Origin of the sequence: Bacillus sp. YP1 (assembly GCF_000877815.1) — a bacterium.
In the GTDB taxonomy this organism is placed as follows: Bacteria; Bacillota; Bacilli; order Bacillales; family Bacillaceae; genus Bacillus; species Bacillus subtilis.
Window position 1 is genome coordinate 1,781,046 of sequence record NZ_CP010014.1, and the last position, 113,824, is coordinate 1,894,869.

Here is a 113,824-nt window from a genome sequence, read left to right on the forward strand (position 1 = left end):
GCTTCTTCTTCAAACATTTGCTGGAAATCCAAGTAGCAGCGTTCCGGAGTAACATGAAGATTCATCCCAAAATCTTTTCCCCGTTCCGGATTGATGTCAAATGCCCCTGCAACCAACTGAAAGTGATGATCACGCAAGGCAGCCGAGCGATGAATGTATCCAATTTGACTTCCCCGGCCGCCTCCTACCATTGCCCAGCGTATCGGTCTATCTACCTTTTTTTCACCATTAATCATTTTTGATTCCTCCCTCACTAGTAACCAACATTTTTTAAATAGGCAAGGCTTTGACTGACATCTCTTAAACTAGTATCAGAGTTTCTCGGATCACGTTCTTGCTCAATCGTAATATAGCCGTGATAGTGAATGTCTTTTAGCAACTTGTAAATCGCTTCATAATCAATAATTCCTTGGCCTATCGGACACATGACTCCCTTTGCGCAAGCATCAAAAAAGCGGATATGCTCACCCATTACTTGTTGATAAACATGTTCATCAATGTCTTTAAAATGGATATAGTCTACACGGTCCGCATAGTCCCGCAGCCATTGTTCCGGATCCATCTTTGAATAATATAAATGTCCTGTATCAAGACAAAGCCCCGCAATATCGTATGGTATATCTTTTAGTAATTGCTGAATCTCATCCTCGAATTCAATATATCCCCCTGCATGAGGATGGATGACGGCTCGTACGCCATATTGCTTCCACGCCCGTTCCGCAATTGTCCGAATATGAGACATCATACGGTTCCATTCCTTTTTAGATAACCGTTTCGCTTGATCAGGACGCCCCGCCTTATAATCTCTTTCGTCATGCCCCCAGTCAATCAGGACCAAATAAGGAGGTGAAAAGCGAAAGCGCTCCTCTTTATCCTGAAAAGAGAAAGGTAGTTTTGTAATCAGAGAACAAATCTCATCAACTTGCTCCAGCAAATTTCCTAAGTGCGACTCTGATACTAAATCATCAAAAATCGTACCGGCAATAATGGATAAATTGTTTTTCAAAAGCTCTGCTTGGACACGTTCGATATCCATCGGAATATAGCCGTATGGACCTAACTCAATCCCTTTATAACCAGCTTGTGATGCTTCTTGCAGCACTCTCTCCCATGGAGGAAGATAAGGATTTTTCGGATCGTCAACGCCCCAGCAGCACGGCGCGCCAGCAATGTGAATACTCATCCAAGACACCTCTAATCAAATGAATTATGAATCGCAACCAAAAAATAAAGCGCTTTCTTTTAACTGGATTTAAAAGTACGTTCATTTCGGTTTTCCGAGTTGATCTTCTCTTCTTAATCGTGCACTTTATCTAAAACCGGAAACAAATCATATAAAGCGCTTTACACTCCGTTTTTAAAAGCAAATAGATTTCTTTTTTACTAATTATATCCCTGCATATAGAAAGCGCTTTATATTTTGTGAGTTGATTGTATAATATTCAATATATTTTGTAAACGTTTTTTTGAAATTCCTTTCAGAAAATAATCAACAGTATACCAATATATATACACCTTCCACTTTAAAAAAGGATATTCCGACCTATAAATGTTGTTTTTTTGAGTTTTTTTTACTTCCCTTTTGTCATTCTATGGTGAAATACAAAAAAGCAGCGGGGACTTTCCAGCTGCTAAACAAATATTATTGATTTGGAACACACGTCTTTAATGAAAACGGCTTGTTGATTTTCGGACAATTAATTTCGGCAATACTAAAATTTTTTGTTTTTCAGAGGCTTTTCCTTCTATTTCATCAATTAGTAAATCCACTGCCTGTGAACACATGCTTTGCACAGGCACTTCAACTGTTGTCAAAGGGGGATCACTACTTTTTGATATCAGTGTATTATCAAAGCCTGTGATAGAAAGTTCTTCAGGAACCAACACATGTTCCTCCCTTGCTGCAAGGAGCGCACCAATTGCTAAGATATCATTACAACAAATCATAGCTGTGGGCGGATTTGAAGATTGTAATAATGAAGAGGCCAAAGACTGTGCAGACTCGGCCGTTGAATCTGTTACAACAATCAGATCTTCGTGAATATCAAGATCAGACTCTTGTAATGCCTGTGAATATCCGCGAATTCGTTCTCTGCTGCTTGCATTGTCTTCTGCAATCACCGCAATCCTTGAGTGGCCAAGCGAAATTAAATATGCTGTTAATTCATACCCTCCCAAGAAATTATCAACTGTAACCGTTGTAAGAGATGAGTATGGCTGTGATTCCGAAAGAAGGATAACAGGAATGTTATCGCTGATTAACTCATGAATAACCTGTTTATTCCTAAACCCCCCAGCTAAAATAAACCCGTCAACACGCTTCTGCCTTAATAATGAGACGTATCTCTCTTCCTTCTCTGACTTGAAATCCGTACTGCAAATGACGACATTGAATCCATATTCGTGTGCCCGATCCTCTACTCTCCGTGCCATTTCTGCAATCAGAGGATTAGCTATGTCCGGTAAAAGAAATCCTATTGTCGAAGTCCGTTTCCCTGTTAATGCTGAAGCGAGCACACTTGGTTTATAATTCAGCTCTTGCATGGCATCTAGCACTTTTTGTTTCGATTTCATCCCGACCGGCTGATGATTGATCACTTTTGAAACTGTTGAAATGGACACGCCGGCTTTTTCTGCAACATCGTAGATTGTAGTTTTCATTTTGCTAAAAACCTCTTTCTCCATACAAGTAACCAGCTAAAAAATGCACGATTTGGAAAGCGCTCTATATAGGCTATTGTAAAGATAACTGTGAAGATTTCAATAATCTTTTTTAACTTTATGAAGCATTGCAATATCTTGTCCAGCCCCTATCTAACCCATTAACGGATAAAGACACATTAAGCAAATAATATCGCTGCTAATCCTCTCAATCAAAACACCATTTTCTATTTTAAGTAAACTTGCAAAGATACATGACGATTGACGTAAGACCAAACGGTGTTTTCAATTTTGAGGTTCTGGCTGAATGTTTCGATTCATACCTGTTTTGAGTGTAATAAAGCAGACAGCTGCGCTGAGTTAAGCTCAACTTCTTCAATCTGTTCGTTTTTTTGAAACACAAATACAACCTTTATCGAATCTCCATTTTTCACCAGACTCATCTCCCATATCTCCCCTTTATGATAAGAAAGAATGTTACTCACCTTAACAAATTTGTTCCCAGTTCTATACAGCCTCTTCATATACGCAATGTACTAACAAAAGGTTTCAAAAATCAAATGCACGCCTGGCATAACTGGCTCTTTTCCTAATGGGGAAGAGTCAACGAAAAAAAGCGAATGAATACCTGCCTAACAGACAGAATAAGAAGAGTTGATATTTCAACACTTTTCGTAAAGGGGTGAAACCAATGAGTAAGAAAGGCATTCAAAATTCAAGTATTGAACAAATAAGAAATGACCATGAGACTGAAACAGCTTTTAAAGCAGATGATCCTAAAAAACATGGTTCTGATCCTAAAAGAACGAAATAAGTTCTTACCCCCACTAAAATATCAATAATCTGGAGGAAGTAAAGTGACTCAAAAAAACGGTGCAGACAGACCTGATGATTATAAAAGATTTTCTTCATTAGACAAGGAATATGATTTTCAGCAATCTATAAGCAGCAATACTGAGACAGAAAGTGTAAACACTGAAACACAAACTCATAACAAAGAAAACAAAAATGACACAACAGATGTAGCCGGGAAATACTTTGAGCCCTCAGATTATAAAGGAAGCACGCAATTGGAAAAAGGATTGGCTGAAACTCATGAACAGGTGAGCGATGACTATTTTGAAGGAACGATCGATCAAAATTTGGACTAGCCATACAAACGGAGCTAACTTAAAAGAAGTCAGTTAACTCCGTTTGTAGAAACAACCACAGTAAAAGTAGCAAACCCCCACCGAATAAGATGGGGGTTGCACGTAAGTAGCCTGTTTAATATTTAAATCGATTAATGACGGTTTGAAGCTCTTCTGCCAACTGAGATAGAGATTCTGCGGCATAGGAGATTTCCTCCATTGAATGTAGCTGTTCCTCTGATGATTTTGCAACCGCTTCTGTATTTGCTGACGTTTCTTTTGTACCAGCAGCCAATGTATGAACTGTGTGCTGAATCACTTCAACGCCTGAAGTAAGCTGTTGAGTTGCTGCTGCAACTTCTTGTATTTGAGAAGTGACCTGTTCCACCAGGTTCAGTATTTCATTGAAATTTCCTGTTGTCTCTTGAGAAAGAACAATACCTGAGCTCACATTTTCTTGAACAACTTTAATATTATTTACCGTTTCTATCGATTCGTTTTGGATGGTCGCTACCACCGATTGGATGTGGTTTGCTGATTTATTTGTTTCATCCGCTAATTTCCGAACTTCTTCAGCCACCACGGCAAATCCTTTTCCTTGCTCTCCGGCTCTGGCCGCCTCGATCGCTGCGTTTAGGGCCAGCAAATTGGTCTGCTCTGAAATCGTCGTGATAAGCGAGGAAATATCACTGATTTCTGCTGTGCTCGCTACCAATGCCTGTAATCCATTGCCGGCTGAATCTACAGATTTATCAATGAATTTCATCTGATCTAACATCTTGTTGACGGACTTAGAGCCTATTTCAGCCTTGTCTCTCATCGAAGAAGAAAGATCCGCTATGTTCCCTGTATTTGAAGCAACAGATGATATACTGTCTAATAATTCAGTAATGGATTCCGCACTCTTTTCTGTCATTGAGCTTTGTTTCACATTGCTTTCGGCAGCCATCTGCATGGCTCGGGAAATATGTTCAGATGTTGATTTCGATTCTTCCGCGCTTGCCGATAATTCTTCGGAGGAAGCGGCGACTTGTTCAGATGAACTGCTGATTTGCTTCACAATTTGAGATAATGAATGAGTAAAAGAATTAAAAGATTTGGCAAGCTGGCCAAATTCATCTTTATTTTTCACTATGACTTTTTTGGTTAAATCAGCCTCGCCATGAGCAATTTCCTCTAGCTGCTTATTTATGCTTCTTAGTGGCACCATAATGGACTTTAACAGCATTATGCTTAGAACAATGCCTAATATTACTGATATCCCTGTGACAATGATAATGAGCGATTGACTCATTTTACCATTGCCCTGTATTTCATCCTTTAGATCCTCTACCTCTTGATCCAGGCGATCAGACAGCTTATTGACAGCCGGATCTACGACTTCTTTTCTTAATGTTCTTTCTTCTCCAAAATGGATGGTTTCTGCTTTTTTAGGATTTGAAGAGTAGGCTGTTACTACCTGCTGATTCAAAGCTCTATACTGAGTAAAACTTGTCTTAATGTCTTCAATATTGGATTGATACTTCTCTTCATCAATCAAGTCATTAACCCGGTCAAGGCTCTTTAAGACATCGTCTGCTTTTTCCTTCATACCCTCGTCGTATTCTTTGTCTCCGGTAATCAAGAAGCCTCTTTCATCATTTGATAACCCGGTCAATTCATATTGGATGTGTTTTATCTCTTTTTGGAATTCCATTTTGTCTTTAAGTTCTTCATTCTTTTTCACAGTAGAAGAAATCATAAATACTGAGGAGCCTCCAATTCCAATAATTGAAACAACTAATATTGATATAATCCCCAGCAATTTTGTTTTCACTTTCATGTGTCGTTTTCCCTTTCCGCACAATGTAATGGCTGAAATAAAATATGTTCAAGCGCGTTTGAATCCAATTCGCTTACGCTCATGTCCATAATATCGACACGTGTTATCAAGTTTTATAGTGCTATTTTCATATGAATAAGCAAATTCTTTACGGCTCTAAATCTTCAGAAAGGCTTCACGAAAAATTGACTGTCTTTTGTCGTATAAGTCACTCTTATTCTCATTTTCTATTAGGCATACAAAAAAGGCTTTTCCCACCTCAAATTGGCTGAACCGGCTGTTTTCTCGAAAATATAATACAATACGCAGCATAATATGAAGGAGCGAAACTTAAATGGGGATCATCAATGGTAAAGAATTCATTGACCGATTGAATAAACTAGAAAACGAAATATGGTATGATGGCGAAAAAATAAAGGGTAACATTTCTGAGCATCCTGCATTTAAAGGAATAATCAAAACAAAAAGCTCACTTTATGAATTGCAAACAAAGGATGAGTTAATACATGAAATGACTTATTGCCTTCCTGGAGATCATAATCGAATCGGCCTTTCCTATCTCCAGCCTAAAACCAAAAATGATTTGAAAAAAAGAAGGACCATGATTGAACATTGGGCTAGACATACTCACGGAATGATGGGGAGAAGTCCGGATTACATGAATACGGTTATGATGAGCTTTGCTTCGTCAGCGGAGCTTCTAAAAGATAAAGAGAATTGCTTTCCTGAACATATACTAGATATGTATGAACAAGCTGCTAAGCATGACCTTTCTTTTACCCATACATTCATTACTCCGCAAGTGAACCGGTCACAGTCCTATTTTGGGCTAAGTGAAAAACCGATATCTGCTAAAGTCATTGATAGAACCGAAAAAGGTTTAATGATTCATGGCGCACGACTGCTTGCAACACAAGGCGGATTGACCGATGAAATCTTGGTTTTTTCAGCGCCTAAATTTTTCTTTGAAACAGATGAAGCTTATGCTTTTTCAATCCCTTCTAATACAAAAGGCGTAAAATTCATCACAAGAGAATCATTTGTATTAAGCGACTCTTCCTTTAATCATCCCTTAAGCTCAAGGTATGAAGAAATGGATTCAATTGTGGTTTTTGATCATGTGTTAGTGCCGTGGAATCGTGTGTTTTTTTACGATAATGTGGAAGCAGCTAAAGATTTTATGACAAAAAGCTCTTTTCATGCCTTTACCTTTCACCAGGTTGTCATTAGGCAAATGATAAAAATTGAATTTCTATTAGGTGTTGCACAGCTTCTTGTCGACACCATTAATGTTTCCGAATATCAGCACATCCAAGAAAAGCTCTCAGAAATCATTGTGGGATTGGAAACAATCAAAGCCCTCATTGACAAATCGGAAAATGATGCTCAGTTAGATGAATTCGGCTATATGCGCCCCTGTTTAATTCCTCTTCAAGTCATCAGTACGATCATTCCTAAGCTATATCCTCGATTTACTGAAATCATACAATTAATTGGAGCTAGCGGAATGGTGACACTGCCTACCGAAAATGCATTTGACTCAGAGATACGGGAAGATCTTGACCAATATCTTCAAGCAACCAATACAAATGCTGAAGAACGTGTGAAAATTTTCCGTTTGGCATGGGATTTAACAATGAGTTCATTCGGAACTAGACAAACTCACTACGAAAGATATTTTTTCGGAGATCCTATTCGGATTTCAAGCAGGCTGTATACCAGTTATCCAAAGCAGGAGCAGTTGAACATGATTAAAACATTTTTACATGCAGATGCAGAACAATGAAAAAACAGCGGGAAAAGATCCGCTGTTTCGTATTTTTATTCAGGAAACTGAACATGGCCCGGTACTGTATAGGCTTTGGACGTTCCGCTTTCAGGCAGCTTTGGAATGGTGTCTTTCACAACGTTTCCGCGGATGTCAGTCATTCTGACTTTGAGAGAACCTGTCCCTAAATTCGTACTTACAAAATGGTTATAGTCCATTTTCTCCATGTTGATCCACTTACCATCCTTTTCATATTGCATTTTCATAACAGGATACTTGTGATTTCTGACTTGGATTGCTGCCCACCACCTGCTGCTGCCTTCTTTGATCCGGTAGGTGAAATTGCCGGTGATTGGGGCTTTGACAACACGCCATTTAATATTGATTTTTCCGTCTTTCATATTGCCGATTTTACGGAAGGCATTAGGTGACAGATCAAGAGCTCCCCGAGCGCCTTCGGGATAAAGATCAGTAACATATACGGTTGTTTTCCCTTTTGGCCCTTCAACTTCCAAATAAGAGCCGGCAAGTGCTGCTTTTACTCCTCCGTAATTGAGATCCGCCGGATTTATTGCAGTAATCTCCATATCGGAAGGAATGGGATCCAGCAGGAAAGCTCCTCCTGAATAACCTGACCCTGTATACGTTGCATAACCTTCATGCAGGTCGTCATATGCTGCCGAAGCTTGCGGGGAAAAACAGAAGATCGTCAACAAAACCATACCAACAAATGCACTCATAATCTTTTTCATATTTGGTCCTCCTCAAACCAGACTTCAAATGAGAATCATTATCATTATAAGACTCAATCCATCTGGTTTGAAAGAGGAAATAGATTCATAGATGATTTTAAGGCAAATTCACTATCATTCATATATCAAATGTAGGTACTTATGAAAAAGCCAATACAAATGAACGAATGTGCACTTCAGCCAAATGTCTTATTTTCCCCTCTCAAAATTCGCACTTCAATAACGAAATGAAACAGGCTGTTGGCCTGATAACAGCTATACAGGAAAAGCTATTTTTCCCCGCTCAGTTTCAACTTAGCTGTCATCATGATGCCAAAGATCAGCACAATCGGAACCCAAATAATGAAGTGATAAAAATCAGGCTCAGCCAGAGCAACAATAATAGCCCCTACACAATACAAAATAATAGCCAGTGCTCTTAACACAGTATCTCTTAAGAAAGTCTTCTTTTGCTTCTTAAAAAACAAACGGCCGGATATATCCTCTAAAAGAGAAGCCAAAGTGCCGGTCAACACAGTTGAAGAAATACCTGCAATCCCCAGTTTTTTTGCTGCTGTAGTTTGAATCCCCATAGAAATGCTCATGAGTATAATTAGAATGTGCACAGGAACAAATGCCCGGTAAAAAGAAAGACAAGCAAAGACAAACAAAATGAATGCTTCAAGTGCGAGGGCTTTTGTCACAGCAGAAGGCCAAAGGGTATTTTCCGCCTTTACGACCATCAATGTAGCAATGATCACGCCGCATATAAATCCGATTAGCGCAGTCAAGGAATTAAAAACAGTGACCTGAATGGATTTGCCGATAGCTAACCCCAATAATACAATGTTTCCAGTCATATTAGCTGTGAACACATGTCCCAGGCTTAAATACCCGATTACATCCACGATTCCAGCTGTTAAACATAAAAGTGATAGCAAGGTGTTTCGATAAGCTGCTGCAGTCAACGGTGTATCAATCCTTTCTTCTATTTCAATTGTTAGTATGTCTTCTTTTGGCGCAATCTCTATTTTTTAAGTAACCCAACATTAATTAGGAAGATAGAACCTATCATTCCTTTCCATTAACTGTAATAATAATCCCCGCAAGGAAATTAAAATTGAAAGGAAGCATATTGTGATGAAACGACTTTTTTTATGGTTCACCGTCTTTAGCTTGTTTTTGGTTCTCTTGCCTGGAAAAGCATTAGGTGCAGTCGATTTTCCGAATACCTCAACAAATGGCCTTTTAGGTTTTGCCGGTAATGCCAAAAATGAAAAAGGCATCGCTAAAACGGGCACAACGGGTGGAAAAAACGGGCAGATTGTTTACATCCAAAGCGTAAATGATTTAAAAACCCATCTAGGAGGATCCACTCCGAAAATTTTAGTGCTTCAAAATGATCTTTCCGCATCTGCGAAAACAACAGTTACCATTGGCTCAAATAAAACACTCGTGGGCTCTTACGCGAAAAAAACGCTGAAAAATATTTATTTAACAACTTCATCAGCTTCTGGAAATGTTATTTTTCAAAATTTAACGTTTGAACACAGTCCGCAGATTAACGGAAATAATGATATCCAGCTTTATTTAGATTCCGGTATGAACTATTGGATTGATCACGTCACATTCTCAGGTCATAGCTATAACGCAAGCGGAAGCGATTTGGACAAACTCGTGTATATCGGAAAATCCGCAGATTATATCACGATCAGCAACTCAAAATTTGCGAATCATAAATACGGTTTGATTTTAGGATACCCGGATGATTCTCAGCATCAATATGACGGCTACCCCCACATGACAATCGCCAATAATTATTTTGAGAACTTGTATGTTAGAGGCCCAGGTCTGATGAGATACGGTTACTTTCATGTTAAAAACAATTACAGCAATAATTTTAACCAGGCGATTACAATTGCTACAAAAGCAAAAATATATTCCGAATATAATTACTTTGGGAAAGGCAGTGAAAAAGGCGGCATCCTTGACGACAAGGGCACTGGTTATTTCAAAGACATAGGCAGCTATCCATCACTCAACAAGCAAACCTCTCCGCTGACTTCTTGGAATCCCGGGTCAAACTATAGCTATCGTGTCCAAACGCCGGAATATACAAAAGAATTTGTCACGAAATATGCCGGATCACAAAGTACAACTCTGGTATTTGGCTACTGATATAAAAGAGGCCATGCGTTAAAAACGCTGTGCCTCTTTTTATACTATAGGCTATTTTTAAGCGATCCTTGTAATTCCATCAAGATCCAGCGTCGGTCAAACTAAAAAGCATATGTTCTTTTCCACAATAACTTCTTAACTGGCTTTCTTATTATACCAGTTTATCGCAAGTGAAAAGAAATCATTGTTCTGGACCTGTATTAAATGAACGTTCGTCCCACAAACTATTCAAAAACCCCTAAAAAGGATGATGGATATGTGCGGCAGGTTTACTTTGTACTCTGCATTTGATGATATTATTGACCAGTTTGACATCGATCAATTTTTTCCTAAAGGTGAATACCAGCCAAGCTATAATGTCGCACCATCACAAAACATCCTTGCAATCATCAATGATGGATCAAATAATCGCTTAGGCAAGCTTAGATGGGGACTTATTCCACCTTGGGCAAAAAATGAAAAGATCGGTTATAAAATGATCAATGCTCGAGCCGAAACAATTACCGAGAAACCGGCCTTTCGAAGACCGCTTGTCAGCAAACGCTGCATCATACCAGCAGACAGTTTTTATGAATGGAAACGGCTTGATTCCAAAACCAAAATCCCAATGCGGATCAAATTGAAATCATCTGCTCTTTTTGCGTTTGCTGGCTTATATGAAAAGTGGAGCACACATCAAGGAGATCCTCTTTATACCTGCACCATCATAACAACTGAGCCTAATGAGTTCATGAAAGATATACACGACCGAATGCCGGTTATATTGGCCCATGATCATGAAAAGGAGTGGCTTAACCCCAAAAATACAAGCCCTGATTATCTGCAAAGTTTGCTGCTGCCTTATGATGCTGATGACATGGAAGCATACCAGGTTTCATCATTAGTAAATTCACCCAAAAATAATTCAGCTGAGCTTCTTGATGCAGAAAATCATATGTAGTGATTGAAATTCTCTAGCAAGAACTTGTCAAATAGCTTTGTTCCTTAGGTGCCAATCCCTCTAGTAATTATGAATATTTAGTACATAGATCAATTAGTTTTTTTAGCATCAGTTTGAAATAATTTTATTATGTAAACTTAAATAAGCAATGTTATCCCTTTCATATAAAATAGTTTACATTTTTATAAAATCGCTTCACTTTTCTATTTTGTCAGCAAAAAAACTGAACCACATTAAACTTATGAATCCTGCCGCACCTGTGATTGCAAATATGATATAAGCCCATAGAGGTAAATCCATACACTTTCCCTCCTAAGAATTAAATGAAATTTCTTTCATCTTACATGAAGGTCTTCTTTCTTTTGTTTATCTAGTGTAATACTTAATAATATGTTGATGAATGCAGCTGGAAAATATATAAATCCCACTCCAAGAATGCCTAGTATCGTACTTAAACTTACTATGTAATTCTTTGTCATCGTTTGACTATCAATCAATATTAGAAGTGAAATCAATCCAGCTAAAACACCTATAAACCAAGCATCGCCAACAGCATAAGAATCATCCAGCATCCCTAACCATCGCCCCAATATAGAGCTCCCAATGGCAGTCAAACTGGATAAAAATATGAGTGCTTTCATTTCTTGTCCTCCTTTAAAGCCAATCAAACTGGTAGAAATCGGCCATTGAATTCCCATTATCGAATGGTTATCATTTCCACATTAACATTTTAAAGCTCATTACAATACGATTCAAGCAGAAAAACCCTACATAACGTATATATAGGGATTTGATAAAACACAGGCCAAAATTCAACTCTAGTTACTTTAAGACCACTGTGTGATCGGTTCAGTCTTTACGTACCGGGATATTTCACAACAGGCACTTTCTTCTTACGCAGAGAATCAAGCATGACTGATCCAGCATTCAAGTTGCTTTGCACTAATTCTTTAGGCGTCAATGCCATCCACTGATTGAGTGACACATCTGCATAACGGTCACTTTTGAACATTTCTAAAAACCATAATGTTTCTGTACCAGTATTCTGTATATAGTGGCCAGCATTAGAAGGCACGTATCCCACGTCGCCTGCTCTATAATCAAATGTGCGGGCAGTCCCATTTCCGATAAATACCGTCATTCGTCCCTGTCCTGTTAGATAATATTGCCACTCATCGCTATTGGGATGCCAATGAAGCTCTCTCATCGCGCCAGGCTCAATCTGAACAAGTGCAGCGGCTATCGTTTTTGAAATTGGGAAGTTAGAAGAATCCACAATTCGTACACTCCCCCCTGGCATTTGAATTGGGGGTTGATTTAACAGCTCGTGTTTAAAGGTCATGGGGACTTTTCCATATGGTGACTGAATGTCTTCACTTGCGACTGATCCCGGCACATTCCCTTGGTAAATATAGACTTGCTCAGACGGAAGAGAGTTGAAAGCATTCTCTGGGACACCGAAATTTGCAGACAGAACGTCTTTTGGTGTGTGTGCAAGCCAATCTGAAATGGTTAACGTTGAAAACTCAGAAAAGTTTCCATCATCGAATACGAGCAGAAACTCGCAGTGTTCCAATCCCTGTATGGAATGCGGAATTCCTGCTGGGAAGTACCAAAGGTCGCCGGGACCAACATCAGCAATGAAATTTCGTCCGTCTTGGTCAACAGCGGTGATACGTGCCCGTCCCAAAAGCATATAAGCCCACTCCGCTTGCTTATGCCAATGAAGCTCACGGACGCCTCCCGCAGTTAAGCTCATGTTTACACCTGCAATCGCAGTCGAAATCGGAAGCTGTCTTACGGTGATTTCTCTTGACCAGCCGCCGTGATCTAATTTCATGGGAGCGTCTGAGAATGAAAATCTCAAGTTAGGAATCATACCCTCATCTGTAACAGGCGGAACAAGTATATTCGGATTTTGAATATCCCGTATTATATTTCGCGGGCCTGCATCAATAGCTCCAGCTCCATCACTTCGAATAGGCTGCGGCACGTTTCTGTCTTCATGATTGATTGGTTGTTGTTCCAACAGCATGCACCTCGTTTTAGAAATGAACAAGATTTTATTTCAGCCTATGCAGAATCTTAGATTGCTGTGCCTAGGAATCCGCAAATAAAAAAGTGACCACCAATGTGATCACAAATACATCAAATAAGCTATTTTTTATACCATGGCTTCTTATGTAATTTGATTTCTTCTGTCTGTTTTTTCTGGCCTGTCTTCCACTCCACTTTCACTAATACATCATGTCCTATCACTTCATCTTCAGGCATATAATCAAAGGTGGCAATATGGTCCTCCATGCGTCCCCCACCTGGCATTTCATCACCTGTGTATTCTGACAAATCATAATTTTCCCTGTCATCATACATTTTACCATCTATGTATAAGGTGATTTTTTCTATGACAGTCCTCTTTTCGTCCTTCTTACTCCCCTGCCAATATAGATTTAGAAAATAATTAGGTCCAATTGAAGTTTTGTCTGATTTTTCAAGGTTAGACATCCACAGTCCGCTTTTCCCGCTGCCCTCATATTTCACTTTGTTTCCTGATACCATTACAAATAATGTGATGATGCAGATGATCAAGAATCCAGCAATGATCAATAGCCATTTCTTAATATTGTTCTTTTTTCTCATGCTTTTCCCCACTTCCCTAACTCGTTAGTAGGAAAATATGATCAAAATGTTACTAAAAAGAAAATTAAAAACTTCGAATTTAAATTAAAGCTCTTTCAGAGACAAAATTTAACCGTATATCACGCCTTACATACAATTTTGTTTTAAAATGGGCTTTTTATTTTGAAAAATCAAGCTAACAAGAGTTTATTAAGTGATTTTTCAAATTTATTTATACTCATGATCTCGTGAGTCACAAATCTCCCATCAAAAAAACGCTAAAAGTTGTCCAAATAGCTGGTGACTTTTGTTCCTCTTCTTTCGATGATAACTGAATTGACTGAAATTGAACTCTGAAAATTTCGAAATTAAAGATTTTTAATAACGAAACGGGCTGCACTTGTTTAGGTGTCACTGTCATTATCAGTAAAATGTTACGCTGAAATGCGCAGTCAGTCACAAAGTCTCTATTCGTATTCCATAAAGACTTTGTGATCATCGACAAACATTTCACTCCCATCGGATAAGTGTATCCAAAAAGCCTCCTCTGGTTCTTCTCTATAGTCATAAATCACAGTCACTTTGACATTTGACTCAGCTACGATGGTTATCCAACAATTATTTTCGTTTTTTCCTCAGGCAAAGTAAGAGATCGAATCATCAAAGCCATTCTATCTTTACTGTCTAATTAACGCCATCTTCAGTGAATTTAAAGGTCTGTTTTAAATTGCGTCCTTCTTGCCCCTTCTGTGTCCAAATTATAACAACTTCTAATTCAGAGGCTTTATCTGCCAGCATAAAATGATTGAACTTCAGCGGTGAGCCATCATTTAAACTTTCAGCTAACATTTTAGAATCTTCTTTTGGTTTGACACAATTTTCATCGGGACATCCAAAAAGTGAAAACCTTGTGATTGAATCAGGGTCATTTCTATACAATTGCACATCCACTGTAGCTGCTTTTTCCCCTATATTTTTGACTTCCAAGGAATATACTTGATATTCTCCTTTTTGAGGTCTCGCAAATTCCTTTACATTTTTTGCTTCACTTACTTTTACTGACCACTGGTCTGTTTTTTGTGTAATAGGCAACACCGTAAAAGTCAGGGCATGCGCTTTTGATTGGCAAAACGTAAATCCAACTGCTGTAAAAACAATTACAGAAAATAATACCCTTTTCACTTCATTTATCCCTCCTTCCTTTCACTGGCTGCTCCTTAAAGAATTGATTTTGAGCAATCTACAAGCTCTCTTAACCAAAACCTTACCTGAGGTTTTGTCTTTTACTGCTCTGCATTTATTTCTTTCGGTATCCGAGATGGAGCCTTGGGGATTTTTCTCAATTTGCTGTTTATCACATCAGAAGAGTATAGCGTAATAATCATACTTCCCCCATACCTTTTTGCCCGAATTAAGATTGGTTGGTTATATTGGTTTTGAAAGCGAAAGTCAGGACCTCCCCAGCTTACCGTCGCATCCCGTCCGGGCGGTACATATGGTACACTTCTAGTATGAGAATAGCGCTGAACGATCTGCAGTCCTGCACGATCAACGGCATTAAATAGAGTTGAGGACACCTGACAAATTCCTCCTCCTACACCTTCAGACAACTCCCCTTTTACAATAATGGGTGCACTTTTATATCCTTTGTTCCGAGTTCTCATTCCCACAACTTGGTTAAACGAAAACGTCTCATTAGGGAAAACAACGTGATTGTCGATTGCTTTTGCAGAAAGAGAAATATTGTGTGAACGGCTTTTATTGCTTGAGTTAAAATACGTCACGTACTGACCAAGCTGCTGCGTACTGATGTGAGCTAGCAGCTCGCTGTCAACTTTCGGATAAATGTTCATTTCCGGCACTTCTATCTTGGAGGGACCTTGCCCATAAAAATACGCATAAAACTTTTCCATAAACGCCTGTTGATACAGTTTGTAGCCAACCCTGCCCGGGACGATGCTTCCATGATCGTTAAGGACAGCATTTATCGGCTCACGGTACACTTTCTGATCAAGCTGTTTGATGAATTTACTGTATTTTTCATAGTCAACCATTGGAGTGCCGGGAAGAGGCATTGTAAAGTCTTCACGGTTAACAGTGGCAATCGTCCGTCCTTGCTGTGTGACCGTTAAACTGTCCTGCGGCTCACTCGGCTGAGCCAATAAAAAAAGACCAGTGATCAAAATTTGTATCATAAGTCGGTTTACCTCCCGATCATTAGTATGAACAGCCGCTTATCCTTTGATGTATTTCTTCCCATCGTTTGTTTGAATCTTTAGACGTTGATAAAAACCTTCATAAAAGAGCTTAGCTTTATGTTCACACCGATCCCTGAGCTCACTGAGGCAAACGGTTCATTCAGTCGGCAAGTTTGAAGTAGTTCAGCATCTCCCAGTGATGAGGGATGCTTTTTTGTCTTGTCAAAAATGAAAAGGGTCTCCTATAACAACAACAAATCAATCCATATCAATATTTTTTTATTGAGAAACGATAATTTTTTTGTTACATTCAATTAGACAACAAATAAATGAGGTGCTTGTTATGAATCGAATGTCGACAATTTTTTTAAAGATAGCTTTGGTTCTTATTGGAATTCCAATTCTTGCTTTATGCATTTTTTTAGTGCCTAAGATAGCCAACTATTCAGCAGAATTATTTCCAAATATCGCTTATATAAAATATCTCGTTTTCATCTATTTGTATGTAACGGCGATACCTTTTTACTTTGCTCTTTATCAAGCGTTCAAACTTTTAAGCTATATTGACAAAAACAAAGCTTTCTCGGGTTTGTCTGTAAGAGCTTTGAAGAATATAAAATACTGCGCAGTCACTATCAGTATCTTTTACGCAGCAGGCATGCCTGTCTTTTATCTGATGGCCGAGATAGACGACGCCCCGGGTATCATTGTGATCGGATTGGTTATTATTTTTGCTTCAATGGTGATTGCGGTCTTTGCTGCTGTTCTTCAAAAACTGTTAAAAGAAGCGATAGATATAAAATCAGAAAATGACTTAACGGTCTGAGGTGATGACATGGCGATTATTATCAACATTGATGTGATGCTTGCTAAGAGGAAAATGAGCGTAACAGAGCTTTCAGAGAGAGTTGGCATCACCATGGCTAATCTTTCGATATTGAAAAACGGAAAAGCAAAGGCTATTCGATTATCAACTTTAGAAGCGATTTGCAAGGCTTTAGAATGTCAGCCCGGGGATATATTGGAATACCGAAGTGATGAAGACACACAGGATTCGTAAAAAATATGTAAGATCAACAGAAAAATAAAGTGATTGGCGGTGAGCTTATGGACATAAACTTATATCCATCTAGCTGCTATACTAAGCGTCCCTTCCATACACGAAGAACACAACTATGGAGGAGGCATACATCATGAGAGCAATAAAACAAATCGTTCTTTTTGGCTGGGAACAAGCCCTTTCATGTTTGTTTCCTGCCGTTATTTTTGCCTCTTTGGCTATTACGCAAATCATCCCACTGCCCTTCTTGCCGCGATATGACTGGCTGCTCATTATCTGCGTTCTCATGCAATTGTGGATGGTGCGTTCCGGTCTTGAAACACGGGATGAATTAAAAGTGATCACATTATTCCACCTTATTGGGCTTGCTCTGGAACTTTTTAAAGTCCATATGGGCTCCTGGTCTTATCCAGAAGAAGGATACTCCAAAATATTTGGAGTACCTTTGTATAGCGGCTTTATGTACGCAAGTGTAGCCAGTTATTTGTGCCAGGCATGGAGAAGGCTTAAGGTTGAACTGGTTAAGTGGCCGTCTTTTTTTGCAGTTGTTCCGCTTGCCGCAGCGATTTATTTGAATTTTTTCACCCACCATTTTTCTATAGACATTCGATGGTGGTTATCAGGGCTTGTGATCATTGTCTTTTGGCAAACATGGGTTACATACGAGGTGAATGGAGCTCGTTACCGTATGCCGCTCGCACTTTCTTTTGTACTCATCGGATTTTTTATATGGATAGCGGAAAATATCGCTACGTTTTTTGGAGCTTGGAAATATCCAAACCAAATCGATACATGGAGTCTCGTACACCTTGGAAAGGTAAGTTCATGGCTCTTGCTAGTGATTGTTAGCTTTCTTATAGTAGCATCATTAAAACAAGTTAAGGAGCAGAGTCCCACAAAGGCAGAGATGGATGAATCTTTTTCTTAGCATACGCATACAAGGTCCCAAATAGAGTGAAAAGCAACGTTCAAATGGTTGCTTTTTTCTTTTATGTAACTCTGCCGGTGAGTATTCATCTTCTTCAAATTTCATCGCAACACGATAACTGATTCAGATTACAACTGCTTTCAACACTTTGACAAACTCATGCGCCGCCGGCGTTATCTCTTCAAATGAATGTGCGATGACGCCAATATCGCGTGTAACCCTAGGAAAGATGTCCTTTTTAATCAATTGATGCGGGACGGATGAAAGTGTAAAGTTTGAAATGATGCCGATACCCAAGTTATTTTTGACCATATTAATCAAGGTTTCGGCATTTTGCACAGTTAAGTTTTCCTTTAATTCGATGTTGTATTGTGAAAATGCGTTTGACATCGCGATTTCATGACCGCCTTTACAAAAAATGAGGTCATCTTGATATGTTTCAAGGTCGACATGCTTTTCAAGTTTTAATTCGTCACGCTGCGGCGGGATGACGGCCACCATATAGTCGTTACACAATAGCTGATTTTCAAACGGTTCAAATGGAGATGCTGCGATCCCGATATCAACCGTCCGATCTTCAACCCATCCTTTTATTTGGTCAGAGGTTCCTTCGATCAATTCTATGCGGATCAGCGGGTAGTTTGATCTGAATGCCGCAATCGCCTGTGGCATGATATTTGTTGAAACTGCAGGAAATGAACCAATTTTCACCTTCCCGTTTAACAGCTTGTTTTCCCGGTTGGCTACTTGATATATTTTGCTTTCAATTCCCTTCATTTGCCTCGCCAGCAGCAATATTTCTTTTCCGATGTCAGTCAGCATTAAACCATGATGTTTATCCCTGATCAATAATTTGAGCTGCAGTGAGCTCTCCAGGTTTTTTATCGCTTTACTTACCGCCGGCTGAGAGATGAACAATTCTTTTGCCGCTTCTGTAATATTTAATTTCTCCCCGACTTTTACAAATATGTGAAGATGGTTCATGTTCATAACCATTTGGTTATACCCCCAATAATAAAAATGTATTTCAGTTATACATAAATGTAACATATGATAGAAACCAGCACGATATTTTAACAAGAAAGGCGGCTTCATTATGGTAAAAGTTATGCTGGGAATCATATCTGTCACACTTATTTGGGGTTATACTTGGGTTGCGATGAAAGTAGGAATTCATGACATCCCCCCGCTTTTATTTTCGGGTTTGCGCCTGTTCATCGGAGCAGTTCCTTTATTTCTCATTCTCTTCATCCAAAGAAAAAAGCTTTCAATTCAAAAAGAACATCTCAAAAGCTATATCATCATGAGCCTGTTGATGGGGCTGGGCTATATGGGGATTTTGACGTATGGAATGCAGTTTGTCGATTCAGGGAAAACCTCTGTTTTGGTATATACAATGCCTATATTTGTTACGGTGATCAGCCATTTTTCATTAAACGAGAAAATGAATGTGTATAAAACGATGGGACTGGTCTGCGGCCTCTTCGGACTGTTATTTATATTTGGAAAGGAAATGCTCAATATCGATCAAAGCGCTTTATTTGGGGAGCTGTGCGTACTTGCGGCAGCGCTTAGCTGGGGAATCGCGAATGTGTTCAGCAAGCTACAATTCAAGCATATCGATATTATTCACATGAATGCCTGGCACCTTATGATGGGAGCCGTCATGTTATTGGTGTTTTCCTTTATATTTGAGGCGGTCCCTTCAGCCGAGTGGACATATCAGGCGGTGTGGTCATTGCTGTTTAATGGCTTGCTTTCCACCGGCTTTACCTTTGTCGTATGGTTTTGGGTGCTCAATCAAATCCAAGCGTCAAAAGCATCCATGGCATTAATGTTTGTTCCCGTATTGGCCCTATTCTTTGGATGGCTGCAATTGCACGAACAGATCACTATCAACATTATCCTCGGCGCACTGCTGATATGCTGCGGGATTTTTATGAATACATTTACATTTTCACGACGGAAAGTGTGAATGATATACATTTCCCCTGTCATTTGGGCTTCATGTGACATGTGACGACTATTACGAGAAAGTCTTCTAGAATCCTGACGACAGCCTATAAAACAATGGAAAAAGCTAATGTCTGCATGTGAGACATTAGCTTGGCTGGCGTTTAGGCTGGTGAGAATCCAGATTCTTTTTTATTACCATTCTGGCTGATCAAACTGAAAACCGTATAGACCTTTTACTTTAACATCTCCGCAATCTGGATCTTTTGTCAAAATCAAATAATGAGTCTTATAAGGCATCGTCTCAACTCGATCAGTTGCACTAAAATCAAAATGATCCCCCGAGAAGTTTTTTTCACTAACGGTTATTTCATATCCTGACAAAGTCATTCGCATGATTCTTGCGTTAATTGTACATCCTTCAGTATCGAAAATGGTGAATCTGTACCCAAAGTGAGATGTCCAATGGTTTGAATTTAGGTTATCAGACTTCATAAACCATTTTTCATTCTCTGTCATTGTAAAACTCACTTTCTCCTCATCTTTCACGATAACGGCCGAAGCTTCCCCTACATGGATAGTCAAAGCCAAAAGAAATGTAAAAGCTAACATCAACATCTTTTTCAAAAGAGTTCCTCCCGATATCTTTTACTTCAATATATTGGAAGGGTCTTTTCTGATCAAGACAGTATTCTCCAAATGAATCTTTAGCACCATGAAATGAGCCTTAATAAGAACAGTTTTAACCCAAATCAAACTCTATTCGAAATAAGGCTTACCAATCTATATTCTTTTTAAAAGTTTCTGCATTTCTTTATTTAGCTCCTAGACACATATAAAAAATGCTCCTATAAGTTCAGGAGCACTACAAAAAACTGCTAAAGTGTTTTCTATCGATTTATTGTATTCATTAGCTCAAAGAAATATTCAGGCTTTTGAGTCTTATTTAGCTTATACCATGAACGCAATGTATCTGGTGCAAATACATCTAATTTTTTCAATACTTCTACTGCAAATTCCAGAGGAGCAATTCCTGATGCAGTAACCAAATTTTTATCAGATACTGCTGGTTCCTTTTCATATAGTGTTTCTCCTTTGTAATTAGGGCAGACCATTTTCATATACTCTAGGTCATTGCTTGTGTGCTTTCTCGAATCTAAGTATCCTTCATTCGCGAGGCCCAAGGTTGCCCCACAAATTGCAGCAATAGTCGTGCCGAGCTTTAAAGCGTCGCCAACTTTTTTCAAGATCGGCTGATGAATATCTTCTCCCCAAGTGTTTCCTCCGGGTAAAATGATAAGATCTTGACTCCCAAGAGTACATTCGTCAAGAGAAATATCTGGTTTTATGCTTAATCCTCCCAACGTAGTTATCATTTCTTTATTAACCCCTACTGTAACTACTTTTAAAGATGCTGCATCTTGTTTAAAGTATCTCCCTGAGTTTAGTTCCGCAATTAAATATCCATATTCCCAGTCTGACATTGTGTGAAATACGTAGAGATAAACTTTTCTCGTTTGCATCCAATAACACTCCAATCACAATTGATAAAGCTTTCTAATAGATGACTTTGCTGACAGCCATTGTCAGCTTTTTTGTTGATTCTATTCTTATGTCCTTGTTCTCCCAACTTATAAAAATATAAGATAAATTGATTCTATGTTTACTAGCGCAAAGGGGTTTGTTACACTAACTGTCATGGGAAACATTTCAAAGGTAATACAAAATCATTTGAATGAGGAGGCCTGATGAAGTTGAAAAATAAAGCGTCAATAAAATTCGGAATATGTGTTGGGCTTTTATGTTTAAGCATTACTGGTTTCACACCTTTTTTCAACTCAACACATGCCGAAGCAAAATCCATAGAAGACACAAACATGGCAAGCTGTATAACGAATAAAAAATTTGTTCAACTTGAGAAAAAATTTGATGCCAGGCTTGGTGTTTATGCAATTGATACAGGTTCAAACAAGACAATCGCCTATCGGCCGAATGAACGATTTGCTTACGCATCAACCTATAAAGTTCTAGCCGCAGCTGCTGTCCTGAAGAAAAACTCAATTGAAAAACTTAATGAAGTCATCCACTACAGCAAGGACGATCTTGTTACATATTCTCCAATCACAGAGAAACACCTAGATACAGGCATGAGCCTAAAAGAAATCTCGGAAGCGGCTATCCGTTACAGCGATAATACCGCTGGGAACATCTTGTTGCAACAGCTTGGCGGCCCTAAAGGTTTTGAAAAGTCACTGAAACAGATTGGGGATCATGTAACGAAAGCTAAACGATTCGAGACGGATCTAAACTCTGCGATTCCTGGTGATATTCGTGACACCAGCACCGCAAAAGCACTGGCAACCGATCTTAAAGCCTTCACTTTAGATAACACTCTCACGACTGACAAACGCACGATCTTAACCGATTGGATGCGAGGCAATGCTACTGGTGACGAACTGATTCGGGCAGGCGCTCCAATAGGATGGGAAGTCGGCGATAAATCCGGAGCCGGAAGTTACGGGACACGAAACGACATTGCTATCGTTTGGCCGCCAAACAGAGCTCCTATTGTTGTGGCAATTCTGTCAAACCGCTTTACGAAAGATGCTAATTATGATAATGCTCTTATCGCTGAGGCTGCAAAAGTCGTCCTTAACGATCTCAAATAAATGTTTAGCCTTTTGCCACAAAGGAAAAGACATTACTTTTTTAACTCCTACCGTTCATTTTTTGATGAACGGTTCTTTCATAAGACCTCTAGAATCATATATTTAAACACCACAAAATTAAACGTTATTATAATTAACGGCAAGTTTTCATTTTATGGAACAAGTAAAGTTTGACCTGACAAGAATTAAGATTAAGCACCCTAAAATCCGTTTTCTTTCCTTCCAAGAATATACTCCTTAGTGCAAGCCATTATAAAGAAGTGAACATACAATGCAGACAACTCCCTTAAGTCTCTTATTCTGTGACCAATTTGTAATACTCATGAATATCCGGACTCACTTCCAATATTTCGTCTCGAAGACACTAACATATCAACCACTTGAATTAACATAACTGAACTTGATATTGGTCACTGGCAGTTTCAATGCAATAGAACAACATTTGTTGTCTCAGAGGTTATCTATATGAGAATTCAACAATTTTTTTTATAATAATTCATATTTTTGTATCGTTGCACTTGGTGGATTTGACTCTTTAAGTGTATGGAACCACACTTTTATTTTTTCACCTCTTTTGAGATCATCTGTGTTATCAATCTCACTTAATCCTACAATTACTATGTTATTTTTAAACTTGTTCATAAGTTGTCCTTCAGAAAGATCGTAATCTTCTTTTACTGGAGCTTTTGTATCGGTAATGAGAATTGCCCTTTCATTGTCTTTAAGCACGACATAGCCTACTAGGCTCTGCATCTTTGTTTCGTCACCGTTTTGTTCATTTTTATTGCAGCCTGCAAGAAAAATAATGAGCACTATCAAGCTTACTCCAATTTTCGGCAACCTTTCTCCCTCCCGTCATGTTTAACAATCTCACTCCATAACTACATATCAATAAACTGTAGTGTAAACCTATCCAGAAACTTCTTCATTTTCTCATATTGAATCTTTTACAAGCTGTTAATACACAGACTAAATCGGGTAAAAATTCGTAGAGGTGATTTCATTGAATGATGATCATAAAGTAACTCATTACTCTTCATTTATTTTTTCAACAATCATGGTATTGGCGGTCGCCCTCTTTCCACAATACACTTCTTGGTTTGTAACAGTTTTCTTCTTGGGTTTTGCACTTATCTATACATTCCAAAAACATAAAACAAGTTCTTCAAAAGCAATATCTTATATTTCGTATTTTTTATTCATTGTTTCATTGACTTACACTTTAGTTAATATGTAAGGGACATTCACCAAACGGATCTACTTCTTTTTGTTCTTTCTCAAATGTTCGTATGTGGTTGCCTTCGAACCATACCCTTACTCTTATTCCGCTTTCAAACTCATTATTGCATGCTGCTTCTTTTTGGGTTCCAGCATAAATATACTTATCATTACTGTCGTCTACTATACATATATTTACTCCCTTTAAAATCGAGATTTTTACTTTTTACGATCCATTATTCACTTTCGAAACAACTTCCAATCACAGCATAATATATGTATAAATTGTAAATGGAGTTGATGTAATTGAAGATTAAGAAAATCTTATTGAGTTCTGCTTTATCCTTTGGCATGCTCATATCCGCGGTTCCCGCATTGGCTGCTGGCACTTCGTCTGAGGTTGCAGTAAAAAGTGATGAATATGATTATGACACTATATACCGCATTAGTCCTCTGCCAATGGACTTCCAGCCAACAATAGAATACAACGGTTATACTTATACGCTTACACGTCATTATTTTGATTACTCAATCGGGTTTTACAAGGCTATTTATACAAAAGTTGTTTAAGTTTATAAAGGAGCATTTTAGCTCCTTTTTCTCTTGTTTTAAGCACAAATACAAGTTTAAATGCTGGTAATAAACAATTCACTTTAAAGAAGCGCCGCCCGCAAAATGCGGCTTTTGCACACTACGCCAATTTTATATAGAAAAGCCAGACCTCCTCCAAGAGGTTCCAGCTTTTCTTAATGTGCTATCGATCTTCGTTAGTTCAACGGGAACTTTATCATTCGGTACAATTGCAGCCTCCCAACTTCTAGTTAGGGCTGGTGGGGAATATCTGATGGCTCTCTACACACATCAGACATTATAAGATTTCAATGTAGCCTTCTGTACCATGAACGCGAATTCGTTGCCCATCTTTTATCAGCTTGGCAGCATTTTCAACGCCAACAACTGCAGGTAAGCCATATTCACGGGCTATAACAGCTCCATGGGTCATCAGCCCCCCAACTTCGGTGACTAGGCCTTTTATGGATACAAACAATGGTGTCCAGCTTGGATCGGTAAAGGAGGTAACTAATATATCTCCATCTTCTAAATCAGCATCTTCCATGCTTAAAATGACACGCGCTCGCCCCTCTATCACTCCGGAGGAAACAGGTAGACCTACAATCGCTCCGGCTGGGAGATTTTCTCGTTTATACTCACCTGTAACGATTTCACCATCAGACGTGATAACACGTGGTGGAGATAGTTTTTCATATAATTTGTACTCGTCTTTTCGTGTACTGATGATTTGATAATCCAGTTTATGTGTGTGTACGACTTCGTGAAGTTCTTCAAAAGTGAGATAGTATATATCTTCTTTTTCTTGAATAACGCCCGCTTCTACGAGTCGTTCGGCTTCTTCCAGTAAAGCCTGCTTATAAACGAAGTATCGATTAATCATGCCGTATTTTGGATATTCCCTAAACCCGCTGAAATTTCGGATGATATCTATCATTCGTTTTGTTTCTTTGGCTTTTTGTTCACCATCCGGTAATTGCTTTAATCGATCTAATAACTCTTGCTCTTTCTTCAAAGCTTCCTGTCGCCCTTGCTCAAATTTCCGATGGCTGGCATTTGGCTCACTGTTATTGATATTATTAAGAATCATTGGGATAAGTGTAGTTGGTTTTTCACTCCATCGAGTTCTTGTAATATCAATTTCTCCGGTACATCGCATTCCGTATTTGCTGAGATAATCATAGATCGCGTCTCGGGTTTTGCTTCCGCCATCAAACTTAGCCAGTTCATCCAAAAAGTTATCATCTTTTACATGTTGTAAGTAATCAATTACCTCTGGATAAGGACGAATCACATCTGCGACGTCTAATAGCGCAAGACCCATTTCGGAAGTAATATTATGGGGTACAGATTGAGAAAGCGTATCTGCTGCGTTTTTTTCACCTAACCACTCGTTCATTTTTTCGTTAATCCATAATGAAGCATTCATAGCAGTTCGAATCACAACCGAACTTTCTGGGTTAAATAAAATCTTCTTTAATTCCTGGATATCTTCCAGAATAAAACGAAATAAATCTGATCCTGATTTCGTTTGGATGTTTTGTTTTAACTCTTCTATCGATGTTTGACTGCTCTCAATCAAATCAGACACGATTGTCGGATCGTTTTCAACTTGAGCCGGCATATCTGCTTTGCCTCTGCTGGGATTTGGTGCTGTTTTATCATTTGGTATCGACTTTATGAAATCTCGTCGCTTTATTATGGTCATAAGTGCGTCTTTTAAGAGCTGATCGTGCTGCCCCATGCCTTTTAAGAAAACTTCTCTGCTGTCAGGGGATGCCAGATGATGTGTGACATCAACAAATAGCCTTCCACCGGCTTTACGCATGGGTGCAGCAGTCGTCAACAGAAAAAAAGACAATCCCAGTGGTTTTATGGGATCCGTCATCATTTGTTGATGACCAACAGAAATATAGACGTGATTTTCTTGGTCACTCGCTTCAGGGATGGGGAATAAAGTAGTGATTGGACGACTCTGTACAATATAAAAAGTATCGCGGGCCAAACACCATTCGATATCTTGCGGCTGGCCGAAATGAGCTTCGATCTCTCTTCCAATGCGTGCCAGCTGTAAAATTTGTTCATCAGTCAGTGTTTGAGCCTTTTGCTGATCAGAATCGATCTGCTGTGTTTCTGTTCCGCCTTCTTTTCGTCCGTAGATAGCCAATTTTTTAGTTGCTATTCTCTTATCGATGATTTGCCCATCCTGTACTTTATAACAATCGGCAGATACCAAGCCGGAAACCAGTGCTTCACCAAGTCCAAAACCGGCATCGATGGATAACACCTTTCGGCTTGAGGTAATCGGATCAGCGGTAAATAAAATCCCCGAAGCCTGAGGGAAAACCATCCTTTGAACGATAACGGATAAATAGACTTGGCTGTGGTCAAATCCATTTTGCATACGGTAAATAACCGCGCGATCCGTAAATAGGGACGCCCAGCATTTACTGATATGCTGCAAGATTGCATCGACGCCGATAATATTTAAATAGGTGTCTTGTTGACCGGCAAAAGAAGCATGAGGTAAATCTTCAGCAGTCGCACTAGAACGCACGGCATAGGCATGTTCCTCGCCAAACTGGGAGAGATATTGAGCCACAGCTTTCACAACATCAGAAGGGATGTCTACTTCCATAATGATTTGCCGAATCTTTCTGCTGATGTTACCAACTTGATCTCGGTCCTCAACTTTTAGCATCGCCAATTGATCCAACAACACTTGTAACGTTTCGTTTTGTTCGATGGCTTTTTGATATCCTACTGTTGTGACACAAAATCCTTCTGGTACTTGTATACCTTGAATTTTTGATAATTCCCCTAAATGTAACCCTTTTCCTCCAACGAGCGAAAGCTGTGTTTTTTCAATTTCATGTAAACCGAGAACCAAAGAACTCATTCTACATCTCCCCTTCAAAAAAAATATTGACAAGAGCTTCCTAGCAGGATATAATAAGATTATAAGATGGATATCTATAACCTTTTAACTAGAAAGCGCACGTAGTGTGATTATATCACCGTGTCTGTTTTTGTGCAATATAAAAAGAACCTGGTGAAATTGCCCAGGTTCTTTTCTTAATTTCCATAGCTAGTCGCATTAAAAAACTTGGTTTGAGCTGATTCAATCCTCTAAGGAAATCCTAAAGTTGGGTTCTTTTTGAACTTACTTGCTTTGTTCGTAGAGTCCCCATTCATAAATTAGACTTTTTGTTCTTAACAGTCCCACCTTTAACTAGTGTAAAGTTATGAAGATTTGGTTAACTACTAGATATTTTTATTTTGAATAAGGCTTATGTTTGATAAAGAAGAGTTATGTAAAGGTGTCTGTTGTGAGCAAGCGCTGACTACAAAAAATTGTAGCATTCTCATTTAAATACCATTCTATTAACCTATAGGAAAAGTTATAAAACCAGATGGAGAATACCCTACCTCCAGCAATTGCAAGGCCGTTCACCTAGTAGAAAACAACCTTTAACCATTACTAACGATTTTAATAATCATTGATTATAAAACTTCTCAAGGAACGATCAGCAGCCCGTTAGCTACCCCTAATTAAAGATGATCTGTTACCACACTGTTACGTTAGAACTTCCACTACTTTGATATCCTTCTGTCGCCATGACTTGGTAAGCCCAATTACTGCCCAGATTCATTCCATGGCTCTTCCATGCGTTCACATGATTACTGAAAGTGATTGTAGCGTTGCTTCCAGTTGGTCTCTTCGTCTGACGAACACTCCAGTACTGCGTAAAAGTAGTGCGATCGCCATCAATGGAAGGTGCGTTATAACGTGTAGTTGTATATATGTCATATGTACCCCCATCACTTTTTACAGTACCTTTATACGTTCCAGTAGGTCTATAAGTACCCCATGAATCCACTACATAATATTCTATGAGAGGTGATCTCGTCCAACCATATAAAGTTAAATATCCATTGCCATTCGGTGCCCAAACTCCGGCATTATAGTTTATCGTCCTAAATGGCGAACCTGTAGTCCAACCTTTACCAACAACAAAATTTCCGGTATTAGACCAATTAACACTGTAGTTCCCGCCAGACCCATTGACAGCGTTTACTATACCGCCCCCATCAGTCCAATTTTGCCAGTAGTCTGTGCTAGCTGCAGAGGCGGTTGCCGAAAACAAGCTAATACTCATTAAAGCTGCCGATAATCCAACTAAGAAATTCTTTTTAAACTTAAACATATGTTACCTCCTATAATATTTTTTCCAACTTTGAGGCAGCACTCGTATACATTTAAAACATTTTTAATTACTAACGCCAAAGCTTTTGATCGTCCCCTTCAGTATAATACCACGAATTCATGAGCAAATATTAAAAGTATTTGTAATTTAATTACAAATACCTAGAAATGCATTATAAGTGGCCTTGTTCCACCATATCCTGATCCTTTTTTCGCAGGATCACAATTCTTGTTTCTAATTCAGATGGAGTAATATCTGTAATGAATTCCCATTGAACTTTTCGTATAAAGGAGATATATATTAGAGATTGTGAAGTCATTGTTGCTGCCGCTTGTCTAATGAAGGGAAGCAAATTTATGAAGAATATGAAGAACTGAAGAAGAAAACAATTAAGGTTATACTAAGAATCGCTCAATTAGAATTATTGACCAAAAATTTGAGGATGATAGCTTAGGTCAGTTTTACAAAGAAGTTGCAAGATTGTTATTTGAAAGAGCTCTGAAAAAGAAAAATAAGAATTGACAATCAGGGTAACTGTGGAATGTAACCGAGCCTCCAATTCAAAATAAATTTCTTTAACATTCTTATTTTATTATTTAAAGAGGGACTGTATATCCCTCTTTAAAATTAAGCTTTAGATTGCTGCTGGAAGTAATAAAAATTGTACTTTTGATCAAACGCTTCTTCGCTTCCACAAAGAAAAATAATGAATTCAATAAATGCGATAATAGAGGGGATACCAGTCCAGCAAAACAAAATATATAGAATACCTTGTCCTACTCTTCCCAAATAAAACTTATGTATTCCCAGACCCCCGAAGAAAAATGCTAATAATGCCGCTACAATTTTGTTCTTCTTGCTTACCATGACTTCCTCCTAGTTCATTGCTGCCGATTTTAAAGTAATGCTTTCATATTATAATGATGCATTTCCACCAGAAATCGTGAAAATTTTGAAATTCTTTTGAGATATTTTTATTTTATTGAGAAATGAAAACTCATATAATTGAACTAGATGGTTTTGGGAGGCGTTTATTCAAAATCTATGGTCAAAGATTACGTCAATTACGAAAGCACACAATTTAACAATGGAACAGTTAGGTAAGAATATTGGAATTGCAAAATCAAGTTACGGTGGGTATGAAGCTGAAAGCAAAAAACCACCATTGACAAATTGGTTACTTTAGCTAGATTATATGATGTTTCAGTTGATTACATACTTGGGTTAACAGATGATCCTGATCCTAAAGTGGAAAGAAAAAATCTAAAAGAGTTTTTAGAAAAACCAGATATTCACTGGGATGGATATAAACTTACCCCTGAGATGTTAGATCCTATCCGGAAAATTTTGAAGTTGATTACTGCAAACAACAATTAGTAAAGTCCGCATAAGGGCTTTTGCATAAAACAATTATTTTATTGAATTTTCTGGCTCATTTTAAGAAGTTTATTCATGATGATAGCTAAACTTTCACCAGCTTTTTGTGGCTTCTCACCTGTTTTTATCAGAGTAATTAAAGCACTTAAAAAGTCCACTAAGCTATTTTGATTTATTTCAACTGTTTCTTTATAAGCTTTGTAAGCTTCCTCAAACTAATCAAATTGCACACCCTTCATAGCAGCAACAGCTAATTTATTGAAATATTTCCATATGACTCTGTTAAACTAAAAAATCTTTTGACATTGATTAGTAAGGCAATGCACTTTAAATAATCGTACCCCAGACCAATATGTAAATTGCCTGTTGCAAACAGCAAATCGTTCAAATCTGTGAACGGTTCACCATTCATTGCAACTGTTTCAATCCCTTTAGAGAACATTAGAGGCCTTATTGCTTTAGGATTCCTTTCTGCAGTTCCTTTTCTAATTAATTCTTTTGTGGTTGGAACTCCTCCAAATAGGACAGATGCTTGTGAGCAATGGTATTCAACTTGAGCATATTTTTTAACAGCTGAAAAAACTCCCAAAAGAATTAAACTTATAATTATTAAAGTGATTGTCCAGGCGTTATACTCTGTTGTTATTGCTGTTATCAAAAAAAAAACAAAAAAGTTTAATATAGGTACAATTGTAAGTTTTGATTTAAAAAAAGGTAAGTAGAATGGTAGTTATAGTTGCTAAACAATTAATAACTATTATAAATGTGTACAAATCCATTTAGTTTCACACCTTTTGATTAAAAGGATTCTTTTATCTTAATGGCTCTCCCGAAGCTATATGCCAATGTAGATGCTTCGAATCCTGATACTTTCCCAAGTTTGTAAGTACTCTACAAGAACCGCTTTCTTTTGTTACCATAGCTGCAACCTTTTTTATTACACCAAGCAACTCATATAGTAGCTCGTATCCTCTTCTTCCAAAGTATTAAAGAAGAAATATGTTTTTTAGGAATTGCAACTGCAACTATATGGACGGGCCAAAAAGGTCTTGTGTGATGATAGCCAATACATTCTCGTTTTCTAAAACTTTATTTACTTTTGTTTTTCCACTTAATACTTCATCGCAATAAAAGTCTTCACTCATTATTAATCCCCCTTATAGTGTTTAGATTTGATCATCATAGCCAATTACAAATTAACCAAATACTCTTCTCAAGTACTTGGTTCTTTGTTGGTACTATACCATCCTTTAAAGTGGTCAACCAAATGAATCATTTATTTTCTCTGCTTTTCCTTTAGAATCCATGCCTAATTGGGTAAAGCCACCTTTGCTGCTTAGCGGTTCTCCATCCCCTTGCTTATCAGATTGTATAAGAGCTATGTAGTATCTCCTAAGTCTAGGCCAAAAGGTTATAGAGCCACCAAAGTGATTCCGATAGTGATCAACATTAAGTTTTGGTTTATAGCCCTTTGACTTTAAATATTGGGCAATTTCTTCAGCGCCAAATTCTTGACCTATTTGACCTCTTTCTTTAAGCACATTCTAAACCCCACTCATAATAAAATGATTATTTTATTACTATTATACTACAATTTTCCATGGTCACACTAAACAAAAAGCAGTCTATTCAGATCTGCTCCTTAGTGTTTTCATCTTTTAACTTTTTGTTTAGTTTGAAACCAATTAAGACATTGACAATAGCTGATGGAAGATATAAAACTCCTGCACCTATTATTCCTAATGCAGTACTTGAACTCACTATAAATGTCTGCATTTCTGTGTTTCTTGACTTCAAGCTAAGTAATACTAGAAGGCCAGCTAAAACTCCCATAAGCCGTGCAATACCTGGAATAAAAAAATCTGTTAGGACTCCAAATAATTGCCCTATAATTGATAATGTAATCCCCAAAAAGCTGGACAATAAGACTAAATTTTTAACGGCGTTTCACCCCTTTTCAAAGCCGCTTCCATTGACTTCTTATATACCGTGTGAACCTTAACCTTGTTTCAGGTGAAATGATCTCGTATTTTAGGATTTCTTTCTCTTTTTTAGTTAGGCCCAAAAACATTTCCTTTCCCCTAACTGTATAAAGTACGATTTTATGTAGATCTAGAAAACTTGTAATTATTTCCTAACCTTACAACTTTAGTATACCATTTTCATCCTGAGTGATCGATATGGTTATGATTTTTTGGAAAATCAATAACTTATGCAGCTCGATGTTTAGATATGTACAGACTTTATCTAACAGCTCTCTTGGATACCGCTCCATTTCATCTCTGTATAGCTTTCTGACAGTCGGATACTCATGATCAATATCTCTGGATAGCTGCCTAATACTGATCTTCCTTTCGTCTAATATGTGCTTTAAATTTGATTTAATCAGTGTTCTCGCCTCAATTTTGATCACTTAAAATGATCATTAAATTTGTATTAATGGCCAAGGCTTTCAATCAGCCTTAACCCTAAAGAAGCTTAAAATAGATATCATCGGGCTCGTCATGGTCAATCCCATATTTGCCTTTAATTTTTACGTCCCCACAACCGGGATTCTTTTCGACTCATAACGAGCTTCACTAGCTGCGCTCAATGTTTTTCGTAATAATAGGATTTGAACCAATGATAATTTCTACCCTTATTTTCACACCATTCAATAAATCCCTTTGATTGTTTTTCTGTAAACAACACCCAATCATTCAACAGATCTTGATAATAGTTAAGTGCTTCATTATTGTTATTTCTTGTTTGTTGACATTCTACCTTGTTGTTTAGCTGCAGCGACTTAATAATAAGTGCTGTATCTTCTTTAATATCGCCAAGATACAAATCTTCGGATATATGATGAAATGAATACCAAAGGGCGTTCAAATTAATATCGATTAGCGTTAATAAGGATAATTGTTCATTGCTGCCACCAAGTCTAAGCGCATTGTGTAAGTAATCGACACGTTTTTCGGTATTTAAAAACACGCCATACCACCTATATGGCCTTGGATCTTCCGGATTATTCTTCATCCATCCCTCAAGTAAAGGCTTTAAAAGTTCCTCTTCCAAAGGATGAACGAGTACATGGTGAATATCATCTGATGTTTCAAATAAAGCAAATAGCCAACAAGCAAACTTCTGTTGGGCATTATTATCCCACGTTTTTGCTTCATCAATAAAGGAAGATAATGCTTTAAAGGATTCCTTACGTAACCCTTTTTCTTTGAGGGAGCAGAACTTTTGAAGTAATGGATATTCATCCAATCTGTCACTTTTCAAGATATTAGTTAAGATATTTACCATTGCTCACATCTCTCTTCGTTAAGAATAAAGTCCATGTTTTATTTAGGTTTTGTACCTTGCTATATCACTAAGAATAACTTGATTTCCATTTTCCTTTTTCTACACCTGAATGTTTTTCAAAATGCTATAGTTGCATTATTTAATTTACTTCACTGAAAGTAATATGAACAATAAACTGAGTTGTTATCTTCAACTATAAAGTATGTATCCTGGATTAAGAAATTTGTAAAGCCAGCTGTTTTAAGTATCGCTTTACTCATCTTGAGCATATCCATCTGGATATCATAATCAGTTTGAAGATCCAAATTAGTAGTAAACGCTGCATGTAATTCAAAGAAAGAATTATCAAATTTAAAGTTTAGGATTTTCATAACGATCCCCACCTTACCGTTTCCTTTATTATACAGTGAGAGCTTAACTAATTAAAACTGCTGTTTTATTCAAAACTTAATGTCCTTTGTTCCTTTCCCTCTTCCGACCATTGCGGATGCTAGCCACTTCATAGTTTCTTTAATATAGTTTTAATATAATAAAAGCTTCATGAGAAAAGGTCATTTTTTGCCCGCTTGCACACCCCCCAACATTTTTAGTTATAATTATTATAAAAATCAATAGGAACTATAAATATATTAAAGAGGGATTACTATGACTAAATTATATACATGTTTAATTTGCGGATATAAAGGATTAAGTGAAAACCCATTAAACAATGATGGTGAGTATCAAAAAACATTTGAAATCTGCCCTTGTTGCGATTTTGAATACGGCTACAGTGAAGATCATGACGTAAGCTTAGGTTTTATTGTAACTCCAGATTATTTAATTGACGCTGCAATTCAGTTATACCGAAAACAGTGGATTGAGAATGGAATGAAAATTGCAAATCCTGAAGATATTCCAGAAGAATTAAGAAACGGTGACTGCTTAAAATTTAAGGTGTTGTTAAAGCAATTGAATAGCCTAAATCTTGATACAGAAAACTTTGAAATCAAGGAATTTAATGGTTATTAGGCAGCTTCAAGCCCCCTGTATGGGGGCTTTCTTATTATTGTAAAGACTATCAGAAGACTATTTTAGTATTAATATCATTGATTATTCTTTCTCCATATTCCCCTGACCAACACTTCAACTTCTTTAACCTCAACTGTTTGCTGCATCACATCCCTCCTTTTTGTTTTTCGTGTATCAAGCTTGTACAATGACATCATAAAGCAATTCAACATAGATCAATTCTTACCTGAAGGTGAATATCACCCAAACTATAATGTCGCTCCTTCACAAAACATCCTGACAATCATTAACGATGGATCCAATAACCGTCTGGGCAAGCTTAGATGGGGCCTTATCCCTCCTTGGGCTAAAGATGAAAAGATCGGATACAAGATGATTAATGCTCGTGCCGAAACACTGGCCGAGAAACCAAGCTTTCGAAAGCCACTTGTCAGCAAACGTTGTATCATACCCGCTGGCAGGTATACAGAATACCGTTCTGCATTATCTTCCCGAGCTTCCACCCACTCATAGTCACCCACCGTCCAGAAACGCGGTGAAGCTTGACCGTCGCTGTCTTGATATTTCAACTCTTGCTGAAGTTCTTTTAAAAACTGAATATCTTGATTCATTCATTTCCTCCTATCTGTTTAAAATCTCGATTTTAAGTTAACTTTAAAGTAAATGTCTTGAGAAATTCCCCTTTAATTGGTAATCTGGCACCTAGGATCATACAAAGAAGGTGATACCTTGAAAAAAATAATCGGAATAATTGGATTAATTGCTTCCTTAATTGTGCAAGGATTTTCAGCAAGCGGTTCGTTGACTCATGAGATTGCTATGGCTTGTCTATTTGTATTTCTAATAATTTATAATTTTGAACATGCTAAGGATTTCTCTAAAAAATCTCTAATTGTTTTAGGAGCAATCTTTATAGCTCTAATGCTAGGTATTTATCAACTCATTTCCTTTAGCGGTGATTACTTTGATAGGCTTGACTTAAATATTGGACTTATCATCTTACTTGAGATCGCTTTGATCATTGTTTTGGTATCTATTGCAGTAAATTTAATGAAACTTATTGCGAATTGGTTAAGGAAAACACCTCATGGTAAAGAGTCTTAACTCTTTGCCTTGTGGTCTCTTATGTATGAAATCAAATGCTTTCCCTAATTCCTTCTCTTCTGTTACCGCTGAGTAATAACAATTACTTGGCCAAATCTTATATTGCATATAAGGATTAATCAGTCGAGATCATTAAGGGATCAAAATATGGCCAAATAAAAAAACGATGGATGCTCCATTTCCATTAAAAAGACAAGATTGAATATATGTAGTACTTCACTCAGAGCATTTTGCTTATTAAGGCTATAATAAGTGTTCGTATTAATTTTTCCTGTTACGATAACGGTCAAAAACTTCGAGCATAACCATTATATGTAACTGAAATGCAGGTAGAAGAGCTATTATATAGGGATTTAACTACCAATATATAGGGGGTATATTAACATCCAAATACTCAAAAACAAGAACAAAAGTGCCCATAGCACCTCTATTTCCACACCCTCCCCAAATTTACATTTTCCTAATATCGCATAAAATCGTCCTTTTCACTTCGTAATCGCTATCGTAAAAGCCTATATTATCAACGTTTTTCCTTCTGAAAATTTTCCCTTTTTATTAATATCTCCTTAAAACAACCACTTTTCCCTACTCCCACTTACATTTTATCGTTTACCCCCTATTCACTAATTAAAGTATCAAAAATCCTTATGTTTACTGTCTTTTTTAACTCATTATAAATTTTTACGATAAGCATGTTATTCGTGTACGTTATACGACTTGACTGTATTTGGTGACGATTTAACAGAGAAATTTAATGCACTTCTAACTTTTTAAACTGCAATGGGTATCATTGTTGACTCAACAACTCAAGGTATTTCTGATAGTAAACAAGCAATGGATTATGATTCACCGAGATAAAACCCCTGCCCTTCTCTTAATTGAAGAGGGTATTTTTTCGCTTTTTAAGAAAATGTTAATCTTCCTTAAACACTTAAATATGATAAAATATTACATATTTAGTCTATTGGATACATAGAGGGAGGGATTTCAATGGAGCAATTAATTCCGTCATCCACGGTTGGAGTTAAAATCAATGAGTGGTATAAATACATACGGATGTTCGCCGTTCCAGATGCTGAGATATTAAAAGCAGAGGTTGAAGAAGAAATAAAACATATGAAGGAAGATCAAGACTTATTGTTGTATTATTCTCTAATGTGTTTTCGTCATCAGCTAATGCTGGATTACCTTGAACCTAAGTCATTGAATGAAGAACGCCCTAAAATTTCAGACTTATTAGAAAAGATCGAAAGCAGTCAAACAAAGCTTAAAGGTGTCCTGGAATATTACTGCAATTTCTTTAGAGGAATGTACGAATTTGATAAGAAGGATTATATAAAAGCAATAAGGTCATATAAAATTGCTGAGAAAAAGCTCGCTTTAGTAACAGACGAAATTGAACGAGCTGAGTTTTATTTCAAAATGGCTGAAGTGTATTATCACATGAAACAAACCCATGTATCAATGCACTATGCTGAAGCAGCACTTAACATTTATAAAGACCAAAAAACTTATACTGTTCGCCGAATACAATGTGCATTTGTTGTAGCAGGCAACTTTGATGATCTGGAAAGTCATGAAAAAGCAGTTCCGCATCTTCAAAGAGCCCTAAAAGATTCTAAAGCTATAAACAAGCACAAACTAATTGGGGCATCATTATATAATTTGGGAAATTGTTATTATAAGATGAAAGAGTATGACAAAGCTGCTGAATATATTGAACAAGCAGTTTCACTGTACGAAAACGATAAAAGTGATCTTCTCCCTCACACGTTATTTACACTGACACAAATTTACTTTAAAATGAAGAATATTGAAAAAGCCTTTATACTTTATAAAAAAGGAATCGAGAAAGCACAAGCCATTAACGATGATGTCTTAGTTGCTGAGTTTAATTACTTAAAGGCTTTATATATCGACTCTATAGATAAACGCACAGTTTTCCGAACTTTTTCTGTACTTAAAGATAATGTAATGTATCCAGATTTAGAGGAATTAGCACTCGACACGGCTAATTATTGTAAGGAGATAGGGCAATTTGAGAACTCAACCACCTTTTTTGACGTCATGGTGGATGCCCGAATCCAAATACAAAGAGGAGAGTGTTTATATGAAATTTAAACTTGCATTAGCCACCTTGTCAGTTGTCGTTGGATTAGCAATTTTTAGTGGCTTTTCATCCTCGAATGACAAAGAGTTCCATGAAGCTAAAAGGAATATTACTTCTATTCAACCGACCAAGTTTTTTGTTTAATATTTAAACCATTAGAAACATTATCGAGCAATGGGTGCTACTAATTTGTCAACTCTTTATTAATCATTAGCTAATTAAACTAAAAAGACCGCACTACGAAATACAGTCAGTGTGGTCTTTTGTCTTCAAAATAAAATTTTAATGGAAAGTTTGTTACCACATATGCAAAGCAAGAAACGAAAGCCCCCATGCTAATATGCCGAACATTACGAAGAACCTAAGAAAAGTTTCATATTTTGTAAGTCTTCGTTCTCTTTTTATTTTACTCAATCTCCAATAAAAGGCGTAGCCGGAGAACAATAAAATTATTTGTCCCAGTTGTGACACAGATTCTAAAAATTCTATCCCATTCATTGATTTTCACCTCGTTTATTTATGAGAAAAGTAGGTTTTATTACTCAGATGAAAAAACCATTTCCAACTGTTTAAGTAAAAATAAGTAAGCCATACTGTGTCTAATGGTATAAGAAAAGATGTCCTCTGTGTCTAGTAAAACCATAGTGTATGGTGGCAGAATACGTTATGTTTCTCTATTAAAATAAGCAAATTAACATTGTAGTTTTATCATTTTAACTTTATGATTTATGTCCACCAGTTAGCCCTGCTCTGTAAAGCGCAGTACCAGCAGATGTATAAGAAACTGCTCTAAGAATCGCTTTCGATCTGTATTTACTTCTAAACCCAAGTTTCCTTCTCTTTTCATTATCCACTTTAAATAAACTCAACTGTTGATTAACATCATCCTCAATATTTGATAACGTAACTGAGATACTTCTCACTGTTTTACCCGAGTAAAACTTATCAAGCAACATCTATATATGTCCCATCGTGATAATTGTGGGAAGATCTATAATTGTGGGAAGATCTATTGTTTTGGCTCGGTGAAATCCACCACCAAGATCATCTTTACTGTATCCAATACCCAGGCTGATTGTTCGACCAGCTTTGTTGTCTGCACCCTTACCGGAAAACTCGGTGTCATCTAGGTCAGCTACAGACTTAAACGCTTTTTTAAGCTTCACCATTTGCGACCTTAGTTCCTTATACTCTTTGGTTCTTTTATCGGCCTCAAAGAGTAATGAATCAGCCTCAAATACCTTCATATCATTCTCCTTCCTAGACTACTCTATGTAAATTTTACCACAGTAATCTATTTGAATAACAGAAAAAGACAGCCCAAATGACTGTCTTATACATCACACACTATCTTGTTCTATAATAATTTTCCGCGGTATAGTAGCGCCAATCCCAAAAAGGTTCTCCATTGGCCAATATATACCGGTCTAAAAATATTTCAAAGTTTACATTTAATGGATTATATTCTAAACCACTTTCAAATATATAGAGATAGTTGGGATCACCTTGGTTCACTTTATCTTTATCAATCATTAAATGGCATTCTTCCAATAAGTAGCCAATTGGAATACCATTGATATCTTCAAACAAATCCTCATATTTTAACTCCTCTTCAATCACTTCAAGGCTAAATAGCTGAAGTCCACCACCTATATTCTCCCCATCAGAAAGAATCTCAAAAATTTTCGCGCCGTTATGCAGTGTCATGAACTTCTGATAATCTTCTGGAAGGGTAATCTGATGTTTAGCTTCAAGGCTTTGAATGTCATTCAGGGTTGCTTTGTCCTGTGAAAATGTAACAAGGAACTCCATGATATCCCCTTTAGAACAAAACAATTGAATGGCTCCTTTTTCATCCAAAAGACTTTTCAAGCCATTTACCGTCTTATGAACAAAGTTAGTCACATACATCACCCCTTTATTTCCTTTTAACAATAACCTTTCAAATTCCAAAAGATGTGAACAGATCGTGATAGGTGCTCTTTTCAGTGAATATAATGCAATAAATTCTAAAAAGAGGTGCCTCTAAAAATTGAATTCTCTAATGAATGATGACATGGTAAAGATCATTAGAAATGGCCTTAGCGCATCCCAGCATCCAAAGCATATTCTTGTTGTAGGAGCTGGATTGTCCGGGCTTGTATCAGCATCATTGCTGAAAAATGCCGGTCACAGAGTAACGATTCTCGAAGCGAGCGGCAGAGCGGGCGGCCGTGTCTGCACTTTGAGAGCTCCCTTTAGTGATGATTTGTATTTTAACGCTGGCCCGATGCGCATACCGAATAACCATTCGTTAACCTTAGAATATATAAAAAAATTCAAATTGCCAACAAATGTATTTCTCAACAGAACCCCGATGGACATCATTTATGCAAATGGAATCAAAACACGTCTCCAAGTTTTTGAACGAGCTCCTGGAATATTGAGATACCCAGTTGCACCAAATGAACAAGGGAAAACGTCTGAAGAGCTGATGCTTTCTTTACTGCAGCCTATTCTAAATTTTATCAATCAAAATCCAGCGAGAAATTGGCGGATTGTCGAAGAACAATACAAAAATCATTCGTTAAGCTCTTTTTTAAACACGTATTTTTCATATGGCGCGATCGATATGATTGGTGTACTTTTGGATATGGAAGCGTATATGGGGATGTCCCTTGTTGAAGTATTGCGGGAATCTATCTTTTTTTCATCGCCCGCTCACTTCTATGAGATAACTGGCGGCATGGATCTGCTGCCTCACGCGTTTCTTCCTCAATTAAAAACAAACATTCTATACCATCAAAAAATGATGAAAATTTCTCAGGGGGAAAATAGTGTTACGATCCATTGTCAGCATCAACAAACGGCAGAATTTGCATCGTTCACAGCAGATCTCGCTATTGTAACCATTCCTTTTTCAACATTGCGATTTGTAAAAGTCGAACCATACCATTCATTCTCTTACTATAAACGGAGGGCCATCCGTGAGCTAAACTATATCAGTGCAACAAAAATCGGCATAGAGTTTAAAAGCCGATTTTGGGAAAAAGCCGGGCAGCGCGGCGGCAAATCTATTACTGATCTACCGATTCGTTTTTCGTATTATCCAAGCAGAAATATTGGAGCAAATGGACATGCCGTCATTCTGGCAAGTTATACTTGGGCTGATGAGGCACTGATATGGGACAGTCTTTCAGAAGGAGAGCGAATCCAGTATACTTTACTGAATTTATCTGAAATCTATGGTGATATTGTGTGGTCTGAATTTGTGTCTGGCACTTCTTTTAGCTGGAGCCAGTACCCGTATTCTGCGGGAGGTTTTACAGCTTTCGAACCAGGACAAGAATTAGAGCTGTATCCCTATATTCCTGTCCCTGAGGGCAGAATTCATTTCGCCGGAGAACACGCCTCACTCACTCATGCGTGGATGCAAGGCGCGATTGAATCTGGAATACGTGTTGCTTATGAGGTCAATCGCTTACCTTAGATCATGCTCACCTTCTGTACTAAAAGATTATTACATTTCATATAATAAGATCTTGATTAGACGGACAAATTCAATCACTAAAACAAAGTAATCCTTGCATTCCTTCGCCCTCCATGCTATATTCATATAGCGATGAGCTGAATTGTGTAAGCCGATGTACATGCCTTTACGGCACACACGAATGTGGCGTGTGGTGCATCGCCTCAATACGCAAAAGACGTTTGCCTTAGGCAAACGTCTTTTTTTGCGTTATCCGATTTTTGTGCCGTTTGGGACAGGCTGATCCGGCTGCAAAAGGACGACGTCGGCCTGGCCGGGTATGCCGCCGAGGACCAAGACTTCCGATTTAAATCCGGCGATCCGGCGGGGCGGAAAGTTCACGACTGCTATGACTTGCTTGTTGATGAGATCTTCTGGCTTGTAACGCTTCGTGATTTGTGCGCTCGATTGTTTTATGCCGATTTCAGTCCCAAAATCTATCACAAGCTTGATTGCCGGTACTCTTGCTTCAGGAAATTCTTCCGCTTTTACAATTGTTCCCGTTCTGATATCCAATTTCTCAAAGTCTTCAATGACTGCCATATCAATAACTCCTTTTTCTCCTATTGTAAAGGAGATATTCAAGATTTGTTTAACCAAATAGCCATTATTTTTTATCTGAATATAAGGTGTTTCGATACAGGCGGGGCGGCATTCCTGTGCTTTTCGTGAACCATCTTGTAAAAGAAGAAAGGTTTTGAAAGCCCAGCGCCTCGCTCACGACGGTAAGGGTTTCATTTCTCTCCATCAGCATTCGTTTTGCTTCCTCAAGGCGAAGGTCGGCAATATAGTTATGCGGGGACTTCCCTGTCTGTTTTTTGAACCAGCTTGAATAGTAAGCTGGGTGATAATGCTCGATTTCTGCCAGCTTCTTAATCGTCAGCCGCTCAAATAAATGGCTGTGAATGTATGCAATTGAGGCATAGTTATGGGATTGAAGCTTTTCTTTTATGTATTGTACTAGCATATGAAGCGAGTTGGCTGTTCCGGCCTTTGCTTCCTCTGTCAGCAAGTACCTGATCGAAGACCAGAAAGGATCGAGTGCAGCTTCAATTCCCGATCCTGCACGATACTCATCAATTTTCATTGCATGAAGCGGAACATCCAGTACAAGACATTCATTTCTTCCGATAGAACGGAAGCGATGCTCGCACTGCGGCGGAATATATAAAAAATGATCTGGCTTTAATTTCACCTGGCGCTCTTCAGTCTCAAGATCAATACTCCCTTCAAGCGGAAAAAGAAATTGGCTGTATGCGTGCTTATGTGAATGATAAAGGCGTGTGTATGTCCGTTTTTCGCAAATCATCTCTTGAAGCGAATCCATCAGCAACCCCCTTCCTTTGGTCAGCTTTTAATCCGGTAATGGTGTTCCGATATAGGCGAAAATCCGATCTTTTCATATAAAGAAACTGCCGCCAGATTTTCTTTCATCACTTGTAAAAACATGCGTTCCGCTCCGTTGTTTTTTGCTTCAGTCAACACCCTGATCACTTGGGTTCCTGCCCCTTTTCCTCTGTGCTCCTCAGCTACAACGATATTACTAAGTCCGCCATAACCATCAATGACAGAAACCGTGCCAAGCGCTGTCAGGCTTTCTTTGTCATACATCTTGAAAAAAGTTTTACACGGCGGCATGCGTTCGAAAATGTGTTTGTAACCTTTGTGACGCTCGGGTGAAAACCCTTCTAATTGAATAAATTCATCTATCCAAACAGATGATGGCTCTTGTTCCCACTTGTATGTAAATCGGCTGTTGTCATTTGTTCGGCTCATAATTGACCGGCACAACGCTGTCATCTGGAAGCACTCGTCTACCTTTTCATAACGGCTGTCTGCCAAAGCGTCATCAAGCCCTTTCGGTGATGCGTTGCTAATATGAAAACAAACAGGTAAGCCTAAACTTTGATAAAAAAGTTCGGCCTCTAGCTGAAAATTCCCTTCAGGCATATCCGCAGAAGTCCATACGCTATTTGCCCTTTTGGTTACGCCAAAATTCGCTCTGAGAAGCCATTGCCCTATGCTTTTTTGAAAATAAGCCGGCCATGAAGCTGCCGCTAACCGTTCAATCTTGTGAATGTCATCCATTGCATAATGCCTCTCCCCTATGTATACTCCCTTGATATTATACAATATTCAGAAATATAAGACATCCATTTATTTGTTTACATAATATTTTTATTGTTTATTAATAATCCTGACAAAAATGTCCGAATTGAAAATGACAGGCTTTCTAAAATGTCCTCCTCACGTTCAAATGCTTCTTTTGCGATTAAAACAGTAAAGCCATGCAGCAGGCTTCTGAGCCCCCTTGTCGCATGAATGGCAGTCTTTTCACTTGCATAGCCGTTTTCAATGAGCAGCTTCGTCACAAGACAGACAATTTGGTCAGAGACGATTTCCGTCCGTTTGTCCTGAACCTTAAGCAGAGCCGCTTCATAATATCCGGGATTTTCAATTGCAAAATCAACATATGCATGAGCTAAAGAAAGCATAGCGGAATCTCCCTTTCGTTCGGTTACGGAGTCCGCCATTTGATCAAAAAGCTTTGTCAGTCCTCTGACAGCAAGTTCTGCTCTGATCGCTTGCAGCCCGTTGATATGATTATACAATGACGGGGGGCGCACATTCATTTTTTTAGAAAGTGCGGCAAGTGAGACACCATTTACCCCTTCCTGATCGGCAATCTCCGCTGCAGCGTCTACAATCATTTTTTGGGTCAAACCTATTCTCGGTGACATGCTCATCATCCTTTCTTTGCTTTTTGGATCGCCTGTCTCATCCGCTCTGAAGGTGATCGCAGGAATTTTCCATGTCCGACAGCGAGACAGGTAGGCGCCTTATCGGCGAGCAATTGTGCGCTTTTGATGGCCTCCTCCTTATTCCATGTAGCGAAGGCGGGAAAAGGAAACGCCCATTTTATCTGACCTGATACAGCGATTCCTCCGCGTAACTGGAGCGCATCTCCTGCTATTAAAGTGCCGTTTCTTGTATCAAGAAATGACATGCTGCCCGGTGTATGGCCCGGTGTTGGAATGGCAAGCAGGGAACCAATTGTTTCACCGCCCGTCAGCAGTTGGTGAGGCTTTGTTTGTATGTGTTTCGGAATACCTCCTTTTATAGGCGTCTGCGGCTCATCTTGCCGCAAGGATGTGTCACCTTGGAGCAAGAATGAATCCCGTTCCGAGATCATGACCTTTGCATGCGGAAATGTTTGTGCCAATGTATCCAGTGATCCGACATGGTCCCCATGTGCATGAGTCAGTAAAATATGCTGAAGCGGTTTTCCAAGCTGATTCACAGCTTGAATAATCCCTTTATAGCTGCCTGGCAGTGCGGCATCAATAAGGGTGACTTCGTTTTCTTCCTCTACTAAATAGCAATTAACCGGAAACAATGCTGGAAAAAAAGTCAGCTGCCAAACCGTTTGGTACTGAGTAATTCTCATCTTTTTACCCTCCTAACAAAAACTAATGGCGTTAGTTTTATTATTAACTAACACCATTAGTTTTTCAAGAGTTTATTATTTTTTTATCGCTACATAAATGTTAACTTGTGCTCGCTGTGGCACTGCGGCACTTTGATCATACATCTCAAAATCACCTGTAAACGTGCGCAGATGCCGCTTATCCCAAGTCCAAATTTCCTTCCACGTTTCAAGCACAATCTCTTCAATAGGACCGATTCTGGAAGTGAAAACGGCGTAAGCGGAAGCCGGCAAATCAATGTTTTCATATGGTCCCGGAAGAATGTCGTCGTATTCCTGAAACGTTCCGACTGAAAACGTATAAAACCCATTCGTCTCTTGTTCATAATTCGAATATAAGGCAATAATGCTCTTGTCTTTTTCAGCCTGTGATAAAAGAGCGCTCATATCCTGCTTCCAGAATTGATCCCACAGTGCCGGAATCCTCCTTTCTTCCGTCATTTCCAGTGCGTTGCTTGTCCGTTGTGACAGTCCGGCAAATCGTTTCCGGTCTAAGTGTGTTATATGTGAAAAGCCCATACGATCTCCTCCTTTTTTTAAGATTATAGACAAAGAAACCTGACAGCAGTGTGTCAGGTTTCATATATTTTTTGCATGTGATGAATGGTTTCTTTTACTTTATCCCGTATATGAAGAGGCTGCAGAACCTCAATATCCTTTCCGAACTGGAGCAAAAAACCGATCAGCCATTGATCTTCTGGAAGTGAAATCACTGCCCGGCAGATTTCATCTTCCTCACAGTGAAGGACATCATATCCGAACCATTCACCTATACGCTGACGTGCTGCCGGTTGAACAAGAATAACCAATTCAGTTAAACGGCCCTTCTGGTACCAATTCTTATCCCATGGCAAAGTGTCCAGCTGAATGTCTTTTCTGATAAAGGTCTGATGTAAGATGGCCAGATCTTTCATCCGGTTTAGTTTAAAAAAGCGAAAATCATTTCTCACCAAGCAATAAGCGTATAAATACCAGTGCCCCGCCTTGCAAACCAATGTATAAGGTTCAGTTTCACGAAGAAGAGTTTCCCCGCTTGCGCTTGTATATGTAAAAGATATCGTTGACAACCGATCGATGGCGGCGCTGATTTTCTCACGAAGCGTCTTTTGATCCTCAGTATGGCCCCAAGCCGTCATGTCAATAAACCATTTTTCTGTTTGGTGCTTAAATGCTTGAGCAGATTGCTCAGGTATAAGGTGTTTGATTTTTTGATAGGCTTTGCTGTGAGAAACGGGTTCATACATAGATGAAACGCTCTGCAAAGCGGAAGCAATTGCAAACAATTCCTCCTCCTTCAGCCACTCTCTTTCAAGCCGATACGTTTCCATGATGCCAATTCCGCCCCCGGAACCCTGTGAGGTCACAATCGGAATACCAGCCCTATTGATTGTCTCAATATCACGGTAAATTGTTCTGACAGATACTTCAAACAGCTCAGCAAGCTCTGCAGCCTGCACTTGTTTTTTGCTGATCAATAACACAACCATCGCTAACAAACGTTCCAGTTTCATTCTGCGCACCTTTTCTTCTTGTATTTTCCAACAAAACAATCATAACATTTTGATAAAGCTTGGGCATATCTATTATGCGGCGGAATACACCTTGCATATGCTATGAAAACAGGGGTTTCCCCTTCTTTTTGTGTTCAGTATTTATTTCAGCTACTATTTCTGACCGGATAAGCATACACTTCTCAACGGAGGGGATTTCACATCATGCATCTTACACTTCAGAGCGTTTATCCTGCCATGATCATCATCTTTTTTCTGTATAAAAAAATTAAAAGGTCCATCGGATACCAGCCGCTGAAGCCCCGCTGGCTGTTCACCCGTATCATTCTTTTCTCGCTGTTTGCTTTTGGCCTTTCAATCTTCAGCGCCATTCACCCTTTTTTATATGGATATCTCATTTTGGGCATTCTTGGCGGATGGCTCCTTGTCTTTTTCGCTAAGAAAAACATCTCCTTTGAAAAACGCAGAGGAAAGATCTATTTTCGGACTCATATTTGGGTAGAGGTGATTCTCTTAACTTTATTTCTATCAAGATTTCTGTATCGAGTGACGGAGCTTTATCTTACCTCACCTGATCTAAACCGCCTTGGATCATACAGTCAGTCAATCGGAACGGACCCTCTGACAATTGGCGTCTGTTTTCTGATAGCCGTTTATTATATCGGTTTTTCTTCTTTTGTCATCAAGCTCAGCAGAAACGAACTCGAACAGCACGGACACAATAAAGAAAAAGACATCCTTGCCCGCTAGCAGCGAGTTAAGCAAGGATGTCTTTTTCAATCATGCTGTGTATGATGGATCATTTGCTGAAGAACATCTAAAACATGTTCATCCTCGGGAGAGTAATAAATCGATGTTCCTTCTCTGCGCGATTTGACAAGCCGGAGATTTTTTAAAAATCTAAGTTGGTGGGACACGGTGGATTGCAGTAAATTCAGCTTTTCTGCAATTCCGTTTACTGCATGCTCACCCTGGGACAATAAATGGAGAATTCTGATTCGGGTAGGATCAGAAAGCGCTTTGAATGTTTGCGCGACTAGAAACAGCGTCTCCTCGTCCAGATCAGCAGCCGATTGTTCCGTTTCTCTAAATTCAGTCATATGGTATCACCTTTCTTTATTCATAGTTTTATCTTATAACAAATGCGCTTGAGTGCAAACCAGCCTGCTTGTATTCCATTTCAATCTCATAGTTTAAATTTATGTTTCAAATCAGGTTTTTACTTGGTCTGATATACCGTCTTATGTCATAATAAAAAAGGTCATACTGCTCCAAACATTGAGGGTGAAACACAGTGAAGAAAAAGAGAAAAGGCTGTTTCGCTGCTGCGGGTTTTATGATGATTTTTGTCTTTGTCATCGCCTCTTTTTTATTGGTCCTGCTTTTTTTCAACCGGGATTTAGTCAAAAAACTTCCGATCGATACGAAAACGATTGTTTTGGAACGTTTAACCGATTACAAACCCTTGGTGGAAGAAGAGCTTGAAAGCCAAGGACTCTCTAATTATACATCACTCATATTAGGCATGATGTATCAGGAGTCAAAAGGAAAAGGCAATGATCCCATGCAGTCCTCTGAATCTCTGGGGTTAAAACGCAATGAGATAACAGACCCTCAACTCAGTGTTAAACAAGGCATCAAGCAATTTACCCTCATGTACAAGACCGGTAAGGAAAAAGGCGTGGATTTGGATACCATTATTCAAAGCTACAACATGGGGGCAGGTTACATTGATTTTGTAGCTGAACATGGAGGAACGCATACTGAGGAATTGGCAAAACAATACTCCGAGCAGCAAGTCAAAAAAAATCCTGATCTGTATACTTGCGGGGGAAATGCGAAAAATTTCCGCTATCCGTATTGCTACGGTGATTATACGTATGCAGAAAAAGTAAAAGAAAAAACAAAAACTGTTGAAGAATCTTTGCAGGTTGCAACACTTGAAACCATGGAATCCAAGGCTCATGAATAAGAGTCTATCAATTTACTGACAAAAGCCCAAAAATGAATTTGGGCTTTTGCCATGTTTACACGTAAAAAAAGCCATACTGAGTATGGCTTTTAATAATACGGTGAAATCATCAAATATACAATAACGCCTGTAAGGCTTACATACAGCCATAGAGGCATTGTCCATCTCGCAATTTTTTTGTGGCGCTCTACCTGCATGCTGAAGCCTCTGATCAGCGTAAACAGCGCAAGCGGCACAATAATTGCAGAAAGGCAGATATGTGTAATTAAAATAAAGAAATAAATCGGGCGCATAATACCTTCTCCGCCATAGAGCGTGTTTTCCGCAATCGAGTGGTACGTCACATAGCAAATCAAAAATAGTAATGTTGTTGTGAATGCGGCCAAAATAAAGCGTTTGTGAGCTTTGATATTTTTCTGTTTAATCATAATCAGCGCGGCCAATAAGAAGATAAACGTAAAGCTGTTGAATATCGCATTCAGCATTGGCAAAATGTGAATATTCGCATGGCTGAACTGATCTAATTTAGGCATAAAAAACAGCACTGCGATTAAACCGTTAATCAGAACTGTCAGCGTAAGGACAATCCCCGTGTAATTTTTCGGTTTATTTTCTGTTTGGTTCATTTGGTGACCTCTCCTAATTTGTACTGGCTATCCAAATCGTATGCAAATTCAAAGAAGATGTCAACGGTTTCGATTGCTTCGTCAGAAATTAGACACACTTCAAAGGCCGGAGGCTATTAGCCCCGGCCTGTTAGGTTTACGCCTCTTTTATCAAATGTTCAATGACCTTATGTTCATTTTCATTCAGCAGGTTCTTTTGAATTTTCGAATGAATGGGTTTATTCATATGCTGATCCAAGATATCGGCCGTTTCTTTATCCCCGGCAATAACCATTCGTTCCCATCTTTTCGCGGCAGCTTTTTGATCAAGGCTGGCAGCCAGCCGCTTATACAGTCTCGATTGGTTCTCTGTTACATGTTCCCTCATCCGGTTCTCTTCAAATGGTGGCGCTTTGTCTACAGCGGAATGGCTATTCTTCCAAGACTCATTGATCATATCATACTCATAACGCTCCACCGCCTCAATTTTTCCTAATACGGTTTCAATAATTTTCACTTCATGCTGCTGAGTTAAAATAAACGCTGTACTTGGGTATGCCTGGCGCAAACCCTTCAGCTGATCCAGGACAGCTGTTTCTTCCCAGTAAAATCTTGTATCTACAGGGACTTGAAGCTTAATAGGTTCCCATATGCCGCTGTCGGAAACAAAAAACACGAGACTGCGGGGCATGTCTTTTCCCATTGCATTCAAGTATTGATTCATTTTAGCCCTGATTCCATCCAGACACTTTTCCTCCTCTGGATCACTAGCTGCCAAATACTCTTTTAATCGGCTGAATCCTGACTTTAGGGCAATCTTCCATTCTCCCCCCTGCTGCTCTGGATCTCTCATGTCTGTATTGAGATACAGAGAGAGAATTTTATCCGGCGGTTCCAATTGGACATACTGTAATTTGTTAATCAATGAATCAATCGCCATTCCGATTCCTCCTTTTTCACAGGTTAGTTTTCTTTTTCCTCTCTTAAAAACGATCAAACCTGACTTTCCGCTAATTTCTAGTAATAATGGAATTGTTGTTTACAATACGCCGCTCTTCTAATACAATTGGTAACTGTGTTTCTAAGCTGATTTTTGAAAGGAGTTTGATCTTGTTTACTATTAAAGAAAAAAATCGTCAAGAGCTTGAAGAAGAACTAAATGATTTAGAATTTCAAATTTATCGCATGCAGGAGAATATGAAGGATTTGTCTAAAGATGCCAAAGTGCTTGGTATTGATCAATCGAAACATGATGAGTGGATGATTGTTTCCTCGATTGATGATGGCCAAACATGCAAAATTATGCTAACTGATTGTAAAACGGCATACCGAGGAAAAGGCTGTTTTTCACTTGTAGCGTCTTACAAGGACGATGCCATTCATATAGGGGACATCAAAGGCCCTCCGAATCACGGGTTTGGCTCCATTTGCATGAAATATTTAAAAGATATTGCAAGAGACCACAATATACCGAAAGTCACCGGAGACATCGCCAAACGGGATTGGAATCATGTAGACCGGCTGATTCACTTTTATGAAAAACATCACTTCAAAGTATGTATCGATCATGATACCCAATCTGGCAGCATTAAGTGGGTTGATTTGTAAAAAAGTCTGGAAGAAAGAGCCAAGATATGCTGTAATGGTATAAAACCATTGATGGAGGGTTCTATGCACGCCTCAAAACTGAAAAAGGGAGACGAAATCCGGATCGTGTCTCCCGCGACCAGCATGTCTATATTAACAAATGAAGCAAAAATCCAAGCAAAAACGGCGTTAGAACGCTTAGGTTATCGGGTAACCATCGCTGAACACGCAAATGAATGTAACGAATTTGATTCATCCTCTATCGAGTCAAGAGTCCATGATCTGCACGCTGCCTTTTTTGATCCAGGCGTCAAAGCGATTTTAACGACACTCGGAGGGTTTAATTCAAATCAGTTGCTGCGTTATCTTGATTACGAGCAAATCAAACGACATCCAAAAATTCTGTGCGGCTATTCCGATATAACCGCTCTTTGCAACGCTATTTATCAAAAAACGGGTCTTGTTACGTATTCAGGTCCCCACTTCTCAACATTTGCAATGAAAAAAGGGCTTGATTATACACAAGAGTATTTTCTTTCTTGCTGCGCTTCGGACGACCCGTTTGAAATTCTTCCTTCAAGTGAGTGGAGCGATGATCGCTGGTTTTTGGATCAAGAAAACAGGCGTTTTTATCCTAATAACGGCCCTGTTGTAATCCAAGAAGGTTATGCGGAAGGCACTTTAATTGGCGGAAACTTATGCACGCTTAATTTGCTGCAGGGTACGGAGTATTTTCCTGAAACAGAACATACTATTTTATTGATTGAAGATGATTATATGTCAGACATCCATATGTTTGACCGCGATCTGCAATCACTCATCCACCTCCCCGCTTTTTCACATGTAAAGGCGATTTTGATCGGCAGATTTCAGAAAGCATCAAACGTATCAATGGATCTTGTAAAAGCCATGATCGAAACAAAAAAAGAATTATCCGGCATCCCGATCATCGCAAATATAAATGCCGGACATACCTCGCCAATTGCCACGTTCCCTATAGGAGGAACATGCAGGATTGAAGCTATTTCGGGTACATCACGCATATGGATTGATAAACATTAATCAGCTTGTAAATTTTTTTTACAAGCTTTTTTAGCGCAATCGGTTATGCATGCCGCACGAGACATGACAAATGTCATATAGGAGGCATGATGTGTGCTACTACAAAAGACTTCTCTCATTAGCGTATACTGAACCGAGACACACAATGAGAGGATACTTACTATGACTGAACAAACCATTGCACATAAACAAAAACAGCTGACAAAGCAAGTCGCTGCATTTGCTCAGCCTGAAACAAAAAACAGCCTGATTCAGCTTTTAAACACGTTTATCCCATTCTTCGGCCTATGGTTTCTTGCTTATCTCAGCCTCGATGTCTCCTATCTTCTTACGTTAGCATTAACGGTGATTGCCGCAGGTTTTCTGACAAGAATTTTTATCATCTTCCATGACTGCTGCCATCAATCTTTTTTCAAACAAAAACGCTATAACCACATTCTCGGTTTTCTGACAGGTGTCCTGACTTTATTCCCGTATCTTCAATGGCAGCACAGCCATTCGATTCATCATGCGACTAGCAGCAATCTGGATAAACGCGGAACAGGAGACATCTGGATGTTAACAGTAAACGAATATAAAGCTGCATCAAGACGAACAAAGCTTGCATACAGACTTTATAGAAACCCGTTTATCATGTTTATTCTCGGACCGATTTATGTTTTTCTGATCACGAACCGTTTTAACAAAAAAGGCGCAAGACGCAAGGAACGTGTAAACACATACCTTACGAATCTGGCAATTGTCGCGTTGGCTGCCGCTTGCTGTCTGATCTTTGGCTGGCAATCGTTTTTACTGGTGCAAGGCCCGATATTTCTGATTTCAGGTTCAATCGGTGTTTGGCTGTTTTATGTGCAGCATACCTTTGAAGATTCTTATTTTGAAGCGGATGAAAACTGGAGCTACGTTCAGGCTGCTGTTGAAGGCAGTTCATTTTATAAACTCCCGAAACTGCTTCAATGGCTAACAGGCAATATTGGTTACCACCACGTTCATCATTTGAGTCCAAAGGTGCCTAACTATAAGCTTGAAGTTGCTCATGAACATCACGAACCATTAAAAAACGTACCGACAATCACCTTAAAAACAAGCCTGCAATCACTCGCGTTCCGTCTTTGGGATGAAGATAACAAACAGTTTGTGTCATTTCGGGCTATAAAACATATACCTGTAAGCCTTCCGCCTGATTCACCAGAAAAACAGAAGCTGCGGAAGAATGCCTGATGATAAAGGAGGTCTTCTAATATACTAGAAGGCTTCCTTTTTATTGTTGGAGGGTGCATTCTGGCTTTCACAATGATAAAGTTACAAGTAAGATGAAAAGCTGAAAATGAGGTAAGATCATGATTAAAAATCATTTTACATTTCAAAAACTAAACGGGATTACGCCCTATATATGGACGATATTTTTCATCCTCCCCTTCTACTTTATATGGAAATCATCATCTACATTTGTTATTATTGTCGGCATCATTTTGACGCTTTTATTTTTTTCGGTATATCGATTTGCTTTTGTCTCAAAAGGCTGGACCATTTATTTGTGGGGATTTTTATTAATTGGCATTTCAACCGCCTCCATTACCCTGTTCAGTTATATTTATTTTGCTTTTTTTATCGCGTATTTTATTGGAAACATTAAGGAACGCGTCCCTTTTCATATTTTATATTATGTCCATTTAATAAGCGCAGCCGTCGCAGCCAATTTCAGTCTCGTATTAAAAAAGGAATTCTTTCTGACACAAATTCCTTTTGTCGTCATTACCCTCATCAGCGCAATTTTATTGCCCTTTAGTATAAGAAGCCGCAAGGAGCGCGAACGGCTTGAAGAAAAGCTCGAGGATGCAAATGAACGGATTGCAGAACTGGTAAAATTAGAAGAACGTCAGCGAATTGCCCGCGATCTCCATGATACGCTTGGGCAAAAGCTTTCTCTTATCGGTTTAAAAAGCGACTTAGCAAGAAAATTGATATACAAAGATCCCGAACAAGCAGCTCGTGAACTGAAAAGTGTTCAGCAAACAGCGCGAACTTCTTTAAATGAAGTAAGAAAAATCGTTTCCTCTATGAAGGGCATACGGCTCAAGGATGAATTGATCAACATCAAACAAATTCTCGAAGCAGCTGACATTATGTTTATCTATGAAGAAGAGAAATGGCCCGAAAATATCTCATTGCTGAATGAAAACATTTTGAGTATGTGCTTAAAGGAAGCTGTCACAAATGTCGTCAAACACAGCCAGGCTAAAACTTGCCGAGTTGACATTCAGCAGCTCTGGAAGGAAGTTGTGATAACAGTGTCTGACGATGGAACATTCAAAGGAGAAGAAAATTCCTTTTCAAAAGGACATGGCTTACTCGGGATGAGAGAACGGCTTGAGTTTGCAAATGGAAGCCTTCACATCAATACCGAAAACGGAACCAAGCTTACCATGGCAATTCCTAATAATTCAAAATAAACATAAAGGATGGCTTATATGATTAGTATATTTATTGCAGAAGATCAGCAAATGCTGCTGGGCGCTTTAGGATCACTTCTAAACCTCGAAGACGATATGGAAGTCGTAGGCAAAGGTACAACCGGCCAAGATGCTGTTGATTTTGTCAAAAAACGCCAGCCTGATGTATGTATTATGGACATTGAAATGCCCGGAAAAACAGGGCTTGAAGCTGCTGAGGAGCTAAAAGATACAGGCTGCAAAATTATCATCTTAACCACCTTCGCCAGACCCGGTTACTTTCAGAGAGCTATTAAAGCTGGTGTTAAAGGCTATTTGTTAAAAGACAGTCCGAGTGAAGAGCTGGCCAACGCCATCCGTAGCGTCATGAACGGAAAACGAATCTATGCACCTGAGCTGATGGAGGACTTATACAGCGAAGCTAACCCTCTTACAGATAGAGAAAAAGAAGTGCTTGAACTTGTGGCTGACGGTAAAAACACAAAAGAAATCGCTCAGGAACTCAGCATCAAAAGCGGGACGGTGCGGAATTATATCTCAATGATTCTAGAAAAGCTTGAAGTGAAAAATCGAATTGAAGCCATTACCCGGTCAAAGGAAAAAGGCTGGTTTAAATAAAAAAGGATCTTGGCATCTGCCAGGATCCTTTTTTTAACCTGAAATTCCCGTTTGAGAACCTCGCCGCAACCAGAAGAATTAAACTGATCCATATCCTCGCTCCTATGCCCGCTGAACGATTGCTTGGTTAACAGCCCAATAAAAGACTGGATTGAATGATATCCCTGTTAAAATGGTCGGCCATTGCACATCAGCAGAATTTCTGATATTGATTATATTGTATTTTCAGTATGACAAAGTTGTGCCACTTCGCTCCCGAAGCTGCCATGCCCAACTGCAAGAGCCTAATAACACAATAAAGAACCGTCTGAAATCAATCCGAATCCGTCAATGGCATCTGCTACATCCAACTGCTTATTATCTGCCAAAAAAGATACAACACCAGCTCGTTTCGCTGATCAAAGATAGTAACAACCAGCTATAAATGTCATGATGCCGAATGTCTCTGTAATGTGGAATCAATCTTTTAACCCGAGAGCCCCTGAATCGCACATAAAGAGAAAAACGGGACCACTTTCTTTTATCAGCATATGATATAAACAGCTCTAAGCAGAACGAAAAAAAGACACAAGCCAAAAGCTCATGTCTTTTACCACAATCTATATTATTAGTTTAAGATTTTAACATTTACAGTTTTGACGCCCCAATTAGATGCATCACTTTTACTTGGTACAAATACGTCGATTTTATTTCCTTTAATAGCGCCGCCAGTGTCTCCTGCTGTTGCTTCCCCGTAGCCTTCAACATAAACTTTAGAACCTAGCGGAATCACATTAGGATCAACCGCAATAACTTTCGCGTTCGGGTTCTTATTTAAGTCAATGCCTGTAGCTGTAACGCCGGAAATGCCGCCGTCGTTAGCAGTGTAAGCAGTAGCAGTAACTGTTAGTTCTTTTGAAGCTTCTTGATTATTTGTATTTGATTGAACAGCCTTCTCTTCTGTGTTAACAGAAGTTTCTGCCTCAGCTTTTGTTTCTTGTTTAGGTTGCTGTTGTACAGCTTCTTGTTTAGGTTGCTCTTTTTGCACAGCCTCTTGTTTTGGCGCAGCTTGAGGTGCGTTTGTTTGCGCATTCTCAGTAGCTGTGTTTGCTGCTGTTGCCTGACCTTTTACTGAAAGAGTTGATCCAGCATAGATCATGTCAGAGCTTAAGTTATTCCAAACTTTCAGGTTGTTGACTGTCGTGCCGAATTTTTGAGCAATCTTAGAAAGCGTATCTCCCGCTTTAATTGTATATTGCCCAGTCGTGGTTGTTTCTTCTGAAGAAATGGTCAGTTTTTCTCCTGCAATGATTTTATCAGAAGTTAACTTGTTCCATTCTTTTAAGTCCTTTAGGTTCACTCCATTTTTCTGAGAGATTCCCCAGAGCGTATCACCCTTTTGCACCGTAATTTCTTTTGCAGAAGCGTGAGCTCCGAATGCAGTTGTTGAAAGTGCAGCAACTGCCACAAAGGACATAATCGTCTTCTTCATAAGTAAATCCTCCCTTGTTAGCTTTTTATTGGCGGCTAACAGGTGATATCGTAACACACGTAAATGTCAAATCAATAACAAAAAGATATGATTTAGATTACAGTTCCTTTACATGAAGGATTTCTCTCTGATGGAAAGACTTGCTGAACCCTTGATATAATAGGCTTCGCAGGTCTTTTTATTTTGAGGCGAAACAGAGAAAATAAAATGTGTTTTTTATAGAAAAAAAGATTGTTTTTCTGTTTTTTTAGTCTGTCATCCTTGCATAAGCTTGTATTTCTTGTAAAAAAAGCCGGCCGTATTTTGCTCTTTTTTGTTCTCCGACTCCTTTTATAGACAAAAGTTCATCATCATTTACGGGCTGTTTTCCTGACATTTCTTTTAACGTTTGGTCAGAGAAAACAACAAATGGCGGAACACCCTGCTCAGCCGCAATTTCTTTCCGAACCATGCGCAATCGTTCAAATAGCTCGTCATTTTCAGTAATCGCTGCCGCTTTTAACGATTCTTTTCTCGCTACTGATAATTCTCCTTTCAGCACATTCCTTCCTTTACTGCTGACAAAAAGAGTCGGAAACGTTCCGTCTGACATCCTGATGAAGTCGTCAGAAATAAGAAATTCGATAAAATCGCTGATTTCGCCAACGGATTGGTGTTTTAATATCCCGTATGTTGAAAGGTCTGAAAAGCCGTTTTCAAGAACTTTTTTATTTTTGGAGCCGGCAAGTACCTGGGCAACCATCGTCTTGCCAAACCGTTCTTTCATGCGAATGATACAAGATAAGACCATTTGCGCCTCCCGCGTCACGTCATGGGCCGCTCTTGTATCGGTACAGTTTCCGCACTGTCCGCACGCATCAGGCTCCTTTTCTCCGAAATACATAAGGATAAAACGCTGCAGACAATCTTCGGTATGACAGTAGTCGACCATTTGTCTCAGCTTTTTTAAATCCTGCTTTTGTTTCTCTTCATGTTCTGATTGCTCAATTAAGAAGCGCTGCACCATAATATCCTGCGGTGAAAACAGGAGAACACATTCACTGGCAAGGCCGTCCCGTCCAGCTCGTCCTGCCTCTTGATAATAGCTTTCCATATCTTTCGGAATTTGTGCATGCAGAACAAATCTAATATTTGATTTATCAATACCCATTCCAAAAGCAGAGGTTGCCACCATCACTTGAAGCTCATCATTAAGAAACCTTTCCTGCTGCTCTTTTCTCTCATCATCAGCCAAACCTCCATGATACCGGCCTGCCCTGACCTGATTTCGTTTCAATCTCTCATATATCCGATCAGCTTCTTTTCTGGTCGCTGTATAGACAATTCCTGCTTCATGCCTGTTGTTTTGCACATATTCGTCTATAAACCGATCTTTATTTTCTCCTTTTACTACTTTAAAGGTTAAATTCTCTCGGGAAAATCCGGTATATACCGTGTTTTCTTTTTGAATATGCAGCTGTTTGCAAATATCATCATGAACCTCGGGTGTGGCTGTTGCTGTTAACGCCATGATGACAGGCTTGTCATGTAATTCACGGAACAAGATTTCAATATTCCTGTAGCTTGGCCTGAAATCATGGCCCCATTGAGAAATACAGTGCGCCTCGTCTATTGCGACCAAAGGAACATCTATGCCCTGCAAAATCCGGATAAACTCTGTGGACGTTAGTCGCTCTGGTGTAATGTAAAAAAGTTTATAAGCCCCTTCTTTGAGTCCGTTCAGCCTCTCATATATTTCCTGATTGGATTGTGTGCTGTTAATGTAGGCGGCGTTAATCCCCGCTTCTTCTAACGCATCAACTTGATCCTTCATCAAGGAAATCAACGGTGATATGACGATCGTCGTCCCTTCAAACATTAATGCCGGAATTTGATAGCAAATCGATTTGCCGCCTCCCGTCGGCATAATGCAGGCCGTATTTTGCCTCGCTTCCGTCACCAAGCGGATCGCTTCATCTTGGCCGCTCCGAAACTTCTCATAACCAAAATAATGAGCCAGAAGGGATTGGGCTCTATGTAACATAACGTGTAAACCTCGCTTTTCCTTGAATTTCTCCCATCATATCATAAAAAAGCGGCCTTCATTTCTTTCACACAAAAATGGAATATTCACTATACCAAACCTTTTTAGATAAAATAAAAAGCCATTTCCGAAAAGGAAATGGCTTTCGCTACGTCTTGCCGTATGCAAGTAAGAAAGTTTTAAACCACCACTCCTCAAAGTGGGTGTTTGCAGAAACGTTCCTGTCGTCCTCTGCAATGGAGGCATGACATTCCGGCTTCGATATAAAACTCCCTATTACAGCTTAAAGGTTAAAACTTAATTAACAATACGCACAAAGTAGCTTCTTTAATATAGTACACCATCAGGCGGTTTTAATCAAGAGGTCAGAACAATTGTTTAGAAAAACTTTTTCCAGTGAATAAAACTGTTTTTTCTCCAAAATACCTGACAATTCGACAAACAAAAAATATATTACAATAAAAAAAACAGCCTTTTTCGCTAAAAGCGAATGATTATTTTCTTCTATATTAATGTGTATATACAAAAAGACTCCTATTTGTAACGATAGGAGTCTTGGCTTTATTAGAATTTTGCAGCAAGATCTTTTGCTTCTTGTAAACCTTTTTCAACGATTTCTTGCGCTTGATCAGGTGCTGCGTTATGTCCTTCGATGACAACTGTGTGCAAGTCTTGAACACCCCAGAAACCAAGAACTGTTTTCATGAAGTTTAATGACATTTCAAGTGCAGCCATTGGTCCTTCTGAGTAGACACCGCCGCGAGCGTTAAGAAGCGCAACTTTTTTGCCGCCCATTAAACCGACTGGTCCTTCTTGTGTGTATTTGAATGTAACGCCTGCGCGAGACAGATAATCAACATAAGTATGAAGCACTGCTGGCACTGTGAAGTTCCAAAGCGGGAATGCGAAAACAACTTTGTCAGCTTTTACAAACTGGTTCAGATATTTGTCAGCAATTGCTGCTTGTTTTTTCTCATCTTCTGTCATTTCCATTCCTTGACCTGCTTTAAATGTTCCGTTAATCATATCTCTGCCAAGGTAAGGAAGGTTTTCCTTATGAAGATCTAATTCAACCACTTCATCATTAGGGTTGTTTTCTTTATAAGCAGCTAAGAAAGCTTCGTAAAGTTTAGTTGAAACGCCTTCTTCAGCTGTACGGTCGCTTGATTTTACAAATAAAACTGTAGACATCTGTATTCCTCCCGGTAAACTTTTTATATTTACTTACAAATAGTATGTTACTTTCTTTTTTACGCAAAGTCAATCACTTTATTTTGAATATGAGATTTTTTTTCAAAAAAAAAGCAAGTACATCTAATATCGGTGTACTTGCATGGCATTTTTACTTCGAATCTTGTTCACGATCCAAGATTTCATACGTCTGCGAGCTTTTTTGATCAATTGTTTCTTTGTTGGATAAGTCTTTTACCTGTTCATGAAACTCTCTTTCATAAGAAGGAGCATCTGTCTCCAGATCATCCTCCACATCAGCTTGGGCCTCAACTGTCATTCTTGCATAAGGAACAGCTTCAAGTCTTTCGTAAGGAATCTCTTGGCCGGTTTTTTCACACACGCCGTAAGTTCCGTCTTTCATCTTTTGTAATGCACGGTTGACCTCCTCTAACAGCTCCCGGTCAATCTCTCTCACTGTTTGGTCTGTCATCCGATCTGTGACGAGCGTCCCGTGGTCTGCCATATGGTTGTCAACCCCATTGGAAAGCTCCCCCACTTCTTCCGTCATTGATTCTGTTTCCTTTTTCTCGCCAGACAATTCTTTTTGCATATCGAGCAATTTATGATAGAGATGCTGTGTTTGTTCTTTTGTCAGTGCCATGTATATCCTCTCCTTTCTATCCTGTTTCCCGTTTTGCCTTCTGTCAAACATGGGAACATCAATGGAAAGATGAGCTACTGCCTTTTTGAACGGATCGTGACCGCTGGCGTCGATGGTGCTTCGGGTTTTCGTTGGCACTTTTTGTCCTTCTCTTCTGGCGGTATATAATAGGTTGCGCCTATATTTAATCTGCCGCTCAGTTCATCAATGGTCAGCTCGCCGAATTCAAGATGATAGTCAATTTTTTCGACATTCAGCGTTTCAATATGTATATAGGTTTCTTCAGACTCCTGTTTGCTGCTTTGTTTTTGTTTCTCAATCACTGAGAGTCTTTCTTCACATTCACGCAGTTTGTCAAGTTCTGGTTTCAAGCAATGCCTGATCAGCGACCGGAACATTTTTTTCATGACATCACGACCCTTTGCATACTCCTCTTTCGTCTACATATATAATGAGGTATATCCCATAGAAAGGAGAGGTTTTCATGCTTCCGACTAACATCAATATTTCTCATCTCAAGACTAACTCGATAGGCACCGGCTCATCCCTTACCTTTGGTTCTGCGGAGTTAAGGAACAGGCGCTCTGCTATCAAAAGAAATAACGGTTTTGGGGAACAAAATGCAGATGTTATTGTCATGGTCATTCCGATTGAATCAATTGATGACCGTGATGGGGCAGATGCACTCAGTATGAAAATCAATCATCAATAACAATGGTTTTCGCTTGACCTTCGTCTTTTTGAATAGTGATGTATAGGATTCCGTCTTTAAAAATGGCATTCATCTTTCCATGAAGATGATCGGAAAGCGGAATTTTCTTTTCAAAACTTCCGTATCTCCCTTCTTTTTGGCGAAAGTCCTGTTCATTAAAATAGGAAAAGCGCTGCCCCTTCACCACTAAATAATCTCCGTACGATAATATGTGAACGTCTTGTTTACGGTAGCCTGGAAGATAAATTAAAAATTGTACTTCCGTAACGGTATCTACAATATCCATGCTCGGAAATGAAGCATCTCCTTTCCCTCGCTGATCTTGCTGCGCAAACGGAAACGGAGATTGGCCATTTGTCATAAAAGGGGTTTTTTGGTCTTCATCAAATACCTGTTTCCAAAAGTCACCGCCGTACATCTGCTGTGCGAATTCCATCCACTGCTTCATCTTTTCGAAATCCATTTGAAGCCCCCTGTCTTAACATACTTTATAACCGCCAGCATACAACTATAGAAAGGAGGTTTGCCTGTGGTTCAACCAACTCCGTATATCAATATTAATATTTTCATGCTGAAAATTAATTCCTTTGAAAATGCTTCAGCGGTTAACGTAGGACAAAATTTATTGGCAGAATGGCAAAATTCTGATAAAAAAAATCAAGGCTACGGACAGAATTTTGGAGATGCGAGCGGATTTATGGGCACGAGAAGCCATGTGGATGACAGAGACCAAATTGATTCTCCGGCCTCTTTTGAAAGTGAAGCGGTTAACTCCTCAATCAAAAGGAAGTGATGAGATGTTCTTTTCTCCCTCCGTCGTGAATGTCGGCGGATTTAAAATCAATACAATGGACCGTGGTTCCTCTTTAACACTCGGTCCGTATCAGCAGGTCGATTACTTTTTATCAGCTAAAATAAATCAAGGGTTTGGAGAAGAAAATGGCGACTTTACTCCTCTTGTCGTACCGATTTCAAATGTATTAGATGCAGATCTTGTTGATTCGAACTCAGCGAAAAACAGTGTGGTGTAATAAGTAATAAGAACAGGGCGCACATGCCCTGTTCTTGTTTTTATATATAAAAAAAAGCCTAACCATTTTTTGAACGGCTGGCTCATCAAATATTCAGCTGCACAAATGCTTTGTCAGCACCGCCTGAACCTCGCTTAAATCGGTGTCTTTCGCAAATTCTAATTCGAACGTTTTGCTTCTTGTCATCAATAAAAGCCCAGTGTCCGGATCAAACATTCCCGCTTCTTGAATGGCAAAGCTTTCAATTGTTTTATATGGAAGAAATACACGAACCTTCTTTTTAGAAAACATTTTATTGTCAAAGAAAATGATCCGCTTATTTGTAAAGCAAATTTGGTCCACTCGGAGCTTATAAATCGATTCTATTCTTTCCCCTTCAACGAGCAAAGCCTCAAGCTTCTTTGCGTCCGTTGATCTGCTAACAGAAAAAATACCCAATGAAGAACCCCTCTTTCTGCATTTATCTATTTGTTTTATCATTCACTACATAAAAATAAGTCCTTTATCCCTATATAAGAATACGACATAGAAGACATTTAAACCATTACGAACAGATTACATTTTTCAAATTTTTGATTTGTTTTTTGGCTTTTAAGCTGTTGTCATCAAGTAATACGCACATATAGAGAAAAAAGTTTCAATATTCAGCAATGTTTTTATAAAAAAGTGGTTTTTAATGATTTTTTATTCTTGTTTTATATTTCCTGTTTTAACCACAAAAAAACCGCAGCTGAGCTGCGGTTTTGTGGATTGACCACTTTTAACAAAATATTCCTGATTATTCAAGGAAGCATTACATCTCTTCGAAGTATTCTTTATAATAGCCGCCGACTTTATTCGTATTGTCGACCACAAAGAGAAACTCCTCTGTTTCATTTTTTACTTCATATTCTTTTCCCGGCGTTAAAACGCGGTTTACGATATATTTTTTTGCGTTTGTCTGCACACACTTTACTTTTTTAATTGTTTCTTTTTCAAGCCAATTTTTATGAATCATGATGAAATCTCCTTTTCTTATCTATAAGCTTATTGTAGCTTTTTTCTTTTGTAAATTGCAATATCGGTTATTCATTGATTTTGCCTTGATTTCTATTATAGAATGTTTGTATACGCTTACGTTTGAAGCAACTATCACAGCTTATTTCTGCTATTCAATCCAGGAATCAATGTGCTATCACCAAGAATCTCAGAACAGACCATAAAAAATGACTGGAGGTTTGTTACGGATGAGTTCTTTAACGATGCAAGTGACGAAAAGGCTGGAGACATTTTTACAGGGAACAAAGAAGCTTTATATTGACGGAAAGTTTGTTCCGAGTGCCTCAGGGGCAACCTTTGACACTCCAAACCCGGCGACCGGCGAAACCTTGATGACGCTGTATGAAGCCCAGGCTGCGGATGTGGACAAAGCGGTTAAAGCTGCCCGGAAAGCCTTTGACCAAGGTGAATGGAGAACAATGTCTCCAGCTTCGAGAAGCAGACTGATGTATAAGCTGGCGGACTTAATGGAAGAGCATAAAACTGAGCTTGCTCAGCTTGAAACACTTGATAATGGGAAACCGATCAATGAAACGACTAATGGAGATATTCCGCTGGCTATTGAGCATATGCGCTATTACGCCGGCTGGTGTACAAAAATAACAGGACAGACGATTCCGGTTTCCGGCGCTTATTTTAATTATACGCGTCATGAGCCTGTCGGTGTCGTCGGCCAGATCATTCCATGGAATTTCCCGCTCCTGATGGCGATGTGGAAAATGGGCGCGGCACTTGCAACAGGCTGTACAATCGTCCTCAAACCGGCTGAACAAACACCGCTTTCAGCTCTTTATTTGGCAGAATTAATTGACCAAGCCGGTTTCCCTGCCGGTGTAATCAACATCATCCCGGGATTCGGTGAAGATGCGGGAGAAGCGCTGACGAACCACGAAGCGGTTGATAAAATTGCCTTTACCGGTTCCACTGAAATCGGAAAGAAAATCATGTCCACCGCAGCGAAAAGCATTAAGCGTGTTACATTGGAGCTGGGCGGAAAATCACCTAATATTCTTCTGCCGGATGCGAATTTGAAAAAAGCCATCCCGGGCGCTTTAAACGGTGTGATGTTTAACCAGGGCCAAGTCTGCTGTGCGGGCTCACGTGTCTTCATTCATAAAGACCAATATGATGAAGTTGTTGATGAAATGGCGTCCTATGCTGAGTCACTCCGCCAAGGAGCGGGACTTCATAAAGATACTCAAATCGGGCCTCTCGTAAGCAAGGAACAGCATGAGCGCGTTCTTTCCTATATTCAAAAAGGAAAAGATGAAGGAGCAAAAGCAGTGACCGGCGGAAGCTGTCCTTTTGAAGCAGGATATTTTGTCGCACCGACTGTGTTTGCGAATGTTGAAGACGAAATGACCATCGCAAAAGAAGAAATTTTCGGACCTGTGCTGACTGCAATTCCGTACGAAACTGTCGATGAAGTTATTGAACGGGCAAACCATTCAGAATATGGGCTTGCGGCCGGACTATGGACAGAGAACGTCAAGCAGGCTCACTATATCGCGGACCGACTTCAAGCCGGAACCGTTTGGGTGAACTGCTATAATGTGTTTGACGCGGCGTCTCCATTTGGCGGTTATAAACAGTCAGGACTCGGACGAGAAATGGGATCATATGCCTTGGATAATTACACAGAAGTCAAAAGTGTATGGATAAACCTTGAAGACTAACATGTATGTTTAAAAAACTGCTGCATGCCAGCAGTTTTTTTCTTTCTGTAATGGCAGTAAAAGACGCTGAATATATATGCTTCTGAAGGAGTTGAGCGTGATGGGCACACTTCAGGAGAAAGTGAGGCGTTTTCAAAAGAAAACCATTACCGAGTTAAGAGACAGGCAAAATGCTGATGGTTCATGGACATTTTGCTTTGAAGGACCAATCTTGACAAATTCCTTTTTTATTTTGCTCCTTACCTCACTAGATGAAGGCGAAAATGAAAAAGAACTGATATCATCCCTTGCAGCCGGCATTCATGCAAAACAGCAGCCAGACGGCACATTTATCAACTATCCCGATGAAACGCGCGGAAATCTAACGGCTACCGTCCAAGGATATGTCGGGATGCTGGCTTCAGGATGTTTTCACAGATCTGAGCCGCACATGAAGAAAGCTGAACAATTTATCATCTCACATGGCGGTTTGAGACATGTTCATTTTATGACAAAATGGATGCTTGCCGCGAACGGGCTTTATCCTTGGCCTGCTTTGTATTTACCATTATCACTCATGGCGCTCCCCCCAACATTGCCGATTCATTTCTATCAGTTCAGCTCATATGCCCGTATTCATTTTGCTCCTATGGCTGTAACACTCAATCAGCGATTCGTCCTTATTAACCGCAATATTTCATCTCTTCACCATCTCGATCCGCACATGACAAAAAATCCTTTCACTTGGCTTCGGTCTGATGCTTTCGAAGAAAGAGATCTCACGTCTATTTTGTCACATTGGAAACGCGTTTTTCATGCACCATTTGCTTTTCAGCAGCTGGGCCTACAGACAGCTAAAACGTATATGCTGGACCGGATTGAAAAAGATGGAACATTATACAGCTATGCGAGCGCAACCATATTTATGGTTTACAGCCTTCTGTCACTTGGTGTGTCACGCTATTCCCCTGTTATCAGGAGGGCGATTACCGGCATTAAATCACTGGTGACTAAATGCAACGGGATTCCTTATCTGGAAAACTCTACATCAACTGTTTGGGATACAGCTCTAATCAGCTATGCCCTTCAAAAAAATGGTGTGACCGAAACGGATGGCTCTGTTACAAAAGCAGCCGACTTTTTGCTAGAACGCCAGCATACCAAAATAGCAGATTGGTCTGTCAAAAATCCAAATTCAGTTCCTGGCGGCTGGGGGTTTTCAAACATTAATACAAATAACCCTGACTGTGACGACACTGCAGCCGTTTTAAAAGCGATTCCCCGCAATCATTCTCCTGCAGCATGGGAGCGAGGGGTATCTTGGCTTTTATCGATGCAAAACAATGACGGCGGATTTTCTGCTTTCGAAAAAAACGTGAACCACCCACTGATCCGCCTTCTGCCGCTTGAATCCGCCGAGGACGCTGCAGTTGACCCTTCAACCGCCGACCTCACCGGACGTGTACTGCACTTTTTAGGCGAGAAAGTTGGCTTCACAGAAAAACATCAACATATTCAACGCGCAGTGAAGTGGCTTTTCGAACATCAGGAACAAAATGGGTCTTGGTACGGCAGATGGGGTGTTTGCTACATTTACGGCACTTGGGCTGCTCTTACTGGTATGCATGCATGCGGGGTTGACCGAAAGCATCCCGGTATACAAAAGGCTCTGCGTTGGCTCAAATCCATACAAAATGATGACGGAAGCTGGGGAGAATCCTGCAAAAGCGCCGAAATCAAAACATATGTACCGCTTCATAGAGGAACCATTGTACAAACGGCCTGGGCTTTAGACGCTTTGCTCACATATGAAAATTCCGAACATCCGTCAGTTGTGAAAGGCATGCAATACCTTACCGACAGCAGTTCGCATAGCGCCGATAGCCTCGCGTATCCAGCAGGGATCGGATTGCCGAAGCAATTTTATATTCGCTATCACAGTTATCCATATGTATTCTCTTTGCTGGCTGTCGGGAAATATTTAGATTCTATTGAAAAGGAGACAGCAAATGAAACGTGAATCTTATCAAACGGAGATGTTCAATTGGTGTGAAGCCCTGAAAGATCAGATTCAAAAGCGAGGACAGCTTGACCAGTTTGAAGATCAAATCGACAAGATGATTGAGGCTCTGGAAGATGACCAAACAACAGAAGAAGATTGGTATAAACAGGCCGCTGCCCTTTACCGGGATATTACAGAATCAGATGATACAAGTGAAAGACGCGCATATGTCCCTATAGGGAAACACGTGCTGCCAAAGCTTCCTTACAAATACTCCGCCTTAGAACCTTATATTTCACGCGATATTATGGTCCTTCATCATACAAAACATCATCAAAGCTATGTCGATGGCCTGAACAAAGCAGAATCAGAGCTTAAAAAAGCGAGAGCAACAAAGAATTATGACTTAATCACTCATTGGGAAAGAGAGCTTGCGTTCCATGGAGCAGGCCATTATTTGCACAGTATTTTTTGGTTTTCTATGCATCCAAACGGAAAACGACGTCCTACAGGGGCATTGTTCCAAATGATAGACCTTTCATTTGGAAGCTATTCCGCTTTTAAAGAACATTTTACCCAGGCCGCTAAAAAAGTGGAAGGCGTCGGCTGGGCCATTCTGGTCTGGGCACCTCGATCAGGACGGCTGGAGATTTTAAGTGCAGAAAAACACCAGCTCTTTAGCCAATGGGATGTGATCCCCCTTTTACCGCTTGACGTATGGGAGCATGCCTACTATTTGCAATACAAAAATGACCGGGCCAGCTATGTCGATCACTGGTGGAATGTCGTGGATTGGCGCGAGGCTGAAAAACGTTTTGAGCAGGCAAAAGAAGTCGTTTGGAAGCTCTATTAAAAAAAGCCCCCTTTCCTCGGGGGCTTCGTGTATTAAAAAATGCCTATCACATGCAAAAACACGATGATGATGGCAACAGGAGATAAATATCGAATGAGCAGCAGCCAAACCGCAAACCACTTTCGCTTGAGATTGGAACCGCTTTTCAGCTCGTCAAACAAATCCTGTTTCGGTATTTTTAGCGGAACAAAAATCGAAATCAGTAACGCACCTAACGGCATTAAAATATTGCTCACAAGATAGTCAGCCGCATCAAAAATAGACAGATGAAATATAGTGACGTCACTTAAGACACCGTATGATAATGCAGACGGCACACCGACAATAAAAATAGCAATACCGCCTAACCAAGCGAATCGTTTTCTCTTATTGATATCGCCTTTCGACAGTACTGCGACCAAAATTTCCAGCATTGAAAAAGCAGATGTCAATGCAGCAAATAAAAATAGAAGTAAAAATGCTAATAAAAAGATAATTCCGAACGGCATTTGATTAAACACAGTCGGCAGAACGTTAAATAACAGAACCGGGCCTTGGTCTGGCTTGAGGCCGAATGAAAATACAGCTGGAAAAATCGCAATTCCGGCCATTACAGCAACAAGCATGTTCATAACAGTTACAGATACAGCGGACTGTACCAGATTTTCCTGTTTCTCTAAATAAGCGCTATACGTTACCATGACAGATACACCGACACTTAATAAGAAAAAGGATTGTCCCATTGCATATAAAATGGTATTGGCATCAATTGCAGTTAAATCAGGCATGAGGAAAAATTTGATTCCTTCCATCGCGCCATCAAGTGTAACCGAACGCACCATTAAAATGATGAATAATAGAAAAAGCGCCGGCATTAATACTTGGCTTGCTTTTTCAATTCCGCTGCTTACCCCTTTTGCAACAACTAAAATTGTTACCACCATAAAGAGCAGCTGGCCTCCTACAGCCAAATAAGGATTTGAAATGGTACTTGCAAATATCGTATCAAAACCAGATGTTTGCGATAAACCGCCAGTGAAGCCTTTTATAATATAAATTAAAATCCATCCGCCTACGACACTGTAGAAAGATAGAAGAATAAAGCACGTCACCATGCCTAAATAACCGATCCAATGCCACTTCGTTCCTGGAGCAAGTGTTTTATAGGACTGAACGGCATCTTTCTGTGTTCTTCTGCCTATGATGAATTCACCTAACAATAAAGGCAGTCCGATTAAAACCGTAAATAAAATAAAAATAAGTAAAAATGCGCCTCCTCCGCTGGTTCCGGCAACATATGGGAATTTCCATATCGCACCAAGCCCGATAGCTGATCCTGCCGCGGCTAAAATAAAGCCGAGCTTCGAAGACCATTGATTTGCTTCCTTCACCGTATCACTCCTATTTGATCTAACCATTATAAAGGTTCATTGTAAGAATATCTTCCTATATAGTCAAGAACATTTTAATTAGTTTACATCATATATCTATAGACATCTGCCAAAAACTAATATTGAATTATTCAGAAAATTATTTATAATAATAGAATGTTATGAAATTTGTAAGAATTTCTGCTGAAGTTCTTGATAAGTGTGTTAGGAGTGTTTTTATGGACATCATTAGAAAAATAAGTCATTTTGCAGGACAAACCTTTGGCATATGGGTCATTGTTTTTGCAGTGCTGGGATTTTCTTTCCCATCTTTATTTACGTGGATCAGTTCTTATATTACGATTTTTCTCGGCATTATCATGTTTGGGATGGGCCTTACACTGCAAGCCGATGATTTCAAAGAGCTGGTCAGAAAGCCTTGGCAAGTTATTATTGGAGTAATAGCTCAGTATACGATCATGCCGCTCGTTGCTTTCGGCCTCGCATTTGGGCTTCATCTTCCAGCTGAAATCGCAGTTGGTGTTATTCTTGTCGGCTGCTGTCCCGGGGGAACTGCATCTAATGTTATGACATTCTTAGCAAAAGGAAATACTGCCCTTTCTGTTGCGGTTACGACCATTTCTACCTTATTGGCACCTGTTGTAACACCGTTGTTGATTATGCTGTTTGCCAAAGAATGGCTTCCTGTCTCGCCGGGGTCTTTGTTTATCTCAATCTTACAGGCGGTTTTATTTCCGATCATTGCAGGTCTGATTGTCAAAATGTTTTTCAGAAAACAAGTGGCAAAAGCCGTACATGCCCTTCCGCTTGTTTCTGTCATTGGCATCGTTGCGATTGTCTCAGCTGTCGTCAGCGGCAATCGGGAAAATCTGCTTCAATCGGGGTTGCTCATTTTTTCAGTTGTTATCCTGCATAACGGTATCGGTTATTTACTTGGGTTTCTTTGTGCAAAGCTTTTAAAAATGGATTACCCGTCTCAAAAAGCGATCGCAATCGAAGTCGGCATGCAAAACTCCGGGCTCGGGGCCGCACTTGCCACGGCTCATTTCTCACCGTTATCTGCCGTACCCAGCGCAATATTCAGTGTGTGGCATAACCTTTCAGGTTCTATGCTTGCAACATATTGGTCAAAAAAAGTGAAAAAGAAGCAAGCTGGATCCAAAAGCAGCAATCTATCACTTTAAATATGCATCAAAAAGGGTACATCACTTTATCGTGATGTACCCTTTTTTATTATCCTTCTAATAAAAGCTGTTCAGGATCTTCCAGTAAATTTTTGATTGTCACGAGGAAACCAACCGCTTCTTTACCGTCTACAATTCGGTGATCATAAGATAAAGCGATATACATCATCGGACGGTTTTCGAAACGCTCTTCATCAATGGCTACAGGGCGTAGCTGAATCTTATGCATGCCCAGTATACCGACTTGCGGGCTGTTTAAAATTGGAGTTGACATCAATGAACCGAAAGTCCCTCCGTTTGTAATCGTGAAGGAGCCCCCCTGAAGCTCGCTAAGGGTTAATTTATTGTTTCTTGCTTTTTTCGCAAGCTCGCCGATCTCTTTTTCGATTCCTGCAAATGTCAGGCGATCCGCATCCCGCACAACCGGAACGACAAGGCCTTCATCAGCAGCAACAGCGATTCCGATATCGTAGAATTTTTTAACGATCAACTCATCGCCTTGAATTTCTGCATTCAACAGCGGATATTTTTTCAATGCAGCCACGACCGCTTTCGTGAAGAAAGACATAAAGCCGAGCTTCACTTCATTTTGCTCAAAGAATTGATCTTTGCGGCGTTTTCTGAGATTCATAACAGCCGTCATGTCCACTTCATTAAATGTAGTCAGCATCGCTGATGTTTGCTGTACCTCTACAAGGCGTTTTGCAATCGTTTGTCTGCGGCGTGACATTTTTTGCACTTCAACAGGTTTATCAAAGCTTTGCTGTGCTTTTGGAGCCTGAGGCTGCTGCTTTTGCTGAGGAGCCGGTTTTGATGCCGGTTTTTCGTACGCTTCGACATCCTGCTTGCGCACTCTTCCAAGCGGATCTCCAGTTGGAACTTGAGACAGGTCAATTCCTTTTTCTCTCGCCAGCTTACGGGCCGACGGAGAAGCGATCGTTCTTGATTTTGCTTCAGATTGTGTTTCCTGGCTCACCTCTTGTGCAGCTGGTTCAGCCTGTTTCTCTTCTTTCACGCTTTCCTTGCTTTCTGCTTTCTCTGTAGGAGCAGGGGCAGAACTTTCACCCGCGCCTTCTGAAATCGTACCGATAATTTCTCCGACCTGGACGGTATCACCCGAATCTTTCAATACCTCTTGAAGTACACCCGATTCTTCTGCTGTCAATTCAACATTCACTTTATCCGTTTCTAGTTCAAGCAGATATTCACCCTGTTCTACATAGTCACCAGGCTGCTTTAACCATTGGGCTATTGTTCCTTCTGAGATTGATTCTGCTAATTCAGGTACCTTAATTTCCGCCATTTTTTCATTTCCCCCTTAGTTTTTGCGAGTCAAGCTATCAGATACAATACGTTCCTGTTCTTTTTTATGAACTGTCGGATCTCCCTCTGCAGGGCTGGATCGTCTTCTTCGTCCAATATATTGAACGCTTACTCCCTCTGGTGCAATCTCTGTCAAATACGGGCTGATATAACCCCAAGCCCCCATGTTCTGCGGCTCTTCCTGCACCCAAACGATTTCTTTCAGGTTCGGAAGTTTTGCAAATAACTCTTTGACTCCTTTTGCCGGGAATGGATACAGCTGTTCAATTCTCGCAATGTGAAGCCACTCTTTACCGTCTTCTAACTTATTAAAATGATCACTGATGTCTATAGACACTTTACCGCTGGATAATACAAGTCTGGTTACTTTTTCATAGTCATGAGAAAGTCCCGACTGTTCATAAACAGGCTGGAAGCGGCTTTCGCTGAGCTCCTGCACTTCCGACACCGTATTTGGGTTGCGAAGAAGGCTCTTCGGCGTCATAATGACGAGCGGTCTGATTTCTTCACGAAGCAGCATTTTAGCCTGTCTTCTTAAAATATGGAAATACTGTGCCGCGCTTGTCAGGTTGGCAACCGTCCAGTTGTTTTCCGCTGCAAGCTGCAGGAATCGCTCGATTCTTCCGCTTGAGTGCTCAGGCCCCTGTCCCTCGTAACCGTGCGGGAGCAGCATGACTAATCCGGATTTTTGGCCCCATTTCGCGCGTCCGGCAGAAATAAATTGGTCAAAATACACTTGAGCAGCGTTGGCAAAATCTCCGTACTGTGCTTCCCACAAAACAAGCGTTTCCGGTGAATGCACGTTATAGCCGTATTCAAAACCGAGAACCGATCCTTCAGACAGCGGGCTGTTATGAACAGCAAATGATGTGCTGCAGTCAGATAAGTGATGAAGCGGCACAAATTCTTTGCCCGTCTCACTGTCATGAAGCACAAGGTTTCTTTGGGCGAACGTTCCGCGCTCGGAATCCTGTCCTGTTAAACGAATCGGTGTTCCGTCTTTCAAAATTGAAGCAAACGCGAGTGATTCTGCCAAAGACCATTCCACTTTTCTGTCATCATCGAACGCCTTGGCGCGTCTTTCTAAAATGCGTTTTAGCTTGCCGAAAACATTAAATGACTCCGGCCAGTTGATCAATTCGCCATTCAGCTTGCGGAGCACATCAAAATCAATCGAAGTGTCCACATCTGGGAAACCGTTTGATACAGGCTCTGGAAGTTCAATTTCACAGGCAGTGTGTTCCTTTTTAGACGGAACTTTCTGATATGCATCCTCAATGCGCTTCGTTACCGATTTTTCGATGTTTTGAACGACTTCCTCGGTAAGCACGCCTTCTTTTACCAGCTTTTCAGCGAAAATTTGTTTGACGGTCGGATGCTTTCTGACAGCATCATACAGCATTGGCTGAGTGGTTGACGGTTCATCCATTTCGTTGTGTCCATAGCGTCTGTACCCGATCAAATCAATCAGAAAATCCTTGTTGAATGTTTTTCGGTATTCGACCGCAAACTTAACAGCTGAGAGACAAGCTTCAGGATCGTCCGCATTCACGTGAACAATCGGAATTTCATAACCCTTGGCCAGGTCGCTGGCATATTTTGTCGATCTGGATTCAGCGCTTTCTGTTGTGAATCCGATCATGTTATTGGCGATAATATGAATCGCACCGCCTACTTGATACCCTTTTAAAGAGCTTAAATTCAATGTTTCAGCTACAATTCCTTCCCCAGGGAATGCAGCATCTCCATGGATTAAAATGGCCAGCGATTTTGTTTCATCTTGTACCGGGTATCCGCTTTGTGTTCGCGTTTCCTGTGCCGCTCTTGTGCTGCCTTCAACAATCGGATTGATAAATTCCAAGTGGCTCGGGTTGTTCGCTAACGTAATGCGCGCTGATTTTGTTTCAGCGTCTTGAAGCTCCCGATTCGCCCCCAAATGGTATTTGACATCCCCTGTCCATCCGTAGCTGATTCCAATGGATCCCTCAGACGGTACAAGATCTTTGTTCGGCGCATGCTGGAATTCAGAGAAGATGATTTCATACGGTTTGCCGAGCACATGTGCCAAGACATTCAGGCGTCCCCTGTGCGCCATCCCGATGTTGACACTTGTCGTGCCTGATTTGACAGATTGTGCAATAATGTCATCAAGCACTGGAACAAGAGCGTCCAGACCCTCAATGGAAAAGCGCTTCTGCCCGACGAATGTGCGGTGCAAAAACTGCTCAAAGCCCTCTACTTCTGTCAATCTTTCCAGCACAGCTGACAGCTTTTCAGCTGAGTTCTTCTGGAACAGCTCGCCAGATTCAATCTTTCTTGTCAGCCACTCGCGCTCTTTGAAGTCATGCACATGGTCAAATTCAAAAGAGATGGTTCTTTTATACGTATTTCGTAAATACTGAATGGCTTCTAAACCGTTCGTAATGTTTTTAGGAGCGTCTTTGCAGATGACAGACGCAGGTATTGCTTTTATTTCCTCTTCTGTTAGCCCGTAATCGGATAATGGAAAAAGTTCGCTCTTTTTCTCATCCTTTCTGAGCGGATTGACGGAAGCGTTCAAATGGCCATAGGTTCGGATATCTTCTGCAAGTCTGACTGCGGATGCGATCTTTTGAATCAGATCGGCTGTAACACGTCCCTTTTCTTTTGTTCCCGAGGCCTCTTTTATATCGCTTGGCGGAGCACCGAGCTCGTCGAACATTTCCTTCAAATCCGGGTCAATGCTGTTCGGATCCTGGGTATACTGATCGTAAAGCTCCAGCGCATAGCCGAGGTTCGGACCGTAAAAATCTTCCCAATTCATTCGTTGTTTCATACTATTTTGAAACATTTGAATATTACCCCCAACTTAAATAATCAAGTGATTGATTCACTATCTTGAAATAACTTTCGAACGCTGTGTCCAAAATTATGTAATAAAAACGCTTCCAACGATATTTTACCACTGTTTGCAATTTGATTCTACCTTGATTGTTCACAAAATAGTAAAAAACCTTTATAAAAAACAAAAAATTTAATCATTCGAAAAAACAAACGCCAAAAAGCATAGGATTAAGGGCTATCCTATGCTTTTATGAAGCAGTTTTTTCAGCAGCGGATACAAAACATCCGGTAGCTGATCAACATCCGGGACAAATATACTGAATTTTCCGTACATATCCTGGATCGTCTTCATTTGCGATTCTTCTATTTCTGAGTTGGAGAGAAAAACATTTATCACTTCTATTCCTCTTTTTCGGGCTTCGATAACCGCCTCACTTGTATCAACGATCCCATTTTGTTCGTAGCCAAATGCGGCCGGCTCTCCATCTGAGAAAACAATTAAGAACTTTTGCGCCTCGCTGCGATGCAGCATTTTTTTCGTCATCTGCCTAATTGCGTACCCGTCACGGTTATCTTCTTCTGGCTCAAGCTGCATAATGGCCGGTCCAGAATCTTGTCTTAATGATGATTGGAAGGGAATAACCGTATTGAAATAGTTTGGCTGGCTTGTTTCGGTTGCATCATTTGTGTCCTCCCAAAAACCGACAATCTGATGCGGAACCGCTACCGATTTCAACGCTTCGTGAAACAGCACGATTCCTCGTTTTGTTTCGTCCATTTTGTCGAACATGCTGGCGGAACAATCGACCAGCAATGTAAAAACTGCGTCAATTTCTGAAGACGGTTCTTGCTTTTTGTAGAACAGGCGCGGATTTCGCTCAGTGAAGTAACGAAGAAGCTTATTGTTCAGTCTCCCGGCATGAAGGTCTGTTCTCGGCAATGTTTTTTTATGCTCCAGCGTTTTTTGAATCATTTGTTTTAAACGCTTTTGATACGATTCAATCGTTTTTGCCTGCTGTTTATAAGAAAGCTCTTCTTCACTGGTTGCCGGCCGCGGTTCTTTATAAATTGGAAATGCATATTTATTTTCTTTGCCGTCAGCCATACCCGCTCCGTTCGGCTGGTCTTTTTGGGACTCCAGCGCTTCCAGCTTGGAATAGTCTTTCCGTTTCGTTTGTCTGGCTGATCCTTGAACAGAACCAAGGGCCTGATCTCCGTCGTCGCCTTCCCTTGAAGCATCTTTTCCTAAATCTGATTTTGCGCCGTGTTCAATATCAAATTGAAGGAAGCTTTTAGACGGTGCTTCAGTTTCCCGGTGCCATGTCGGCATTTCTTCTTCATGGATATCCTCATCACCCTCTGATTGTTTTGGAAGCGTGATGTCATCACTCAGCTTCGGCGCTTTTTTCTCTTCTTCAAATAACGGCTGTTCTGCAGCTTTTGCGTAATCAAGCTCAGGCAAAAAGAAGTAGGTGTTCAACATGTCTTTATCGAGTACCTCTTCAAGTCCGTCCATGAGGTCCTCAACAATTTTCAGAACCTGCCGTGTCGAATCTGCTTCATACACACGCAAGAGCTGCTGCTCAATAAACGGGCGCATCAGATCGATATCTTCACGCATGGATGGAAGGGTCTCGAGCGGCGATTCCGCTGTGAGCTTGACATAGATCGCGCAAAAGAGCGCATCGGTAAAAATGCTTCGTTCCAAATTTAAGGTCAGCTGGGTTGAGAAATGTTTTCTGTACATGTCTTTTCGCTTCGCAAATACATGTTTCGTACCCGGACGCTCACGTTTGATGCATTCTTCGATCCTAATGTCTTCAAGCAGCATAAAGAGCTGCTTGGCAAAACTTTTAAAGGTGAGATGACGATGGGTATCATTCAAAAAGTTCGCAAACTCATGCAGCGAGCTATATCTTGTTCCGACTGAACGCAGGTAGACGTCGCTTTTCAGACCCGCTTCCATGTCCTCAGCTGCCCTGTCTTTCCAAAAGTGGCTCATATAGATTTTCTTTTCAAATGGATTGTAATAGGACTGAACGCCATACTCCACTTCTACCGCTTCACTCTTGGTGAGTGTTTTGGCCAAATCAGTCAGCATCATAAATAAAAATGAATCAATCGTGCTGTCGTTAAATTTGATAAATTTCATCGCAGCCCCCTCATTCAAACAGAGTTTCTGCAATATTTCGGACGGCCGCTTTTTCCCGATCATCATCAAGCTTTTCTACAATTCCCCGCTCAATGGCACGACGCGGCGGAATATAAGCGGCTAAATCACATGTATCGATTAAAGCTCTGATGGACGCCGCTTCTTCAGACACCTGTCCGTTATTGGCCTGAACGATCAAGTCAGAGGAAAGCGTGATAAATCTGTCAATCAATTTCTCGTCTTTCAGGGCTGACTGAGACATGAGCACTTGTTTCAGCAGCTCGCCTTTAATATAAGGCACATCAATGATGACAAAACGGTTTTTCAACGCTTCATTCAGAGGAACAGTTCCGACATAGCCTTCATTGATGGCTGCAATGACTCCGAAACCGCTTTTAGCCCGTATGACCTCGCCTGTAAACGGATTTGTCATCATTTTTCTGTAATCTAATACACCGTTTAAAATAGGCAGTGTTTCCGGCTTCGCCATATTGATTTCATCTATATAAAGAAAATGGCCTTCCTTCATTGCCTTTGTAACAGGTCCTGAAACAAACTCGATTGTCGCCTGGCCAGATTGATTTTCAATCGTTTTATAACCGACCAATGCCTCAGCGTCCAAGTCGACTGAACAGTTGACACTGTGCATCGGTTTATGAAAATAGCTGGACAATGTTTCTGCCAGCTTTGTTTTACCTGAACCTGTAGGCCCTTTCAGCAGGACATTTTTCCCCATGGCTAATGCAATAATGGCGTCAAATAAAATGGCTTCATCCTCCGCCTCATAGCCTGATGTTCCTATAAGCGATTGAAACTCCGGGGAAATAGGCTGCTCTTTATATGATAAAAGCTTTTGTTGTATATCTTCCGGCAATGTTAAGTGCTGTAGTTGAGTTGTCATAGACAGATTCCCTTTCCTATTCATATTCCATTAACGAGTATACTAAAAAAGCCCCTGTATGCTCAATACAAAAGGGCTTGGATGATATTACTGCTTCTCGTTATTTCCCAAAAGGGCTCCGCAGACAATACGCGCACCGGAATTGCCGCTCGGGTTTGTCAGATAATCGTCCGCTTGTTCATGAATAATAAATGCACTTCCGTCCTCGTCGAGAATATTTAGTTTACTTCCTTTTTTCAGTGAAGTGTCAGGCGCATTCATTATGACATCTACCTTTCCATCAGCACCGACTTCAAGGTTCGGCAGATCTCCGGCATGATGCCCCATCGGATTATTGAAGCCGTGTTCTTTGTTCAGTGGATTAAAGGGACCGCCCGCTGATTCAAAATCCGGCCTGACACAAGAACCTTTCTCATAAATATGAAAACCGAGAGAAGCACCTGGACGCAGGCTGTTTGCGGAAATATGAATATCGAGGCCTTCATCATCTGATTCTTTGATCTCTATAAAACCGACTGCTTTCCCTTCACGATTGACCAGCTGGACATGATGACCAAACGCTGACGTTTCAACCACTTTTTTTTCCGGCACCCGGTTAGGAGGGTCTGGAGGTTTTTTTTGTCCGCATCCGGCAACTCCCAGTGCCGTCAGCATCATCAACAGCAAGAGACGGTGCATACTGTCTCCCCCTTGTTTTTTCTAACAGTGTGGTCAATCATTGTCTGGTATAAACAAAAAAGCCTATAAAAGGCTTTTTGTCATACTCATTTTTAAAAATAACTTCTTGCGCCCAAGTACCGCTGTTTCCAATACGAATTGCTGAGATTGGAAATGTCGACGCCCGATGAGCTTGCATGAATAAAATCACCGCCGCCTAGATAAATCCCCATATGAGACGGGCCGGATTTATATGTGGTAAAGAAGACAAAGTCTCCTACTGACGGCTGGCTGACTTTCTGCATGACATTCCAATATCCTGCCGTACTCAATCTTGATATAGATGATACATTATTAATGAGGTAATAAATGAAGCCGCTGCAATCAAAACCGGCAGGCGTGTTTCCGCCCCATCGGTAAGGCACTCCGACATATTTTTTCGCTTCCGTGATCATTCTGTCAATCTTCGAGCCTATTTGAATGTTTGACCCTGAGTTATCTTTTGGCTTTGTTGGCTTTGTCGGATGTGAAGGATTAGATTTTGATGTTCCAGAAATAGTCAGAACCTGCCCGATTTGCAGCACATCCGATGATAAATTGTTTTTATCACGGATGCTTTGGACAGTGACTCCGAGCCGATTTGCAATTTTCCACAGCGAATCGCCTGCTTTTACCTTGTACGTCGTTGTTTTTGAGGGATTGGAGTTTGACGGCTTTTTGGAACCGCTGTTTCCGTTCTTAGGCGAACTGCTTCCTTTTATTTTGAGCACCTGTTTAGGATAAAGTGTATCTGATGTTAAGCCATTTAAGGTTTTTAATTCGGCTACAGTCATATTTAAGCTGTTTGCGATTTTCCACAGTGAGTCACCAAGCTTGACCGTATATGTACTTTTTGAAGAACCTGAAGAATTGGAACCGCTGTTTTTCTTTGATCCATTTGATCCGCTTGAACTGCTTGTCCCTTTGATCTTAAGCTTTTGCCCCGGACGAATCAGGTCACTGCTCAGGCTGTTTAAGCTTTTAAGCTCAGAAACACTCATTTTATGATTTTTAGCAATCATCCATAGGGAATCACCATATGCAACTGTGTATGTTGACGTTTTGCTTGAATTAGATGGGGATGTCGTGCTTTTTTTGCTGCTTTCAGGAACCTTAAGACTTTGTCCGACATAAAGCACCGTTGATTTCAATTTGTTTTCGGATTTCAGAGCTGATATTGTCGTATCATACTGGCGGGAAAGTTTCCAAAGAGAGTCACCGCTTTTTACTTTTATCGTTTTTGCTTCCGCGGGTGCTGCGGCCATCGACGACCCAACAACTGCAGAAACAGCCAAGCCGGCTACAATCTTCTTTTTCATTCATTCAACCTCCTAAACTGTTTTTTTTGTAAAAACAGCTAGTATTTTGTTTCCAAAAATGGCACACAACTGTTTTATCGTCAATTTTTCAGCAAGTTAAACCCTTTTCAAACATTTGGCGCAGCATTTTCAGCATCGTTCGACCTTTAAACCTTCAAATAAACATCTAACATTTTACATAAGCACGATATGTTTTTCGAAAGTCTAAGGAACTATTTAAGTGAGGGTAAAATGATGGTTTTCTATTGATGAACGAAGCAGTTTCTCCTCCTTTCTTGTCTATTTTTCTAATCAATTCTCTATCGGCGTATCAAATCCCTTCCTCTGCATTCTTATGAAATGGCAAAAAGCCTGTTCTTTCGATAAGAACAGGCTTTTACACTATGCGTTTGCTGATTGAGTTTTTTGTTTTACAGCTTCAAGAATGCTATCGGCTGCTTTTTTAGAGCCGCCTGCCGCTTTCAGTGATTGTCCAATTTCTTTTGCCTTTTCAGCATACGAACGATTATTCATTACATCTTGTATCGTCTCTTTCAGTAGGCTTTCAGACAATTCTTCCTTTTTAATTACTTTTCCTGCGCCGACTTTTTCTACCTGATCTGCGACAACAAATTGGTCGCCTCCCATCGGAATGACAACGAGCGGGGTTTCAAAATACAAACCTTCACTTGTGCTGTTCATTCCGCCGTGGGTCACAAATAAGCTGGCTCTTTTCAAGATCTCAAGCTGAGGGACATACGGGCGTACAATGAAATTCTCCGGAATGTCGTTTAACTCACTTGTTTTAATATGCTTGCCGATGGAAAGCACAACTTTACCGTCAAAGTCCTTACACACTTCAAGGCATTGATTAAAAAACTGCTTTTGATTATTAAAAATGGTTCCCATTGAAATAAACAGCACGTTTTCATTGTCAATCTGATCAAATGGGAAATCATTGTTTCCGGCTCTTTCTGTAATGGAAGGACCGACAAATACATATCGCTCGCCAAATTGCTCAGCCAGTGGCTGAAATTCCCTTGATGTAAAGACAATTGTCAAGTCACCATCAGCTAAAAAAACATCAAATGGCTTCTTGATCTCTGCTTGAAAATCAGCATTTAAAGTTTCTGCAAGCTGCTGGTATGATTCATAATGAGGCGAATCTTCAAGTGATCCTTTCATGTACGCTCCCATCATTTCCTTCGCAAATTCCTCATTCATCGCAAAGGTTGTACACAATGAAAATCTTGGCAGCTTCAGCATGTTGGCAATGACTTTACCCGCGAGAAGATGGTGATCATATATGACATAATCATACGATTCATGTTTGACTTCCTCATAAATATGAGTCGCGATATCCTTACAGGCTTTCAAAAAAGCGCAGAGCATTTCTGTGAAATCTCTTTCTTCATCGCCGGTTGCGTTTTTCCCGAAGTAATCTCCTCTGAAATCATGATACTCACGAAACTCTATATCAAGAGCTGTGATTTTTTCTTTATATTCCTTCACTGCGTAGTACGTAATGTTTTCTCCCCGGGATTTCAGCTCCTTCATCACACCGATAGAGGGATTAATATGCCCTTCACCGGGGAAACCGATCATTAATACATTAGCCATGCGGCAGCACCCTTCCTTTGAGAATTTATGTAATATTTTATACGGTACTATAAATGCATAAACAGGTAAAGTATTTCACTTAATTAATATTCATCATATATAACTTTTCTACCAGTTTATATTCCCTGTCTTCAAGACAAAAAGCATTCAGCTTGAAGCGAATGCTTTAATAAAGATGCGAATTCAGTCATTTTGTCTCATGATAGGATTCTTAATCAGGCCCTTTTTATTATTTTTACGTTCTTGGTGAAATTAACGGATATAATACACCGTCTTTGGCAAACGACATCTCCCCTGTTTCCTCTGAAACCACGAGCACCAGTGCATCCGTATAGCCCGACATACCGAGAGCCGCCCGGTGCCGGGTTCCCAAATGGATATCCACTTCCTTCGTCGTCAGCGGGAGCACATTGGCTGCTGACACGAGTTTGTTTTCCCTCACTAACAAAGCGCCGTCATGAAGAGGGTTTCCGGGGAAAAAGATGCTTTCAATTAATGAAGAGCTGATCTCGGCGTGTAGGGAGGTGCCTTTTTGAATAAAATGTTCAACCGGGTCCGCTCTTTCAATCACAATTAAAGCTCCATGCTTATGTTCCGATAAGGCTTTAATCGCCTTGGCCAGCTCAATAAATGCCGGCGTAAATTCCTCAATGTATGATTGCAAATAAAAGGAGGATGCAATCCCCTGCATGTCCTGAAAAATGTGCCCTAATTCATCTAATTCACAAAGGAGACACTGGTCTTTTTCGTGAAGCGTTTTCAAGATTAGAGATGCATCACCTAATATTTGCTCTAGGTACACCTGTATTTTCCCCTTGAACGCATTTTCTGATATCTGCTCATAGCGCATAATCTTCATCTCCTGTTCAAATTTCCAACTTTTCACGAATGCTTATCTTATTGATGCACATTCTATTGGTAAAGGAGGGATGTAAAGAATGGAAATCGAAAGAATCATTCAGTATATTTGCACCTTTTTAGGCGTGATTTCGCTTTCTTTTATTTATGCCCAAATGTTTAGAAAAACGAAACCGACAAAAAAAGAATAGGCCCGGCGTTCATTGCTTTTTATACATAAAATGTTATAATTTCTCTCGTTATGAAAAAGAAACGGAGATCAATGTATGAAAGAAACTCAAAATGCCCGGGAAAAAATCAAACAGCTCTTGCACATTTTAATACCGATATTCATTACCCAGGCGGGGCTTTCTCTTATGACTTTTCTAGATACGGTGATGTCAGGGAAAGTCAGCCCCGCTGATTTAGCGGGTGTCGCGATTGGCTCAAGCCTTTGGACCCCTGTTTACACAGGACTTGCAGGTATATTAATGGCGGTCACCCCGATTGTCGCTCAGCTATTAGGCGCAGAGAAAAAACAGAAGATCCCCTTTACTGTTTTACAGGCTGTATACGTGGCCGCGCTACTTAGCATCGCCGTTTTATTGATTGGATATGCTGCAGTTGACCTTATTCTTGGCCGATTGAACCTTGATATTCACGTGCATCAGATTGCTAAACACTTTTTAGGCTTTTTATCACTGGGAATTTTCCCTTTATTTGTTTACACCGTGTTGAGATCATTCATCGACTCATTAGGAAAAACGAGAGTCACCATGATGATTACACTCAGTTCTCTTCCGATCAATTTTGTATTGAATTATGTATTTATCTTCGGGAAGTTCGGAATGCCGGCACTTGGGGGTGTCGGCGCGGGGCTGGCATCCGCTTTAACTTATTGGTGTATCTGCATCATCAGTTTTTTCATTATTCATAAAAACGCACCGTTTTCTGAATACGGGATTTTCCTTACCATGTATAAGTTCTCTTGGAAAGCATGCAAAAATTTGCTCAAAATCGGGCTGCCTATTGGGTTCGCCGTGTTTTTTGAAACGAGCATTTTCGCAGCTGTCACGCTTCTAATGAGCCATTTTCATACAGTGACCATCGCGTCCCACCAGGCAGCCATGAATTTTGCGTCTCTTTTATATATGCTGCCGCTCAGCGTGTCCATGGCTCTAACAATTGTTGTCGGGTTTGAAGCGGGTGCAGCCCGTTTTAAGGATGCACGCTCATATAGCTTAATCGGCATCATGATGGCAATCGGCTTTTCTTTGTTCACTGCCGCCTGTATCCTTTTATTCAGAGAGCAAATTGCGGGCATGTACACTTCTGACCCCGATGTGCTCCGGCTGACACAGCACTTTTTAATTTATGCGCTATTTTTTCAGCTTTCCGATGCTGTTGCCGCACCGATCCAGGGAGCACTCAGAGGGTACAAAGATGTGAACTATACGCTTGCGGCCGCTTTTGTCTCTTACTGGGTCATTGGCCTTCCGGTCGGTTATATGGTCGGTACGTTTACAAGCCTCGGTGCATTCGGCTATTGGATTGGATTAATAGCAGGACTCGCCGCCGGAGCAGTTGGGCTATTTTTCAGGCTGGCAAAACTGCAAAAACGTTATTCGCAAAAACAACACATTTAAAAGAGGTGATCAATCATGGCAAAAAACAAAAAATTATTCGAGTATCTTTCCCAGCATGCGGAAACCATCAGTTCAACGTGGTATGAAACAATCGAGGAGACTGACCCCAATTCCATTTATGCCTCAACAGACCCTGTTGTCATTCACAATTTAAAGAGCCAGAATCTTGCCTTTAACTATAAAATAAACCGTATTTTTATAGATGATGAGGACGTATACTTGCCTATACTGAAAGAATGGGCTTTTGAAGTCACACAGGATCAAGAGCATTTAAAAACTCCTATCCACTATATTATTCGGGAGTTTGTCAGAGTGAGAGATTTATATGTTTCCTATGTGAAAGAATTTGTCCATCTCAATCAGGATACTGTGAAAAGCGAAGAAGCCGAAGACCTGTATCACGCCCTTATAAAAGCGTTTGATCTTGTGATTCATATTTTTATAGAAGAAATGTACAAAAACACAAGCCTTCAGCTTCAGGCCCAAAAAGATATGATTACTGAATTGAGCGCTCCGGTCATCGTGCTGTTTCACAGCGTCGGACTGCTGCCTTTAATCGGAGATATTGATACAGTCCGCGCCAAGCTGATTATGGAAAACACACTGCATCAATGTGCGAAAAAAAAGGTGACACAACTGTATATTGATTTATCAGGAGTAGCTGTGATTGATACGATGGTTGCCCATCAGCTGTTCAGTCTGATTGAGGCGCTTCGTTTAATCGGTGTTTCTTCAACTTTGTCTGGAATCCGTCCGGAAATCGCGCAAACAGCGGTTCAGCTAGGTTTGTCTTTCGAAGGTATTTCCTTGAGATCCACTCTCGCTTCAGCAATTGCATCGGACTTAAAATTAAAAAAGGTATAAGGCTTAAGGCCTTATACCTTTTTGATTAATCATTCCATTGATACGTCCAATATATTTCTTCTTCAAACCATGTTGCCATAACAGGTTCATTATTTTTCAATTTCTCTTCAAGCTCTCTGAGCATGCCTTCTGTTTGTGTGCGGTGAGCTCTTAACGCATTCATTTTAATATCAGCTACTTCTTTGATATCAAGTACGACATCAGCTTCGCCGAGAACCTCTTCTCTATTGCGGGTAATGGCCATGCAGAGCGTGCGCGGACGGTCTTCTTTCTTTTTGCGATATAATGCACGGATAACCGCTTCCCCGCATGCATCATGGTCAGGGTGCACACCGTGTCCGGGATAAAATGTGACAATTAAACTTGGTTTTACATCATCTATGATCTCTTCCATGATATCAGCTAAATACTCATCATCTTCAAATTCGAGCGTTTTGTCACGGAGTCCAAGCATACGAAGGTCATTGATATCCATTTCTTTGCAAGCGTTGATGAGCTCTTGTTTTCTTAGCAGCGGCAACGTTTCACGATTCGCGAAAAATGGATCGCCCATATTTCTGCCCATTTCACCTAAAGTGGCGCAGGCATACGTAACGGGAATGTCTTTTTTTCTGTTTAAGGCAATGAGGCCTGCCACTCCATATGATTCATCATCAGGGTGAGGCAGGATTACTAATACGTGTTCTTTCATTATTTTTCACCCTTTTCTTTAAACTGTGAACGGTTTTTCACTGATTTGCAGAGAAATAGCCAGTTTACCGCCCGGCAGGTGCCCCGCCATTAATAAACGGTTTTCTTCATCTACCGTGTATTCAGTCAAGCCTTCAGCATAAATCCAGCCTTCTTCTGTTTTCAATCCAACGCGGTAAGGCCCGTTGCCTTTGATTTTTGCCTGATGATAAGTGACTTTTGCATTGCGGATATACGCAACAACCGTCATGTTCTTTTCATTTAAGTGCGCTGAATAAGAACCTGTGGTGGTTTCTAAATGGATATATACAGGGCGGTCCGCATATCGTTCTAAAGATGCTTGCACATCTTCTTTTATGATCGCTTTCATGATTGCTCCCCTCTTTCTTCTTTTAAATACTCTGCACGTTCTGTATGTAATTTGACCAGCTGATATTTCACAGCCGGTTCGAGCTGTGAATTCACAATGCGCTGAATCGCGGCAAAATATTTTTCCAGCATCGGTTTTCGGAGTCTTGGATGTGTTCGTTTATCCAAGAGCTCAAGATCAATCGCCTCTGCTACCGCTTCTGCGTCATCATGTGCGAGAGATCGGTTATTCCAAAGTGAAGCATAGGCTTTCACTATCTCTTTATCATTGTCCATCGTCTTGCTCCTTTATGTCTTACATACATGAAATGATTATACATAATATATGCATCAGCTGAAAAGCCAAAGGCCTCAATGGCTTTTTGACGCCCGTTTCCACTTCACTTGTGAAAACGTAAACAAGAGCAGCGCAGCCCATATACAGCTGAATGTAAAAGCCTTCGAGCTTGAAAATGGCTCATGGTAAACAAACAGCCCGATCAGCAGGGTAATGGTCGGCGCAATATATTGTAAGATACCGACTTGATACAGTGGTAGCCGTTTCGCTCCTTCCGCAAACAATAAGAGCGGCAAAGCCGTAAACACACCGGCCAAAAAGAGAAGCAGCCACGTCCCTCCGCTTTCTGCACCCGCTGGCTGATCATGTCCACTGAACAGCAAATACCCCAATGCAATGGGCATAATCATGAATGTTTCCAGCGTTAAACCGATGGCGCTCGGCAGGCTTGTTCTTTTTTTGCTTAACCCGTACAGCCCAAAGCTGAATGCGAGGAGAAGCGCAACATAAGGAATGGAGCCGTATTGGAACGCCGAGATGATGACACCGGCTGCCGCAATCGAAACGGCCACTAATTGCAGGCGATTCAGTTTTTCCTTTAAAAATAAAATCCCAAGGAGCACTGATACAAGCGGATTAATGTAATAGCCAAGACTAGCCTCAAGCAAAAAGCCATGGTTTACAGCCCATATGTATACAAACCAGTTGATCGAAATCAGGATAGAAGCAAGAAATAAAGAGAGGATCCCTCCGTTCTTTTTCAGAGAGCGCAGCTCCTGCCATCCTATTTTCCATTGCCGCAAGAAAAAAAGTACGATACACATAAAAACAAAAGACCATATAATACGATGAGCCAAAATATCAAGAGCCGGCAGCTGTTCGAGAAGCTTCCAATAGAGCGGAAACAGGCCCCACATGATAAAGGAAACGGCTGTGTAAATAACGCCTTTTTTTGTTTCTGAATATTGCATTTATATCCCTGCCTTTCTTTAGAGCATCTTATATTATATCACGTGAAAGATCTGGCGGGCATATACTATTTTGTCCGTGAAGAAAGGATGTGAAGACAATGTTTGAGTGGAACAAGTACTTTCCTTTCCACAATCAATTTTCTAAAGAAGCATTAAAAAAAGCTGATCCGAAAGAAGTTGAAACGTATGTCAATCGTGTGATGGAAAGTGTGTTCGGCAGTGATTATGCGGCTCAATTTCCTTTCCGCGATCCTCTCCCCCAAAAAGAACAGCCCGCCAAACCTGATGTCAAACCTGATATTGATATATTCGAAACTGCAGACCATGTGTTTGTAAAGGTGCCAATCAGCGAAGAATGGCTGGAACAAGTGAGAATCAAACACACATCTCACGAATTATGGTTGGAAAACTTCCCAAGAGCAGATCATCCGAAAAAAGTAAATCTTCCTTGTTTAGTCAAACGCAAAGGAACAAAAGCCGTCTATAAGGATGGCCTTCTGGAAGTCATGTTTCAAAAGCAGCAAGACTACAATATGTCCGAGGTAGAAATCATCCGATAAAAAACGGCCTGCAATCGATGCAGGCCGTTTTTATTAATAGAAGCCGGGATATCCCCCGTATGGCACGCCGGCACCAAAACCGTACGGACCGCCTCCGTATCCATAAGGGCCAGGAGGATAGGCATAGGGACGAGAATAGTTAAACAGCGCACTCCCGAGAAAACCGCCTAATAAACCGCCGACTAGAGGAGCGCCAAACAAAAAAGGACTACGCGCCGGATATCCGGCTGGACCTGGGATTCCGCGATAATACGAATGATGAGGGTACATGATTTTTTCCTCCTTTATGTCTGCCTATACGTAAAGTATTCAGCAAGGAAGAAAAACGATTGGGCTACGGACTGTCTATGATTGTTACATCACAAGCTCTGCCAATAACACACAGCCGAGTCCTGTAACCGAAAGAACTGTTGTAAGCAGCGTCCAGGTTTGAAATGTTTCTTTCATGCTCAAGCCCAAAAATTCCTTTACCATCCAAAATCCTGCATCATTTACATGACACGCAATGACACTGCCGGCTCCTGTTGCAAGCACCATTAACGCGGGGGTTACACTGCCAGCCTCCATAAGCGGAGCTGCCATTCCCGCTGTGGTAAGCGCAGCCACGGTAGCAGAGCCTAGACACAGACGCAGAACCGCGGCGATGGTCCATGCAACGAATAGCGGCGACATGTTTGTTTGGCGGAAAAAATCAGCGACATAATCGCCGACCCCGCCGTCAATCAGCACCTGTTTAAACGCTCCTCCCCCTCCTATGATGAGCAGCATCATCGCAATTTGCGAAATTGATTCTGAAATAGATCTGCTGATTTCCTGCATAGGTATTTTACGGGCATATCCCATCGTATAGAGTGCAAGCAACAGCGAAATGAGCATTGCCGTTCCCGGAGTGCCGATAAATTCTATAATGTCTTTTCCTTTTGAATGTTCATTCAATAATAAAGAAAAAACTGTTGCCATTGCCATAAAGATAACCGGGAATAAAGACGTGACAGCACTGATCGCAAAGCCCGGTGTTTCATCCAGCTGAAATTCTTTCCTCGGTCCTAACCCCGATAAGTTTCCATGCTTTTGATACGCACCAGGAAACCGTTTCATCGCAAATTTATTAAATAAAGGCCCGGCAATCACAGTTGTCGGAACAGCGATGATGATTCCAAAAAGCAGCACCTGGCCAATATGGGCACCGTATGCAACTGAGATAGCAGTTGGAGCAGGATGCGGGGGCAAAAATCCGTGAGTAACATTTAAGGCGGCGGCCATCGGGATTCCCAGATACAGAAAAGGCATTTTTAATTCTTTAGCAATCGCGTAAACAATCGGTATCAACAGAACAAGACCCACTTCAAAAAACAGCGCAATACCGATGATAAAAGAGGCAACTACAACCGCCGCCTGTATTCGTTTCCTCCCGAATTTGTCAATCAGCGTAATGGCAATCCGGTAGCCGCCCCCAGCATCAGAGACAAGCCTCCCAAGCATCGCGCCAAGTCCAAACACTAAAGCTAAATGCCCCAGCTGCCCGCCAATTCCATCCTCAATTGAAAGAACAATTTTATTGATATCCATTCCAAGTCCGATGGCTACTAAAAATGAAACGACAATCAGTGAGACAAAGGTATTTAATTTTACTTTAATAATGAGAAATAACAGAATCAGCACTCCGACAGCTACAATTAAAATCGGCATGGAACCCCCTCCAAAAGTGTTTTATATGATTCTCGCGACATTGTTTCGGCGCTTTTCATGCCTAAATTAATAGAAAACGCTTTTATTTTAAATAACAACGTCTTGGTTATATGGTTGTTATCTTTTGATCAACTAATATGTTCGTACTAATCTCCTAATCAATGACTGTCAATCGTTTTTATGAGCTTGTCTCGATTATCTACCGCCTAACCTAATGATTCATTAGTTATATGTTGATTAACTTTTGGTTATATGTTATGTTTTTTAAAGTTGACAGCCAATCATTATATCTCTCCATTGTCTGAAAGCAAACGAGACAATATGAGAACAGACGGATAACAACTTCACAAGAGGAGGAGTACACATGCCATTATTGCGTTTTGATGTAATTGAAGGCCGTGACGAAAAATCGCTGCAATTGTTATTAGATACTGCTCACCAAGCGATGGTTGAAGCGTTTGGTGTTCCGGAAAGAGACCGTTATCAAATTGTCCATCAGCATCCCGCAAACGAGCTTATAATCCAAGATACGGGATTAGGGTTTCAGAGAACCAAGGATATGGTCATCATTAGCATGACAAGCAAAGCAAGAACCGAAAGCCAAAAGGAAAAATTGTATGCTCTGCTTGCTGAAAGGCTAGAAGAAAAATGCGGAATTTCCCCTGAAGACCTAATGGTATCTATTACTGAGAATGGTGACGCAGACTGGAGTTTTGGTCTCGGTGAGGCGCAATTTTTGAATGGAAAACTATAAGATTTCGTCTCCCCACAAAAAAAGAAGAGAGAGCTCCAAAGAAGCTCTCTCTTTTTTCATAAATGCGGAAGTCATCAGTATAGAAGCATCCAGCAATACGAAAAACCTGGATCTCCTTTTAGATCCGGTTTAAATGCCAATTGGAAGCTGACTGGGTTTTGGCCGAAAATATAAAATTTTGCTGATTTGCATAATAAGATACATCATAATCCCCATTTACAATAGGTTGGATGTTATAGCTTATTGATCATTTCCTATTTTATATATCCCCTTCATATGCACATGACACTTTTGCCATCCGGAAATATCAGTCTGACAAATATAAAAAGTCATGTAAACGGGTGTGAACCGTACTTACATGACTCACCATGGAAACAAGAGCGCTTTTTCAGACGCCGCTTTCCTTATTTCTCTTCTTCACACACTGTGTCACCAGGCTCGCAAAATTGATCGGCCCATGCCTGCATCTCTTGAAATACAGCTTGAAGCGCTGTTCCTTTTTCAGTCAGCGTGTAGATGACTTTGACCGGCGTTTCAGGGAGAACCTGCCGTTCGACAATCTCGTTTTGTTCAAGCTCCTTCAAGCGCTCTGCCAACATTTTTTGGCTGATCATCGGTATTGTTTCCGTTATCTCTTTAAACCGTTTCGGCCCATCCATTAGCACATGGATGATCAGACCGTTCCATCGTTTTCCCAGCAATGAGAATGCGGATTCCATTTTAGGGCACATCGTATTTCCCACAAGCCTTCATCCCTTCATCTATTGATTGACATGTATTCAATGATCCATTACAATAATCTTTCAAGTTACATTTAGTAAGCTTCTAACTTTTCTATTATCATACCACGTTTATCCGAAGGAGGAAACACTATGACGAATACTCTGGATGTTTTAAAAGCACGTGCATCTGTAAAGGAATATGATACAAATGCCCCGATCTCTAAGGAGGAGCTGACTGAGCTATTAGACCTTGCCGCTAAAGCGCCTTCCGCTTGGAACCTTCAGCATTGGCATTTTACAGTATTCCACAGCGATGAATCAAAAGCGGAGCTTCTTCCTGTAGCGTATAATCAAAAACAAATCGTTGAGTCTTCTGCTGTTGTTGCCATTTTAGGCGATTTAAAGGCAAATGAAAACGGTGAAGAAGTTTATGCTGAATTAGCAAGCCAAGGCTATATTACGGATGAAATCAAACAAACATTGCTCGGCCAAATCAACGGTGCTTACCAAAGCGAGCAATTCGCACGTGATTCCGCTTTCTTAAATGCTTCTTTAGCTGCTATGCAGCTTATGATTGCCGCAAAAGCAAAAGGTTATGACACTTGCGCAATTGGCGGATTTAACAAAGAGCAGTTCCAAAAGCAATTCGATATCAGTGAGCGCTATGTTCCGGTTATGCTAATTTCAATCGGCAAAGCAGTGAAGCCTGCGCATCAAAGCAACCGTCTGCCGCTTTCAAAAGTATCAACTTGGCTGTAAGGATATGAAAAACCTTAGTCCGAAATCCGGACTAAGGTTTTTTTATACAATCGCCTCTTTGTACCATTCACGAGCCTGTTCAGCTTCATGCTGAGTCAGCTGATGGCCCCCGTCCTGCCAGAAAACGGAGGCTGATGCCCCGCTGTCACGCAAATAGCGGTAAAGCTCTTCTGATTCTTCCTTCGTGCAGAGAGGGTCGTATTTCCCGGCACCGATAAAAACAGGAAGCTCCGCCATATCAGGCAGCTCGATACCCCGAATCGGAACCATTGGATGATGCAGAATAGCCCCTTTTAACACATCTTTATAATGAAAAAGCAGGCTTGCCGCAATGTTTGCGCCATTTGAATATCCGACTGCAATCACTTTGCCGCGATCAAACTGATGCGTTTCTGCAGCCTCGTCGATAAAATCTTTCAATTCTCTTGTCCGCACCACAAGATCTTTTTCATCAAAAACTCCTTCACTCAGACGTTTGAAAAATCGCGGCATTCCATTTTCAAGCACCGATCCTCTGACACCAAGCAAATGGGCATCAGGGTCTATAAACCGCCCCAATGAAAGCAGATCGTGTTCATTACCGCCCGTGCCATGCAACAGCAAAAGTACGTTGTCAGATGTTCCTTTTTCATAAATATGCTTCATTATAAATTCCCCCTTTTAAAGTTCAGGTAAAATGTCTGTAATTTGGTGTCTATGTTTCTCCAGCCATTCAGGCAGTTTTAAGGAAGTCCCTAGCTCAGAAAACGTTTCATCTGTCATAAAGCCCGGTTCATCTGTGGCAATTTCAAATAAGATACCGCCTTTCTCCCTGAAATAAACTGATGTAAAGTATTCCCTGTCGAGAATTTCTGACGAAGGCAGATGGTTTTCAGCAATAATCGGCAGCCATTTCGCCTGTTCGTTTTTCTTTGTCCGAAACGCTATATGGTGTACCGTACCATATCCTCCGACTCCTCTTTTTTCAGGATGTAAATGGACATCAATGACACCGCCGACGGCCGCTGAGGATGCCAGTCTGACAATCTGGTCTTCTTCGGCCACTTTGGTGTATCCAAAGCTTTCCGTTAACAATTGTATGGTCGCCTGCGGGTCGTAGGAATATAGCAGCACACCTTTCATTCCCGTAATTGCTTCATTTGTTGTGATCCCGTCAGGCGTCCACTCGCTTTTGCCGCTTTTCGCATCCTCCATGATCGCCAGCGGAAGGTCTTCTGTATCATCAAAAATAAGACCTTTTTCACCAAACAACGTTTTTTCCTCTAGGCTCAGCCCGCTTTTCTCAAGACGCTCCTTCCAAAAAAACAGGGAGCCTGAGGGAACTGAAAAGTACACCCGGCCCGCTTGGCCTTTTCCTACCGTTCCCTGTCCGCTTCCTTGGAACGGAAAAAAGGTCATTATTGTACCGGGATCTCCGTTTTGATTCCCAAAGTAAAAATGATACGTTCCGGGATCATCAAAGTTTACTGTTTTTTTAACAAGCCTGAGCCCAAGCACTTCTGTATAAAATCGCAAGTTTTCTTGCGGATCTCTGGCGAATGCTGTGACATGGTGCAATCCTTCTGTTTTCATTTTCTCACTCCTATTTATCTCGATTTCAAGATATTTATTATTTTAAACCTTTATTGAAAAGGATGCAAACCATGTGTTTTGATTAAATAATTGAAAAAATCATTTTTTTCTAATAATTATCTTGTGATCTTTTCTTACAACTGCTATTATAGTGAGCATTATCATGTTTCAGGAGGAAAGTAAATGGTTAAAAAAGCACTTATTGTTATTCTCATTCTTTTGCCATTCGTTCAGCTCGCGCTTTTGCCGCTTGTGAATCGAATAGAACCGATTATGTTCGGCCTGCCGTTTTTCCACTTTTGGCTGCTGCTGTGGATTATTGTTACGCCGTTATGCTCGTTTGGCATTTATCAGATGCAAAAAAAAGATGGAGGACTTGAATAATGCAAGGGAATCTGACTGCACTTCTCATTACTGCTATTATTGTTTTAACCGTTGTCTGTATCGGCTTTCTTGCCGGAAGAGACAAATCCTCACGCACTTCTGTGGAAGAATGGTCTGTCGGCGGCAGACGCTTCGGCGGTCTTCTCGTCTGGTTTTTAGTAGGCGCTGACCTTTATACGGCCTATACTTTCTTAGGGTTGACCAGTACTGCTTTTACAGGCGGAAGTGTTGCATTTTTCGCCATTCCTTATTCTGTGTTGGCCTACTTTATCGCCTACTTCTTCTTGCCAAAACTTTGGAAAGTTGCGAAAATTCATAAATTAACAACACTCGCGGATTATGCCCGGGAACGTTTTAACAGTAAGCTTTTGGCAAGCCTCGTTGCCATCGTCGGGGTACTCATGCTTATTCCGTACATATGCCTTCAGCTGAGTGGCATTCAAGACACGCTTCAGGTTGCCGGCACCGGATATATTAACGTAAAATTCGTTGTGATCATTTCATTTATTCTTGTTGCTCTTTACACATTCTTCAGCGGGATTAAAGGGCCTACATATACAGCCATCATTAAGGACATTTTAGTATGGGTCATTATGCTGTTTATGGTGGTGTCCCTCCCTCTCATTCATTTTAACGGCTGGACACCGATGATTGACACGTTAGTGAAGGAAGCGCCGCAAATGCTGACGATACCTGCAGAAGGGCCAAAAGGCATCCCTTGGTTTATCACAGCATCTATTGTTTCCGCTCTGGCACTTTTTATGTGGGCACACGCCGCTACAGGAGTTTTTACAGCGAAAAGCGCCGATGCAGTAAGAAAAAACAGCATGTTTTTGCCGCTTTATAATATCGTGTTAATTTTGGTTATTTTTCTTGGCTTTATCGCCTTTCTTGTTTTGCCGGAAGATACAAATCCAAGGCTGGCGCTGCTACATTTGATTCAAACATCTTATGGCGGCGTGGCACAAGGCTTTGCATATGCCACTATCGCTCTTGCTTCATTAATACCTTGTTCCATTATGGCAATCGGAGCATCGAATTTATTCGCCAACAACCTATACCGGGATTTGATTCATCCGAATGTGTCGCAAAGCAAGCTGACCCTTGTCACACGTTCAATGGTCTTTGTTGTCATCGGTCTTGCGCTTCTGTTTGGAATGCTGTTTCCGACTGCCTTAGTGACACTTCAGCTATTAGGTGTATCCGGTATGGTGCAAATCTTCCCTGCGATTGCTGTCAGCCTGTTCTGGAAAAACCAAACGAAAGAAGCAACGGTTATCGGATTATTAGCCGGCCTAGCGGTAACGTTTATTGTGTATATCACTCAATCCGCACATGGCATTTATGAAGGATTCTGGGGATTGGCTGCCAACATGATCGCTGTGGTTATCCTGAATCCGCTGTTCGTTAAAAACGCGGGATCCAATCCTGTCATTGAAGGTTTATTTGGCAAAAAACAAGACGCTAATCCAAATCAAAAGGGCGCATAAAAAAACCATACGCGGCAGCCGCGTATGGTTTTTTTTACATTTCTTTTTTCAGTGTTTCAATTGCCTTTTCCATTTGCGTATCATTATCAGACAGCTTCTTTTGAAGTTCTATCATTAATTTCGTTGTTGTATCGCCAGTCAGTATGCCTGTTTCATTCAGCTTCTCTTTTTTCTGGAACTGTTTGACGACAGATACAAAATCCTGGTCATACGTACTGTTAACCTTTACCTTGTAACCAAGTGCTTTGAGCATTTTCTGAGCCACTTTGACGTTTGTGCCTGTATCACCTGATTTGTACGTTTTATCTGCGTCCAAATACGGCAGCTTCGCGTAATCAGGCAGCTCTGCTTTCACTTGAGGCTTGATGCCTTTTTTGTGAATCCATTCGCCGTCAGCAGTCAGCCATTTGGCAACTGTCAGTTTGACGGTAGAGCCATCATCATATTCTTTTGCCGTTTGTACTGTACCTTTGCCGAATGTCGTCTCGCCGATTAACGGTACGTTTGACGATTCATGAAGGGCAGCGGCCATAATTTCGGCTGCGCTTGCTGTACCGTCATTTACTAAAACGACGGTCGGCTTGGTCACTTTCCGTTCTTTTTCGGCCTTCATGACTTCTTTTGAACCGTTTTTGTATTCAACCTGCATGATGTTTTTCCCTTTATCAATGAACAGGTTGCTCATCGTAATCGCCTGTTCCATTAAGCCGCCCGGGTTGCCTCTCAAGTCTAAAATATAGCCTTTGGCGCCTTTTTTCTCTAAACTGTCAATCGCATCTGTCAGTTCTTTAGCTGTTGTTTCAGAGAAAGAAGTGATTTGAATTTCTCCAATGTTGTTGTCTTTCATCTCTGAATAGACAGTCTCTACAGGAATGGTATCGCGCTTAATGGAAAGATCGATATTCCCCACTCCCGCTCTGTTCAGTTCAAGCTTTACCTTTGTGCCCTTTTTGCCTCGGATTAAAGCGACGGCTTCATTTACATTCATGCCTTTTACGCTTTTTCCATTCACCTTAATGATTTGGTCTCTCGGTTTGATACCGGCTTTTTCAGCAGGTGAACCTTTAATTGGGGATACAATAAGGATTTCTCCGTCTTTCTCCTCTACTTGGGCTCCGATTCCTTCAAAAGATGCTGAAATCGTCTCGTCGAATGATTTCGCTTGCTCTTGATCCATATATGTAGAATACGGATCATCCAGTGATTGAATCATTCCTTTAATTGCTCCGTCTACTAATTTGTCATCATCTGTTTTTTGGTAATAATCACTTTTGATTTGCTCATACGCTTTATTTAATTTGTCGAACTTGCTGTCTCCTGTGCTTGCTGATTTTTGGCCCAGGATACTGGAATTGCCCGTAATAAATAAAGTAAGCGCCGAAGCGACAACTGCAGTGATCAGCACAATAAAAAACAATTTTAATTGCCGTTTCAATTAAACACCACCTTTTTCTTCTTACATTATTATCATGGACGAATTCTTATTCGTCAACTCGGAGCAGAAATGAAAGAGAAACGCCCTTCTTTTGCTTTTCATAAACCTATGTCTTTATACGACATATGATAAGGAAAAAGGAGGATTCGATATTGAGCCGATATTTAGAAATGCTGTCCTTATTCGGTGTCGCAGGGGCGCACCCAGGCGGGCTGGCTTTTTCAAAAGCGGTCTTGCAAAAGGCTGCGCCCTCCCCGGATCAGCCGATTCTTGATGCCGGATGCGGAACAGGGCAAACGGCGGCTTATTTAGGACATTTGCTGTATCCTGTAACAGTCGTTGATAAAGATCCTATTATGCTTGAGAAAGCGAAAAAAAGATTTGCGAATGAAGGGCTTGCCATCCCTGCATATCAGGCGGAGCTGGAACATCTCCCGTTTTCTTCTGAGTCCTTTTCCTGTGTCCTGTCAGAATCGGTCCTCAGTTTTTCACGCCTGACATCCTCTCTTCAAGAAATTTCAAGAGTTTTAAAACCCGGCGGGATGCTGATTGGTATCGAAGCTGCTTTAAAAAAACCGATGCCCCCTGCAGAAAAGAAGCAAATGATGGATTTTTACGGATTTACTTGCTTACATGAAGAAAGCGAATGGCATAAACTCCTAAGATCCTATGGCTTTCAAAAAACAGAAGCGATGACACTTCTTCCGGAAGACATGGAATTTGAACCAACCACAGAAATGGATTTATCGCAAACGATTGATCCCATCTATTACGATACGCTTCAAACACATTATCAGCTCATGCAGTTATATAGTGAGTACATGGGTCATTGTATTTTTATCGCGTACAAGTAAAACGGCGTATCGCCCCCTGTTTTCGTCCAACCTTTTTTTCCTATCTATCATATGCTGATAGAAAGTCAGGATAGGAGGGGAACAATATTGGAGAGATATTATCATCTTTGCAAAAACCATCAAGGTAAAGTCGTCAGAATTACAGAGAGAGGCGGGAGAGTTCACGTCGGCAGAATTACCCGTGTAACAAGAGACAGAGTTTTTATAGCTCCGACCGGCGGAGGGCCAAGAGGTTTCGGTTACGGATATTGGGGCGGTTATTGGGGATACGGAGCGGCTTACGGTATTTCCCTCGGTTTAATTACAGGGGTCGCTCTTGCTGGTTTATTCTTCTGGTAAGCATAGAACAAATGCTAGATTCACCAGACACAATGAAGCCCGCTTATCTAGTGTAAGCGGGCTTTTCATTTTAAATTTTCTTCACTTTTTCAAAGTACTCTTCAAGCGTTAAATCATTATCTTGGATGACCTTTGCGGCTTTTTTGCCTACATAGCGCAGATGCCATGGCTCATATTCATATTTCGTGATATCTTCTTTATTTTTCGGATAGCGAATGATAAAGCCATATTTATAAGCATTGTCCTGCACCCATTTCCCGTCTGCCGTGCTTCCGAACGCTTCATTTAGCTCAAAGCCATTGCTCCGGCTCGAAATGTCCATCGCAAGGCCTGTTTGATGCTCGCTTTCACCCGGGTAAGCGACCGCTTCCTTTGCCTTCTTTTCCCCTTTTAGGCTTACTTCATTGTCAAAAATGACTTTCTGTCTGTCATACGAACGGTACCCTGAGACAGCTGCCAGTTCATAGCCTTCCTTTTTGGCAGCATCGAACATTGTTTTTAATGCGTCGGCCGCTTCTTTTCTGATGTAACGTTTTTGAATCTTTTCTTCAAAAGAAAACTCTACATCAGGTATGACAAGATCGCTAGGTTCATAGTTTCCGGGCAGTGCATATTGTTTATTGACAAGCGCGAGTATATTTTCTGGATTTTGAATGGTTTCCAGACCATCGACTTTTTTAATATCATTGAAATACTGGCTTTCCAATGAAAACTCACTGTTTTGAGTGTTTGATTTTTTGCTGTCAGCTGTTTTTTGTTCTGTTTGCTTTGTTTCTGCTGTGGTTTTCGTATCCTTTTGAGCATCACCGTTCGACATGCTGCAGCCGGCTCCGACTATTGCCGTTACACTCAGAGCGGCAGCCAGTGAGAACCATTTACCGGACTTTTTCATATTACATTACCTTCCTTTTATCAATCGTTTCCGCATTCATAAAGAAGAGGCTGCCGGCACCCAGCACGCCTCTTGATATATTTTATTGTGATACGGAATGTAAAGCCACTTCTATCATATCATGAAATGTCGTTTGACGCTCTTCCGCTGTCGTTTCTTCTCCTGTTAATACGTGATCACTCACGGTGAGAATTGACAGGGCTTTTCTTCCGTGCTTCGCTGCTAATGTATACAATGCAGTTGTTTCCATTTCAACGCCAAGCACACCGTATTTTGCAAGTTTTTCAATTTGCGAATCGTCGTTGTAGAACTGGTCAGCTGTAAATACGCTTCCTACAGTCACCGGCACACCTTTATCCTTTGCGGCATCATAGGCATTTTTTAAAAGCTCGAAATCTGCGCAAGGCGCAAAATCAATGCTTCCAAAAGCGACTCTGTTCATTTGTGAATCAGTTGAGGAGGTCATCGCCAAAATGACGTCTCGCACTTTGACATCTTTACGAATAGCGCCGCAGGAACCGACTCTTATTAGATTTTGCACATCGTAGCTTTGAATTAATTCATTCACATAAATTGAAATAGACGGAACACCCATTCCCGTGCCTTGTACTGAGATTTTTTTACCTTTATATGTACCCGTAAATCCATACATGCCTCTGACTTCATTGTAGCATTCTACATTTTCAAGATACGTTTCTGCAATAAATTTTGCTCTGAGAGGATCTCCCGGCAAAAGCACTGTATCCGCAATTTGTCCTTTTTCAGCACCTATATGTACACTCATCTCATATCCTCCTGTAAATCTAAATTATCATCCAGCCCGTCCATTTTACAACGAATGTCATGATGAAACAAACTTCAGCATTGATTATAAAGGAATATGTCGAAAAAAGAAATGTTCGAGGATCTGTTTGGCACTTCCTCAGAAAAACGGATAATCGGGGTGTTAATTTGAAAACCTAACCGCAGGAAGGAGGGGTGGGACATGGGTAAAAAACATCGCAACCGGATCACCGGCCAAAAAAAGAACAATCATATACCTGAAAAAGATATCATTGCAGCTGAAGAAGCACACGGGAAAGAATATTCCGCTGCCAAACGCAAGCCTTAAAACTGCAGAAAACTGCGGGTTTCCGCAGTTTTCTTTTCATTATGTCGTTTGTACAATCAGACGATTGATTTTCCTCCAGCCGGCGGGAAGCAGTTGATAATATGTTTTCCCTTTTCTGCCTTCATCAATCAGGATCACGTCCCCTGTGGCCATGAATCTTGCATCATAATCACTCGGAACAGTGTCGAATACATTAAACAAAGAGAATGCTCTTTTCAGCACGTCTTGATGATCGCTCCCGTTCAGTTCAGTTCGATAGACGGCTCTGTAGCCCTTTTTTTCGCCAAACTGGGGTGTCTGAAATATTGTCACGTCATAGGAACAAGACTTCTTTTTAAACACGGATAACATCATCAAGATCCCCTCCCTTTTATTTCTTTAACATATTGGCGTTTTTGCTGTGTTTTCCTCTCTCTATTTTTGTCGAAACCGCTTAATCTTTTCGTCAAAACCTTTTACTAGGAAAAACAGAAGCAAGCCAAGGCTAAAGCCGCCTAACACATCTGTCACAAAATGAACCCCCAGATACACTCTGCTTATGCCGACTAAAACAGCAATTACACCGGCTATGATATATACCATTTTTTTATGTTTGGACAAAAACGGGAGGTGTTTCACTAAAAAGTAAGCAATAACAGGATAGACACAAGCAGCATTCATGGAATGGCCGCTCGGAAAACTGAAGGATGATTCATGAACCAGCGGTGCAAAATCAGGCCTCACTCTTTCGATCCATTCTTTTAAGACTTTGTTTAACAGCCGATCTGTGCCGAATACTAAGAGCATCAACAGGCCGTCCCATGTTTTTCTGTAGAAAAACATGCCTGCTCCAATGATGACAATTAGAGGGAGCAGAAAAGAAGAAGCACCAAGATGCGTGATCCCCGTCATGACTTCATTAAGCCATGGCTGACGGATCAAAACAGCTGCCTTGCTTATTGCTTCATCTGCAGATTGAACAGCATTTGTATGAATGGCCGCAGCTAGAATGAGAAAGAAAAGAAACAAACTAACGGGCTTGTACAATTTAACCACCTCAATTTTTTCAGAAGTCATAGAACACGAATAATAAAACCGGAGCTGACCGCTCCGGTTTTAAGCCTCACTCATCTTCATCCAGCTCTTCATCTATCATACATTTTTCTATCAAATAATCAAAGGTGATATCAGCGATTTCAAACAGCTCATCCTCACTCGGTATGTAGCCCCGTCTTGCAAGCTCTCTGTAAAAAAATTCAGCGATTTCTTCCGTATCAATCACAAGATCTATTTCTTTCATCTCCGTACCGCCTCCTTTTTTATGTTTTATGAAAAAACAGGCTGAATTATACCCGGTGTTCTAAACAATTCTTTCAGTCATATATTGAATAAAAAACGAGCCATGGGAGGCTGACGCTATGATTGCTAAAATGATGGAAGCACTGGACGGAGAAAGATTTGATATCATAATGGAAAAAACGCTCAAAGGAATGACGCGTGTGATGATTTGGGGCTGTCTGCCATATTTTTTATATGTCTTGATCCGTATGTTCACAAACTAACTGAAATGCTCTTTTAAACTTTCCAAAACAAACATCATCATGTCTTTATATTCTTCATCATGAAACATTTCGTACAGAATTTTGTAGTCATTATAAATATCCAGAAGCTCATCAACAATTGACACAGCAAGGATGTGAAGGGTATCTTGATCTTCATCATCGCCTTCAAACTGAAGAAGAGCAGACGATGCGATATCTTCGCCGATCTCATGGCCAGTTTCTCCGACATAATGGACAAACAACAGCTGATGCACAAACTGGTCCATTTCATATTTTCTAAGCACCAGCGTGAGATCCTCTTCCTCCGTTTCAAGCCACTCTCCATCCTTTAAACGGGTCAGCTCATAAATGATATCTTCCCAGCCATCTTCCAAATATCTCCAAATTTCTGTTCTATGGCCGATAATGCGAAAGAGTTCTTTTCCATAGTCTTTTACATAAACAACGTCCCCAATAAGGAATTCATACTCAATATCAAGCTTTTCCATGTCGACAATAACACCCTCATAATCTTTATAAAGCTGAATAGATGATTCAAAGTATAAAACTTCGTTATGATTGACTTCATAAAGATAGTGTTTATCAATTTGGTGTACTTTTGTGATGGTGCCGACTGTTCCATACATAATGACGACTACGATATCCCCTACTTGGAATTTCGGTTTATTTTGCTTCATGGTGTCTCCCCCTCGCCGCAACATTTCTCATACGCTATCGTATGCCGGGTGAAGCCAATTCGCATGGGCATGAAAACCAAAGGAAATATCCAATTATGGTATGGGGGACATAAAAAAATCCGCAGTGATCTGCGGATTATTATCTGCCGTGCACTTCAGACTCGTATTGATCCCAAGCTTCATCAAACGTCGCCATCGTGTGAAGGTAATCAGCATTCAGCTCCAAATATGAACTGATTTCATGATAATCGGTAGATGTTTTTGGAAAGCTGTGATCCTCATACGCCTGATTGGCAAATTCACTGATGCTGTCCTTCGGCTTAGGGTGTCTGTATTTCAATAAATAGTGATAAAAGGATTTCATGGGTTTCCCCTCCTGGTGTCTGTCTTTTGTTGTTCTATTATACAGTTCAAGTGTAAAATTACAACAAAAGAATACTGAAACATGACTCAGGAGAAGTCAAAATAGTTGCGTTTCAAAATTCTTTCTGTCTCCATGAGCTGCTGATATGTCAGGCTTTCAGGCAGTTTTTTTGTTTGAATTAAAAGCAGCTGATCCTCAATCTCCTTAACCGTGTTTTCCTCTTGATAGGTCATACCGCAGGAAGAACATACCATGGCAGGGGTGTCTGTCAGTTCTATAGCCCTCGTTCCATCAGGGAGCTCCCAGTACACCGTGTTCCTGCCGGGCACCGCTTCAAGCTCGCCGCACCATTCGCATGTTTTCATGAAGAATCCCCTCCGCATTCAGTCTCTTTCTGTTTTTTCTGCTGCGCCAAAAATTTCTTTTCTTTGAGCTGATCTCTTTTCTCACGCCGATCTTTTAATGTTTCATGCTCCGGATTTGCGATGTATGCCTCTCTCCTTTTGATTCTGTCTACATTTTCAGGTGTAAACGAAACTTCTTTGTCAGCAAAAATGGCACTCAGCCCGATCGGCTCCTTTTTGTCAGCGGTTTCAGGGAAAACGGACTCAAAATAGGCGTCTGCCTGATTGGGGATATAATTTTCTGGTTCCGGATATGACGTAATCACACCTTCAAAATTTCTTAAGATCACTTTGTCAGGACTTTGTGACAGTACATAGTTTGGCTGCAGGGCGATTTTACCGCCGCCGCCTGGTGCGTCAACGACAAAGGTAGGAACCGCATAGCCTGAGGTATGACCTCTCAGCCCTTCAATGATCTCCAAACCTTTGGAAACAGGAGCTCTGAAATGCCCAATTCCTTCTGACAGATCACATTGGTAAATATAATAAGGACGGACTCTGATTTTTACCAAGTCATGCATGAGCTTTTTCATAATTGGAACCGAATCATTAATACCTGCTAATACGACAGCCTGATTTCCGACCGGCACTCCCGCGTTCACCAGCTTTTCACATGCCTCAACGGATTCTTCTGTCATTTCGATGCTTGTGTTAAAATGGGTGTTCAGCCAGACCGGATGATATTTTTTCAATATCTCGCACAGATGATCGGTAATGCGCTGTGGAAAGACGACGGGCGCTCTTGTTCCGATTCTGATGACTTCCAGATGCGGAATGCTGCGCAGCTCTTTTAAAATATATTCTAAAATTTGGTCGTTGATGAGCAGCCCATCACCGCCTGAAATTAAACAATCGCGGATTTCAGGTGTTTCCCGGATATAAGCAATTGCAGCATCAAGCTGTTTTTTTGGGACTCCCATTCCGATTTGACCGGAAAAGCGCCTTCTTGTGCAGTAGCGGCAGTACATGGAACATTGATTCGTGACAAGAAACAGCACACGGTCGGGATAGCGGTGTGTCAGACCGGGTACCGGTGAATCTTCATCCTCATGAAGCGGGTCTTCCAGATCGTATTTTGTTTTATGCATTTCTTCAGAAAGCGGCACAGACTGCATGCGTACCGGGCATCTCGGATTGTCGGGGTCCATTAAAGAAGCATAGTAAGGTGTAATATTTAAGGGGATCGTTTTGGTAGAAATTCTGACGCCTTCCTCTTCATCCTCGGTCAGATTGATGACTTTCTTTAAATCATCTAACGTTCTTACAGTGTGTGTCAGCTGCCAAAGCCAATCGTTCCATTTCTCTTCCGGAACGTCCTTCCATAACTCGATCTCCTTCCAATGCCGTTTCGGTTTATACCATTTGTTTTTCAAACGAACTCCTCCTCGCGCATATTTTGACTTACAGTTGCTTGCACCAAATATTCATGTTTTCAAGGCCTTCGGCTATAAAGCAATTATTGATCAGCCTTCCGCCATACTGATAACCTGAATGGTACAACACAGCATTCATCCCAAAAGACGAAGCACGGACGAGAGAAAACACATGAAAGATATCCTTTCCAGCCATTTCTTTTTCTAACGCCTCGATTAAAAAGCTTGTTAACGAATGGCCGCGATATTCCGGCAGCACAGCGCAATCGGTTATTTCTGCATGCCCAAGCTCTGGATTGATTTCTGCGCTTGCTGCGCTGATCAGGCGGTCATGATCAAGCATGATATAATACACCGTATTTGCATTCATCGTCTTTTCAATATAAGCGGGGTCAAATACTGGGGTTGGGTACGTGCGAAATACTTTTTTATACAGCATCGATAGCTGGTACATGTCGTTTGTTTCTGCTTTTCTCATCGTAAAAACGGGTGTACTGTCGTTGCGAAGACGGGGCGCTGTGCGATATATGGCTTCGATGATCTCCTGTTCCTCTGTATAAGAATCTGTTTGTCTTCGGCTTTCTGACAGATAACGTACCATGACACAAGCCGAATGGCCGAGATAATAGCCCTTTAGATAGCCCTCCGGCGCAAATAATTGTTTGACAAGCATTGGCTCATCATGCTGCTTCGCATAGACGATGATTTTTTCTGCATTCTCTTCTTTTGCCGCTGCCACGATATCTGGCAGGGCCTTCTCAATGGCTCCGTCATAACGGACCACTCTGATTCGTTTATTAAAACCGTCATGGTCCAAAACTGCTGTGACACCGCTACTCTTTATTGACTTGAGCATCCGCATCCTCCCCATCTGTATGAAGCCCGCACCAATCCATGACAAAAAGTGCAATAATTTTAGCAGATTCTATCATGGCTTCAACCTCAATGTATTCATTGGCCTGATGAGCCGTTTTTGTTTCCCCCGGCCCGAAAACGATCACTGGTGTATCTCCTGCATGGTACAAAAGCCCTCCATCCGTTCCCCACGGGGAAGCCTCAATAATCGGCTCTGTCTGTTTCATTTTTTTATAGGCTGATTGCAGCACAGAAATTAAAGGGTGATCATCAGGTAAATCATTCGGCAGCCATTGAGCGCCAAACCATTCGACTTGTACGGGATGGCGTTTAAACCATTCGTCATGGTATTCTAAATCCTTCAGCCAGTTTTCCAATTCAAGTTTTACAGCTTCTGGTTTCTCATGGGGAGCAATTCCGCATCTCCCTTCTATGACGACACGGTCTGCAACTGAAGATGGCCAGGCACCGCCCGAGATGGTGCCGATATTCACCGGTACCGGTATTGGGATATTGTCATACAGCGGATCTGAAATTCTCGCATTGCGGACTTTCTCCAGCTCTTGTATCGCTGTGATAACGTGCATGCTTTTTTCAATCGCGCTTACCCCTTCGTAGCGTGTGCCCCCATGTGCGGATAATCCCTTCACAGTGATCCGAAACCACATTGAACCCTGCTGCTTAATAAATAGTTTCATATTCGTCGGTTCAGGAATCAGCGCCCCGTCAGCACGATAGCCTCTCATGATGGCGGACAGTGTACCGGCGCCGCCGCACTCTTCATCTACAACACTCTGAAACAATACATCTCCCTTCAGTTTGACATCGCAGGCGTGCAGGGCTTCTAAAGCAAAAAGAAGGGCTGTATTGCCTCCCTTCATATCCGTTGAGCCGCGGCCGTATATTTTACCGTTTTCTTCGACAGCTTGATACGGTTCATACTTCCAATCCTTTACGCTTCCTTCAGGCACAACATCGATATGGCCGTTCAAAATCAGGGACCTGCCTCCGCCGGCTCCCGTTTTTTTAGCCACGATATTCGGGCTCTCATGAAAATCGGATCGGTTAGATTTAAAGTAGGGATGCTGTTTTAATTGCTTTATGCTTGGCTCCCATACATCAATGTCCATATGAAATTGCCGCAGCTTTTCAAGCACAACAGCTTGGGCGTTAAACTCTGACCCCAATGTGCTTTTTTCCCCAATCAGCCTTTTGAGAAGACGAATGGCTTTGGCCGAATGCTGATCAAGCCACTCGATTACTTTTCTTTCAATGTCTTGCATCCTCATTCCCCCTCTTAAGAAAAAGGCATATCTATTTTGATTTCAGCTTCTGTCAGCCTCGTCACCTCATCGATTGTCGAGCCATTCATCAGCTCTTTTAAAATGAAGTGATGGCTATCGACCTCAAGAACCGCTTTTTCGGTAATAATCAAATCTACACAGCCTGCAGCAGTTAATGGCAGCGTACATCTTTCTGTTAATTTAGGCCTTCCCTTTTGATCTGTATGACTCATGACGACAACCACTTTTTTCGCTTTTTGGGCAAGCTCCATCGCCCCGCCCATACCAGGCACCTTTTTTCCCGGAACAAGCCAATTTGCCAAATCTCCTGATTGGCTCACCTGCAGGGCGCCTAAAATCGTAATGTCAATTTTGCCTTTTCTGATCATCGCAAAAGACATGGTTGTATCAAAATAAGACGCCCCTTTTACAGCGCGGACAGGATATCCCGCGGCGTTGCATAAATGCGCATCCTCTTCTCCCTTTTCGGGACTTTCTCCAATGCCAAGGACACCGTTTTCCGCTTGAAACATGACCTGCATGTCAGGCTTCAAAAAGTTCGGTACCAAGGATGGGATACCGATACCGAGATTCACAATCATGCCCTGCTTAATTTCAGTAGCAGCGCGTTTTGCAATCTGTTCTCTTTCTGCTACTCCCAAGCCCATTTCCACTTCACTCCCTCGCTTCGTACAACCCCCTCAACAAAAACCCCCGGTGTGACAATCATTTCTTCAGAAATCTCCCCCATCGGAACGATACGCTCAGCTTCGGCAAAGGTTCTCCTGGCGGCCATTGCCATAAGCGGATTCATATTGCGCGCGGTTTTGTCATACGTTAGATTGCCGAATTCATCTGCAATGTAAGCATTGATAAAAGCAAAATCAGCCGTCAGCGCCTCTTCAATCAAGTATCGTTTTCCCGCCACTGTTACGATGTCCTTTTTTTCGCAAACCATTGGATTATCAATGCCCACATCGGTTAAAATACCGCCAAGTCCCGCTCCGCCAGCGCGAATCCGTTCCGCAAGCGTTCCCTGAGGTGAAAATTGAACCTCTAACGTCCCCTCTGTCATCTGTTTTCCGGCTACAGGATTGGAACCGATATGCGAGGCGATCAGGGTTTTGACCCGTTGATTAACAATAAGCGGGCCGATCCCGATATCCGGGAAACCGGCGTCATTGCAAATCACAGTTAAATCCGTTACACCGCTGTCCAATATCGCTTCAATCAATGAAGGAGGCGACCCGACTCCCCCAAAACCGCCAAACATCAGAACCGATCCATCCCGAACATCTGCAATTGCTGTGTCAATGCTGATTGCTTTTTGAAATGGCGCCATTTAATGTCAATCCTTTTTTAAGTTTTTTTCGACCGCTGCAACTGTTTCTGAAAAAATAGAGATAAGCTCTTCCATTTCACCGTCTGAAATGGTAAAAGGAGGAGCAACAATGACAGCATCTCCTTCACCACTGTCTATTCCAGCTTTGGAAGGATAAACAATCAGCCCGCGTTTTTTCGCCTCGCTGACAATAAGCTGGGTTACCGCCTGCTCTGGCGGAAACACTTTCTTCGTTTTTTGGTCTGCCACAAATTCAATGCCTAATAGCAGTCCTTTTCCGCGCACATCACCTATAATGCCGCTTTGAGATGCCGCCTCATCAAGCTTCTTCTTCAGCACAGCGCCCTTTTTTTCTGATTGTTTGATCAAGCCGTGCTTTAACACATATCGCAAAACTTCAAGAGCAGCTTTGGCTGAATAAGGATGTGCACTATATGTGTGACCGCTCATAATCACACCTGACCCTTGTTTTATCGTTTCAATAATAGAATCAGATACGACGGCAGCGGCAATAGGCGCATACCCCGCACCGAGTCCCTTCCCCAGTACAGCAATATCAGGTACGGTGTCCCAATGCTCTGTCGCGAGCATCCTTCCTGTTCTCCCAAGCCCCGTCATCACTTCATCTGCAATAAAAAGCACATCGTGTGTGCAGCATACCTCACTTAATCTCTCATAATATCCCGGAGGCGGAGTAATCGCTGCGCCTGCAGCACCAATAATAGGCTCAGCCACAAAGCCGGCGATGAATTGGCTTCCGATTCTTTTGATCATAGTGTCCAGTTCATCAGCTGCAGTCTGAACAAAGTCTTCTTCCGTCTCATAATTCAGCCGATAAATATGTGGAGCTGAGATAGCTGGATACCGCTCAATGAGATGGGTGAACCGGTATCTCCTTTCATAAAAACCAGACAATGAAAGCGCTCCCAAAGTTATTCCGTGGTAACTGCTCCATCGAGACAAAAAGATGGATTTTTGTGTTTGCTTTTTTTCCTGCCAAAACTGAATGGCAATTTTCATAGCTGTTTCTATCGCTTCTGATCCGCTGTTGACAAAAAAAGACCAATTCACATCTCCGGGCAGCTCCTGTGCCAAGAGAGCGGCTAATTGCTCGGCGGGCTCACTCGTAAACTGTGAGCGGTAAGCAAAAGACACCTGATCAAGCTGTTCTTTCAGCTTCTCAGTCACATCACGAACTCCGTGGCCGATATTACATGTCACCGCACCTGACGAGCCGTCGAGATATTTTTTTCCGGTCTGATCATAAACATATGAACCCTTCGCATAACTGACAACCGGATAGGCCGAGCTAATCTCTGGCTTAATCAAATAACTGCTCATGCTCCCACCTCAAAACCCCTTTTACCATATTGTATGAGTGTCCAAATGGCGGCATGACGTTCCCCGCAAAAACTTTTTCACATAAAAAGAGCCTTCCTAATAGGGAAGGCTCTTTTGGAATTTCAGCATCTAGCAAATAAAAGCGGCTCCAACAATAATTAATAAAATGAACAAGACAACAATTAACACAAATGTATTTGTCCCGCAGCCAAATCCGTAACCGTACCCAGAGTATCCATACATGCTGTTTTCATCCTTTCTTATCACGATATACGGCATTTTATGCGGGCCAAGTCCCAAATGGTTTGTGCAAACGCCTATTTCATGTAAGGAAATAATGAAATACAGTATGCACCCGCTCATATTTTTTAAACGTCAGCTTTTCGTAAAACTGAGTTGCACCGTCAGTGCTTGCAGCCACTAAGTAGGCTGCTTCCATTCCTAGTGATTTGGCGATGGACAGCATTTCTTTCACTAAGATACTGCCGTAGCCCTTCCTTTGAAACTGATCTAAAATTGCCACTTCTTCGATTTTAGCCGTTTTCTCTTGCTGATCGATAAACAGCTCGCCGCACCCAATGGGAACTTTCTGTGCCTGGTCGCTGTAACAAACAACAAGAATGATTATACCTGCTTCATAGAAAGGATATTTTCTTTTTAATTTTTGTTCAGCGATTGCTTCACCAATATAAATGGAATCGTAAATTTTCATAATAGAAGATCCATCGCAAAGACTTTTTGCCGTCCCCCATGCGGTTAAAGGATGTCCCATCTGCCCCTTCCAGTCACTAAGCTTCATGTCATATAGTAGCTCATCCTCGACGACAAAACCGCTTTTTACAAGCGACTGCTTCAAACCGAGCGGAAAAACATGCTGCGGCGATGCTTTTAAATGGAGATAATTCGCATCAAGCAGCTTTGGTACGGAGGGTAAAAAGTTAAGTAACCGCTCCAATGGAAACGTATCATGGAGCTGAACAAAGTTATGAGAAAAAATTTGCGGAAGCTGCGGATCTCTGTATACGCTGTAATGATCAAACGATGCCGATTCAGACGTTAACAATATATATTGATGTTCCGTTTTTGAATAATGTCCTGTCATGAACGTCTCCTTTTTATGACCTATACCTTTACTCTGTTGCAATATTCAATTTCTTTATAATCTCATCGTACACCGGATAAAACGGCTTTCCAATTGGAAATTGCTGAATATTTCGGAAAGAAGCGGAGATTGGCTTCTGATGTAAAAAAAACTTCCTTGTTACTTGTTCACTAATCGGGTGAAAGACGCCGTTTAGAAACAAAAACGGCTCGCGTTCGATGAAAAACAGACGTCGGCCAGGCGGATTTTTGATCAATTCAGATCGTTTCCACGTAATCGGCGGTCCTTCCGGAAGCGTCTCCATCTCTTCTTTTCCAATTGTCACTATGTCTTTTCTTTGAAATTGATAAAATTGAAACGCATACTGGTCCACAATTCGCCTTTTTTTTCCGGCTTCGATATAAAATATTGCAGGATGGTCAGCTTCCTTTACTAAAATATAATTCGGAATGTTTAAAATTTTTCCAATCCTATATTGGAATAAATATGGGTCTGGAACAGCGACAGTCCGATTTAGATACAAAAAACCCCACTTTTCTCCAACAGGATGCCTTACACCCTGATCAAAAAAATACACATTTTGATCTGAACCTTTTACAAAAGAGCCGTCAATCAAATCGGCGGGCAGAAACCGATATGCATTTTGAAATGAATCTGGGGTTTTATAGGTTGTGTCTAATACTTCATTTATCGGCAGAAATCGGGTAAAGTTGTTGAGTCTCGCCCAAAAAATTGCGTCGCCATGGTTCCAATGCTTCATATCATCATCCCAGTAGCCTCCAAATTTATGATGGATGAGATTAAGTAACGAACTGCGATGCATAACGGAGCAATGATCAACTTGAAAAGCGGCCTGATCAAGCACTGCATTGGCATTTCTGTAGAAATGTGAGATTTCCTCTCCCCTTTCGTTTACATGTACAACTTTTTGTTTTGAATAGACCGCCTGCGCTTCAGGCTTATGTGAAAACTCTTGCACCATACGGCTCAGCCGCTCAGGATGATAAACAGTGTCGTCAGTAAGATAGGAAATGTAATCGCCGTCTGCAAATGGGAGCGCACTGTTAATTAATGTGGCATAACGAGCTGTTTTTAATCGATCTGCAGGATGCACGAAACTGTTATGATATTGAATGCGCCGGTCGTGGAGATACTTGTGAATCACCGCAGTTGTTTCTGCATTCGAATGATCATCCATGATAAAAAGCTCCCAAAGATCATGCGTTTGCTGTATCACGCTTTCGATCGCTTTTTGCAAATAATGGGGTTTGTTGTAACTTGTTAAAATAATAGACACTTTCTCTCCCATCTATACCGCCTCCCGCCGTCAAACATAAAAACGGCTCCGCAGCAAGCAGAGCCTCTGTCATCTTTTAAAAAGCACCCCAGCTTACAACACTTGAGAGTGAAACATGAGATCTCATGTTATTTAACGGGTTTTGGAAAATAACCAAATCAGTCAGAACTTCTTTTACGATGACATTTTGAAGTGTATCTCCGTTGATCAAATTGACTTTTGAAACCGGTACGCCCAGCTCTTTTGCAAAAACAAGCTGGCGTCTGAGGTCAGATGGATTTCCTTCAGAAGACGATTGACGTATCAGCAGAATCAGCAAAAGCAAAATAAAATGCAGTTCATCTTGGGTTTTCTTCTCGATCCACTTGTTTTTCTAAATCCAAATCATCCCTCTCCCTTATCCTTATCTCTGTTTCACAATATGTGCGACTCCGATTTATGCTATAGGCTATGTCCACTCCATTAAAAAATCAGCATTTTCCTTAAATAGATGAAAATTAGATCAGGTACGGCGTTCGACTCATACCAAATAACAGCCGGAAGAATATGATTAACGTGAGTTCACTATCGAATAGGAGGTGTGTGTAATGAGCTCTGAAAATGCACAGTTAAAAAAGGATTTAATTAAAGCCGTTTTAAGCCCTTTATTTCCAACTGCAACAGAAGGAGGAGAAAACATGGATAGTAACCTTAAAGACTTGCTTGAAGCTGCCATCGATCAAAGAGTAGATGAAAGTGAGATGGTTACGGCAGAATCTCTTTTAGACCCTTCCCTTCCGGCAAGATGGATTTTTGCCAGAGTTACGCCAGGCACGACAATCAGCATTGTAACCGATTCAGGAGACATGATCGGGCCGGTTGTCTTCGTTGCTTTCGATCAGGTTCACGGGATCGTATTTGTAACACAGGAAAGCTCCGTCACTCCAGCAGGCCAAGCTACAACATTAATTGATGTAGACAAAGTAGAAAGCGTTACGTTCTTTTCATAACATCCGATGAAAGTGTTGTATATCCAGTCGGGATACGGAGGAATATATTGTTATTTTGATCGCTGGGCTGAAGAATGTTTTCGGAACACTCATACAGAGTATATGTCTGCAGATACACTTGAAGCAGAATCTTTGGTGAAGATCGAAACGTTTCAGCCGGACTTCGCACTCTTGATGGTTGGAGACCGCGTTCCTCACGACTGGCTGACCTGGTTAAAGGGTAAGGGTATCCCCGTATATGTTTGGCTGACCGAAGACCCATTTTATATGGATATCAGCCTACAGGTAATCAAGCTCGCTGACGCCATATTAACGATTGAACAAAATGCCGTTCTCTATTATCAAGGGCTCGGCTACCAGCACGTCTATTATGTTCCGATACCAGTTAATCATCGGCTGTTTAAAAAAATGGGCACCGAACATTCCTATCATTCAAATCTGTTAATCATCGGCTACCCTTACCCTAATCGGGTTCAGCTTATGAAAGAAGCGGTCCATCTGCCATTCACGGTTCGGGTAATCGGCAAGGAATGGAGAAAATATCTGCCTAAAAAAGTGCTCAAACAGCCGCATATTGATGTCGTCAGCACATGGGTTCCACCCGAACAGGCCGTTCATTATTATAATGGGGCAGACATCGTAATTAATGCGCATCGTCCCTATCATTTTGCTTTCAACCAAAATACTATGCGCATCAAAAATGCCAGTTTTAATAACCGAACGTTTGATATTGCTGCATGCGAAGCATTTCAATTAACAGATTTACCCGCGGCGCATCCTTTTTCATCCTTTATTTCTTATCACGGCATGAACGACTTTAAGGAAAAAGCCGCTTTCTATATCAACCATCCTGAAGAACGGCAAAAAGCTGCAGCAGCCAATTATAAAGAGACCGTACCCGCATTTACGTTTGATGAGCTTCCTGCAAAACTAAAAGCGATTCATCTGGCGCTTTCTTGAAAAATCGTTCATTGCTATGAACGATTTTTTTATTCATAGAAAAAAGCAGCTGCACAAGCTGCTTTCTATTCTAGCCGTCAGAACGGTCTTTCAGCTTCCTCGGATTTACCTGTTTATGAAGATCAGGCATTCCGCCGAGATGCTGTGCAATTTGTTCCCACGATACAATTTTGAAATTTTGATTGACGGTTTGTCCGTTATCGATATTTTCGCCATCCTGCGCCACAAAAATCCCGTACGGATATTTTGGGCCAAGTCCGAAACCGAGAACATCAATACCATCCGTGTCACTAGTACCGTCTATTTTCTCGCCATCTGTAATCTCAAAGTTGGCTACATAGCGATTTTTCCCCTGCCGTTCATACATTGCATAGCTGTTATTTCCTTGACTTGAAGCCATGAGATATCCTTTGCCATTTGGTGCATAATAGATTGTCAGTCCTTCAATATCAGCTGTCAAATGATCTCCTGTCGCACGGTCAACAACCTGTCCCTTTGACCCTCCGCCGGGCTCAGCGTTAAATTTCCAGATGGCCTCATCTTCCTCTGCTATGTATAGGTTCCCATACTCATCATCCGCAACAAGGCCTTCGGTCTGAGAATTCAACTTAAATTCACGCACCTTTTTCCCTGTTACATAACCCTTTCCACCATCAACAATTTCATACTGCTCAAATTCCCCTTGTTTGCCTGTCACTAATGCGTAAAATGCTCCTGTTTTCTGGCTGTGATACAGGCCGAATCCATAAACCTCAGAAATATTGGTGGAAATAGGATGTTTCGGATCTGTAATGCTTTTCAATTTTCCTTTATCCCCGTCTATTGCATATACTTCAATTGTATTTTTTCCTTCGGACCGGTTGGATGCAGCAGCAATATCAATTTTTTCGCCGTTCAATGGAAAATCATAGCGCAGATCGACATTATTGAGCTTGCCAAACTCATAAGAATGAAGCTGTTTTCCGTCTAAATCATACACAACGAGCCCTGACTTCTTATTTGTTGTAATCAACTTGCTTTTTTCCGGGTGTTTTTCATGAACCCAAATGGCCGGGTCATCTGCTGCGTCATCGCCAGATGCGACCGGATCTGTCTCCGTGTGTGCAGTCACTTTGAAATGATGTTCCTCATTCACATAATGAGCCGACACCGAGGTTGCTGTCAGGCTAAGCAATAAACCCGCGGCAGTGCTTAGCAGCATTGTTTTTGAAACCTTCATTTGGTATCCTCCTCTTTTATCACTATCACTATTATTGTAAAATATATACATGTGATTACCGTGAGGAAAATGAACCTTTTTTTATAGGGTTTCTGACTCATAAACAACTTATTCCCCAAAGAGGTACGTGAGATGACTTTGCCAGCTTTGCTTTTGCGGAGCGAAATAAAAATATGTTGAATATTTAGTACATTGTTTTTTTAGTTTTGTTATTCCCTAGTTACGTCCGTTTTTCCATTTTCCATTAAAAAAGAACACTTTGTGACATGATCATTCCCCTAAATTTTGTTTTATTGGTTGCTTTCATTAATTCGATTACAAAGTTGAACATATGATGCATGGTAGAGAAACGAGAGTTGGAGGATAAGCCATGCCTAAACAGCAAACAGCAGAACTAAAACCATTTTTCCATAACAAAACAGTTTTAGTCACTGGCGGAACGGGTTCAATCGGGAGTCAAATTGTCAAACGCCTTTTGCTGCTTACACCTAAACAGGTGATTGTATTCAGCAAAGACGACAGTAAAC

The 113,824-nt window shown here is 40.7% G+C and carries 124 protein-coding genes, 1 other RNA gene and 11 pseudogenes (2 of these 136 only partly in view); 48 read left to right on the forward strand and 88 right to left on the reverse strand.

Translation table 11 applies throughout. The features are described 5' to 3' along the window. The 4 genes from QF06_RS08400 to QF06_RS22250 all read right to left on the reverse strand — a co-directional run. Positions 1-236: the beginning of a Gfo/Idh/MocA family protein gene (locus QF06_RS08400; RefSeq protein ID WP_041849914.1), read on the reverse strand. It extends 931 nt beyond the left edge of the window; the window shows 236 of its 1,167 coding nt (coding positions 1-236); the start codon lies at positions 234-236; its stop codon lies beyond the left edge, outside the window. A gap of 17 nt (positions 237-253) precedes the next feature. Next, positions 254-1,183: a sugar phosphate isomerase/epimerase family protein gene (locus tag QF06_RS08405; RefSeq protein ID WP_038829981.1), complete on the reverse strand. Its 930-nt coding sequence runs from the start codon at positions 1,181-1,183 to the stop codon at positions 254-256. A gap of 482 nt (positions 1,184-1,665) precedes the next feature. Next, positions 1,666-2,661, reverse strand: a complete 996-nt coding sequence (locus QF06_RS08410) for a LacI family DNA-binding transcriptional regulator (protein WP_038829997.1) — start codon at positions 2,659-2,661, stop codon at positions 1,666-1,668. Positions 2,662-2,978: 317 nt separating this feature from the next. Beyond that, entirely contained in the window at positions 2,979-3,104 is a 126-nt protein-coding gene (locus QF06_RS22250) for a hypothetical protein (RefSeq protein ID WP_257475318.1), read from the reverse strand. Between the two features lie 248 nt (positions 3,105-3,352). Here QF06_RS22250 and QF06_RS08420 point away from each other — a divergent pair, with 248 nt between their 5' ends. Together QF06_RS08420 and QF06_RS08425 are read left to right on the forward strand one after the other, a co-directional pair. Further along, positions 3,353-3,475 carry a hypothetical protein gene (locus QF06_RS08420; protein ID WP_003241887.1) on the forward strand — a complete coding sequence of 41 codons (123 nt, stop codon included), beginning with the start codon at positions 3,353-3,355 and terminating at the stop codon, positions 3,473-3,475. A 43-nt stretch (positions 3,476-3,518) separates the two neighbouring features. Beyond that, the gene (locus QF06_RS08425; RefSeq protein WP_014477001.1) at positions 3,519-3,812 is read left to right on the forward strand and encodes a YozQ family protein; all 294 of its coding nucleotides are present in this window, start codon (positions 3,519-3,521) and stop codon (positions 3,810-3,812) included. A gap of 115 nt (positions 3,813-3,927) precedes the next feature. On the opposite strand, the gene QF06_RS08430 is transcribed toward QF06_RS08425, so the two are convergent. Next, a complete protein-coding gene (locus tag QF06_RS08430) occupies positions 3,928-5,613 on the reverse strand; it encodes a methyl-accepting chemotaxis protein (protein ID WP_015714053.1) in 1,686 nt (561 codons plus the stop codon). 334 nt (positions 5,614-5,947) lie between these two features. On the opposite strand from QF06_RS08430, the gene hpaB reads away from it, so the two are divergent. Further along, entirely contained in the window at positions 5,948-7,399 is a 1,452-nt protein-coding gene (gene hpaB / locus QF06_RS08435; protein WP_015714054.1) for a 4-hydroxyphenylacetate 3-monooxygenase, oxygenase component, read from the forward strand. A 35-nt stretch (positions 7,400-7,434) separates the two neighbouring features. Here the strand turns inward: hpaB and exlX are convergent, their stop codons facing one another. Both exlX and QF06_RS08445 read right to left on the reverse strand, forming a co-directional pair. Next, positions 7,435-8,133: an expansin ExlX gene (gene exlX / locus QF06_RS08440; protein WP_015714055.1), complete on the reverse strand. Its 699-nt coding sequence runs from the start codon at positions 8,131-8,133 to the stop codon at positions 7,435-7,437. Between the two features lie 269 nt (positions 8,134-8,402). Continuing rightward, entirely contained in the window at positions 8,403-9,080 is a 678-nt protein-coding gene (locus tag QF06_RS08445) for a YoaK family protein (RefSeq protein WP_043940135.1), read from the reverse strand. A gap of 172 nt (positions 9,081-9,252) precedes the next feature. On the opposite strand from QF06_RS08445, the gene QF06_RS08450 reads away from it, so the two are divergent. After that, entirely contained in the window at positions 9,253-10,290 is a 1,038-nt protein-coding gene (locus QF06_RS08450) for a polysaccharide lyase family 1 protein (RefSeq protein WP_015714056.1), read from the forward strand. A 256-nt stretch (positions 10,291-10,546) separates the two neighbouring features. Next, positions 10,547-11,230, forward strand: coding sequence for an SOS response-associated peptidase (locus QF06_RS08455; protein WP_015714057.1), 684 nt, complete (start codon positions 10,547-10,549; stop codon positions 11,228-11,230). A 335-nt stretch (positions 11,231-11,565) separates the two neighbouring features. On the opposite strand, the gene QF06_RS08460 is transcribed toward QF06_RS08455, so the two are convergent. The 7 genes and pseudogenes from QF06_RS08460 to QF06_RS08485 form a co-directional block, all read right to left on the reverse strand. Next, positions 11,566-11,871 carry a membrane protein gene (locus tag QF06_RS08460; protein WP_004399414.1) on the reverse strand — a complete coding sequence of 102 codons (306 nt, stop codon included), beginning with the start codon at positions 11,869-11,871 and terminating at the stop codon, positions 11,566-11,568. Positions 11,872-12,086: 215 nt separating this feature from the next. Then, the gene (gene oxdD, locus QF06_RS08465; protein ID WP_041520472.1) at positions 12,087-13,265 is read right to left on the reverse strand and encodes an oxalate decarboxylase; all 1,179 of its coding nucleotides are present in this window, start codon (positions 13,263-13,265) and stop codon (positions 12,087-12,089) included. Between the two features lie 122 nt (positions 13,266-13,387). After that, positions 13,388-13,870, reverse strand: coding sequence for a DUF4944 domain-containing protein (locus QF06_RS08470; RefSeq protein ID WP_015714060.1), 483 nt, complete (start codon positions 13,868-13,870; stop codon positions 13,388-13,390). Between the two features lie 170 nt (positions 13,871-14,040). Then, a pseudogene (locus QF06_RS22015) lies at positions 14,041-14,201 on the reverse strand (YoaP domain-containing protein); the annotation flags it as partial. After that, positions 14,196-14,430, reverse strand: a pseudogene (locus tag QF06_RS08475) (hypothetical protein); the annotation flags it as partial. The pseudogenes QF06_RS22015 and QF06_RS08475, both read right to left, overlap by 6 nt. Positions 14,431-14,533: 103 nt before the next feature. Beyond that, on the reverse strand, positions 14,534-15,031 hold the full coding sequence (locus QF06_RS08480) for a hypothetical protein (RefSeq protein WP_015714062.1): 498 nt from the start codon (positions 15,029-15,031) through the stop codon (positions 14,534-14,536). Positions 15,032-15,132: 101 nt separating this feature from the next. Further along, positions 15,133-16,044: a VanW family protein gene (locus QF06_RS08485; protein ID WP_015714063.1), complete on the reverse strand. Its 912-nt coding sequence runs from the start codon at positions 16,042-16,044 to the stop codon at positions 15,133-15,135. 346 nt (positions 16,045-16,390) lie between these two features. On the opposite strand from QF06_RS08485, the gene QF06_RS08490 reads away from it, so the two are divergent. The 3 genes and pseudogenes from QF06_RS08490 to QF06_RS08500 all read left to right on the forward strand — a co-directional run bounded on the left by QF06_RS08490 (position 16,391) and on the right by QF06_RS08500 (position 18,035). Beyond that, a complete protein-coding gene (locus tag QF06_RS08490; protein WP_015251949.1) occupies positions 16,391-16,873 on the forward strand; it encodes a DUF2975 domain-containing protein in 483 nt (160 codons plus the stop codon). Positions 16,874-16,882: 9 nt separating this feature from the next. After that, a pseudogene (locus QF06_RS08495) lies at positions 16,883-17,135 on the forward strand (helix-turn-helix domain-containing protein). Positions 17,136-17,240: 105 nt separating this feature from the next. Beyond that, the gene (locus QF06_RS08500) at positions 17,241-18,035 is read left to right on the forward strand and encodes a DUF817 domain-containing protein (RefSeq protein WP_041849916.1); all 795 of its coding nucleotides are present in this window, start codon (positions 17,241-17,243) and stop codon (positions 18,033-18,035) included. 123 nt (positions 18,036-18,158) lie between these two features. Here the strand turns inward: QF06_RS08500 and QF06_RS08505 are convergent, their stop codons facing one another. Then, positions 18,159-19,031 (reverse strand): LysR family transcriptional regulator, encoded by an 873-nt coding sequence (locus QF06_RS08505; protein WP_004399248.1) that lies wholly within the window; start codon positions 19,029-19,031, stop codon positions 18,159-18,161. Positions 19,032-19,131: 100 nt separating this feature from the next. Here QF06_RS08505 and QF06_RS08510 point away from each other — a divergent pair, with 100 nt between their 5' ends. Next, positions 19,132-20,010 carry a DMT family transporter gene (locus tag QF06_RS08510; protein WP_041849917.1) on the forward strand — a complete coding sequence of 293 codons (879 nt, stop codon included), beginning with the start codon at positions 19,132-19,134 and terminating at the stop codon, positions 20,008-20,010. Positions 20,011-20,183: 173 nt separating this feature from the next. Here the strand turns inward: QF06_RS08510 and QF06_RS08515 are convergent, their stop codons facing one another. Continuing rightward, positions 20,184-20,615 (reverse strand): hypothetical protein, encoded by a 432-nt coding sequence (locus QF06_RS08515; protein WP_041849918.1) that lies wholly within the window; start codon positions 20,613-20,615, stop codon positions 20,184-20,186. 263 nt (positions 20,616-20,878) lie between these two features. Then, a complete protein-coding gene (locus QF06_RS08520) occupies positions 20,879-21,511 on the reverse strand; it encodes a type 1 glutamine amidotransferase family protein (RefSeq protein ID WP_038829972.1) in 633 nt (210 codons plus the stop codon). A 225-nt stretch (positions 21,512-21,736) separates the two neighbouring features. On the opposite strand from QF06_RS08520, the gene bla reads away from it, so the two are divergent. After that, positions 21,737-22,657: a class A beta-lactamase gene (bla, locus tag QF06_RS08525; protein WP_032725891.1), complete on the forward strand. Its 921-nt coding sequence runs from the start codon at positions 21,737-21,739 to the stop codon at positions 22,655-22,657. A 486-nt stretch (positions 22,658-23,143) separates the two neighbouring features. Here the strand turns inward: bla and QF06_RS08530 are convergent, their stop codons facing one another. Next, the gene (locus QF06_RS08530) at positions 23,144-23,497 is read right to left on the reverse strand and encodes a DUF3221 domain-containing protein (protein ID WP_038829970.1); all 354 of its coding nucleotides are present in this window, start codon (positions 23,495-23,497) and stop codon (positions 23,144-23,146) included. A 163-nt stretch (positions 23,498-23,660) separates the two neighbouring features. On the opposite strand from QF06_RS08530, the gene QF06_RS22100 reads away from it, so the two are divergent. Continuing rightward, positions 23,661-23,894 (forward strand): hypothetical protein, encoded by a 234-nt coding sequence (locus QF06_RS22100; RefSeq protein WP_080332523.1) that lies wholly within the window; start codon positions 23,661-23,663, stop codon positions 23,892-23,894. Between the two features lie 6 nt (positions 23,895-23,900). Here QF06_RS22100 and QF06_RS22275 read toward each other — a convergent pair. Continuing rightward, positions 23,901-24,086, reverse strand: a pseudogene (locus tag QF06_RS22275) (hypothetical protein); the annotation flags it as partial. A 95-nt stretch (positions 24,087-24,181) separates the two neighbouring features. On the opposite strand from QF06_RS22275, the gene QF06_RS08535 reads away from it, so the two are divergent. Next, the gene (locus QF06_RS08535) at positions 24,182-24,445 is read left to right on the forward strand and encodes a hypothetical protein (RefSeq protein ID WP_038829969.1); all 264 of its coding nucleotides are present in this window, start codon (positions 24,182-24,184) and stop codon (positions 24,443-24,445) included. Between the two features lie 298 nt (positions 24,446-24,743). Here QF06_RS08535 and ppsA read toward each other — a convergent pair whose 3' ends face one another. The 3 genes from ppsA to QF06_RS08550 form a co-directional block, all read right to left on the reverse strand. Continuing rightward, positions 24,744-27,344, reverse strand: a complete 2,601-nt coding sequence (gene ppsA / locus QF06_RS08540; RefSeq protein WP_043940136.1) for a phosphoenolpyruvate synthase — start codon at positions 27,342-27,344, stop codon at positions 24,744-24,746. Between the two features lie 667 nt (positions 27,345-28,011). Next, positions 28,012-28,653, reverse strand: a complete 642-nt coding sequence (gene xynA / locus QF06_RS08545) for an endo-1,4-beta-xylanase XynA (protein WP_015251938.1) — start codon at positions 28,651-28,653, stop codon at positions 28,012-28,014. A 627-nt stretch (positions 28,654-29,280) separates the two neighbouring features. Next, complete coding sequence (locus QF06_RS08550) at positions 29,281-29,520, reverse strand: TM2 domain-containing protein (RefSeq protein WP_014477028.1); 240 nt, start codon at positions 29,518-29,520, stop codon at positions 29,281-29,283. Positions 29,521-29,693: 173 nt separating this feature from the next. On the opposite strand from QF06_RS08550, the pseudogene QF06_RS21110 reads away from it, so the two are divergent. Continuing rightward, positions 29,694-30,030, forward strand: a pseudogene (locus QF06_RS21110) (helix-turn-helix domain-containing protein). Between the two features lie 33 nt (positions 30,031-30,063). Here the strand turns inward: QF06_RS21110 and QF06_RS08555 are convergent. From QF06_RS08555 to QF06_RS08575, 4 genes and pseudogenes are all read right to left on the reverse strand, one after another. Continuing rightward, positions 30,064-30,418, reverse strand: a pseudogene (locus QF06_RS08555) (hypothetical protein). Positions 30,419-31,289: 871 nt separating this feature from the next. Continuing rightward, a complete protein-coding gene (locus QF06_RS08565) occupies positions 31,290-31,571 on the reverse strand; it encodes a hypothetical protein (RefSeq protein WP_231573533.1) in 282 nt (93 codons plus the stop codon). Between the two features lie 621 nt (positions 31,572-32,192). After that, positions 32,193-32,419, reverse strand: a pseudogene (locus QF06_RS21115) (helix-turn-helix domain-containing protein). A gap of 200 nt (positions 32,420-32,619) precedes the next feature. Then, positions 32,620-33,321 carry a hypothetical protein gene (locus tag QF06_RS08575; protein ID WP_038829963.1) on the reverse strand — a complete coding sequence of 234 codons (702 nt, stop codon included), beginning with the start codon at positions 33,319-33,321 and terminating at the stop codon, positions 32,620-32,622. Between the two features lie 645 nt (positions 33,322-33,966). Between QF06_RS08575 and QF06_RS08585 the strand changes: the two genes are divergently transcribed. The 6 genes and pseudogenes from QF06_RS08585 (at position 33,967) to QF06_RS21770 (ending at position 37,690) form a co-directional block, all read left to right on the forward strand. Then, positions 33,967-34,332 (forward strand): hypothetical protein, encoded by a 366-nt coding sequence (locus QF06_RS08585; protein ID WP_038829962.1) that lies wholly within the window; start codon positions 33,967-33,969, stop codon positions 34,330-34,332. A 180-nt stretch (positions 34,333-34,512) separates the two neighbouring features. Beyond that, positions 34,513-34,809, forward strand: a pseudogene (locus tag QF06_RS21125) (SOS response-associated peptidase family protein); the annotation flags it as partial. A 252-nt stretch (positions 34,810-35,061) separates the two neighbouring features. Beyond that, positions 35,062-35,436 carry a YoqO family protein gene (locus QF06_RS08595; protein ID WP_021481445.1) on the forward strand — a complete coding sequence of 125 codons (375 nt, stop codon included), beginning with the start codon at positions 35,062-35,064 and terminating at the stop codon, positions 35,434-35,436. A 780-nt stretch (positions 35,437-36,216) separates the two neighbouring features. After that, complete coding sequence (locus QF06_RS22340) at positions 36,217-36,294, forward strand: phage holin (RefSeq protein WP_227057947.1); 78 nt, start codon at positions 36,217-36,219, stop codon at positions 36,292-36,294. A 132-nt stretch (positions 36,295-36,426) separates the two neighbouring features. After that, positions 36,427-37,557 (forward strand): response regulator aspartate phosphatase, encoded by a 1,131-nt coding sequence (locus tag QF06_RS08605; protein ID WP_021481447.1) that lies wholly within the window; start codon positions 36,427-36,429, stop codon positions 37,555-37,557. Continuing rightward, the gene (locus QF06_RS21770) at positions 37,547-37,690 is read left to right on the forward strand and encodes a hypothetical protein (RefSeq protein WP_153801665.1); all 144 of its coding nucleotides are present in this window, start codon (positions 37,547-37,549) and stop codon (positions 37,688-37,690) included. Before QF06_RS08605 ends, QF06_RS21770 begins: the two co-directional genes overlap by 11 nt. Before the next feature lie 153 nt (positions 37,691-37,843). On the opposite strand, the gene QF06_RS22110 is transcribed toward QF06_RS21770, so the two are convergent. The 4 genes and pseudogenes from QF06_RS22110 to QF06_RS08625 form a co-directional block, all read right to left on the reverse strand. Next, complete coding sequence (locus tag QF06_RS22110; protein WP_021481449.1) at positions 37,844-38,044, reverse strand: hypothetical protein; 201 nt, start codon at positions 38,042-38,044, stop codon at positions 37,844-37,846. A gap of 221 nt (positions 38,045-38,265) precedes the next feature. After that, a pseudogene (locus QF06_RS22115) lies at positions 38,266-38,640 on the reverse strand (DinB/UmuC family translesion DNA polymerase); the annotation flags it as partial. Then, positions 38,638-38,793, reverse strand: a pseudogene (locus QF06_RS21140) (T7SS effector LXG polymorphic toxin); the annotation flags it as partial. The pseudogenes QF06_RS21140 and QF06_RS22115, both read right to left, overlap by 3 nt. Positions 38,794-38,893: 100 nt before the next feature. After that, complete coding sequence (locus tag QF06_RS08625; RefSeq protein ID WP_038829958.1) at positions 38,894-39,451, reverse strand: SMI1/KNR4 family protein; 558 nt, start codon at positions 39,449-39,451, stop codon at positions 38,894-38,896. Between the two features lie 127 nt (positions 39,452-39,578). Between QF06_RS08625 and QF06_RS08630 the strand changes: the two genes are divergently transcribed. Continuing rightward, the gene (locus QF06_RS08630) at positions 39,579-41,015 is read left to right on the forward strand and encodes a flavin monoamine oxidase family protein (protein ID WP_120363441.1); all 1,437 of its coding nucleotides are present in this window, start codon (positions 39,579-39,581) and stop codon (positions 41,013-41,015) included. 249 nt (positions 41,016-41,264) lie between these two features. Here the strand turns inward: QF06_RS08630 and csaA are convergent, their stop codons facing one another. The 7 genes from csaA to QF06_RS08665 form a co-directional block, all read right to left on the reverse strand. Then, positions 41,265-41,597: a chaperone CsaA gene (gene csaA / locus QF06_RS08635; RefSeq protein ID WP_032725963.1), complete on the reverse strand. Its 333-nt coding sequence runs from the start codon at positions 41,595-41,597 to the stop codon at positions 41,265-41,267. 64 nt (positions 41,598-41,661) lie between these two features. Continuing rightward, complete coding sequence (locus QF06_RS08640) at positions 41,662-42,387, reverse strand: helix-turn-helix domain-containing protein (protein ID WP_072175277.1); 726 nt, start codon at positions 42,385-42,387, stop codon at positions 41,662-41,664. A 14-nt stretch (positions 42,388-42,401) separates the two neighbouring features. Next, on the reverse strand, positions 42,402-43,142 hold the full coding sequence (locus tag QF06_RS08645; protein ID WP_041849922.1) for a GNAT family N-acetyltransferase: 741 nt from the start codon (positions 43,140-43,142) through the stop codon (positions 42,402-42,404). 77 nt (positions 43,143-43,219) lie between these two features. Next, entirely contained in the window at positions 43,220-43,795 is a 576-nt protein-coding gene (locus QF06_RS08650) for a TetR/AcrR family transcriptional regulator (protein WP_015714086.1), read from the reverse strand. A gap of 5 nt (positions 43,796-43,800) precedes the next feature. Beyond that, positions 43,801-44,502 carry an MBL fold metallo-hydrolase gene (locus QF06_RS08655; protein ID WP_015714087.1) on the reverse strand — a complete coding sequence of 234 codons (702 nt, stop codon included), beginning with the start codon at positions 44,500-44,502 and terminating at the stop codon, positions 43,801-43,803. 75 nt (positions 44,503-44,577) lie between these two features. Continuing rightward, entirely contained in the window at positions 44,578-45,060 is a 483-nt protein-coding gene (locus tag QF06_RS08660; RefSeq protein WP_014480008.1) for a GyrI-like domain-containing protein, read from the reverse strand. Between the two features lie 53 nt (positions 45,061-45,113). Next, positions 45,114-46,052, reverse strand: coding sequence for a helix-turn-helix transcriptional regulator (locus tag QF06_RS08665; RefSeq protein ID WP_015714088.1), 939 nt, complete (start codon positions 46,050-46,052; stop codon positions 45,114-45,116). Between the two features lie 204 nt (positions 46,053-46,256). Between QF06_RS08665 and csk22 the strand changes: the two genes are divergently transcribed. Next, the gene (csk22, locus tag QF06_RS08670; protein ID WP_015714089.1) at positions 46,257-46,802 is read left to right on the forward strand and encodes a mother cell-specific sporulation protein Csk22; all 546 of its coding nucleotides are present in this window, start codon (positions 46,257-46,259) and stop codon (positions 46,800-46,802) included. Between the two features lie 26 nt (positions 46,803-46,828). Here csk22 and czrA read toward each other — a convergent pair whose 3' ends face one another. Then, positions 46,829-47,152, reverse strand: a complete 324-nt coding sequence (gene czrA / locus QF06_RS08675; RefSeq protein ID WP_003231284.1) for a Zn(II)-responsive metalloregulatory transcriptional repressor CzrA — start codon at positions 47,150-47,152, stop codon at positions 46,829-46,831. Between the two features lie 194 nt (positions 47,153-47,346). Between czrA and QF06_RS08680 the strand changes: the two genes are divergently transcribed. Next, on the forward strand, positions 47,347-48,024 hold the full coding sequence (locus tag QF06_RS08680) for a lysozyme family protein (RefSeq protein ID WP_014480011.1): 678 nt from the start codon (positions 47,347-47,349) through the stop codon (positions 48,022-48,024). Positions 48,025-48,113: 89 nt separating this feature from the next. Here QF06_RS08680 and QF06_RS08685 read toward each other — a convergent pair whose 3' ends face one another. Beyond that, positions 48,114-48,650, reverse strand: coding sequence for a DUF420 domain-containing protein (locus tag QF06_RS08685; RefSeq protein WP_003231280.1), 537 nt, complete (start codon positions 48,648-48,650; stop codon positions 48,114-48,116). A 136-nt stretch (positions 48,651-48,786) separates the two neighbouring features. After that, on the reverse strand, positions 48,787-49,569 hold the full coding sequence (locus tag QF06_RS08690) for a VLRF1 family aeRF1-type release factor (protein WP_015251912.1): 783 nt from the start codon (positions 49,567-49,569) through the stop codon (positions 48,787-48,789). 170 nt (positions 49,570-49,739) lie between these two features. On the opposite strand from QF06_RS08690, the gene QF06_RS08695 reads away from it, so the two are divergent. From QF06_RS08695 to desR, 5 genes are all read left to right on the forward strand, one after another. Continuing rightward, complete coding sequence (locus QF06_RS08695; RefSeq protein WP_015714090.1) at positions 49,740-50,237, forward strand: GNAT family protein; 498 nt, start codon at positions 49,740-49,742, stop codon at positions 50,235-50,237. A gap of 63 nt (positions 50,238-50,300) precedes the next feature. Beyond that, positions 50,301-51,278 (forward strand): S66 family peptidase, encoded by a 978-nt coding sequence (locus tag QF06_RS08700; protein WP_015714091.1) that lies wholly within the window; start codon positions 50,301-50,303, stop codon positions 51,276-51,278. Between the two features lie 162 nt (positions 51,279-51,440). Continuing rightward, entirely contained in the window at positions 51,441-52,499 is a 1,059-nt protein-coding gene (desE, locus tag QF06_RS08705; RefSeq protein WP_004399588.1) for a Delta(5) desaturase DesA, read from the forward strand. A gap of 119 nt (positions 52,500-52,618) precedes the next feature. Further along, on the forward strand, positions 52,619-53,731 hold the full coding sequence (gene desK, locus QF06_RS08710; protein WP_014480016.1) for a two-component sensor histidine kinase DesK: 1,113 nt from the start codon (positions 52,619-52,621) through the stop codon (positions 53,729-53,731). A gap of 18 nt (positions 53,732-53,749) precedes the next feature. After that, positions 53,750-54,349 (forward strand): two-component system response regulator DesR, encoded by a 600-nt coding sequence (gene desR / locus QF06_RS08715; protein WP_004399356.1) that lies wholly within the window; start codon positions 53,750-53,752, stop codon positions 54,347-54,349. Between the two features lie 607 nt (positions 54,350-54,956). Here desR and QF06_RS08720 read toward each other — a convergent pair. The 6 genes from QF06_RS08720 to QF06_RS08745 form a co-directional block, all read right to left on the reverse strand. Continuing rightward, a complete protein-coding gene (locus tag QF06_RS08720) occupies positions 54,957-55,820 on the reverse strand; it encodes a LysM peptidoglycan-binding and 3D domain-containing protein (protein ID WP_014480017.1) in 864 nt (287 codons plus the stop codon). Between the two features lie 247 nt (positions 55,821-56,067). Then, a complete protein-coding gene (gene recQ, locus QF06_RS08725; RefSeq protein WP_015714092.1) occupies positions 56,068-57,843 on the reverse strand; it encodes a DNA helicase RecQ in 1,776 nt (591 codons plus the stop codon). A 141-nt stretch (positions 57,844-57,984) separates the two neighbouring features. After that, positions 57,985-58,171: non-coding RNA, 6S RNA (gene ssrS, locus QF06_RS21145), on the reverse strand. Between the two features lie 236 nt (positions 58,172-58,407). Then, positions 58,408-59,034, reverse strand: coding sequence for an FMN-dependent NADH-azoreductase AzoJ (azoJ, locus tag QF06_RS08735; protein ID WP_003231260.1), 627 nt, complete (start codon positions 59,032-59,034; stop codon positions 58,408-58,410). A gap of 151 nt (positions 59,035-59,185) precedes the next feature. Next, entirely contained in the window at positions 59,186-59,677 is a 492-nt protein-coding gene (locus tag QF06_RS08740) for a TraR/DksA family transcriptional regulator (RefSeq protein WP_014477068.1), read from the reverse strand. Between the two features lie 74 nt (positions 59,678-59,751). After that, positions 59,752-60,084, reverse strand: a complete 333-nt coding sequence (locus QF06_RS08745) for a hypothetical protein (RefSeq protein ID WP_014480020.1) — start codon at positions 60,082-60,084, stop codon at positions 59,752-59,754. A gap of 77 nt (positions 60,085-60,161) precedes the next feature. On the opposite strand from QF06_RS08745, the gene QF06_RS08750 reads away from it, so the two are divergent. Further along, positions 60,162-60,389 carry a hypothetical protein gene (locus QF06_RS08750; RefSeq protein ID WP_014480021.1) on the forward strand — a complete coding sequence of 76 codons (228 nt, stop codon included), beginning with the start codon at positions 60,162-60,164 and terminating at the stop codon, positions 60,387-60,389. Here QF06_RS08750 and yocM read toward each other — a convergent pair. After that, positions 60,376-60,852: a salt stress-responsive protein YocM gene (gene yocM / locus QF06_RS08755; RefSeq protein WP_014477071.1), complete on the reverse strand. Its 477-nt coding sequence runs from the start codon at positions 60,850-60,852 to the stop codon at positions 60,376-60,378. The two genes, QF06_RS08750 and yocM, sit on opposite strands and share 14 nt — an antisense overlap. 66 nt (positions 60,853-60,918) lie before the next feature. Between yocM and QF06_RS08760 the strand changes: the two genes are divergently transcribed. Both QF06_RS08760 and QF06_RS08765 read left to right on the forward strand, forming a co-directional pair. Continuing rightward, complete coding sequence (locus QF06_RS08760; RefSeq protein WP_004399338.1) at positions 60,919-61,182, forward strand: hypothetical protein; 264 nt, start codon at positions 60,919-60,921, stop codon at positions 61,180-61,182. 4 nt (positions 61,183-61,186) lie between these two features. Further along, positions 61,187-61,420 carry a hypothetical protein gene (locus QF06_RS08765; RefSeq protein ID WP_003231251.1) on the forward strand — a complete coding sequence of 78 codons (234 nt, stop codon included), beginning with the start codon at positions 61,187-61,189 and terminating at the stop codon, positions 61,418-61,420. Positions 61,421-61,513: 93 nt separating this feature from the next. Here QF06_RS08765 and QF06_RS08770 read toward each other — a convergent pair whose 3' ends face one another. Both QF06_RS08770 and QF06_RS08775 read right to left on the reverse strand, forming a co-directional pair. After that, positions 61,514-61,858, reverse strand: a complete 345-nt coding sequence (locus QF06_RS08770) for a PH domain-containing protein (protein ID WP_003220141.1) — start codon at positions 61,856-61,858, stop codon at positions 61,514-61,516. Positions 61,859-62,213: 355 nt separating this feature from the next. Then, positions 62,214-62,417, reverse strand: coding sequence for a DUF6501 family protein (locus tag QF06_RS08775; protein ID WP_003231245.1), 204 nt, complete (start codon positions 62,415-62,417; stop codon positions 62,214-62,216). Positions 62,418-62,646: 229 nt separating this feature from the next. On the opposite strand from QF06_RS08775, the gene dhaS reads away from it, so the two are divergent. The 3 genes from dhaS (at position 62,647) to QF06_RS08790 (ending at position 66,968) form a co-directional block, all read left to right on the forward strand. Continuing rightward, positions 62,647-64,134: an aldehyde dehydrogenase DhaS gene (gene dhaS / locus QF06_RS08780; protein ID WP_015714095.1), complete on the forward strand. Its 1,488-nt coding sequence runs from the start codon at positions 62,647-62,649 to the stop codon at positions 64,132-64,134. 100 nt (positions 64,135-64,234) lie between these two features. Next, positions 64,235-66,133, forward strand: coding sequence for a sporulenol synthase (gene sqhC, locus QF06_RS08785; RefSeq protein WP_015714096.1), 1,899 nt, complete (start codon positions 64,235-64,237; stop codon positions 66,131-66,133). Further along, positions 66,123-66,968: a superoxide dismutase gene (locus QF06_RS08790; protein WP_041849924.1), complete on the forward strand. Its 846-nt coding sequence runs from the start codon at positions 66,123-66,125 to the stop codon at positions 66,966-66,968. The genes sqhC and QF06_RS08790 overlap by 11 nt, the downstream gene beginning before the upstream one ends. A 32-nt stretch (positions 66,969-67,000) precedes the next feature. Here the strand turns inward: QF06_RS08790 and QF06_RS08795 are convergent, their stop codons facing one another. Further along, positions 67,001-68,338: a sodium-dependent transporter gene (locus QF06_RS08795; RefSeq protein WP_004399312.1), complete on the reverse strand. Its 1,338-nt coding sequence runs from the start codon at positions 68,336-68,338 to the stop codon at positions 67,001-67,003. 218 nt (positions 68,339-68,556) lie between these two features. Between QF06_RS08795 and QF06_RS08800 the strand changes: the two genes are divergently transcribed. Beyond that, positions 68,557-69,522, forward strand: a complete 966-nt coding sequence (locus QF06_RS08800; protein ID WP_004399225.1) for a bile acid:sodium symporter family protein — start codon at positions 68,557-68,559, stop codon at positions 69,520-69,522. Between the two features lie 49 nt (positions 69,523-69,571). Here the strand turns inward: QF06_RS08800 and odhB are convergent, their stop codons facing one another. The 8 genes from odhB to cdaS all read right to left on the reverse strand — a co-directional run bounded on the left by odhB (position 69,572) and on the right by cdaS (position 81,194). Beyond that, on the reverse strand, positions 69,572-70,825 hold the full coding sequence (gene odhB, locus QF06_RS08805; RefSeq protein ID WP_021481468.1) for a 2-oxoglutarate dehydrogenase complex dihydrolipoyllysine-residue succinyltransferase: 1,254 nt from the start codon (positions 70,823-70,825) through the stop codon (positions 69,572-69,574). 15 nt (positions 70,826-70,840) lie between these two features. Then, on the reverse strand, positions 70,841-73,675 hold the full coding sequence (gene sucA / locus QF06_RS08810) for a 2-oxoglutarate dehydrogenase E1 component (protein WP_015483337.1): 2,835 nt from the start codon (positions 73,673-73,675) through the stop codon (positions 70,841-70,843). A gap of 228 nt (positions 73,676-73,903) precedes the next feature. Next, complete coding sequence (locus QF06_RS08815; RefSeq protein WP_041849925.1) at positions 73,904-75,820, reverse strand: nitric oxide reductase activation protein NorD; 1,917 nt, start codon at positions 75,818-75,820, stop codon at positions 73,904-73,906. Between the two features lie 10 nt (positions 75,821-75,830). After that, positions 75,831-76,745 carry an AAA family ATPase gene (locus QF06_RS08820; protein ID WP_010886530.1) on the reverse strand — a complete coding sequence of 305 codons (915 nt, stop codon included), beginning with the start codon at positions 76,743-76,745 and terminating at the stop codon, positions 75,831-75,833. Positions 76,746-76,808: 63 nt separating this feature from the next. Further along, a complete protein-coding gene (locus tag QF06_RS08825; RefSeq protein WP_004399243.1) occupies positions 76,809-77,399 on the reverse strand; it encodes a superoxide dismutase family protein in 591 nt (196 codons plus the stop codon). A 92-nt stretch (positions 77,400-77,491) separates the two neighbouring features. Next, positions 77,492-78,736 carry a D-gamma-glutamyl-meso-diaminopimelic acid endopeptidase CwlS gene (cwlS, locus tag QF06_RS08830; RefSeq protein WP_041849926.1) on the reverse strand — a complete coding sequence of 415 codons (1,245 nt, stop codon included), beginning with the start codon at positions 78,734-78,736 and terminating at the stop codon, positions 77,492-77,494. Positions 78,737-79,117: 381 nt separating this feature from the next. Further along, positions 79,118-80,335 carry a macrolide family glycosyltransferase gene (locus QF06_RS08835; RefSeq protein WP_041849927.1) on the reverse strand — a complete coding sequence of 406 codons (1,218 nt, stop codon included), beginning with the start codon at positions 80,333-80,335 and terminating at the stop codon, positions 79,118-79,120. A 235-nt stretch (positions 80,336-80,570) separates the two neighbouring features. Continuing rightward, on the reverse strand, positions 80,571-81,194 hold the full coding sequence (cdaS, locus tag QF06_RS08840; RefSeq protein WP_082044616.1) for a cyclic di-AMP synthase CdaS: 624 nt from the start codon (positions 81,192-81,194) through the stop codon (positions 80,571-80,573). Positions 81,195-81,459: 265 nt separating this feature from the next. Here cdaS and QF06_RS08845 point away from each other — a divergent pair, with 265 nt between their 5' ends. Together QF06_RS08845 and rsbRC are read left to right on the forward strand one after the other, a co-directional pair. Beyond that, positions 81,460-82,818 carry an MATE family efflux transporter gene (locus QF06_RS08845; protein ID WP_021481475.1) on the forward strand — a complete coding sequence of 453 codons (1,359 nt, stop codon included), beginning with the start codon at positions 81,460-81,462 and terminating at the stop codon, positions 82,816-82,818. 15 nt (positions 82,819-82,833) lie between these two features. Then, positions 82,834-83,682 (forward strand): RsbT co-antagonist RsbRC, encoded by an 849-nt coding sequence (rsbRC, locus tag QF06_RS08850; RefSeq protein ID WP_014480032.1) that lies wholly within the window; start codon positions 82,834-82,836, stop codon positions 83,680-83,682. Positions 83,683-83,707: 25 nt separating this feature from the next. On the opposite strand, the gene bshB2 is transcribed toward rsbRC, so the two are convergent. From bshB2 to rarD, 4 genes are all read right to left on the reverse strand, one after another. Beyond that, positions 83,708-84,373 (reverse strand): bacillithiol biosynthesis deacetylase BshB2, encoded by a 666-nt coding sequence (gene bshB2 / locus QF06_RS08855; protein ID WP_021481477.1) that lies wholly within the window; start codon positions 84,371-84,373, stop codon positions 83,708-83,710. An 18-nt stretch (positions 84,374-84,391) separates the two neighbouring features. Next, on the reverse strand, positions 84,392-84,742 hold the full coding sequence (locus QF06_RS08860) for a YojF family protein (RefSeq protein WP_003231213.1): 351 nt from the start codon (positions 84,740-84,742) through the stop codon (positions 84,392-84,394). After that, positions 84,739-85,017 carry a hypothetical protein gene (locus QF06_RS08865; RefSeq protein WP_003231211.1) on the reverse strand — a complete coding sequence of 93 codons (279 nt, stop codon included), beginning with the start codon at positions 85,015-85,017 and terminating at the stop codon, positions 84,739-84,741. The genes QF06_RS08860 and QF06_RS08865 overlap by 4 nt, the downstream gene beginning before the upstream one ends. A gap of 75 nt (positions 85,018-85,092) precedes the next feature. Next, complete coding sequence (gene rarD / locus QF06_RS08870; protein WP_041849928.1) at positions 85,093-85,989, reverse strand: EamA family transporter RarD; 897 nt, start codon at positions 85,987-85,989, stop codon at positions 85,093-85,095. Positions 85,990-86,087: 98 nt separating this feature from the next. Between rarD and gerT the strand changes: the two genes are divergently transcribed. Beyond that, positions 86,088-86,549: an Hsp20/alpha crystallin family protein gene (gerT, locus tag QF06_RS08875; protein WP_021481480.1), complete on the forward strand. Its 462-nt coding sequence runs from the start codon at positions 86,088-86,090 to the stop codon at positions 86,547-86,549. A gap of 33 nt (positions 86,550-86,582) precedes the next feature. Here gerT and QF06_RS08880 read toward each other — a convergent pair whose 3' ends face one another. Further along, positions 86,583-86,819, reverse strand: a complete 237-nt coding sequence (locus QF06_RS08880) for a hypothetical protein (RefSeq protein ID WP_014480034.1) — start codon at positions 86,817-86,819, stop codon at positions 86,583-86,585. 84 nt (positions 86,820-86,903) lie between these two features. After that, entirely contained in the window at positions 86,904-88,238 is a 1,335-nt protein-coding gene (locus QF06_RS08885; RefSeq protein WP_041849929.1) for a gluconate:H+ symporter, read from the reverse strand. Between the two features lie 364 nt (positions 88,239-88,602). Between QF06_RS08885 and QF06_RS08890 the strand changes: the two genes are divergently transcribed. Next, positions 88,603-88,992, forward strand: coding sequence for a tautomerase family protein (locus QF06_RS08890; protein ID WP_021481482.1), 390 nt, complete (start codon positions 88,603-88,605; stop codon positions 88,990-88,992). Between the two features lie 404 nt (positions 88,993-89,396). Here QF06_RS08890 and yodB read toward each other — a convergent pair whose 3' ends face one another. Then, positions 89,397-89,735 (reverse strand): transcriptional regulator YodB, encoded by a 339-nt coding sequence (yodB, locus tag QF06_RS08895; protein WP_004399427.1) that lies wholly within the window; start codon positions 89,733-89,735, stop codon positions 89,397-89,399. A gap of 129 nt (positions 89,736-89,864) precedes the next feature. Here yodB and QF06_RS08900 point away from each other — a divergent pair, with 129 nt between their 5' ends. Continuing rightward, positions 89,865-90,473, forward strand: coding sequence for a nitroreductase family protein (locus QF06_RS08900; protein WP_014477092.1), 609 nt, complete (start codon positions 89,865-89,867; stop codon positions 90,471-90,473). A gap of 42 nt (positions 90,474-90,515) precedes the next feature. Here the strand turns inward: QF06_RS08900 and QF06_RS08905 are convergent, their stop codons facing one another. Both QF06_RS08905 and QF06_RS08910 read right to left on the reverse strand, forming a co-directional pair. Continuing rightward, on the reverse strand, positions 90,516-91,118 hold the full coding sequence (locus tag QF06_RS08905; RefSeq protein WP_041849930.1) for an alpha/beta hydrolase: 603 nt from the start codon (positions 91,116-91,118) through the stop codon (positions 90,516-90,518). Positions 91,119-91,133: 15 nt separating this feature from the next. Then, complete coding sequence (locus QF06_RS08910) at positions 91,134-92,045, reverse strand: ring-cleaving dioxygenase (protein WP_041849931.1); 912 nt, start codon at positions 92,043-92,045, stop codon at positions 91,134-91,136. 183 nt (positions 92,046-92,228) lie between these two features. On the opposite strand from QF06_RS08910, the gene QF06_RS08915 reads away from it, so the two are divergent. Beyond that, positions 92,229-92,429 (forward strand): DUF3311 domain-containing protein, encoded by a 201-nt coding sequence (locus QF06_RS08915; protein ID WP_003231189.1) that lies wholly within the window; start codon positions 92,229-92,231, stop codon positions 92,427-92,429. Then, a complete protein-coding gene (locus QF06_RS08920) occupies positions 92,429-93,919 on the forward strand; it encodes a sodium:solute symporter family protein (RefSeq protein ID WP_015714110.1) in 1,491 nt (496 codons plus the stop codon). Before QF06_RS08915 ends, QF06_RS08920 begins: the two co-directional genes overlap by 1 nt. Positions 93,920-93,953: 34 nt before the next feature. On the opposite strand, the gene ctpA is transcribed toward QF06_RS08920, so the two are convergent. Next, positions 93,954-95,354, reverse strand: coding sequence for a carboxy-terminal processing protease CtpA (gene ctpA, locus QF06_RS08925; protein ID WP_043940138.1), 1,401 nt, complete (start codon positions 95,352-95,354; stop codon positions 93,954-93,956). Between the two features lie 152 nt (positions 95,355-95,506). Between ctpA and QF06_RS08930 the strand changes: the two genes are divergently transcribed. Beyond that, positions 95,507-96,208 (forward strand): class I SAM-dependent methyltransferase, encoded by a 702-nt coding sequence (locus QF06_RS08930; RefSeq protein WP_015714112.1) that lies wholly within the window; start codon positions 95,507-95,509, stop codon positions 96,206-96,208. 87 nt (positions 96,209-96,295) lie between these two features. After that, a complete protein-coding gene (locus QF06_RS08935) occupies positions 96,296-96,547 on the forward strand; it encodes a hypothetical protein (RefSeq protein WP_014477099.1) in 252 nt (83 codons plus the stop codon). A 70-nt stretch (positions 96,548-96,617) separates the two neighbouring features. Here the strand turns inward: QF06_RS08935 and ldcB are convergent, their stop codons facing one another. Beyond that, complete coding sequence (gene ldcB / locus QF06_RS08940; protein ID WP_014480046.1) at positions 96,618-97,439, reverse strand: LD-carboxypeptidase LdcB; 822 nt, start codon at positions 97,437-97,439, stop codon at positions 96,618-96,620. Positions 97,440-97,521: 82 nt separating this feature from the next. Further along, complete coding sequence (gene deoD, locus QF06_RS08945; protein WP_003241589.1) at positions 97,522-98,223, reverse strand: purine-nucleoside phosphorylase; 702 nt, start codon at positions 98,221-98,223, stop codon at positions 97,522-97,524. 201 nt (positions 98,224-98,424) lie between these two features. Here deoD and QF06_RS21150 point away from each other — a divergent pair, with 201 nt between their 5' ends. Next, positions 98,425-98,550 carry a hypothetical protein gene (locus QF06_RS21150; RefSeq protein ID WP_003231174.1) on the forward strand — a complete coding sequence of 42 codons (126 nt, stop codon included), beginning with the start codon at positions 98,425-98,427 and terminating at the stop codon, positions 98,548-98,550. 39 nt (positions 98,551-98,589) lie between these two features. Here QF06_RS21150 and yodL read toward each other — a convergent pair whose 3' ends face one another. The 3 genes from yodL to QF06_RS21155 all read right to left on the reverse strand — a co-directional run bounded on the left by yodL (position 98,590) and on the right by QF06_RS21155 (position 99,829). Further along, entirely contained in the window at positions 98,590-98,904 is a 315-nt protein-coding gene (yodL, locus tag QF06_RS08950) for a shape determination protein YodL (protein ID WP_080332524.1), read from the reverse strand. Positions 98,905-98,964: 60 nt separating this feature from the next. Continuing rightward, positions 98,965-99,576 carry a phosphatidylglycerophosphatase PgpB gene (gene pgpB / locus QF06_RS08955; protein ID WP_004399336.1) on the reverse strand — a complete coding sequence of 204 codons (612 nt, stop codon included), beginning with the start codon at positions 99,574-99,576 and terminating at the stop codon, positions 98,965-98,967. Positions 99,577-99,652: 76 nt separating this feature from the next. Beyond that, positions 99,653-99,829 carry a YozD family protein gene (locus QF06_RS21155; RefSeq protein ID WP_003231166.1) on the reverse strand — a complete coding sequence of 59 codons (177 nt, stop codon included), beginning with the start codon at positions 99,827-99,829 and terminating at the stop codon, positions 99,653-99,655. Positions 99,830-99,947: 118 nt separating this feature from the next. Here QF06_RS21155 and QF06_RS21160 point away from each other — a divergent pair, with 118 nt between their 5' ends. Beyond that, entirely contained in the window at positions 99,948-100,091 is a 144-nt protein-coding gene (locus QF06_RS21160; RefSeq protein ID WP_003231164.1) for a hypothetical protein, read from the forward strand. Here QF06_RS21160 and QF06_RS08965 read toward each other — a convergent pair. From QF06_RS08965 to cgeC, 14 genes and pseudogenes are all read right to left on the reverse strand, one after another. After that, positions 100,088-100,768: a hypothetical protein gene (locus QF06_RS08965; protein ID WP_014480050.1), complete on the reverse strand. Its 681-nt coding sequence runs from the start codon at positions 100,766-100,768 to the stop codon at positions 100,088-100,090. The genes QF06_RS21160 and QF06_RS08965 overlap by 4 nt on opposite strands. Positions 100,769-100,907: 139 nt before the next feature. Continuing rightward, positions 100,908-101,132: a YozE family protein gene (locus QF06_RS08970; protein WP_003231160.1), complete on the reverse strand. Its 225-nt coding sequence runs from the start codon at positions 101,130-101,132 to the stop codon at positions 100,908-100,910. An 86-nt stretch (positions 101,133-101,218) separates the two neighbouring features. Continuing rightward, on the reverse strand, positions 101,219-101,497 hold the full coding sequence (locus QF06_RS08975) for a YokU family protein (protein ID WP_004399539.1): 279 nt from the start codon (positions 101,495-101,497) through the stop codon (positions 101,219-101,221). Continuing rightward, positions 101,494-102,909, reverse strand: coding sequence for a lysine 2,3-aminomutase (gene ablA / locus QF06_RS08980; protein WP_004399420.1), 1,416 nt, complete (start codon positions 102,907-102,909; stop codon positions 101,494-101,496). Before ablA ends, QF06_RS08975 begins: the two co-directional genes overlap by 4 nt. Before the next feature lie 28 nt (positions 102,910-102,937). Continuing rightward, positions 102,938-103,765, reverse strand: a complete 828-nt coding sequence (gene ablB / locus QF06_RS08985) for a putative beta-lysine N-acetyltransferase (RefSeq protein ID WP_041849934.1) — start codon at positions 103,763-103,765, stop codon at positions 102,938-102,940. Beyond that, positions 103,743-105,053, reverse strand: coding sequence for a peptidase (locus QF06_RS08990; RefSeq protein WP_080332525.1), 1,311 nt, complete (start codon positions 105,051-105,053; stop codon positions 103,743-103,745). Before QF06_RS08990 ends, ablB begins: the two co-directional genes overlap by 23 nt. An 8-nt stretch (positions 105,054-105,061) precedes the next feature. After that, a complete protein-coding gene (locus tag QF06_RS08995; RefSeq protein WP_004399417.1) occupies positions 105,062-105,715 on the reverse strand; it encodes a 3-oxoacid CoA-transferase subunit B in 654 nt (217 codons plus the stop codon). Next, positions 105,700-106,389, reverse strand: a complete 690-nt coding sequence (locus tag QF06_RS09000) for a CoA transferase subunit A (RefSeq protein ID WP_032725995.1) — start codon at positions 106,387-106,389, stop codon at positions 105,700-105,702. Before QF06_RS09000 ends, QF06_RS08995 begins: the two co-directional genes overlap by 16 nt. Before the next feature lie 6 nt (positions 106,390-106,395). After that, a complete protein-coding gene (locus QF06_RS09005) occupies positions 106,396-107,730 on the reverse strand; it encodes an aspartate aminotransferase family protein (RefSeq protein WP_041849935.1) in 1,335 nt (444 codons plus the stop codon). Then, a complete protein-coding gene (locus tag QF06_RS21775) occupies positions 107,711-107,866 on the reverse strand; it encodes a hypothetical protein (RefSeq protein ID WP_015714119.1) in 156 nt (51 codons plus the stop codon). Before QF06_RS21775 ends, QF06_RS09005 begins: the two co-directional genes overlap by 20 nt. Beyond that, positions 107,860-108,009 carry a YjcZ family sporulation protein gene (locus QF06_RS22120; RefSeq protein ID WP_015251877.1) on the reverse strand — a complete coding sequence of 50 codons (150 nt, stop codon included), beginning with the start codon at positions 108,007-108,009 and terminating at the stop codon, positions 107,860-107,862. The genes QF06_RS21775 and QF06_RS22120 overlap by 7 nt, the downstream gene beginning before the upstream one ends. 43 nt (positions 108,010-108,052) lie before the next feature. Further along, positions 108,053-108,832, reverse strand: a complete 780-nt coding sequence (gene cgeE, locus QF06_RS09015) for a spore maturation N-acetyltransferase CgeE (protein ID WP_041849936.1) — start codon at positions 108,830-108,832, stop codon at positions 108,053-108,055. Between the two features lie 28 nt (positions 108,833-108,860). Then, positions 108,861-110,141 carry a spore maturation glycosyltransferase CgeD gene (cgeD, locus tag QF06_RS09020; protein WP_043940139.1) on the reverse strand — a complete coding sequence of 427 codons (1,281 nt, stop codon included), beginning with the start codon at positions 110,139-110,141 and terminating at the stop codon, positions 108,861-108,863. Positions 110,142-110,205: 64 nt separating this feature from the next. Further along, positions 110,206-110,512: pseudogene (gene cgeC / locus QF06_RS09025) on the reverse strand (spore maturation protein CgeC). Between the two features lie 204 nt (positions 110,513-110,716). Between cgeC and cgeA the strand changes: the two are divergent. After that, on the forward strand, positions 110,717-111,118 hold the full coding sequence (gene cgeA, locus QF06_RS09030; protein ID WP_032726000.1) for a spore crust protein CgeA: 402 nt from the start codon (positions 110,717-110,719) through the stop codon (positions 111,116-111,118). A 6-nt stretch (positions 111,119-111,124) separates the two neighbouring features. Continuing rightward, entirely contained in the window at positions 111,125-112,078 is a 954-nt protein-coding gene (gene cgeB / locus QF06_RS09035) for a spore maturation protein CgeB (RefSeq protein ID WP_043940141.1), read from the forward strand. Positions 112,079-112,148: 70 nt separating this feature from the next. On the opposite strand, the gene QF06_RS09040 is transcribed toward cgeB, so the two are convergent. After that, complete coding sequence (locus tag QF06_RS09040) at positions 112,149-113,297, reverse strand: phytase (protein ID WP_041849939.1); 1,149 nt, start codon at positions 113,295-113,297, stop codon at positions 112,149-112,151. A gap of 370 nt (positions 113,298-113,667) precedes the next feature. Between QF06_RS09040 and QF06_RS09045 the strand changes: the two genes are divergently transcribed. Beyond that, positions 113,668-113,824, forward strand: partial view of an SDR family NAD(P)-dependent oxidoreductase gene (locus tag QF06_RS09045; protein ID WP_014477115.1) — the beginning only. It continues 869 nt past the right edge of the window; 157 of the gene's 1,026 nt are visible here — the first part of the coding sequence; its start codon is at positions 113,668-113,670; its stop codon lies off the right edge, out of view.

Bases quoted from the DNA above. Each gene is read 5' to 3' on its own strand.
- QF06_RS08890 (WP_021481482.1), top strand. From the start codon at position 88,603: ATGCCATTATTGCGTTTTGATGTAATTGAAGGCCGTGACGAAAAATCG.
- QF06_RS08800 (WP_004399225.1), top strand. From the start codon at position 68,557: ATGGACATCATTAGAAAAATAAGTCATTTTGCAGGACAAACCTTTGGC.
- QF06_RS08765 (WP_003231251.1), top strand. From the start codon at position 61,187: ATGTTCTTTTCTCCCTCCGTCGTGAATGTCGGCGGATTTAAAATCAAT.
- azoJ (WP_003231260.1), bottom strand. From the start codon at position 59,034: ATGTCTACAGTTTTATTTGTAAAATCAAGCGACCGTACAGCTGAAGAA.
- QF06_RS08470 (WP_015714060.1), bottom strand. From the start codon at position 13,870: ATGAGAAAAAAGAACAATATTAAGAAATGGCTATTGATCATTGCTGGA.
- QF06_RS08990 (WP_080332525.1), bottom strand. From the start codon at position 105,053: ATGAGGATGCAAGACATTGAAAGAAAAGTAATCGAGTGGCTTGATCAG.
- sqhC (WP_015714096.1), top strand. From the start codon at position 64,235: ATGGGCACACTTCAGGAGAAAGTGAGGCGTTTTCAAAAGAAAACCATT.
- QF06_RS08550 (WP_014477028.1), bottom strand. From the start codon at position 29,520: ATGGTAAGCAAGAAGAACAAAATTGTAGCGGCATTATTAGCATTTTTC.
- rsbRC (WP_014480032.1), top strand. From the start codon at position 82,834: ATGGCAAAAAACAAAAAATTATTCGAGTATCTTTCCCAGCATGCGGAA.
- oxdD (WP_041520472.1), bottom strand. From the start codon at position 13,265: ATGCTGTTGGAACAACAACCAATCAATCATGAAGACAGAAACGTGCCG.
- QF06_RS08510 (WP_041849917.1), top strand. From the start codon at position 19,132: ATGGTAAAAGTTATGCTGGGAATCATATCTGTCACACTTATTTGGGGT.
- cgeE (WP_041849936.1), bottom strand. From the start codon at position 108,832: ATGACAGGACATTATTCAAAAACGGAACATCAATATATATTGTTAACG.
- ablB (WP_041849934.1), bottom strand. From the start codon at position 103,765: ATGCTCAAGTCAATAAAGAGTAGCGGTGTCACAGCAGTTTTGGACCAT.
- QF06_RS08605 (WP_021481447.1), top strand. From the start codon at position 36,427: ATGGAGCAATTAATTCCGTCATCCACGGTTGGAGTTAAAATCAATGAG.
- sucA (WP_015483337.1), bottom strand. From the start codon at position 73,675: ATGTTTCAAAATAGTATGAAACAACGAATGAATTGGGAAGATTTTTAC.
- QF06_RS08455 (WP_015714057.1), top strand. From the start codon at position 10,547: ATGTGCGGCAGGTTTACTTTGTACTCTGCATTTGATGATATTATTGAC.
- QF06_RS08490 (WP_015251949.1), top strand. From the start codon at position 16,391: ATGAATCGAATGTCGACAATTTTTTTAAAGATAGCTTTGGTTCTTATT.
- yodL (WP_080332524.1), bottom strand. From the start codon at position 98,904: ATGATGTTATCCGTGTTTAAAAAGAAGTCTTGTTCCTATGACGTGACA.
- QF06_RS08905 (WP_041849930.1), bottom strand. From the start codon at position 91,118: ATGAAGCATATTTATGAAAAAGGAACATCTGACAACGTACTTTTGCTG.
- QF06_RS08700 (WP_015714091.1), top strand. From the start codon at position 50,301: ATGCACGCCTCAAAACTGAAAAAGGGAGACGAAATCCGGATCGTGTCT.
- desK (WP_014480016.1), top strand. From the start codon at position 52,619: ATGATTAAAAATCATTTTACATTTCAAAAACTAAACGGGATTACGCCC.
- QF06_RS08995 (WP_004399417.1), bottom strand. From the start codon at position 105,715: ATGGGCTTGGGAGTAGCAGAAAGAGAACAGATTGCAAAACGCGCTGCT.
- rarD (WP_041849928.1), bottom strand. From the start codon at position 85,989: ATGCAATATTCAGAAACAAAAAAAGGCGTTATTTACACAGCCGTTTCC.
- ldcB (WP_014480046.1), bottom strand. From the start codon at position 97,439: ATGAAAAAGTCCGGTAAATGGTTCTCACTGGCTGCCGCTCTGAGTGTA.
- recQ (WP_015714092.1), bottom strand. From the start codon at position 57,843: ATGTTACATAGAGCCCAATCCCTTCTGGCTCATTATTTTGGTTATGAG.
- dhaS (WP_015714095.1), top strand. From the start codon at position 62,647: ATGAGTTCTTTAACGATGCAAGTGACGAAAAGGCTGGAGACATTTTTA.
- QF06_RS08965 (WP_014480050.1), bottom strand. From the start codon at position 100,768: ATGAAGCAAAATAAACCGAAATTCCAAGTAGGGGATATCGTAGTCGTC.
- QF06_RS08880 (WP_014480034.1), bottom strand. From the start codon at position 86,819: ATGTACCCTCATCATTCGTATTATCGCGGAATCCCAGGTCCAGCCGGA.
- QF06_RS08815 (WP_041849925.1), bottom strand. From the start codon at position 75,820: ATGAAATTTATCAAATTTAACGACAGCACGATTGATTCATTTTTATTT.
- QF06_RS08860 (WP_003231213.1), bottom strand. From the start codon at position 84,742: ATGAAAGCGATCATAAAAGAAGATGTGCAAGCATCTTTAGAACGATAT.
- QF06_RS08405 (WP_038829981.1), bottom strand. From the start codon at position 1,183: ATGAGTATTCACATTGCTGGCGCGCCGTGCTGCTGGGGCGTTGACGAT.
- QF06_RS08665 (WP_015714088.1), bottom strand. From the start codon at position 46,052: ATGAAACTGGAACGTTTGTTAGCGATGGTTGTGTTATTGATCAGCAAA.
- QF06_RS08650 (WP_015714086.1), bottom strand. From the start codon at position 43,795: ATGTCACCGAGAATAGGTTTGACCCAAAAAATGATTGTAGACGCTGCA.
- QF06_RS22340 (WP_227057947.1), top strand. From the start codon at position 36,217: ATGGGTATCATTGTTGACTCAACAACTCAAGGTATTTCTGATAGTAAA.
- cgeD (WP_043940139.1), bottom strand. From the start codon at position 110,141: ATGGGAGAGAAAGTGTCTATTATTTTAACAAGTTACAACAAACCCCAT.
- ppsA (WP_043940136.1), bottom strand. From the start codon at position 27,344: ATGAGTTCTTTGGTTCTCGGTTTACATGAAATTGAAAAAACACAGCTT.
- QF06_RS08910 (WP_041849931.1), bottom strand. From the start codon at position 92,045: ATGAAAACAGAAGGATTGCACCATGTCACAGCATTCGCCAGAGATCCG.
- QF06_RS21150 (WP_003231174.1), top strand. From the start codon at position 98,425: ATGGGTAAAAAACATCGCAACCGGATCACCGGCCAAAAAAAGAACAAT.
- exlX (WP_015714055.1), bottom strand. From the start codon at position 8,133: ATGAAAAAGATTATGAGTGCATTTGTTGGTATGGTTTTGTTGACGATC.
- csk22 (WP_015714089.1), top strand. From the start codon at position 46,257: ATGCATCTTACACTTCAGAGCGTTTATCCTGCCATGATCATCATCTTT.
- QF06_RS08575 (WP_038829963.1), bottom strand. From the start codon at position 33,321: ATGGTAAATATCTTAACTAATATCTTGAAAAGTGACAGATTGGATGAA.
- QF06_RS08430 (WP_015714053.1), bottom strand. From the start codon at position 5,613: ATGAAAGTGAAAACAAAATTGCTGGGGATTATATCAATATTAGTTGTT.
- gerT (WP_021481480.1), top strand. From the start codon at position 86,088: ATGTTTGAGTGGAACAAGTACTTTCCTTTCCACAATCAATTTTCTAAA.
- QF06_RS08505 (WP_004399248.1), bottom strand. From the start codon at position 19,031: ATGGTTATGAACATGAACCATCTTCACATATTTGTAAAAGTCGGGGAG.
- QF06_RS08745 (WP_014480020.1), bottom strand. From the start codon at position 60,084: ATGAAAAAAATGTTCCGGTCGCTGATCAGGCATTGCTTGAAACCAGAA.
- QF06_RS08970 (WP_003231160.1), bottom strand. From the start codon at position 101,132: ATGAAATCCTTTTATCACTATTTATTGAAATACAGACACCCTAAGCCG.
- QF06_RS21160 (WP_003231164.1), top strand. From the start codon at position 99,948: ATGATTGCTAAAATGATGGAAGCACTGGACGGAGAAAGATTTGATATC.
- QF06_RS08450 (WP_015714056.1), top strand. From the start codon at position 9,253: ATGAAACGACTTTTTTTATGGTTCACCGTCTTTAGCTTGTTTTTGGTT.
- QF06_RS22120 (WP_015251877.1), bottom strand. From the start codon at position 108,009: ATGCCGTATATCGTGATAAGAAAGGATGAAAACAGCATGTATGGATAC.
- QF06_RS08790 (WP_041849924.1), top strand. From the start codon at position 66,123: ATGAAACGTGAATCTTATCAAACGGAGATGTTCAATTGGTGTGAAGCC.
- QF06_RS08645 (WP_041849922.1), bottom strand. From the start codon at position 43,142: ATGGATGACATTCACAAGATTGAACGGTTAGCGGCAGCTTCATGGCCG.
- QF06_RS08720 (WP_014480017.1), bottom strand. From the start codon at position 55,820: ATGAAGAAGACGATTATGTCCTTTGTGGCAGTTGCTGCACTTTCAACA.
- cdaS (WP_082044616.1), bottom strand. From the start codon at position 81,194: ATGAAGATTATGCGCTATGAGCAGATATCAGAAAATGCGTTCAAGGGG.
- desR (WP_004399356.1), top strand. From the start codon at position 53,750: ATGATTAGTATATTTATTGCAGAAGATCAGCAAATGCTGCTGGGCGCT.
- QF06_RS08420 (WP_003241887.1), top strand. From the start codon at position 3,353: ATGAGTAAGAAAGGCATTCAAAATTCAAGTATTGAACAAATAAGAAAT.
- QF06_RS22110 (WP_021481449.1), bottom strand. From the start codon at position 38,044: ATGAATGGGATAGAATTTTTAGAATCTGTGTCACAACTGGGACAAATA.
- QF06_RS08520 (WP_038829972.1), bottom strand. From the start codon at position 21,511: ATGCAAACGAGAAAAGTTTATCTCTACGTATTTCACACAATGTCAGAC.
- bshB2 (WP_021481477.1), bottom strand. From the start codon at position 84,373: ATGAAAGAACACGTATTAGTAATCCTGCCTCACCCTGATGATGAATCA.
- QF06_RS08740 (WP_014477068.1), bottom strand. From the start codon at position 59,677: ATGGCACTGACAAAAGAACAAACACAGCATCTCTATCATAAATTGCTC.
- QF06_RS08835 (WP_041849927.1), bottom strand. From the start codon at position 80,335: ATGGCTAATGTATTAATGATCGGTTTCCCCGGTGAAGGGCATATTAAT.
- QF06_RS08820 (WP_010886530.1), bottom strand. From the start codon at position 76,745: ATGAATAGGAAAGGGAATCTGTCTATGACAACTCAACTACAGCACTTA.
- QF06_RS08500 (WP_041849916.1), top strand. From the start codon at position 17,241: ATGAGAGCAATAAAACAAATCGTTCTTTTTGGCTGGGAACAAGCCCTT.
- cgeA (WP_032726000.1), top strand. From the start codon at position 110,717: ATGAGCTCTGAAAATGCACAGTTAAAAAAGGATTTAATTAAAGCCGTT.
- odhB (WP_021481468.1), bottom strand. From the start codon at position 70,825: ATGGCGGAAATTAAGGTACCTGAATTAGCAGAATCAATCTCAGAAGGA.
- QF06_RS08865 (WP_003231211.1), bottom strand. From the start codon at position 85,017: ATGGACAATGATAAAGAGATAGTGAAAGCCTATGCTTCACTTTGGAAT.
- QF06_RS08975 (WP_004399539.1), bottom strand. From the start codon at position 101,497: ATGAAAACATGCGAATGGTGCGGCGAGCTTGAAGCGGTGCCCGGCAGG.
- QF06_RS08685 (WP_003231280.1), bottom strand. From the start codon at position 48,650: ATGAACCAAACAGAAAATAAACCGAAAAATTACACGGGGATTGTCCTT.
- QF06_RS08845 (WP_021481475.1), top strand. From the start codon at position 81,460: ATGAAAGAAACTCAAAATGCCCGGGAAAAAATCAAACAGCTCTTGCAC.
- QF06_RS08900 (WP_014477092.1), top strand. From the start codon at position 89,865: ATGACGAATACTCTGGATGTTTTAAAAGCACGTGCATCTGTAAAGGAA.
- QF06_RS09000 (WP_032725995.1), bottom strand. From the start codon at position 106,389: ATGGCGCCATTTCAAAAAGCAATCAGCATTGACACAGCAATTGCAGAT.
- QF06_RS08660 (WP_014480008.1), bottom strand. From the start codon at position 45,060: ATGGGCTTTTCACATATAACACACTTAGACCGGAAACGATTTGCCGGA.
- QF06_RS08920 (WP_015714110.1), top strand. From the start codon at position 92,429: ATGCAAGGGAATCTGACTGCACTTCTCATTACTGCTATTATTGTTTTA.
- QF06_RS08750 (WP_014480021.1), top strand. From the start codon at position 60,162: ATGCTTCCGACTAACATCAATATTTCTCATCTCAAGACTAACTCGATA.
- QF06_RS09040 (WP_041849939.1), bottom strand. From the start codon at position 113,297: ATGAAGGTTTCAAAAACAATGCTGCTAAGCACTGCCGCGGGTTTATTG.
- xynA (WP_015251938.1), bottom strand. From the start codon at position 28,653: ATGTTTAAGTTTAAAAAGAATTTCTTAGTTGGATTATCGGCAGCTTTA.
- QF06_RS08655 (WP_015714087.1), bottom strand. From the start codon at position 44,502: ATGAGAATTACTCAGTACCAAACGGTTTGGCAGCTGACTTTTTTTCCA.
- QF06_RS08585 (WP_038829962.1), top strand. From the start codon at position 33,967: ATGACTAAATTATATACATGTTTAATTTGCGGATATAAAGGATTAAGT.
- QF06_RS08885 (WP_041849929.1), bottom strand. From the start codon at position 88,238: ATGCCGATTTTAATTGTAGCTGTCGGAGTGCTGATTCTGTTATTTCTC.
- QF06_RS08825 (WP_004399243.1), bottom strand. From the start codon at position 77,399: ATGCACCGTCTCTTGCTGTTGATGATGCTGACGGCACTGGGAGTTGCC.
- bla (WP_032725891.1), top strand. From the start codon at position 21,737: ATGAAGTTGAAAAATAAAGCGTCAATAAAATTCGGAATATGTGTTGGG.
- czrA (WP_003231284.1), bottom strand. From the start codon at position 47,152: ATGACTGAATTTAGAGAAACGGAACAATCGGCTGCTGATCTGGACGAG.
- QF06_RS21155 (WP_003231166.1), bottom strand. From the start codon at position 99,829: ATGAAAGAAATAGATCTTGTGATTGATACGGAAGAAATCGCTGAATTT.
- desE (WP_004399588.1), top strand. From the start codon at position 51,441: ATGACTGAACAAACCATTGCACATAAACAAAAACAGCTGACAAAGCAA.
- yocM (WP_014477071.1), bottom strand. From the start codon at position 60,852: ATGGATTTCGAAAAGATGAAGCAGTGGATGGAATTCGCACAGCAGATG.
- QF06_RS22250 (WP_257475318.1), bottom strand. From the start codon at position 3,104: ATGAGTCTGGTGAAAAATGGAGATTCGATAAAGGTTGTATTTGTGTTT.
- hpaB (WP_015714054.1), top strand. From the start codon at position 5,948: ATGGGGATCATCAATGGTAAAGAATTCATTGACCGATTGAATAAACTA.
- cgeB (WP_043940141.1), top strand. From the start codon at position 111,125: ATGAAAGTGTTGTATATCCAGTCGGGATACGGAGGAATATATTGTTAT.
- QF06_RS08690 (WP_015251912.1), bottom strand. From the start codon at position 49,569: ATGGCGATTGATTCATTGATTAACAAATTACAGTATGTCCAATTGGAA.
- QF06_RS08485 (WP_015714063.1), bottom strand. From the start codon at position 16,044: ATGATACAAATTTTGATCACTGGTCTTTTTTTATTGGCTCAGCCGAGT.
- cwlS (WP_041849926.1), bottom strand. From the start codon at position 78,736: ATGAAAAAGAAGATTGTAGCCGGCTTGGCTGTTTCTGCAGTTGTTGGG.
- deoD (WP_003241589.1), bottom strand. From the start codon at position 98,223: ATGAGTGTACATATAGGTGCTGAAAAAGGACAAATTGCGGATACAGTG.
- QF06_RS09005 (WP_041849935.1), bottom strand. From the start codon at position 107,730: ATGAGCAGTTATTTGATTAAGCCAGAGATTAGCTCGGCCTATCCGGTT.
- QF06_RS08775 (WP_003231245.1), bottom strand. From the start codon at position 62,417: ATGATTCATAAAAATTGGCTTGAAAAAGAAACAATTAAAAAAGTAAAG.
- QF06_RS08460 (WP_004399414.1), bottom strand. From the start codon at position 11,871: ATGAAAGCACTCATATTTTTATCCAGTTTGACTGCCATTGGGAGCTCT.
- QF06_RS08410 (WP_038829997.1), bottom strand. From the start codon at position 2,661: ATGAAAACTACAATCTACGATGTTGCAGAAAAAGCCGGCGTGTCCATT.
- csaA (WP_032725963.1), bottom strand. From the start codon at position 41,597: ATGGCAGTCATTGAAGACTTTGAGAAATTGGATATCAGAACGGGAACA.
- QF06_RS08915 (WP_003231189.1), top strand. From the start codon at position 92,229: ATGGTTAAAAAAGCACTTATTGTTATTCTCATTCTTTTGCCATTCGTT.
- QF06_RS21770 (WP_153801665.1), top strand. From the start codon at position 37,547: ATGAAATTTAAACTTGCATTAGCCACCTTGTCAGTTGTCGTTGGATTA.